Origin of the sequence: Bradyrhizobium sp. (assembly GCF_035309285.1) — a bacterium.
In the GTDB taxonomy this organism is placed as follows: Bacteria; Pseudomonadota; Alphaproteobacteria; order Rhizobiales; family Xanthobacteraceae; genus Bradyrhizobium.
Genome location: NZ_DATGFH010000015.1, coordinates 1 through 100,029 on the forward strand (window position 1 = coordinate 1; position 100,029 = coordinate 100,029).

At 63.7% G+C, this 100,029-nt stretch carries 101 protein-coding genes and 1 tRNA gene; 54 read left to right on the top strand and 48 right to left on the bottom strand.

Features of this window, described 5'->3' with window-relative positions; all coding sequences use genetic code 11:
- Positions 1-241: 241 nt before the first annotated feature.
- Positions 242-1,288, bottom strand: a complete 1,047-nt coding sequence (locus VKR55_RS04770; protein ID WP_324400233.1) for a polysaccharide deacetylase family protein — start codon at positions 1,286-1,288, stop codon at positions 242-244.
- Positions 1,289-1,695: 407 nt separating this feature from the next.
- Between VKR55_RS04770 and VKR55_RS04775 the strand changes: the two genes are divergently transcribed.
- Together VKR55_RS04775 and VKR55_RS04780 are read left to right on the top strand one after the other, a co-directional pair.
- Positions 1,696-1,971 (top strand): hypothetical protein, encoded by a 276-nt coding sequence (locus VKR55_RS04775; protein WP_324400235.1) that lies wholly within the window; start codon positions 1,696-1,698, stop codon positions 1,969-1,971.
- Between the two features lie 153 nt (positions 1,972-2,124).
- Positions 2,125-2,337 carry a hypothetical protein gene (locus VKR55_RS04780; protein ID WP_324400237.1) on the top strand — a complete coding sequence of 71 codons (213 nt, stop codon included), beginning with the start codon at positions 2,125-2,127 and terminating at the stop codon, positions 2,335-2,337.
- Positions 2,338-2,432: 95 nt separating this feature from the next.
- On the opposite strand, the gene VKR55_RS04785 is transcribed toward VKR55_RS04780, so the two are convergent.
- Positions 2,433-4,121, bottom strand: a complete 1,689-nt coding sequence (locus tag VKR55_RS04785) for an MFS transporter (RefSeq protein ID WP_324400239.1) — start codon at positions 4,119-4,121, stop codon at positions 2,433-2,435.
- A gap of 136 nt (positions 4,122-4,257) precedes the next feature.
- On the opposite strand from VKR55_RS04785, the gene VKR55_RS04790 reads away from it, so the two are divergent.
- The 7 genes from VKR55_RS04790 (at position 4,258) to VKR55_RS04820 (ending at position 12,101) form a co-directional block, all read left to right on the top strand.
- Entirely contained in the window at positions 4,258-5,631 is a 1,374-nt protein-coding gene (locus tag VKR55_RS04790; protein WP_324400241.1) for a hydrolase, read from the top strand.
- 41 nt (positions 5,632-5,672) lie between these two features.
- Positions 5,673-7,061 (top strand): cytochrome P450, encoded by a 1,389-nt coding sequence (locus VKR55_RS04795; protein ID WP_324400243.1) that lies wholly within the window; start codon positions 5,673-5,675, stop codon positions 7,059-7,061.
- 99 nt (positions 7,062-7,160) lie between these two features.
- Positions 7,161-8,570, top strand: a complete 1,410-nt coding sequence (locus VKR55_RS04800; protein WP_324400245.1) for an adenylate/guanylate cyclase domain-containing protein — start codon at positions 7,161-7,163, stop codon at positions 8,568-8,570.
- A gap of 264 nt (positions 8,571-8,834) precedes the next feature.
- Positions 8,835-9,311, top strand: coding sequence for a tellurite resistance TerB family protein (locus tag VKR55_RS04805; RefSeq protein ID WP_324400247.1), 477 nt, complete (start codon positions 8,835-8,837; stop codon positions 9,309-9,311).
- Between the two features lie 230 nt (positions 9,312-9,541).
- A complete protein-coding gene (locus tag VKR55_RS04810; protein ID WP_324400249.1) occupies positions 9,542-10,321 on the top strand; it encodes an SDR family NAD(P)-dependent oxidoreductase in 780 nt (259 codons plus the stop codon).
- Positions 10,322-10,409: 88 nt separating this feature from the next.
- Positions 10,410-11,192 carry a glutamine amidotransferase gene (locus VKR55_RS04815; protein ID WP_324400251.1) on the top strand — a complete coding sequence of 261 codons (783 nt, stop codon included), beginning with the start codon at positions 10,410-10,412 and terminating at the stop codon, positions 11,190-11,192.
- Between the two features lie 96 nt (positions 11,193-11,288).
- Positions 11,289-12,101: an enoyl-CoA hydratase gene (locus VKR55_RS04820; RefSeq protein ID WP_324400253.1), complete on the top strand. Its 813-nt coding sequence runs from the start codon at positions 11,289-11,291 to the stop codon at positions 12,099-12,101.
- Positions 12,102-12,319: 218 nt separating this feature from the next.
- On the opposite strand, the gene VKR55_RS04825 is transcribed toward VKR55_RS04820, so the two are convergent.
- Positions 12,320-12,395, bottom strand: a tRNA-Ala gene (locus VKR55_RS04825).
- 209 nt (positions 12,396-12,604) lie between these two features.
- On the opposite strand from VKR55_RS04825, the gene VKR55_RS04830 reads away from it, so the two are divergent.
- The 3 genes from VKR55_RS04830 to folD are packed head-to-tail and all read left to right on the top strand — an operon-like array spanning position 12,605 to position 14,150.
- Positions 12,605-12,895 carry a YggT family protein gene (locus VKR55_RS04830; protein ID WP_324400255.1) on the top strand — a complete coding sequence of 97 codons (291 nt, stop codon included), beginning with the start codon at positions 12,605-12,607 and terminating at the stop codon, positions 12,893-12,895.
- 15 nt (positions 12,896-12,910) lie between these two features.
- On the top strand, positions 12,911-13,261 hold the full coding sequence (locus VKR55_RS04835) for a DUF167 domain-containing protein (protein ID WP_324400429.1): 351 nt from the start codon (positions 12,911-12,913) through the stop codon (positions 13,259-13,261).
- Between the two features lies 1 nt (position 13,262).
- Positions 13,263-14,150, top strand: a complete 888-nt coding sequence (gene folD, locus VKR55_RS04840) for a bifunctional methylenetetrahydrofolate dehydrogenase/methenyltetrahydrofolate cyclohydrolase FolD (protein WP_324400257.1) — start codon at positions 13,263-13,265, stop codon at positions 14,148-14,150.
- Between the two features lie 164 nt (positions 14,151-14,314).
- Here the strand turns inward: folD and ppa are convergent, their stop codons facing one another.
- Both ppa and VKR55_RS04850 read right to left on the bottom strand, forming a co-directional pair.
- Positions 14,315-14,845 (bottom strand): inorganic diphosphatase, encoded by a 531-nt coding sequence (gene ppa, locus VKR55_RS04845; RefSeq protein WP_324400259.1) that lies wholly within the window; start codon positions 14,843-14,845, stop codon positions 14,315-14,317.
- Between the two features lie 196 nt (positions 14,846-15,041).
- The gene (locus tag VKR55_RS04850) at positions 15,042-15,551 is read right to left on the bottom strand and encodes a GNAT family N-acetyltransferase (protein WP_324400261.1); all 510 of its coding nucleotides are present in this window, start codon (positions 15,549-15,551) and stop codon (positions 15,042-15,044) included.
- Positions 15,552-15,824: 273 nt separating this feature from the next.
- On the opposite strand from VKR55_RS04850, the gene VKR55_RS04855 reads away from it, so the two are divergent.
- Positions 15,825-16,709 carry a dienelactone hydrolase family protein gene (locus VKR55_RS04855; protein ID WP_324400263.1) on the top strand — a complete coding sequence of 295 codons (885 nt, stop codon included), beginning with the start codon at positions 15,825-15,827 and terminating at the stop codon, positions 16,707-16,709.
- Positions 16,710-16,748: 39 nt separating this feature from the next.
- A complete protein-coding gene (locus VKR55_RS04860; RefSeq protein ID WP_324400265.1) occupies positions 16,749-17,168 on the top strand; it encodes a thiol-disulfide oxidoreductase DCC family protein in 420 nt (139 codons plus the stop codon).
- 170 nt (positions 17,169-17,338) lie between these two features.
- On the opposite strand, the gene VKR55_RS04865 is transcribed toward VKR55_RS04860, so the two are convergent.
- Positions 17,339-18,586, bottom strand: coding sequence for a flavin monoamine oxidase family protein (locus VKR55_RS04865; RefSeq protein ID WP_324400267.1), 1,248 nt, complete (start codon positions 18,584-18,586; stop codon positions 17,339-17,341).
- A 153-nt stretch (positions 18,587-18,739) separates the two neighbouring features.
- Entirely contained in the window at positions 18,740-20,566 is a 1,827-nt protein-coding gene (gene typA / locus VKR55_RS04870) for a translational GTPase TypA (protein WP_324400269.1), read from the bottom strand.
- Positions 20,567-20,590: 24 nt separating this feature from the next.
- Between typA and VKR55_RS04875 the strand changes: the two genes are divergently transcribed.
- Positions 20,591-20,899 (top strand): hypothetical protein, encoded by a 309-nt coding sequence (locus VKR55_RS04875; protein WP_324400271.1) that lies wholly within the window; start codon positions 20,591-20,593, stop codon positions 20,897-20,899.
- Between the two features lie 59 nt (positions 20,900-20,958).
- Here the strand turns inward: VKR55_RS04875 and VKR55_RS04880 are convergent, their stop codons facing one another.
- Positions 20,959-21,729, bottom strand: a complete 771-nt coding sequence (locus VKR55_RS04880; protein WP_324400273.1) for a Crp/Fnr family transcriptional regulator — start codon at positions 21,727-21,729, stop codon at positions 20,959-20,961.
- Positions 21,730-21,924: 195 nt separating this feature from the next.
- Between VKR55_RS04880 and VKR55_RS04885 the strand changes: the two genes are divergently transcribed.
- A complete protein-coding gene (locus VKR55_RS04885) occupies positions 21,925-22,305 on the top strand; it encodes a response regulator (protein WP_324400275.1) in 381 nt (126 codons plus the stop codon).
- A 108-nt stretch (positions 22,306-22,413) separates the two neighbouring features.
- On the opposite strand, the gene VKR55_RS04890 is transcribed toward VKR55_RS04885, so the two are convergent.
- Positions 22,414-23,850, bottom strand: coding sequence for a TAXI family TRAP transporter solute-binding subunit (locus tag VKR55_RS04890; protein WP_414642303.1), 1,437 nt, complete (start codon positions 23,848-23,850; stop codon positions 22,414-22,416).
- A 125-nt stretch (positions 23,851-23,975) separates the two neighbouring features.
- Between VKR55_RS04890 and VKR55_RS04895 the strand changes: the two genes are divergently transcribed.
- The 3 genes from VKR55_RS04895 to VKR55_RS04905 all read left to right on the top strand — a co-directional run bounded on the left by VKR55_RS04895 (position 23,976) and on the right by VKR55_RS04905 (position 25,961).
- Complete coding sequence (locus VKR55_RS04895) at positions 23,976-24,281, top strand: 4a-hydroxytetrahydrobiopterin dehydratase (RefSeq protein WP_324400278.1); 306 nt, start codon at positions 23,976-23,978, stop codon at positions 24,279-24,281.
- 101 nt (positions 24,282-24,382) lie between these two features.
- Positions 24,383-24,754: a YkvA family protein gene (locus tag VKR55_RS04900; RefSeq protein WP_324400280.1), complete on the top strand. Its 372-nt coding sequence runs from the start codon at positions 24,383-24,385 to the stop codon at positions 24,752-24,754.
- A gap of 34 nt (positions 24,755-24,788) precedes the next feature.
- A complete protein-coding gene (locus VKR55_RS04905; protein ID WP_324400282.1) occupies positions 24,789-25,961 on the top strand; it encodes an adenylate/guanylate cyclase domain-containing protein in 1,173 nt (390 codons plus the stop codon).
- Positions 25,962-25,991: 30 nt separating this feature from the next.
- On the opposite strand, the gene VKR55_RS04910 is transcribed toward VKR55_RS04905, so the two are convergent.
- From VKR55_RS04910 to VKR55_RS04920, 3 genes are all read right to left on the bottom strand, one after another.
- Positions 25,992-27,185, bottom strand: coding sequence for a TAXI family TRAP transporter solute-binding subunit (locus tag VKR55_RS04910; RefSeq protein ID WP_324400284.1), 1,194 nt, complete (start codon positions 27,183-27,185; stop codon positions 25,992-25,994).
- A gap of 28 nt (positions 27,186-27,213) precedes the next feature.
- The gene (locus VKR55_RS04915) at positions 27,214-28,167 is read right to left on the bottom strand and encodes an SEL1-like repeat protein (RefSeq protein WP_324400286.1); all 954 of its coding nucleotides are present in this window, start codon (positions 28,165-28,167) and stop codon (positions 27,214-27,216) included.
- Positions 28,168-28,517: 350 nt separating this feature from the next.
- Complete coding sequence (locus VKR55_RS04920) at positions 28,518-29,492, bottom strand: NADPH:quinone oxidoreductase family protein (protein ID WP_324400288.1); 975 nt, start codon at positions 29,490-29,492, stop codon at positions 28,518-28,520.
- Positions 29,493-29,593: 101 nt separating this feature from the next.
- On the opposite strand from VKR55_RS04920, the gene VKR55_RS04925 reads away from it, so the two are divergent.
- From VKR55_RS04925 to argG, 6 genes are all read left to right on the top strand, one after another.
- Complete coding sequence (locus tag VKR55_RS04925; protein ID WP_324400290.1) at positions 29,594-30,433, top strand: SDR family oxidoreductase; 840 nt, start codon at positions 29,594-29,596, stop codon at positions 30,431-30,433.
- 116 nt (positions 30,434-30,549) lie between these two features.
- Positions 30,550-31,179, top strand: a complete 630-nt coding sequence (locus VKR55_RS04930; RefSeq protein ID WP_324400292.1) for an invasion associated locus B family protein — start codon at positions 30,550-30,552, stop codon at positions 31,177-31,179.
- 73 nt (positions 31,180-31,252) lie between these two features.
- On the top strand, positions 31,253-32,473 hold the full coding sequence (rlmN, locus tag VKR55_RS04935; RefSeq protein ID WP_324400432.1) for a dual-specificity RNA methyltransferase RlmN: 1,221 nt from the start codon (positions 31,253-31,255) through the stop codon (positions 32,471-32,473).
- Positions 32,474-32,950 (top strand): hypothetical protein, encoded by a 477-nt coding sequence (locus tag VKR55_RS04940; RefSeq protein WP_324400294.1) that lies wholly within the window; start codon positions 32,474-32,476, stop codon positions 32,948-32,950. It begins immediately after the preceding gene.
- A gap of 61 nt (positions 32,951-33,011) precedes the next feature.
- Positions 33,012-33,800: a phosphatase PAP2 family protein gene (locus VKR55_RS04945; protein ID WP_324400296.1), complete on the top strand. Its 789-nt coding sequence runs from the start codon at positions 33,012-33,014 to the stop codon at positions 33,798-33,800.
- 100 nt (positions 33,801-33,900) lie between these two features.
- Positions 33,901-35,238: an argininosuccinate synthase gene (gene argG, locus VKR55_RS04950; RefSeq protein ID WP_324400298.1), complete on the top strand. Its 1,338-nt coding sequence runs from the start codon at positions 33,901-33,903 to the stop codon at positions 35,236-35,238.
- Between the two features lie 297 nt (positions 35,239-35,535).
- Here argG and VKR55_RS04955 read toward each other — a convergent pair whose 3' ends face one another.
- From VKR55_RS04955 to sdhC, 6 genes are all read right to left on the bottom strand, one after another.
- Positions 35,536-36,636 carry an OmpA family protein gene (locus tag VKR55_RS04955; RefSeq protein WP_324400300.1) on the bottom strand — a complete coding sequence of 367 codons (1,101 nt, stop codon included), beginning with the start codon at positions 36,634-36,636 and terminating at the stop codon, positions 35,536-35,538.
- Positions 36,637-37,864: 1,228 nt separating this feature from the next.
- Positions 37,865-38,692 (bottom strand): FkbM family methyltransferase, encoded by an 828-nt coding sequence (locus VKR55_RS04960; RefSeq protein ID WP_324400302.1) that lies wholly within the window; start codon positions 38,690-38,692, stop codon positions 37,865-37,867.
- Positions 38,693-38,891: 199 nt separating this feature from the next.
- On the bottom strand, positions 38,892-39,674 hold the full coding sequence (locus VKR55_RS04965; RefSeq protein ID WP_324400304.1) for a succinate dehydrogenase iron-sulfur subunit: 783 nt from the start codon (positions 39,672-39,674) through the stop codon (positions 38,892-38,894).
- A gap of 14 nt (positions 39,675-39,688) precedes the next feature.
- Positions 39,689-41,530, bottom strand: coding sequence for a succinate dehydrogenase flavoprotein subunit (sdhA, locus tag VKR55_RS04970; protein WP_324400306.1), 1,842 nt, complete (start codon positions 41,528-41,530; stop codon positions 39,689-39,691).
- Positions 41,531-41,533: 3 nt separating this feature from the next.
- On the bottom strand, positions 41,534-41,941 hold the full coding sequence (gene sdhD / locus VKR55_RS04975; protein ID WP_324400308.1) for a succinate dehydrogenase, hydrophobic membrane anchor protein: 408 nt from the start codon (positions 41,939-41,941) through the stop codon (positions 41,534-41,536).
- Complete coding sequence (gene sdhC, locus VKR55_RS04980; protein WP_324400310.1) at positions 41,938-42,336, bottom strand: succinate dehydrogenase, cytochrome b556 subunit; 399 nt, start codon at positions 42,334-42,336, stop codon at positions 41,938-41,940. Before sdhC ends, sdhD begins: the two co-directional genes overlap by 4 nt.
- 236 nt (positions 42,337-42,572) lie before the next feature.
- Here sdhC and VKR55_RS04985 point away from each other — a divergent pair, with 236 nt between their 5' ends.
- Positions 42,573-43,436 (top strand): sulfite exporter TauE/SafE family protein, encoded by an 864-nt coding sequence (locus tag VKR55_RS04985; protein WP_324400312.1) that lies wholly within the window; start codon positions 42,573-42,575, stop codon positions 43,434-43,436.
- Between the two features lie 7 nt (positions 43,437-43,443).
- On the opposite strand, the gene VKR55_RS04990 is transcribed toward VKR55_RS04985, so the two are convergent.
- On the bottom strand, positions 43,444-43,935 hold the full coding sequence (locus VKR55_RS04990; RefSeq protein ID WP_324400314.1) for a DUF3658 domain-containing protein: 492 nt from the start codon (positions 43,933-43,935) through the stop codon (positions 43,444-43,446).
- Positions 43,936-43,964: 29 nt separating this feature from the next.
- Positions 43,965-45,494 carry a malonate--CoA ligase gene (locus VKR55_RS04995; RefSeq protein ID WP_324400316.1) on the bottom strand — a complete coding sequence of 510 codons (1,530 nt, stop codon included), beginning with the start codon at positions 45,492-45,494 and terminating at the stop codon, positions 43,965-43,967.
- 83 nt (positions 45,495-45,577) lie between these two features.
- On the opposite strand from VKR55_RS04995, the gene VKR55_RS05000 reads away from it, so the two are divergent.
- From VKR55_RS05000 to VKR55_RS05015, 4 genes are all read left to right on the top strand, one after another.
- On the top strand, positions 45,578-46,339 hold the full coding sequence (locus VKR55_RS05000; RefSeq protein ID WP_324400318.1) for an SDR family oxidoreductase: 762 nt from the start codon (positions 45,578-45,580) through the stop codon (positions 46,337-46,339).
- 298 nt (positions 46,340-46,637) lie between these two features.
- Positions 46,638-47,192, top strand: coding sequence for a fasciclin domain-containing protein (locus tag VKR55_RS05005; RefSeq protein WP_324400320.1), 555 nt, complete (start codon positions 46,638-46,640; stop codon positions 47,190-47,192).
- 187 nt (positions 47,193-47,379) lie between these two features.
- A complete protein-coding gene (locus VKR55_RS05010; RefSeq protein WP_324400322.1) occupies positions 47,380-48,009 on the top strand; it encodes a cytochrome b/b6 domain-containing protein in 630 nt (209 codons plus the stop codon).
- A gap of 11 nt (positions 48,010-48,020) precedes the next feature.
- Entirely contained in the window at positions 48,021-48,806 is a 786-nt protein-coding gene (locus VKR55_RS05015; RefSeq protein WP_324400324.1) for a molybdopterin-dependent oxidoreductase, read from the top strand.
- 120 nt (positions 48,807-48,926) lie between these two features.
- Here the strand turns inward: VKR55_RS05015 and VKR55_RS05020 are convergent, their stop codons facing one another.
- Positions 48,927-50,117 (bottom strand): YbfB/YjiJ family MFS transporter, encoded by a 1,191-nt coding sequence (locus tag VKR55_RS05020; protein ID WP_324400326.1) that lies wholly within the window; start codon positions 50,115-50,117, stop codon positions 48,927-48,929.
- A 236-nt stretch (positions 50,118-50,353) separates the two neighbouring features.
- Here VKR55_RS05020 and leuB point away from each other — a divergent pair, with 236 nt between their 5' ends.
- On the top strand, positions 50,354-51,466 hold the full coding sequence (leuB, locus tag VKR55_RS05025) for a 3-isopropylmalate dehydrogenase (RefSeq protein WP_324400328.1): 1,113 nt from the start codon (positions 50,354-50,356) through the stop codon (positions 51,464-51,466).
- A gap of 128 nt (positions 51,467-51,594) precedes the next feature.
- Here the strand turns inward: leuB and VKR55_RS05030 are convergent, their stop codons facing one another.
- Positions 51,595-51,939, bottom strand: a complete 345-nt coding sequence (locus VKR55_RS05030; protein ID WP_324400330.1) for a hypothetical protein — start codon at positions 51,937-51,939, stop codon at positions 51,595-51,597.
- Positions 51,940-52,101: 162 nt separating this feature from the next.
- Positions 52,102-52,911, bottom strand: a complete 810-nt coding sequence (locus VKR55_RS05035) for a hypothetical protein (protein WP_324400333.1) — start codon at positions 52,909-52,911, stop codon at positions 52,102-52,104.
- Between the two features lie 114 nt (positions 52,912-53,025).
- Between VKR55_RS05035 and VKR55_RS05040 the strand changes: the two genes are divergently transcribed.
- Complete coding sequence (locus tag VKR55_RS05040) at positions 53,026-54,060, top strand: aspartate-semialdehyde dehydrogenase (RefSeq protein WP_324400335.1); 1,035 nt, start codon at positions 53,026-53,028, stop codon at positions 54,058-54,060.
- Between the two features lie 83 nt (positions 54,061-54,143).
- Here the strand turns inward: VKR55_RS05040 and VKR55_RS05045 are convergent, their stop codons facing one another.
- Positions 54,144-54,797 carry a carbonic anhydrase gene (locus tag VKR55_RS05045; RefSeq protein WP_324400337.1) on the bottom strand — a complete coding sequence of 218 codons (654 nt, stop codon included), beginning with the start codon at positions 54,795-54,797 and terminating at the stop codon, positions 54,144-54,146.
- A gap of 99 nt (positions 54,798-54,896) precedes the next feature.
- Between VKR55_RS05045 and VKR55_RS05050 the strand changes: the two genes are divergently transcribed.
- Positions 54,897-55,775, top strand: a complete 879-nt coding sequence (locus VKR55_RS05050) for an HpcH/HpaI aldolase/citrate lyase family protein (protein ID WP_324400339.1) — start codon at positions 54,897-54,899, stop codon at positions 55,773-55,775.
- Here the strand turns inward: VKR55_RS05050 and VKR55_RS05055 are convergent.
- Positions 55,772-56,599 carry a glycosyltransferase family 32 protein gene (locus VKR55_RS05055; protein WP_324400341.1) on the bottom strand — a complete coding sequence of 276 codons (828 nt, stop codon included), beginning with the start codon at positions 56,597-56,599 and terminating at the stop codon, positions 55,772-55,774. The two genes, VKR55_RS05050 and VKR55_RS05055, sit on opposite strands and share 4 nt — an antisense overlap.
- Before the next feature lie 290 nt (positions 56,600-56,889).
- Here VKR55_RS05055 and VKR55_RS05060 point away from each other — a divergent pair, with 290 nt between their 5' ends.
- On the top strand, positions 56,890-57,663 hold the full coding sequence (locus VKR55_RS05060) for an FkbM family methyltransferase (RefSeq protein WP_324400343.1): 774 nt from the start codon (positions 56,890-56,892) through the stop codon (positions 57,661-57,663).
- Between the two features lie 112 nt (positions 57,664-57,775).
- Here the strand turns inward: VKR55_RS05060 and leuD are convergent, their stop codons facing one another.
- The gene (gene leuD / locus VKR55_RS05065; RefSeq protein WP_324400345.1) at positions 57,776-58,378 is read right to left on the bottom strand and encodes a 3-isopropylmalate dehydratase small subunit; all 603 of its coding nucleotides are present in this window, start codon (positions 58,376-58,378) and stop codon (positions 57,776-57,778) included.
- A 113-nt stretch (positions 58,379-58,491) separates the two neighbouring features.
- The gene (locus tag VKR55_RS05070) at positions 58,492-58,890 is read right to left on the bottom strand and encodes a metallopeptidase family protein (protein WP_324400347.1); all 399 of its coding nucleotides are present in this window, start codon (positions 58,888-58,890) and stop codon (positions 58,492-58,494) included.
- A 114-nt stretch (positions 58,891-59,004) separates the two neighbouring features.
- Between VKR55_RS05070 and VKR55_RS05075 the strand changes: the two genes are divergently transcribed.
- Positions 59,005-59,343 (top strand): hypothetical protein, encoded by a 339-nt coding sequence (locus VKR55_RS05075; protein WP_324400349.1) that lies wholly within the window; start codon positions 59,005-59,007, stop codon positions 59,341-59,343.
- A gap of 77 nt (positions 59,344-59,420) precedes the next feature.
- Positions 59,421-59,702 carry a hypothetical protein gene (locus tag VKR55_RS05080; protein ID WP_324400351.1) on the top strand — a complete coding sequence of 94 codons (282 nt, stop codon included), beginning with the start codon at positions 59,421-59,423 and terminating at the stop codon, positions 59,700-59,702.
- Between the two features lie 31 nt (positions 59,703-59,733).
- Here the strand turns inward: VKR55_RS05080 and VKR55_RS05085 are convergent, their stop codons facing one another.
- Positions 59,734-60,027 (bottom strand): DUF1330 domain-containing protein, encoded by a 294-nt coding sequence (locus VKR55_RS05085; protein WP_324400354.1) that lies wholly within the window; start codon positions 60,025-60,027, stop codon positions 59,734-59,736.
- Positions 60,028-60,284: 257 nt separating this feature from the next.
- Between VKR55_RS05085 and VKR55_RS05090 the strand changes: the two genes are divergently transcribed.
- Positions 60,285-60,818, top strand: a complete 534-nt coding sequence (locus VKR55_RS05090; RefSeq protein WP_324400356.1) for a hypothetical protein — start codon at positions 60,285-60,287, stop codon at positions 60,816-60,818.
- A 77-nt stretch (positions 60,819-60,895) separates the two neighbouring features.
- On the opposite strand, the gene VKR55_RS05095 is transcribed toward VKR55_RS05090, so the two are convergent.
- The 8 genes from VKR55_RS05095 to ffh all read right to left on the bottom strand — a co-directional run bounded on the left by VKR55_RS05095 (position 60,896) and on the right by ffh (position 68,173).
- Entirely contained in the window at positions 60,896-61,114 is a 219-nt protein-coding gene (locus VKR55_RS05095) for a hypothetical protein (protein ID WP_324400359.1), read from the bottom strand.
- A gap of 100 nt (positions 61,115-61,214) precedes the next feature.
- Positions 61,215-62,621 (bottom strand): 3-isopropylmalate dehydratase large subunit, encoded by a 1,407-nt coding sequence (gene leuC / locus VKR55_RS05100; RefSeq protein WP_324400361.1) that lies wholly within the window; start codon positions 62,619-62,621, stop codon positions 61,215-61,217.
- Positions 62,622-63,048: 427 nt separating this feature from the next.
- Positions 63,049-63,429 (bottom strand): 50S ribosomal protein L19, encoded by a 381-nt coding sequence (gene rplS / locus VKR55_RS05105; RefSeq protein ID WP_324400363.1) that lies wholly within the window; start codon positions 63,427-63,429, stop codon positions 63,049-63,051.
- Positions 63,430-63,540: 111 nt separating this feature from the next.
- Complete coding sequence (trmD, locus tag VKR55_RS05110) at positions 63,541-64,257, bottom strand: tRNA (guanosine(37)-N1)-methyltransferase TrmD (protein ID WP_324400365.1); 717 nt, start codon at positions 64,255-64,257, stop codon at positions 63,541-63,543.
- A gap of 10 nt (positions 64,258-64,267) precedes the next feature.
- A complete protein-coding gene (locus VKR55_RS05115) occupies positions 64,268-65,350 on the bottom strand; it encodes a zinc-binding dehydrogenase (RefSeq protein ID WP_324400367.1) in 1,083 nt (360 codons plus the stop codon).
- Positions 65,351-65,505: 155 nt separating this feature from the next.
- Entirely contained in the window at positions 65,506-66,072 is a 567-nt protein-coding gene (gene rimM, locus VKR55_RS05120; RefSeq protein WP_324400369.1) for a ribosome maturation factor RimM, read from the bottom strand.
- Between the two features lie 76 nt (positions 66,073-66,148).
- Positions 66,149-66,484, bottom strand: coding sequence for a 30S ribosomal protein S16 (gene rpsP, locus VKR55_RS05125; protein ID WP_324400371.1), 336 nt, complete (start codon positions 66,482-66,484; stop codon positions 66,149-66,151).
- Between the two features lie 138 nt (positions 66,485-66,622).
- Complete coding sequence (ffh, locus tag VKR55_RS05130; RefSeq protein ID WP_324400373.1) at positions 66,623-68,173, bottom strand: signal recognition particle protein; 1,551 nt, start codon at positions 68,171-68,173, stop codon at positions 66,623-66,625.
- A gap of 444 nt (positions 68,174-68,617) precedes the next feature.
- Here ffh and VKR55_RS05135 point away from each other — a divergent pair, with 444 nt between their 5' ends.
- Positions 68,618-69,682 (top strand): MBL fold metallo-hydrolase, encoded by a 1,065-nt coding sequence (locus tag VKR55_RS05135; protein WP_324400375.1) that lies wholly within the window; start codon positions 68,618-68,620, stop codon positions 69,680-69,682.
- Between the two features lie 95 nt (positions 69,683-69,777).
- Here VKR55_RS05135 and VKR55_RS05140 read toward each other — a convergent pair whose 3' ends face one another.
- Positions 69,778-70,479 (bottom strand): SIMPL domain-containing protein, encoded by a 702-nt coding sequence (locus VKR55_RS05140; protein ID WP_324400377.1) that lies wholly within the window; start codon positions 70,477-70,479, stop codon positions 69,778-69,780.
- Positions 70,476-71,141, bottom strand: a complete 666-nt coding sequence (locus VKR55_RS05145) for a GyrI-like domain-containing protein (protein ID WP_324400379.1) — start codon at positions 71,139-71,141, stop codon at positions 70,476-70,478. Before VKR55_RS05145 ends, VKR55_RS05140 begins: the two co-directional genes overlap by 4 nt.
- A gap of 157 nt (positions 71,142-71,298) precedes the next feature.
- Here VKR55_RS05145 and dapF point away from each other — a divergent pair, with 157 nt between their 5' ends.
- Both dapF and mtaB read left to right on the top strand, forming a co-directional pair.
- On the top strand, positions 71,299-72,165 hold the full coding sequence (gene dapF / locus VKR55_RS05150; protein ID WP_324400381.1) for a diaminopimelate epimerase: 867 nt from the start codon (positions 71,299-71,301) through the stop codon (positions 72,163-72,165).
- Between the two features lie 3 nt (positions 72,166-72,168).
- Positions 72,169-73,422 carry a tRNA (N(6)-L-threonylcarbamoyladenosine(37)-C(2))-methylthiotransferase MtaB gene (gene mtaB / locus VKR55_RS05155; RefSeq protein WP_324400383.1) on the top strand — a complete coding sequence of 418 codons (1,254 nt, stop codon included), beginning with the start codon at positions 72,169-72,171 and terminating at the stop codon, positions 73,420-73,422.
- A gap of 136 nt (positions 73,423-73,558) precedes the next feature.
- Here the strand turns inward: mtaB and VKR55_RS05160 are convergent, their stop codons facing one another.
- Complete coding sequence (locus VKR55_RS05160; RefSeq protein ID WP_324400385.1) at positions 73,559-74,260, bottom strand: RluA family pseudouridine synthase; 702 nt, start codon at positions 74,258-74,260, stop codon at positions 73,559-73,561.
- 47 nt (positions 74,261-74,307) lie between these two features.
- Between VKR55_RS05160 and ftsY the strand changes: the two genes are divergently transcribed.
- Both ftsY and VKR55_RS05170 read left to right on the top strand, forming a co-directional pair.
- A complete protein-coding gene (gene ftsY, locus VKR55_RS05165; RefSeq protein ID WP_324400387.1) occupies positions 74,308-75,252 on the top strand; it encodes a signal recognition particle-docking protein FtsY in 945 nt (314 codons plus the stop codon).
- Entirely contained in the window at positions 75,252-75,854 is a 603-nt protein-coding gene (locus VKR55_RS05170; RefSeq protein ID WP_324400389.1) for a septation protein A, read from the top strand. The genes ftsY and VKR55_RS05170 overlap by 1 nt, the downstream gene beginning before the upstream one ends.
- A gap of 99 nt (positions 75,855-75,953) precedes the next feature.
- On the opposite strand, the gene VKR55_RS05175 is transcribed toward VKR55_RS05170, so the two are convergent.
- From VKR55_RS05175 to ccmA, 5 genes are all read right to left on the bottom strand, one after another.
- Positions 75,954-76,547 (bottom strand): DsbE family thiol:disulfide interchange protein, encoded by a 594-nt coding sequence (locus VKR55_RS05175; RefSeq protein ID WP_324400391.1) that lies wholly within the window; start codon positions 76,545-76,547, stop codon positions 75,954-75,956.
- Positions 76,544-76,723, bottom strand: coding sequence for a heme exporter protein CcmD (gene ccmD / locus VKR55_RS05180; protein ID WP_324400393.1), 180 nt, complete (start codon positions 76,721-76,723; stop codon positions 76,544-76,546). The genes VKR55_RS05175 and ccmD overlap by 4 nt, the downstream gene beginning before the upstream one ends.
- Before the next feature lies 1 nt (position 76,724).
- Positions 76,725-77,456 (bottom strand): heme ABC transporter permease, encoded by a 732-nt coding sequence (locus VKR55_RS05185; RefSeq protein ID WP_324400434.1) that lies wholly within the window; start codon positions 77,454-77,456, stop codon positions 76,725-76,727.
- A 75-nt stretch (positions 77,457-77,531) separates the two neighbouring features.
- A complete protein-coding gene (ccmB, locus tag VKR55_RS05190) occupies positions 77,532-78,200 on the bottom strand; it encodes a heme exporter protein CcmB (protein WP_324400395.1) in 669 nt (222 codons plus the stop codon).
- Positions 78,197-78,799 (bottom strand): heme ABC exporter ATP-binding protein CcmA, encoded by a 603-nt coding sequence (gene ccmA / locus VKR55_RS05195; protein ID WP_324400397.1) that lies wholly within the window; start codon positions 78,797-78,799, stop codon positions 78,197-78,199. Before ccmA ends, ccmB begins: the two co-directional genes overlap by 4 nt.
- A 228-nt stretch (positions 78,800-79,027) precedes the next feature.
- Here ccmA and acnA point away from each other — a divergent pair, with 228 nt between their 5' ends.
- The 3 genes from acnA (at position 79,028) to VKR55_RS05210 (ending at position 83,564) form a co-directional block, all read left to right on the top strand.
- A complete protein-coding gene (acnA, locus tag VKR55_RS05200) occupies positions 79,028-81,748 on the top strand; it encodes an aconitate hydratase AcnA (protein WP_324400399.1) in 2,721 nt (906 codons plus the stop codon).
- 173 nt (positions 81,749-81,921) lie between these two features.
- Positions 81,922-82,683 (top strand): DUF1223 domain-containing protein, encoded by a 762-nt coding sequence (locus VKR55_RS05205; protein WP_324400400.1) that lies wholly within the window; start codon positions 81,922-81,924, stop codon positions 82,681-82,683.
- A 509-nt stretch (positions 82,684-83,192) separates the two neighbouring features.
- The gene (locus VKR55_RS05210) at positions 83,193-83,564 is read left to right on the top strand and encodes a DUF2794 domain-containing protein (RefSeq protein WP_324400402.1); all 372 of its coding nucleotides are present in this window, start codon (positions 83,193-83,195) and stop codon (positions 83,562-83,564) included.
- 115 nt (positions 83,565-83,679) lie between these two features.
- Here the strand turns inward: VKR55_RS05210 and VKR55_RS05215 are convergent, their stop codons facing one another.
- The 4 genes from VKR55_RS05215 to VKR55_RS05230 all read right to left on the bottom strand — a co-directional run bounded on the left by VKR55_RS05215 (position 83,680) and on the right by VKR55_RS05230 (position 88,756).
- Positions 83,680-84,210 (bottom strand): GNAT family N-acetyltransferase, encoded by a 531-nt coding sequence (locus VKR55_RS05215; protein WP_324400404.1) that lies wholly within the window; start codon positions 84,208-84,210, stop codon positions 83,680-83,682.
- A gap of 127 nt (positions 84,211-84,337) precedes the next feature.
- Positions 84,338-85,132 (bottom strand): Bax inhibitor-1/YccA family protein, encoded by a 795-nt coding sequence (locus VKR55_RS05220; RefSeq protein WP_324400406.1) that lies wholly within the window; start codon positions 85,130-85,132, stop codon positions 84,338-84,340.
- Positions 85,133-85,433: 301 nt separating this feature from the next.
- Entirely contained in the window at positions 85,434-88,004 is a 2,571-nt protein-coding gene (locus VKR55_RS05225) for an ABC transporter permease (protein ID WP_324400436.1), read from the bottom strand.
- Positions 88,005-88,021: 17 nt separating this feature from the next.
- On the bottom strand, positions 88,022-88,756 hold the full coding sequence (locus tag VKR55_RS05230; RefSeq protein WP_324400408.1) for an ABC transporter ATP-binding protein: 735 nt from the start codon (positions 88,754-88,756) through the stop codon (positions 88,022-88,024).
- On the opposite strand from VKR55_RS05230, the gene VKR55_RS05235 reads away from it, so the two are divergent.
- From VKR55_RS05235 to odhB, 9 genes are all read left to right on the top strand, one after another.
- Positions 88,755-89,459 (top strand): arylesterase, encoded by a 705-nt coding sequence (locus VKR55_RS05235; RefSeq protein ID WP_324400410.1) that lies wholly within the window; start codon positions 88,755-88,757, stop codon positions 89,457-89,459. The two genes, VKR55_RS05230 and VKR55_RS05235, sit on opposite strands and share 2 nt — an antisense overlap.
- 209 nt (positions 89,460-89,668) lie before the next feature.
- Positions 89,669-90,205: an RNA 2',3'-cyclic phosphodiesterase gene (gene thpR / locus VKR55_RS05240; RefSeq protein WP_324400412.1), complete on the top strand. Its 537-nt coding sequence runs from the start codon at positions 89,669-89,671 to the stop codon at positions 90,203-90,205.
- Between the two features lie 174 nt (positions 90,206-90,379).
- Positions 90,380-91,567, top strand: coding sequence for a cell division protein ZapE (zapE, locus tag VKR55_RS05245; RefSeq protein ID WP_324400414.1), 1,188 nt, complete (start codon positions 90,380-90,382; stop codon positions 91,565-91,567).
- 259 nt (positions 91,568-91,826) lie between these two features.
- Complete coding sequence (gene mdh / locus VKR55_RS05250; RefSeq protein WP_324400416.1) at positions 91,827-92,795, top strand: malate dehydrogenase; 969 nt, start codon at positions 91,827-91,829, stop codon at positions 92,793-92,795.
- Between the two features lie 130 nt (positions 92,796-92,925).
- Positions 92,926-94,122: an ADP-forming succinate--CoA ligase subunit beta gene (gene sucC / locus VKR55_RS05255; protein WP_324400418.1), complete on the top strand. Its 1,197-nt coding sequence runs from the start codon at positions 92,926-92,928 to the stop codon at positions 94,120-94,122.
- Positions 94,123-94,126: 4 nt separating this feature from the next.
- On the top strand, positions 94,127-94,606 hold the full coding sequence (locus VKR55_RS05260; RefSeq protein WP_324400421.1) for a DUF1579 family protein: 480 nt from the start codon (positions 94,127-94,129) through the stop codon (positions 94,604-94,606).
- A gap of 39 nt (positions 94,607-94,645) precedes the next feature.
- Positions 94,646-95,530 (top strand): succinate--CoA ligase subunit alpha, encoded by an 885-nt coding sequence (gene sucD, locus VKR55_RS05265; RefSeq protein ID WP_324400423.1) that lies wholly within the window; start codon positions 94,646-94,648, stop codon positions 95,528-95,530.
- A gap of 134 nt (positions 95,531-95,664) precedes the next feature.
- The gene (locus VKR55_RS05270; protein WP_324400425.1) at positions 95,665-98,634 is read left to right on the top strand and encodes a 2-oxoglutarate dehydrogenase E1 component; all 2,970 of its coding nucleotides are present in this window, start codon (positions 95,665-95,667) and stop codon (positions 98,632-98,634) included.
- A 158-nt stretch (positions 98,635-98,792) separates the two neighbouring features.
- A partial coding sequence (odhB, locus tag VKR55_RS05275; protein WP_324400427.1) for a 2-oxoglutarate dehydrogenase complex dihydrolipoyllysine-residue succinyltransferase occupies positions 98,793-100,029 on the top strand: 1,237 nt, incomplete at its 3' end.

Below are 100,029 nucleotides of genomic sequence, written 5' to 3' on the forward strand. Positions count from 1 at the left end.
TTATCTTCACCCGGCTGGTCGCTCAAAACCTCATGCAGCGACGGCGGATCGATCGCCTCCTCGATCCGCCTCCGCCAATCATCAAAGATCAGCGACAGATGAGCCTCAGCCTATGCCAAAGCTAAACCGGACAGCCGTGGGCTTGTCCCGGCCATCCACGTCTTCCTTTTCAACGGCTCCCAAAGACGTGGATGGCCGGGACAAGCCCGGCCATGACGGAGAAAGTTGGTGTGTAAGGCGCTTATTGCCTCGAAACCGTCTGCACCACGCTCGATACCGGGCGCGCGGCGACTGTCGGAATCTTCAATTTCTTGGCGATCGCTTCGTCATATTCGGGCAGTGACGCGAGGGTCGTCTTGGCCTTGATCTGCACCACCTTGTAGCCGCCCTCCTTGAGCCGGCGCAGCAGCGTCGGTAGTGCGTCCGCCGTGTGCTTCTGGAAATCGTGCATCAGGATGATGCCCTTGCCGAGCTTGTCGAGCTTGGCCATCACCGTGGTCACGACCTTCTCGGGGCTCGAGGTCTTGCGGAAGTCGAAGGAATCGAGGTCGCAGGAGAACATCGCGATATTGCGCGAGCCGAGATAGGCGATCGCGGCCGGGCTCTGCTGCAGCTCGGGAAAGCGGAAGAACGGCGCGGGATCGTGGCCATCGAGCGCCCATTTCACGGCGCTGACGCCCTTCTCGATCTCGTCCTTCATCGTCTGCTCGGTCATCTTCTTGCCGTTGAGATTGGCGTGCGACCAGGTGTGCGTGCCCACGGTATGGCCCGCGGCATAGACCTGGCGCAGGATTTCCGGGTGCCAGCTCGCGTGCTCGCCGATCGAGAAGAACAATCCCTTGGTGCATTCGTCCGCGAGCGCTTTCAGCACCGCCGGCGTGTTGCGCGGCCACGGACCGTCGTCGAAGCTCAGCACCACCTCCTTCGGCTGGAGGAAGTCGTACTGCTTGAAATTCTCGAAGCCGAAGCCGGGGCCGCCGGTGGTGTCGATCTCGACCACGCGGCTGACGCCGAGCGCATCGGGATTGGCGCAGGCCGGCTGCTCGGCGACGGGTGCCGGGGGTGGCGGCGGTGCGGCTGGAGCCGGCGCGCTCAGCGCGGCCGTGACCTCGACATCATCCTTGGCGGCGAGCTTCGCTGCCTCCGGCGGCAGCGGATCGGCCTGTTTCGCCGCAATGGTTTGCGGAGGCGCCGCATCGGCGCGCGGCGCAGAGGTCCAGTACCAAACTCCGGCGATCACGACCGCCGCAACAACACTGGCCAGCATCAGGCCCAACGCATCACGCATCGCTACTCTTTCTTCGGAACGCCAAGTCATTCTTCGAAACGCCAAGTTATTCGGAGCACCAAGTCATTCGGAGCGCGCCACCTTCGCGCCCTGTCATTAATGCGAAGGAAGAGTTAACGCCTCACCAACACGGCGCGGTTTGGCGAAGGATTTCCCCGGTCCAGAGCGCGATGGGATCGCCATCGCGCCCCAGATTCTCGTTTGCGCATGATCTCCGCGCAAACGCTTCGCGTTTGTCGCGAGGGAAAACCGCTGCACACTTTTCCGGATCATGCGCTGCCCAAAGTGACCGGCGTCACAGAGGGAACCGGAGACGTGACAGTCATCACAGTGAAATGAACGGGGCCGGCGCATGGTGGGGCATCGAAACAACGGGCCCCGCGCCGCGGTGCCAACAGGAGCCGGACATGACTTTCACCAGCAAGTTTCGCCAGGCCGGTTTGGTGCTGGCTTTCGCTGTCGCCGTCTCGGCGATGTCGTCCACCGAGAGCTTCGCCTACTCTGCCGAAGCGCAGGCGATGTGCACGGGCGACGCCTTCAAGTTCTGCAGTTCGGAAATACCGAACATCCCCGCGATCACCGCCTGCATGTTCAAGCACAAGGCGCAGCTCAGCACCGGCTGCCGCGCGGTGATGAACAAGGATCTCGCAGCCAAGTCCAAGAAGGTCGCCACCGACGACTGACCTCTCCCTGTCCCTGGACTGGAGCGACGCAGGCCCTCAAAACGCCTGCGTCGTTGTCATTTGCGGCAGCCATACTTCGACAAAATCGATTGCGGTGGCCGGAACCGCGCTCTAGAAGGCCGTGGTCACGTTGACGGCCGAGGCCCAGTAAAGATGACCAGATTTCTTTTTGCGATTTCGCTTGTTCTTGTTGCTTCCCCCGCTTTCGCGCAGCAGCGGGAGCATGACGCTTGCGCGCGCGACGTCACGCGCTTCTGCCGCGCCCATATGAATGACGGCGATGACGTCGTGCTCGCCTGTCTGAAGGCGCACCGCGCGCGGCTCTCGAAGGCCTGCAACAAGGTGCTCACCGAACACGGGCAGTGATGCGCTAGCGTCATTCCGGGGCTCGCGCAGCGAGAACCCGGAATCTCGAGGTTCCGGGTTCGATGCTGCGCATCGCCCCGGAATGACAGAGTGGACTATGTGCTGCTCCCCGCCGCACTTGCGACCACCGGCAGCACCTCGTTTGCGGCACGGTCGGGCGTATCTTCCTTCCAGCGCACCGAGCCGAAGGGGCGCTCCAGCATGCGGCGGATGCGCACCGGGTCGGAGCCGATGTGAAAGGCCATCGCCTGCTGGTGCAGCGCGCGCTCCGCCTGGGTCGCCCGGTTGCGCTGGCGCAGGTAATCGAACCAGGTCGGGCAGTGATAGCGCTCGGTCCACAATTCGGGATCGGCGATGTCGCGCGCGATCGACCAGCCGTAGGCGCCGTTGCGCTGGCGCGACAACTGCACGTCCTGCATCACATTGTGGAAGGCGCGCGCATTGTCCTGCGCCACGCGGTATTCGATCTCGACGACCAGCGGCCCGCTGCGCCCGGTGAGCTGCAATTGCACCTCGGGATCATCCAGCACCTCCGCCTCTTCGCCGCGCGCCCCGATACGGGGCATGCGCAACCAGAGCCCCATGAGCGGTGAGACGAGCATCAAGGCAGCCGCGACCAGCAGCGCCGTTTCCACACCGGCGGCATCGGTCAGACGGCCCCAGCCCCAGCTGCCCAAGGCGATTCCACCTGAACTCGCCGCCTGGTAGGCGGCGAGCGAGCGGCCGGCGACCCAGCGTGGCGCCGACAGCTGCACGGCAATGTTGAAGAGCGTCCACGCCATCGTCCACATGGCCCCCGCCACGACCAGCGCGGCCGCGGTCAAGACCAGCTCGCGGCTCAACCCCACCGCGGCCATTGCGCCGCCCATCGAAACCGCGCACGCGCGGATCGCCGCCTCGCCGCTCATGCGCTTGCGGATCTGTGTGATGTTGAGGGCGCCGATTATCGCGCCCAGGCCAAAGACGCCGAGCAGCATGCCGTAGGTCTGCGCACCCCCGTGCAGGAGGTCGCGTACGACCAGGGGCATCAGCGCGATGATCGCGCCGCTGATAATGCCGGTCAGCATGGCGCGCGCCAGCACGATCTTGATCGGCGGCGAATTGGTGATGTAGCGCACGCCCGAGACGATGGCCCGGTTGAGCTTTTCGCGCGGGAGGCGCGAAGGTTCGGCGATGCGTTTCCACAGGAACAGCGCGACCATCAGCGGCAGGTAGAGCAGCGCATTGAGCGCGAATGCGGCCACCGTGCCGGCGGTCGCCACCACGACGCCGCCGATCGCCGGACCCACGCTCCGGGCGATGTTGTAGCTGATGCCGTTCAGCGCGACCGCTGCCGGCAGCGTCTCGCTCGGCACCTGCTCGCTGACGGAGGATTGCCAGGCCGGGCCGAACAGCGCCATGCCGGTGCCGACGACGAAGCAAAGCGCCAGAAGCAGGTTCGGTTGCAACAGGCCGAGCCAGGTCAAGACGGTGAGCGCGGTGGCGCCCGTGAGCGCGATCGACAGCGACACCATTGCCACGATGCGGCGGTCATGCATGTCGGCGATGGCGCCGGCTGGCATCGCGATCAGCATCACCGGCAGCATCAGGGCGGTCTGCACCAGCGCGACCTTGTCGGCCGAGGACGCCATCTGGGTCATCGCCCAGGCGGCGCCGACGCCCTGGATCAGGATGCCGAGATTGGAGAGCAGGCTCGCAAGCCAGATGCGCCGGAAGGTGGTATGACGCAGCGGCGCGGTGATACCGTCAGCGGCAAGGGGCGGGCGGTTGGGCGTTTCGGTCATATCCGGGTCCGTTGGGCCTCGTGATTCCCTATGACTCCAGTGATGCCCGCGGATTGCGTCCTCTGTCCAGAGGTTGACAGGTGTTTGGCGGTCGGACAGGCCCGCCAAATTGTTGAAAAATATGGGAGATCGCGAGATGGGTGTATCACGGCGGACTGTCCTGAAGGGCGCGGGAGCGCTGTCGTTGCTGGCCGGCCATTTTCCAGCGCCCGCGTTGGCGCAAGGAGCAACGGCCGCCTCCGGCTCGGGCGAGATTCCGCCGATCCTGTTCGTGCACGGCAACGGCGATCAAGCCGCGCTGTGGATCACCACGCTATGGCGGATGGAATCGAACGGAGTAGCGCGGGAGAGAATGTTCGCGATCAATTTCACCGATCCGCTCGCGCGCGGTGACGATAGTGTCGCGCAAGCCGGGCACTCCTCGACGGAAGACCAGCGCCGCGAGCTCGGCGAAGCCATCGCCATGTTGAAGCAGCGGACCGGTGCGGCGCGCGTGGCGCTGGTCGGCAATTCGCGCGGCGGCTATTCGATCCGGAGCTATATCAAGAACGGTGGCAGCGGCGATGTCAGCCACGCCGTGCTCTGCGGCGTTCCCAATCACGGCGTCTTCGCCTGGGACCAAAGCCTCGGCAACGAGTTCAACGGCCGCGGCCCGTTCCTGCGTGGCCTGAACGAAGGCGAGAGCGAGGTGACGCCGGGCACGGCGTTCCTCACGCTGCGCAGCGACGGGCTCGACAAATATGCGCAAGCAGACGGCCGCTTCATCGGCAAGCCGGGCGTGCCGACCAACGTCACCACGGAAGGCCCCGCGCTGAAAGGCGCGACCAATCTCGTGCTCGGCCCGGTCGATCATCGCGAAACCGCCTATTCTCCGCGCGCCTTCCGCGAGATCTTCAAGTTCATCGCGGGCCGCGAGCCGGACCGGCTCGCCATTCTTGCAGAAGCGCAGGTGAAATTGAGCGGGCTTGTCACCGGGACGCCCGGCGGCGTGCCGACCAATCGTCCGGTCGCCGGCGCCACCGTCGAAGTCTTTCGCGTTGCGCCCGATACGGGCGAGCGCCTGGGTGCCGCCGTTCACACCTCGAAGACCGCAGCCGACGGGCGCTGGGGTCCCGCGCAAGTGGATCCGACCTGGCCTCTCGAAATCGTGTTGACCTCACCCGGTTCGGTCACCACGCATTATTATCGATCACCGTTCGCGCGCTCGTCCGACATCGTGCATCTGCGCGCCGCGCATCCGCTCGCTCCCACTGATGCGAGCGCGGGCGCCGTCGTGCAAATGTCACGCCCGCGCGGTTATTTCGGGCTGCCCCGCGACGTGGTGCTGCTCGACGGCAAGCAACCGACCGACGTGAAACCGGGCGTTCCGACCGATTCCGTGACGACGCTGCGGCTGCCAGCTACTGACATCGGTCGTAACATCGTGTGTCTTTTCAACGAAGAACGGATCGTGGCGCGCGCCTGGCCCACGTCCGAGAACAGGATTGCGGTCGCCGAATTGACTTACTAGCTAGGTTGAATGCGCCTGGATCACGAGAGCGAGACCGCACCGTGAGCATCGCCGAAGTCTATGATCTGCCGCCGGCGCGCAAGCCGCTGGTGCCGCCTCAGCCGCCGCGCGCGCCCGAGAACATGGGCACGCTGGCGCGGATGCGGGCGATGCGCGAAAGCGCGATCGGCACCTGGGGCCAGAAGGCTTATGAAGAGGACGTGATCAAGGGCCGCTTCTTCGGCCGCTCCAGCTTCATCCTGAATACGCCGGATGCGATCCGGCATGTGCTGGTCGACAATTACGAGAACTATACGCGCACGCCGACGGGCTTCCGCGTGCTGCGGCCGATGCTCGGCCAGGGCCTTCTGATCGCCGAAGGCCGCGCCTGGAAACACCAGCGCCGCACGCTGGCGCCGGCCTTCACCCCGCGCGCGGTGTCGATGCTGATCCCGCATATGCTCGCGGTGACGGATGAGACCATCGCCGCGCTGAAGGGCAAAGTCGGCCAGACGATCGATCTGCGCGAGACCATGCAGCGCATGACGCTCGAGATCGCCGGGCGCACGATGTTTTCCCTGGGCATGGGACACCACGGCGCGACCCTGCGCGATTTCGTGATGGAATATGCCGGCAAGCTGGCGCGTCCACATCTGCTCGACCTTGCGCTGCCGCTGTGGTGGCCGACGCTGCGGGATCTCCGCCGCGCGCATTTCCGCAAGCGTTGGACCGCCTTTGTCGCAATGCTGATGGCCGAACGCCGCGCCGCCGGCAAGAATGCGGGCGCGCCGCCGCACGACCTGTTCGAGCTGATGGAGGCCGCGCGCGATCCGGAAACCGGCAAGGCTTTTTCCGACGCGCAGCTCGGCGACGAGGTCGCGACCATGATCCTCGCCGGTCATGAGACGACGGCGACCGCGCTGTTCTGGGCGCTCTATCTGCTGGCGCTCGAACCCGAGACGCAGGATGCAGTCGCCGCTGAAGCGCGGGCGCAGCCGGCGGGCGCGCCGCTCGACGTCGAGCGGCTGAAATTCACCCGCGCAGTGGTCGACGAGACCGTGCGGCTTTATCCGCCGGCCTTCCTGGTCGCCCGCGCCGCCTACGGCGCGGACATTGTGGCGGGACTATCGGTCAAGCCGCGCGACGTGATCCTGATCGCGCCCTGGCTCTTGCATCGGCATGAAAAACTCTGGCGCGATCCCAACGCCTTCATCCCGCAGCGTTTCATGGCGCCCAGCCCGCCGCCAGACCGGTTCGCCTATCTGCCGTTCGGCGCGGGGCCGCGCGTCTGCATCGGCGCGCATTTCGCGCTGGTCGAGGCGACGCTGGCGCTGGCCAGGCTCACGAGCGAATTCCGTATCGAATTGAAGGAGACGACGCCGGTGATCCCGGTCGGGGTGGTGACCACGCAGCCCGATCACGCGCCGGCGTTTGTCATCAAACCGCGCTAAGACGACCCGACCAGAGCTGGCTCCGGCGGGTTATGTGCCAAAAGAACGAGGCTGTCGGCGTTGCCAGTGGTCTCCGTCGATCCCATTTGGTGATTTACCATGAGCGACATCGAAGCCCAGTTTGCCCTGCTGCACCAATCCGCCGACCCGGCAGTGACGGACGCCATCGCGGGCCTGATCAAGGACGGCAAGGACCATGAGCTCAACCGCATCAATGCGCTTGAGTTTTCCAAGCGGAACGGACTCGACGAGGAGAAGACGATCTCGGGCTTCCTGCAGGCGTCGAAGCTCGGCCTGTTCGACCTCACCTGGAACGTGCTGTGTCCCGGCTGCGGGGGTGTGCTCGATGTCCACGATACGCTGAAAGCGCTGCGGCCTGACGACTATCATTGCGGCCTGTGCGCCTGCGGCTACGAATGCTCGGTCGACGAGCAGGTTGAGGTCGCCTTCACCGTCGCCGCGCGTGTCCGGCGCATCGGCGCGCACGATCCGCATACGCTACCGCATTGGGAATATTTCAAGCAGGTGTTCTGGAGCTCGGGCATCGAGCTCGATGAGAAATCATTTGCGTCCCTGACCGACGAGATCACGCTCGAAGCCCTTGAGCTGCCCGCCGGCGAGAAGGCGGTGTTGTCGCTGCAGTTGCCGGCGCAATTCGTCATCGTGTTCGAGCCGGTGACGCATTCGGCTCACTTCATCGACGTCCAGGGCGAGCCGACCAGGGAGCGCCAGCAGCTTTCGCTGATCTACAACAAGCCGCATCCGCCGACCGGCACGACGACGATGCGCCCCGGATCGCTGCGGCTGTCGATTGACAACCAGGCCGGCGTGCGGGTGTTGCCAACGGTCTTCATCGCCGGCGACGCCTTGCACCACATGCTTGGCAAGCGGCGACCGTTCCTGACTGCCAAGCGGATGCTGTCCAACCAGACCTTCCGCGACGTGTTCAAGGCCGACAATCTCCACGTCGATCAGCGGCTGAAGATCACCTCGCTGACCTTCCTGTTTACCGATCTCAAGGGCTCGACCGCGCTCTATGAACGGGTTGGCGATCTCGCCGCCTTCGACCTGGTGCGCGCGCATTTCGCCGCCCTGCTGCAGATCATCGCCGCCGAAAAGGGCGCCGTGGTGAAGACTATCGGCGATGCCGTGATGGCGACCTTCATCCGGCCCGAACACGCGCTCGCCGCCGGCTTGAAGATGCGCGCCGCGATGGACCAGCTCAACGCCGAGCGCGGCAGCAACGACCTCGTGGTCAAGATCGGCATTCATGAAGGACCGTGCCTCGCGGTCATGCTGAACGAGCGACAGGACTATTTCGGTCAGACCGTCAACATCGCCGCGCGCGTGCAGAGCCTGTCGACGCAGCAGGAGATCCACATCACCGCGCCGGTGATCGACGCGCCCGAAGTCGCCACCATTCTGGAGAAGGAGGCGATCAAGCCGATCCAGAAGCACGCGGCGCTGCGCGGCATCGCCGACAAGATGGTGGTGTACGAGATACCTTGATCGTCTCACCATTCGCACGACCATCAACACTCGTCATGCGCGGGCTTGACCCGCCTGCGGGGCCGAAGCCTCTTCGGCGCGGCGAAGGCCCGGGCATCCATCAAATAAAGAGCACTCTTTGACGATGGATGGCCGGGTCAAGCCCGGCCATGGCGAAGGGAACAGATTGCCCAAACGTAATGCATACGGCGCAGCGCGCGGATTGCGTGCACAAAGGTTCCGCGCCATATAGGTCGCAGCAAGGTTCATTCGACAGGGAACGCGATGCTCGACGGATTGCGACAATTCATTGCCGACGTGGTTTCCCCGCACGCGGACACGCCGCGCTTCGACGATACCGGTTATCAGCTCGCGGCCACGGCGTTGTTGATCCATGTCATCTCGCTCGACGGCGAACCTTCCGAGGTCGAGCGGCGCAAGCTGCACAGTCTGATCGAGAGCCGCTTCGGGCTCGATCGCGGCGTCGCCGATCATCTGATCGCCTCCGCCACGCTGGTCGAAGGCGAGGCGGTCGATCTCTATCATTTCACCAGCGTCATCATGCGCACGGTCGATGAGGCCGGCCGGCTCCGCATCGTCGAGATGATGTGGGAGATGGTCTACGCCGACGGCAATGTCAGCGAATTCGAGGACAATGTGGTCTGGCGTGCCGCCGATCTGCTCGGCGTGTCGTCGCGCGACCGGCTCGAGCTCAAGCACCAGGTGGCGAGCCGGCGTTCCGCTGCCGCAACCGGCGCATGAAACCGCGTGCTTCGCTGCAGCGCCGTCTTGCGCCTGCCCACATGACAAAACTTTAATCTGCACGAACCGCCGCAGCTCAACGGATGCCGCGCAAACCGGTCACTGCTCGGCGTATTGTGCGTTTGCGCACATCGCCATGTCCGTGGGACGGCTTGCATCCCACACCACGCCTATGCTCTCGTCGCGCAAGTTATGGCAGTCTTCCGTGGTTCATTTAAGAGATTCGAACCGTGACCGAGCGTGTGACGCTGATTACCGGTGCTTCTGCAGGCATCGGCTCCGAATTGGCGCGGGTCTTCGCAGCCAAGGGTCATCGCGTGGCTTTGACGGCGCGCCGCGCCGATCGCTTGCAGACGCTCGGAACCGAAATCACTGCTGCCGGCGGCAAGGCGCCGATCCTCATTCCCTGCGATCTCGGAGCAGCCGACTGCGGCGACAAGATCGAAGCCGCGCTGCAGGCGGCCGGCGTCGAGGTCGATTATGTCGTCAACAATGCCGGCTTCGGCCTGTTCGGCCACGCCGTCGAGCTCGATCGCGCCACGCAGCTCGGCATCATCGATGTCAATATTCGCGCGCTGTCCGATCTCACGCTGCGCTTTGCCCCCAGCGTGATCAAATATCGCGGCGGTATCCTCAATGTCGGGTCGATCGCCGGCTTCCTGCCGGGGCCCGGCATGGCGATGTATTACGCCTCGAAGGCCTTCGTGCTGTCCTTCACCGAGGCGCTGCGGCAGGAATTGAAGCCGCGCGGCGTGCGCGTGACCGTGCTCTGCCCGGGGCCGGTGCCGACCGAATTCCAGGGCCGGGCCGGCTTCCGGCCGGGCTTTGATTCAGCGATCCTGAACGTCTCGCCCGCCGATGTGGCCCGCCAAGCCTATCGCGGCTTGATGGCCAATAAACGAGCCGTGCTGCCCGGCTTCGGGATCAAGGCCGTGCCGCTCTTGCTGCGCCTGTTTCCACGCGGGTTCATCCTGACCGCCGTGGGCGGCTTCCAGCTCGGCAAGCGCTGAAACCCCGTCTGGCCCGCCCCTTGCTCGGAGGACAAGTGTGCGCGTCCTCACACGATATTAACCTTTGCTTAGTTATGATTGCGGCTCGATGAACAGGCATCACCCATCGATCCCGCTGCGATCGGCCGCCAAGCCCCATGTAAAGGCCGAAGCAGCACCTCTGCGGCCGGTCCTGATCGTCCTGCACCAGGAGAGCTCGACGCCCGGCCGCATCGGCAACGTGCTCCGGGCGCTCGGACACGCCATCGACATCCGCCGCCCGCGCTTCGGCGACGCCCTGCCCGAGACATTGGACGAGCATGCCGGTGCCGTGATTTTGGGCGGACCGATGAGTGCCAATGACAGCGACGATTATATCCGCCGCGAGATCGACTGGATCGCAGTGCCGCTTGCCGAACGGCGGCCGTTCCTCGGCATCTGTCTTGGGGCGCAGATGCTGGCAAGGCAGCTCGGCGCCAGCGTCGCGCCGCATCCGCAAGGCCTGACCCAGATCGGTTACTACCCGATCCGTCCGACTCGCGCAGGGCTGGCCCTCTGTCCGGACTGGCCCGAGCAGGTCTATCACTGGCATCGCGAAGGTTTTGAGCTGCCGCGCGGCGCCGAGCTGCTCGCCGAGGGCGACGACTTTCCGATGCAGGCCTACCGCTGGGACAATGCGTTCGGTTTTCAATTCCATCCCGACGCGACGTTTCGCACCATGTGCTGCTGGACCACGCGCGGCAACACCGATCTGCCCGGCGCGCAGCCGCGCGCAAAGCACTTTGAAGGCCGCGCGATTTACGACGTGGTCGAGCGCGCCTGGCTGCAAGCCTTCGTCGACGGCTGGCTCTCGCTCAGGCCCGCGATGATGCTGGCGCAGGCCGCCGAGTAGGCGCCGGCGTTTTCCGCTACGCGGAAGAATCCCGTTTTCTGCAATGTGCTAGGCTCGTCCCCAAAGCTTGCGTGAACAAGCAGCAGGAGGACGCCAGTGGCCTATCAGCAGATTCTCTACGAGGTCAGCGAGAAAATCGCGATCATCACGCTCAACCGTCCCGACCGCATGAATGCGTGGACGGCGGTGATGGAGCACGAGGTCCGCGAGGCCATGATGGCCGCGAGCCGCGACGATGATGTCCGCGTGATCGTGCTCACCGGCGCGGGCCGCGCCTTCTGCGCCGGCGCCGACATGGAGGCGTTGAAAACGATCGACCCCGACGCGATGCGGCGCGCCGAAAACGTCCCGCCCTTCGACATGAATCGCCGGAGCGACTGGCAGACACGCTACGCCTATTATCCCTCGATCGGAAAACCCGTGATGGCCATTCTGAACGGCGCCACCGCCGGCATCGGGCTCGTGCACGCGCTCTATTGCGATCTGCGCTTTGCCGCCGAAGGCGCGGTGTTCACCACGGCGTTTGCGCGGCGCGGGCTGATCGCCGAGCACGGCATCGCCTGGATGCTGTCGCGCATTGTCGGGCACGCCAACGCGCTCGATCTCCTGATGTCGGCGCGCCGTGTCTTAAGCGACGAGGCGCTCCGCATCGGGCTCGTCAACCGCGTCTGTCCCGCGGAGACGTTGCGCGAGGAGACGCTTGCCTATGCGCGCGATCTCGCCGATTTCGTCTCTCCAAGCGCCATCGCCGTGATCAAGCGGCAGCTCTATGACGTGCCGTTCCAGACGCTGGCCGAGGCCACCGTCGATGCCAACCGCGAGATGATCGTGTCGCTGCGCAGCGCCGATTTCCGCGAAGGCGTGGCAAGCTTTGTGGAGAAGCGGGCGCCGCGGTTTACGGGGAGGTGACTTCGCCCAGCGAAGTCGTCATTCCGGGACATCGCGAAGCGATGGGCCCGGAATCCATTACGCCGCAGGAGAAAGAGGAGAAATGGATTCCGGGCTCGCGCTAACGCGCGCCCCGGAATGACGACGGATAGGGTGTGCTGTAATGGAAGCTTCAAAGCCCGTCTTCGCCCTTCGGGCTACGCCGGGCACCAGCCGTAGCTCGCGAAGCGAGCGAAGGCTGGTGGAGCCAGGCGGGATCGAACCGCCGACCTCATCATTGCGAACGATGCGCTCTCCCAGCTGAGCTATGGCCCCTCCGCGGCTGCTTCTCAAAAGAAGCGGCGGACAGTGGGCTGCATTTAAATCTGCCCCAAGGTCAAGTCAAGGAAACCTCCGCCTGGAAACGGCAAAATCGCCGCTTTTCCGGACGGTTTTGCCGGGCCGCTTCCCTTGTTTGAGCTTCCTGGAACCGGTATCTAGCACGTGAACCCTTCAAGCGATCGAAGCCTCAAAGAGTCTCCCGCATGCGCGCCGTTCTCGACATCGTCCTGATCGTTCTCCAGCTCTACATCTGGCTCCTGATCGCGTCCGCCATCCTGTCCTGGCTGGTCGCCTTCAATGTCGTCAACACCCGCAACCCGTTCGTGTCGGGGGTGGCGGAGTTCCTGTACCGGATCACCGAGCCCCTGCTGGCGCCGATCCGCAATTTCCTCCCCAACCTTGGCGGGCTCGATATCTCGCCGATCATCCTGATCCTGATCATCATGTTCATCGAGCGGGTGATCACCTATTACATCTATCCCGTGGTGTTCTGACCCCTCGATGGAGCCATTGTGGATCCCTGGCGCTACTCCTCCGCCGGCGTCAGCGTCAGCGTGCGGGTGACGCCGCGCGGCGGCCGCGACGACATCGACGGGATCGAGACACTGGCCGACGGTCGCAGCGTGGTGAAAGTGCGGGTGCGCGCCATCGCCGATGGCGGCGAGGCCAATCGCGCGGTGACGGAGCTGCTCGCGAAATCGCTTCGCGTCCCCAAGGGGAGCGTGCGGATCGTGTCGGGCGCGACCTCGCGGCTGAAGCAGGTCGCCGTCGACGGCGATCCCGCAAAGCTGGGCGAAGCCTTGCGCCTGCTGATCGCCGCGAAAACGAAGGCAGAAACCAGGGCAAGAATCAAGGAATGAGATGACGGCGAGCATCATCGACGGAAAAGCCATTGCCGCGGAGCTCCGCGCCCGTGTCGCGAGCGAAGTCGCGCGGGTCAAGCGCGATCACAAACTCTTGCCGGGGCTCGCGGTGGTGTTGGTCGGCAACGACCCCGCAAGCGAGGTCTATGTCCGCTCCAAGCACAAGCAGACGCAGGACGCCGGCATGGCGTCCTTCGAGCACAAGCTGCCAACGGATGTTTCGCAAGACGACTTGCTGGCGCTGATCGGAACGCTCAATCGCGATCCCGCCGTGCACGGCATCCTGGTGCAGCTTCCGCTGCCGAAATCGATTCACACCGAGACCATCATCAACGCCATCGATCCCGCCAAGGACGTCGACGGACTGCATCCCAACAATGCCGGCCGGCTTGCCGGCGGCTTTGCCGCGCTCGCTCCTTGCACGCCGCTCGGCTGCATCATCCTGAGCAAGAGTGTGCATACCTCGCTCGAAGGCATGAACGCGATCGTGATCGGGCGCTCCAATCTGGTCGGCCGGCCGCTCCTGCAATTGCTCTTGAACGAGAACGCCACGGTGACGATCGCGCATTCGCGCTCGCGCGACCTGCCGAAGCTCACCGCGCGCGCCGATCTGGTCTTTGCGGCGGTCGGCAAGCCCGAGATGGTGCGCGGCGACTGGATCAAGCCCGGCGCGACCGTGATCGATGTCGGTATCAATCGCCTGCCTGGCGCCGACGGCGGCAAGCCGCGACTTGTCGGCGACGTTGCTTTCCATGAAGCAGTGAAGGTCGCGGGCGCGATCACGCCGGTGCCCGGCGGTGTCGGGCAGATGACGGTGGCGTGCTTGCTCGTGAATACGCTGCGCGCAGCGTGCGCGATCGCCGGGCTGCCGAAGCCGGGGGTGTAGTCCCCGCCGTCATTGCGAGCGAAGCGAAGCAATCCAGCGCGTAGGGTGGGCAAAGGCGCGAAGCGACGTGCCCACCGCCCAGTGCCGTGCTCGGGAATGGTGGGCACGCTTCGCTTTGCCCACCCTACAAAGCTTCGCATCGCGCCGGAATGACGACTACGCCGTCATTTCTTCCTCGCCCGCGCGATGCCGTCTTCGATCAGTCTGTGCGCGTCCTCGGCAGAACCCCAGCGCAGCACCTTGACCCATTTGCCGCGCTCGAGATCCTTGTAGTGCTCGAAGAAGTGCTGGATCTGGGCCAGCGTGATGTCGGGCAGGTCGCTGTAGCTTCTGATCTTGTCGTAGCGCTGGGTCAGTTTTGACGACGGCACGGCGATGATCTTCTCGTCGCCGCCGGCTTCGTCTTCCATCAACAGCACGCCGACGGGGCGCACGCTCATGACCGCGCCGGGCACGATGGCGCGGGTGTTGGCGATCAGCACATCGCAGGGATCGCCGTCATTGGAAAGCGTGTGCGGGATGAAGCCGTAATTGCCGGGGTAGCGCATGGCGGTATAGAGGAAGCGATCGACCACCAGCGTGCCGGCTTCCTTGTCCATCTCGTATTTGATCGGCTCGCCGCCGACCGGCACTTCGATGATGACGTTGACCTCGCGCGGCGGATCGATCCCGATTCCGATGGCGTCAATGCGCATGGCTCTCTCTCTTCTTGACGGGCAGTCGCGCTGTCATTGTTACGCTCGTCATACGCGGGCTTGACCCGCGTATCCATCTTCTTCTGAAGAGTCTTCCTTTGAACGATGGATTGCCGGGTCAAGCCCGGCAATGACGAGCTAAGGGCGGGTCAAGCCCGGCAATGACGAAGGTCAAAGGCAAACGATTATGAGGCGCCTAGTTGGTCCAGGCGAAGGCGACCTTGTCGAGCGACTTCGGCCCGAAGCGTTCCGAGGAACGCGCCACCATGCGGCCGCCGAGTGCGCGATAGAATTCGGTGGCGGGGTCGTTGTCGGAGAGCGCCCACACCACCATGCTCTTCAGTCCACTCTGGGCGAGGTCGCGCTTGGCGGCGCCGAACAGGCGGCGGCCGAAGCCCAGCCCCTGGAATTCCGGACGCAGATAAAGTTCGTAGATCTCGCCTTCGAAATGCAGGCTGCGGGCGCGGTTGCGGCCATAGTTGGCGTAGCCTGCGATCTTGTCGCCGAACACCAGCACGCTGACGCGGCTGCCCTTGCGGATCGCCGAATCCCACCATTGCGGGCCACGGCGGTTGATCAGCTTTTCGAGCTCGGCACCGGGAATGATGCCCTGATAGGCCGCGCGCCAGGCTTCGTCATGGGTCAACGCTACCGCGGTCGCATCCGCGGGCTTGGCCGGCCGAACCTCGATTAGGGTAGTGCTCATCGAGGCTTATCAAAGCAAGTCGGCGGGCGCCCTTCAAGGTCTATCGTTAATTATCGGTTAACCTGTGGACTTTCTGCATCAGTTTTTTGAAAAACTGTTTCGAAAAAGGACAGAGCGCCGCCTCGGCCGGCATTGCGCCGACGCGAGCGGGGGAAAACCGGCCCGCGGCCGTGCCCCAGGGGCAAGCGCGCGACCGGTGAACGCAAAATTCGCTGGCGTTGATTCGGCATCGATAGTCTTTGTCGAAACGACCGGACTGATGTCTCATACCTCATGCGTTGGCTCACAACCGTCCTCGCGCCGCTCGCGCTCATTCTTCTTGCAGGCCAAACGCCGCTCCTTGGGCCGGCGGGTCCCGAGCACGAGCCCAACCGCGAGCAGCAGTGGCTGGTGCCGACGCCCCTGGCCGACCGGGCCGCGCATGCCGTGCTGTACCGGCCGGCCGGCGACGGCCCGTTTCGGCTGGCCGTCATCGCGCATGCGACGACCCAGAACGTGTTGCGTCGCGCGCAAATGCTGCAGCCGGAATACCGGGCGCTGGCGGCCTTCCTGGTCGCGCGCGGCTTTGCGGTGCTGGTGCCGGAGCGGCTCGGCCATGGCGCGACCGGCGGGCCCTATCTGGAGGATCAGGACGGCTGCGACGAGGCCGACTATGCGGCGTCCGGCCGCGCCACCGCCGACCAGATCCGGGTCGCGCTGGATTTCCTGCACAGGCAGTCCTTCATCCGGCCCGACGCCGCGATTGTGATCGGGCACTCGGCCGGCGCGTGGGGCGCGCTGGCCTTGGCCGGCGAAGATCCGAAGGCGATCGCGGCCATCGTCGCCTTTGCGCCCGGCCGCGGCGGCCACGCCAACGATGCCGAGAACCTGATCTGCGCGCTGCATACGCTTGTTTCGGCGGCGCAAAGCTTTGGCCAGGGCGCGCGGGTGCCCGTCACCTGGCTGGTGGCGGCGAACGACACCTATTTCTCGCCCGCATTTTCGAAGAAGCTGGTGGATGCCTTCCGCGCCGGCGGCGGCAAGGCCGAATTTCGCGTGCTGCCGGCCTATGGCAGCGAAGGGCATTGGCTGCCGGAAACCGACGGCGGGGTCAGACTTGCGGCAACCGATCTCGATCGCGTGCTAAAAAGGCAGGTGCCCCTGGCGAAACGGCGATGACGCTCTGTCGTTTATGGTTTTGTTGATGTTGGATCATCGATGACTGGCGCGCCAAGAATCTGGCCCGACGACGACGTGATCCTGTTCGACGGCGTCTGCATCTTCTGCTCGCGCTGGGTCCGCTTCGTCGCCAGGCGCGACATCGCGCAGCGCTTCCGCTTCACCACCATCCAGTCCGCTTATGGCGGCCGGCTCGCGCAGACGCTCGGCATCGATGCCAATGATCCCGACACGAACGCCGCCATCCATGGAGGTGTCGCGCATTTCAAGTCGGACGCCGCGCTGACAGTGCTATCGCTGCTGCCGGGCTGGAGCTGGGTGCGGCTGCTGTTCGCTGTGCCCCGTTTCATCCGCGATGGTGCGTATAACCTGGTTGCCAGGAACCGCTACCGGATCTTCGGGAAGTCCGACACATGCATGGTGCCGGATGCGGAGCTCAGGGCGAGGGTGATCGAATAGTTCTCCGTCATTGCGAGGAGCCAACGGGTCCGGCCTATTGGCCGGCCCGATGAAAGGCTCCGCGACGAAGCAATCCGCACTATTTCCGCGAAGGCAGCCTGGATTGCTTCGCGGAGCCTGTCATCGGGCCGCGCGCTCGCGCGGACCCGTTGGCTCGCAATGACGCTGCCTTACTCGGCCCGCGTCGTCCCCAACACCTCGTTCGCCGCCCGCTCTCCCGAATCCCTCGCCCCATGCGCGGTCGTGAAAAAGTTCGGCGAGGTCGCCTCGCCCGCGAAAAACAGGCGGCCATCGATGGGGGCGGCGAGCACGGCCCGCTTGCCGGAATGGCCGGGTAGCGCATGGGAGTAGGAGCCGCGGGCGAAGGGGTCGCTAGCCCAGCGCGACTCTTTCAGCGGCTTCAGCTTGCGGCGGAAGTCGTTGCCGAGGAAGGAGACGATCTCGTCGATGCTGGCGGCTGCGATGGCGCCGTCGCCTTCGTCCTCCAACTGTTTCGCAAAGCGCCCGCCGAAAAAGCCTTCCACGCAGGGCTGGCCGAACGGGCGCAGATGATAGGTCCCCATCTCCGTGCGCATGGTGGCGCCGCGGAGATTGCCTTCTTTCGGCAGTGCCTCGGGCTTGTCGAGCGCGAGCACGACCTTGTCGGCGAGGCCGAGCGGCAGGTTCGCCGCGGCATCGACCTTGTCCGGCAGCGCAGGTTGAAAGCGGATCGCTTCGTCGGCGATCAGATTGGTCGGAACGGTGATGATCACCTTGTCGGCCACGAGCGTGCCCTCCGACGTCTCGATGCGCAGGCGCTTCCCCGAATGATCGATCAGCCTCACCACACAATTGAGCGCGAGCGGCAGCGTGGCGCCATAAGCCGCCATCAGCGCGCCATAGCCGCGCCGCACCCGCCAATTGAGGTTGGTGTCTTCATAAGCATCGAAGTCAAGGATGGAGACGCGGTCGAGCTCGGCGCCATTGATGTAGGTCGAGACCGCATCGATCATCGGATTCCAGCGATTGCCGGGCTCGAGGCATGTGGAGGCCTGAGCCTCGCGGCCCGTTTTCGCCGCTTCGTCGAGGCGTTGGAAGAATTCGTCGAGCGAACGGAGGAAATCGGCGCGCTCTCCTTGCGGAAAAGCATTGCCCACCGCGCGGTCGCGCCAGGGCGGCAGCTCCTTGTTGATCTCGAAATTCAATTCGGCGGCGATTTTGACAAAACTGTTCCTGTCCGCCGAGTGCAGCCAGCCGCAACCGACGTCGAAGATGACGTCAGGCGCAGCCTGGATGGTATGGGCGCGGCCGCCGACGCGGTCGCGCGCTTCCAGCACGATGAAGGAGAGGCCCGACGTTTTCAGCGCATGCGCAGCGCCGAGGCCGGCCGCGCCCGCGCCGATGACGGCCACGTCGACGGAGGAGGGGAGGAGGGACATCAATATATCACCGTCGCCATTCCGGGATGCGCCGTCAGGCGCAGGCCCGGAATCCATAACCACGATCGGGAGTATGGATTCCGGCCTCGCGCTTCGCGCGCCCCGGAATGATGACCAATAGGGGAATGCCGCGGCGACGCCAATAGGCCCGGTTTACGCCACAGCCTCTCTCGCCTTCTCGGCCCGCTTGCGTTCGTTCGGGTCGAGGTGCTTCTTGCGGAGCCGGATCGATTTCGGCGTCACTTCGACCAACTCGTCGTCCTCGATATAGGCGAGCGCCTTTTCCAGCGTCATCCTGATCGGCGGCGTCAGCCGCACCGCTTCGTCCTTTGACGTGGTACGGATATTGGTGAGCTGCTTGCCCTTGAGCACGTTGATCTCGAGGTCGTTGTCGCGGGTGTGCTCGCCGACGATCATGCCGCGATAGACCTTCCAGCCCGGCTCGATCATCATCGTGCCGCGGTCTTCCAGCTTGAACATCGCGTAGGCCACCGCCTCGCCCTGATCGTTGGAAATCAGGACGCCGTTGCGGCGGCCCTGGATCTCGCCCTTGTAGGGCGCATAGCCGTGGAACAGGCGGTTCATGATCGCGGTGCCGCGCGTGTCGGTGAGCAACTCGCCCTGATAGCCGATCAAGCCGCGGGTCGGCGCGTAGAACACGAGCCGCAGCCGGTTGCCGCCGGAGGGGCGCATTTCGATCAATTCCGCTTTCCGCTCGCTCATCTTCTGCACGACGACGCCGGAATGCTCCTCGTCAACGTCGATCACGACTTCCTCGATCGGCTCCTGCCAGCCGCCGGTCGCCTCGTCCTTTTTGAGAACGACGCGCGGACGCGACACCGAGAGCTCAAAGCCCTCGCGTCGCATGGTCTCGATCAGGATCGCGAGCTGCAATTCGCCGCGGCCCGAGACTTCCATCGAATCCTTGTCGGCAGCTTCGGTGACGCGCAGCGCGACATTGCCCTCGGCCTCACGCAACAGACGGTCGCGAATCATGCGGCTCGTCACCTTGTCGCCCTCGGTGCCGGCGAGTGGCGAGTTGTTGACGATGAAGGACATCGACACCGTCGGCGGATCGATCGGCTGCGCCGGCAGCGGCGTCTCAACGCTCGGGTCGCAGAAAGTGTCGGCGACGGTGCCCTTGGTGAGGCCTGCGATCGCGACGATATCGCCGGCCTCGGCCTCTTCCAGCGGCGTGCGCTCGATGCCGCGGAAGGCGAGAATCTTGGTCAGCCTGCCCTGCTCGATCAGCTTGCCGTCGGCGGACAGCACCTTCACCTGCTGATTCGGCTTGATCGAGCCGGAGGTGATGCGGCCGGTGATGATGCGGCCGAGATAGGGATTGGCCTCGAGAATGGTGCCGATCATGCGGAACGGGCCGTCCTGAACCTGCGGTGGCGCGACGTGGCGCTGGATCAGATTGAACAACGGCTGCATGCCCTGATCCTTCGGACCTTCCGGGCTTTCGGCCATCCAGCCCTGCTTGGCCGAACCATAGAGGATCGGAAAGTCGAGCTGCTCTTCCGTGGCATCGAGCGCGGCGAAGAGATCGAACACCTCGTTGATCACTTCGGTCGGGCGCGCGTCGGGACGGTCGACCTTGTTAATGACCACGATCGGCTTCAAGCCGACCTTCAGCGCCTTCGACACCACGAACTTGGTCTGCGGCAGCGGACCCTCGGCGGCGTCGACCAGCACCAGGGCGCCGTCCACCATGTTGAGGATGCGTTCGACCTCGCCGCCGAAATCGGCGTGGCCGGGGGTATCGACGATGTTGATGCGGGTGTCCTTCCACTGCACGGACGCCGCTTTCGCGAGAATGGTGATGCCGCGCTCGCGCTCGAGATCATTGGAGTCCATCGCGCGCTCGGCGACCTTCTGGTTCTCGCGGAAGGTGCCGGACTGCTGCAGCAGGCGGTCGACCAGGGTGGTCTTGCCGTGGTCGACGTGGGCGATGATGGCGACGTTACGAAGGTTCATTTGTAGCTTCTTCTGGTCGTGCAAATGATGAGCGTGATCTCGCCGGACAGCCGGAACCTCAGGTCCCTGCGGACTCCAAGCCCCTGCGCCTTAAGCAATCCTGCCCAAAACCTGAAATTCGAAGGGGGCGCGCCGCCCCAAAAAGGAAGCCCGGCCAAAAGACCGGGCGAACCTTTACGCGTTGCGGCGCAATATATTCAGAAAATCCCAGAAAACAATGGGTTGTTTGGCATTTGGTTAGCTGAATTTGGCGGCAAACCGGGCTTTTACGGGCGTCGTAAAATCGTCATCGGCGGGGCCGCCGGCCGCGCCGTGGCGTCGATGGTGGTTTGACGAATCGCTCCACCCATGCGGGTGCGTCATGCCGTGATCGACGCTCGCGCCGCGATCGCTTATGAGACGCTGCGTCCGGGCTCTTCGGTCGGATAAACCCCGCGCAGGACTTCCTCAAAATGGTGCTTCACGGCTTCGTTGCAGAGGCACGCGCGCTTTTGCAGAGCGTCGCGATCGCGAACCAGGATCGCGCCGCGGCGAGTCTCGACGATTCCTTCTGTCTTGAAGGTCTGGATCACCCGGCTGGTATAGGAGCGGCCGACACCGAGCAGGGTCGCGAGTTGCTCATGCGTCAGCGGCACGGCATCGCTGCCGTCGGCGCGCTCCATCGCCGAGATGATCCATTTCGCGGTGCGTTGCTCGATCGAATGAATCGCATTGCAGGCGGTCGACTGAAACATCTGCGCCAGCATGCAATCGGCGTAGCGCGCGAAGATGTTGCTCAGTCTTGGAGACCTGGTCTTGGCCGCATCGAGCCTGCCGATCGGGAGCCGCACCAGCGGACCGCCGAACTTGACAATGATGCGCGTATAGGCCGGCAAACGGCCCTGGCTGACAATGCCGCCGACAGCGCCTTCGCGGCCGACCAGAATGGTCTCGACATCGCGACCGTCCTCGTTCGCCACCAGATAGGAGGCAAGGCTCGCGCCGCACGGGAAATACACGGTCTCGACATGGGCGCCCGGGTCATAAAGCAGATCGTCCGGGTCCGTCTGAATGGTTGTCAGATGCGGCTCGATCAGCCCGAAATCCGCCCGGTCGAGGCGGCGCAACAGGTTATTGTACGGCCGATCGTTGACTTCGGCGGCCGCCTCGCGTCGCGTCAGCATGGAACACCTCGTTTCCAAACCAAGCGACGACGGGTGATCTTGTTCCTGATCTGCGTCCACAAGTGCACAGACAGGAAGCATCGATCGTGCCAACTTTCACACGGGAGCCCGTTGATATGCCTGTGGGGTGTCGGCTGGGGGCGGTCCTGTTCCTGGAAATATTGGAAAATTCATGCGACCGAACCTGGTGCGATCATGCAATGCGCCTGTCGCGACGGCCTGCCCAATGATGTCCTGATCGTCGAGGACGATCCGCTCATCGCGCTCGATTTCGAGGATACGATCCGTGGCTTTGGCGTAAAGACGGTGCGCTGCGCCGTCAGTGTGGCGCATGCCCTGATCATGATCGAGGAGCGCGCACCCGACTTCGCGCTGCTCGATGTCGGCCTCATCGGGGAAAAAAGTTTTGGCGTCGCCGACAGGCTCGCGGCGTTGGGTATTCCTTTCGCATTTGTCACAGGCTATGGCGCCAATCGAACCGATGCCGGTTACGCCAACCGGCCGCGATTGCCCAAACCATGCTCGAGCGACGCGCTGCTTGCGGTACTGCTACGCTTCCGATGCGCGCGGGGCTGAAACAAAGCCCAGCCGGATCTCGGCGATCTCGAGCTCCCGGCCGCGTTTGGACCATCAGGGCCGCGGCGCAAATACGGCAGTCAAGGAGTTCACAAGCACGAAACGCGTTTACAGCGTGCCGGTGGCGCGGAATGGCGCACCGGCGCGTGCGAGGTTTTGCGGCAGGCTCGCAAGCAGCATCCGGCGGTCGGCGACCGCGTGATGGAATTGCTCCAGCGCGATGTTGAAGGCGGTGAGCGCGCCTTCCTCGATCGCGCCATGCTCGAAGCAGTGCAGCGTATCGCGCAGGATGTCGTCGGCTTCCGACTGCATGCGGTCGAGCTCGTCGGGGGAATCGCACTTGCGCGCCAGTGCGATCATGTCAAGCAGCCTTTCGCGCAACGCCGAGTTATTGTGGCGCTCATCCTGCTTCAGATAGCCGGCAAACCAGGCGCCGATCGAGCCCATGGCAGATAGCCCCATCAATCCCCACCAGATGAAATCGCTGTAGCGGTCGAGGAAGGTCCTTTCCTCGCCGTCGACAAAGGCGGCCGCGCCGGGATGCGCGGGGATCACGGCGTCCTTGTCGGTGTCGGGTGTTTCGATCTTGGCGGCGAGCGGAAAGTCCGTCATCAATTGCTGGCGGATCGCGAAGAGTTGCCGCGTGAACGCGGCGACCGTCACGTCGGAGAGGCCTTTGCGCGCGACGACATGGTGGGAGAAGCTGATCGTCTTCACCTCGTCGTCAGGCCGCTCGGGCGAACCGAAGGTGCCGGCAGGTATTTCGTCGGCCTCGTAGGCGGGATGGTTCTGCGCGATCGCCTCCGAAGCATCGATGGCGAGGAAAGTCGGATTTCCGCCGTCCCTGGCTGACGCCGCGATCGCCTCAGTCGTGATTCTGCTGTTGAGCGGACCCGCGGCGAGATAGGCGTCCGCCTTCTGGTTGCGGATCGCTTCCGCTGCTTCGTTCACCGGAAACTGCATGATCTCGACCTTGGCCGGGTCGACGCCGTATTGCCGCAGGATGATCTTGAGGAGGTTCACATTGGCCGGCGTCTTGCCGATCACGCCGACGCGGCGCCCGGCGAGCTGGCCGACCTTGGTGATCTTCGCCCCCGCCTTCCTGCCTTTGCTCTTCCGCAGCGGCGGCGCCCACAGCACCACGAAATTCTTGCGCAGAATTGCAACCGCTTGCGCATTGTTCGGCACGTCGAGATCGCCGCGGATGATGGCAAGGTCGACCTTGCCATGCGCAAGTTCCTCCGCGCTCGCGACCGCGCCGTCGGTCTGCACAGGTTTGAGCCGGACATAGGAGCGATGTTGGGCAAAGGCCTGTGTCAGCGCCTGCACGACCTTGACGTCGTCGCTGCCCGTTGGCCCGACTGCGATCCTGAGTGTCACCGGCCGCACGGCATAATAGTAGACGCCGGCAAGCACGCCCACGATCGCAAGCACGGCGGCCAGCACAACCAGCAACGTCCGGCGTGGCGAGGGTGGTGCCGGCCGACGGCGAACAAAGCCTTCAGTCATCGATCTCGCAAATAACGGTTTGACGCTCAAATTCATCTTGCGGGCCGGATTGGAACAATATTGTAGCAAATGTCTTGCCGGCCACAGGTTACATCTGCGTCATGGTTACCTGGTGCCGCGGGTTCGGGGTAATGTTCGGCAGCAGATCAAGGAGGTGAAGTATGGCACAGCGTCTGTCGGCGGAGGAGCGGAAATCGGCGCTTTCGGCCCTGCCCGGCTGGGCCGAAGTCAAGGGGCGCGAGGCGATCTCCAAAACCTTTGTTTTCAAGGACTTCAATGAGGCTTTCGGCTTCATGTCGCGCGCAGCGTTGGTCGCGGAAAAGCACGACCATCACCCGGAATGGCGCAACGTCTACAAGACCGTGGACGTGGTGCTGGCGACCCACGATGCCGGCGGCGTCACGCTCAAGGATATCGCGCTTGCCAAGTCGATGAACGCCATTGCCGCGGCGCTCGGCGTCGGCTGAGATGGCCTTGCGGGTCGCAGCCGCCATCACCAATTCGTGCTTGGGACCGGCGCGGTGGCTTGCCGCGCGCGATGGCCAACGTCCCTCCGAGGGAAACCGCCATGGTATCCGATTTCAGCGCGGGCTTTGAGCCGGCCGACCGGCTGGCCGAGGATCGCGAAAGCGTGCGCAAGCGCTTCTGGATCAAGCTGAAGCAGGTGGCGGCGAAACTGCCGTTCACCGAGGATCTGCTGGCGGCCTATTACTGCGCGTTCGACAAACAGACGCCGCGTCATGTCCAGGCCGCGCTGCTCGGGGCGATCGCCTATTTCATCCTGCCGTTCGACTTCATCCCCGACATGCTGCCGGTGCTAGGCTACACCGACGATGCGGCGGTGCTTGCCACCGCGATCCGCCTGGTCGCAATCCATATCACCGAAGACCATCGCGAGGCGGCGCGCGCCGCATTGAAGCGGGGCATCAGGGAAGGTTGAGCGCGCCGTGCCGGAGCCCGCGGTTCGAGATCGGATGTATCCCTTGATCCGCTGGCTGATGACGGATGCGCGCCGGCATGCCGATCCCAACCAGTTTCTGGAGGCGTTTGCGAACGAGCTGCGCGCCGCCGGCGTCGATGTCGCGCGCGTCACCACCGGCGTGCCGATCCTGCATCCGCAGATCTTTTCCTTCAGCGGCTTGTGGGAGCTCGGCAAGGGAACGACCGAGCGGTTCTATCGCGCCAGCGCGGCCGCCATGGCAACAATGTCGAACAGTCCGATCCGCATCGCTTATGAGGGTGGCGGACCCAGCCGCTTCGATCTTGTCGCGCCGAAGTCTGAAGGAGAATTCCCGATCCTCGAAGAACTGCGCCGCGACGGCTACACCGACTATGTCGTTTACGCGGTGCCGTTCGCCGACGGAAGTTTCAAGGCGCTCTCGCTTGCAACGAAGAATGCGAGAGGATTCCGCGACGACGAGTTTTCGCTGTTCGAGGCGATGATCCCGGCGGTCGCGTTCAATCTCGAGGTCCAGGCGCTGCGTCGCACCGCGCGCACACTGCTTGACACCTATGTCGGGCAGCAGTCGGGCGGCCGCGTGCTGGAGGGGCAGATCCAGCGCGGCAGCGGCGAGACCATCCGCGCGGTGATCTGGCTCTGCGATTTGCGCGGCTTTACCTCGCTGTCGGAAGCGCTGACGCGCGACGCGCTGATCGAGCTGCTCAACGCCTATTTCGGGCCGATGTGCGATGCGGTGACCGCGGAAGGCGGCGAGGTGCTGAAATTCATCGGTGACGCGATGCTCGCGATCTTTCCGCTTCGCGAGGATGCTGCTGGAACCTGCGCCAGGGCGCTTGCGGCCGCCAGGCGCGCGCAAGCCGCGCTCGCTGCGGAGAATGAACGGCGCGAGGCAGCGCGCCTGCCGCGCATCGAATACGGGCTCGCGCTCCATATCGGCGACGTCATGTACGGCAATATCGGCAGCGACATCCGGCTCGACTTCACGGTCATTGGACCTGCAGTCAACCTCACCGCGCGCATCGAATCGATGTGCCGGCAACTCGGCCAGCAGCTCTTGCTGTCATCGGATTTCGTGAAGGCCGGCGGCATGTCCGCCAGATCATTCGGCCGTCACGCGCTCAAGGGCGTCGGCGCCGATCAGGAGATCTTTGGACCGATCAGCCCGGCAAAGGTGCTGCCGGGCTGATCGGGAGTGCGCGCGCCGCTTGTTGCTTGTTTATTGTCTGGTCCGGGGAGGCGCGGCCTGGGCTCTGGCGTTTTCCTTGGCGGTCTGATCCGCCTGCCAGGTCTGGAATTGCCTGAACAGCGCATCGCGGTCGGCTTCCGATTGCGTTCCCTTGGTGGCCTGCGGGTTGGCTTGCAGGAACGCATCGAACTTGGCGCGCGCGACCGGCTGGACGTTGTTCTTGTCCAGCCATTGCTGGGCGTAGGGCAGACGGTTCCAGCCCGCAAGCGGCGCCGCCAGCGAGGTCTCCCTCCACTTCGGATGGAAGGGCGGTTTCTGGAAGGTCGGGAATTTCGTGAAGAACGCGTCCACGAATTGCGTGAGCTTGCGATAGCGCTCGGTGTTGGGCGCCCAGTTATAGGCCGCGAGCACCGCAGGCACCGCGATGGTGTCGACCTTCTCGCCTTCGGGAATCAGGTTCGGATAATCCTTCGAGGTCAGCGTCGCCGGCAGATAGTCGCCCTGCAGCGGCTTTTCATAGTCGACCCGCACGAGGTGGAAGCGGCCGTCATTGTTGAAGGTCGAAACCGATTTGTACGGCTTGCCGCCGACTACGATCACGGCGTCGATCTGGCCTGCCTTCAGCTTCTCCATAGCAATGCGCTGCTCGATGTAGACGAAGTTCGCCTTCAACCCGATCCGTTCGGCGACCGTGAGCGCTGTGACGAAGGTGCCGCCATTGGGCAGGTCGACGCTGACCTTCTTGCCTTGGAGGTCCCTCAGGCCCTTCACCGATTTCGGCGCGATGATCGTCATCTCTTCGTTGTAGAGTTTGGTCACATAGGTGAACTGCTTCTTGATGTCCTTGGCAAAGCCCTTGCGCTCGAGATAGTCCAGCGTGTCGGCGCGGACGATGCCGAGATCAACGCCCTGCAGGAACAGGATGTCGGCGACGCTCTGCACCGAGCCGCGGCCGACGATGGGGAGCACGCGCAGCTTGTTGCCGTCATCGAGCACGGAGGCGAGGTCGGCGCCGATCTGCACATAGGTCCCGCCGATGGTGCCGGTGATGATCGTGACCGTATTGGCGTTCAGCGCCTGCTTGGTCTGGGCCGAGCCGAACTGGAAGATCGCCCTGAGACTGTCGCTGACCTTTGTCGGATCATACTCGGTCTGTTCGGCGCGGGCCGCAAAGCCGCACGCCAACACGATGGCAGCGAGTGCCACTCCAAATAAACGTCGCATGCTGTCCCCTAAACCAGTGAAAGAAAAATCAATTTGCCAGTTGAGCGAGCCGGCGCTGGGCGTCGGCCGAACCGAGCTGCGCGGCCTTCTGGTACCAGGCGCGGGCCTTCGCGGGTTCAGGAACAATGTTGCGCACGTCGGAGGTGCCGAGCACGTCGGGATCGTAGGTCTGCGCCAGGAGCAGCGTGGCGTTCACGTCCTTCGCCTCGGCGGCGCGCTCAAGCAGCAACCGCGCGGAAGGAAGGTCGCCGGTATCCAGAAAGCCCTTGGCGCGCTGCATCAGCGTCGCAAGCTCGTCCGGATCCATGCGCGGAACGGCGGGCGCGGGGGCAGGCGCCGGCGGGACGACCGCAACGGGCGATACGGCGGCGAGCGGCGGCGTGGCCGCTTGCGGCGCTGCCACAGGTGCGGGTGCGCGGCTCTGCAGCGCGGCCTGATAGGCCGATGAGATTTCCTCGCGCGAGGGCAGCATCGCGACCTGTTGCTGCGGGATTGGATTGGCGCCTGCGCTCTGATTGTAGGAACCCGACGGGCGCGAGGGATCCTTCAACTGTACGTCGCGCTGCGTCAGTTGCTGCGTGGGTGCGGGTGCGTCGGCCTGCGCAGCGGCGGACGGAACGGGAAGCACGGTTGCGATCGAAGCCTTGGCGCTGATCAGAACATCGCGCATCGCATCAGAGGAGAACCACGCGAACATCACCGCGACCGAAGAGGCGGCGACCGTGGCCATCAGAATCTTTGCCGAGATCGAGAACCGTCGCGGCACGCGCAAGTGCATGTCGTAATCGAATTCCGCGGGATCCGGTTCGCTATCGGGATCGCTGAGGAAGAGCGGAACGGAATCCTGCGATTGATAATCGTCTTGCTGAGCGGTTCGTCCGAATGCGTAAGGTCGGGGGCGAAAGCTGGCTGCGGCGATGTCCTGCTCAGCATCGTCGATGTCGGGCTCGTAGGACCGATAACGGTTCGGTTGTTCCACCATGGTGAAGTTCCCCACTACTGTGACGCAACATCGGGGAACCAAGGCTTCAACTTCTTATTGATTTTGTTGGCCAAGATCGCCCCGCTACTGAAGGGCTGAATCTCCGTCGGATTCTGCCCAAAAAGCGGCCTCCACTGGAGCGATTTGGGGGATATTTTGATTTCATTGTGGCGTAGCAGGATAACGCACCCCGATTTTTTATGGTTAATTTTCGCTTGCTTGCGGCGCCGCGGTGGCGTCCCGGAATTGAAGTTGTGCCTGCAAACACGCGCCTTCTGCATCATCGCAGCGCATGAAAAAAGCCGCCGCATCCAGAGGTAGCGGCGGCTTCAAATACGTTAACCAATTCTTTACGGATGCAAAATCACCTTGCCCATCGCCTTGCGCCCGGCGAGCACTTTGAGGGCATCGGCGGTCTGCGCGAGTGGGAAGGTGCGGTCGACATGGGACGAGATTTTTCCCTCCGCCGTCCACTTCACGAGCTTCTCCAGATTGGCGCGATTCTTCTCGGGATTGAGCCGCGCCCAGTTGCCCCAGAACACGCCGCGGATGTCGCAGCCTTTCAGGAGCGCGAGGTTGAGCGGCATCTTCGGAATTTCGCCGGCGGCAAAACCGATCACCAGGAAGCGACCTTCCCAAGCGGTCGAGCGAAGGGCCGCCTCTGCATAGGCGCCACCAACCGGATCGAACACGATGTCGGCGCCCTTGCCGCCGGTGAGCTTGCGCAGGCCTTCCTTCAAATCTTCCGTGGCATAGTTCAGCGTCAGCTCGGCGCCATGTTGCCTCGCGAATTCCAGCTTTTCGTCGGACGAAGCGCAGGCGATCACCTTCAGGCCCATCAGCTTGCCGAGCTCGCAAGCCGCTAGTCCAGTGCCGCCGGCAGCGCCCAGCACCGCAAGCGTCTCGCCCGCTTTCGGACTCGCGCGATCCTCCAGCGCATGCAGCGCAGTGCCGTAGATGATGATGATGCCGGCGGCGCGGTCGAAGTCGAGATTGTCGGGAATCTTCACGATCGAGGCTACCGGCAACGCTATTTTCTCGCGCGCGCCATTATGGCCGCACGAGGCCACCACACGATCGCCGGCCTTGAGATCGCTGACGCCGGCGCCGACGCTCTCGATCACGCCCGCGATCTCCGCGGCCGGCGAGAACGGGAAGGGCGGCTTGATCTGGTACTTGCCCTGGATCATCAGAAGGTCGAAGAAATTCAGCGCCGCAGCCTTGATCGCGATCACGGCTTCGCCGGGCCCCGCTACGGGGTCGGGGACGTCGGCCAGCACGAGATCGTCGGGTTGGCAATATTGCGAGCAGAGAATGGCTTTCATGGACTTGACCTGGTTTCGGACGGACAGGGGAAACTGAATACTCCATGCCGGATTTGAAGGGCGTCGACAATACGGCGCGCTGCATTGGGAGGAATCAAACGATGTTTGAAAAAGGCCTGTTGAAGGGGAAGCGGATTCTGGTGACCGGCGGCGGCTCGGGGCTTGGAGCCGCGATGGGACGCCGCTTTCTGGAGCTTGGCGCCGAGCTCATCATCTGCGGACGCAGGCTTGAGCTGTTGGAGGTGACCGCCGCCGACATGCGCGAGAAGCAGGGCGGCAAGGTCACGGCAGCGAGATGCGACATCCGCGATGGCGCTGCGGTCGACGCAATGATGGATGCGATCTGGCGCGAGGCGCCGATCGACGTGCTCGTCAACAACGCGGCGGCAACCTTCATCGCGCAGACCGAGCATCTGTCGTTTCGTGCCGCGGATGCGATCCTGGCGCCGACGCTGCATGGCACGATGTATTGCACGCTCGCCGCCGGCAAGCGCTGGATCGAAGGCAGGCACAAGGGCGTGGTGCTCTCCATCCTCTCGACCTCGACGATCACCGGCCGCGCCTTCACCGTGCCGTCGGCGATGGCCAAGAGCGCAGTTCTCGCGATGACAAAAAGTCTTGCGGTCGAATGGGGAGCGAAGGGCGTCCGCACGGTAGCGATCGCACCCGGCGCGTTTCCGACGCCGGGCGCCACCGGCCAGCTCCGGCCTGAGGGCCGCGACCAAGGCTGGGCTTCGCGCAATCCGCTCGGCCGCGCCGGCGAGCATTCTGAGCTCGCCAATCTCGCAAGCTTTCTGATTTCGGACGCGGCCGGCTACATCAATGGCGAGATGGTCATCCAGGATGGCGGCGCGCATTTGCGTACATCCGGCGCGGAGGATCTCTTGCAATGGAGCGAGGCGCAGTGGGAGCAGCAGCGTGCGGCGCGCGCGAAGGTGTGAGTCTGGACCGACCTGCGCCTTCCCAAATCAGCGTTTCCCGGCTATGGCTCTCGTCGTGTGACCGCCCGATGTGAGGCCATCTTCCAGTCACAATGATAGGGGAACCAGACCTCATCATGTTCTTTCGGCGGCTGCTGACACCTCTGATCGTGGCGGGTGCGCTCTCGTGCGGGGCGGCTAGCCTTGCGCAGACGCCGGCTGCGCCGCCGAAGCCGGCGGCCAAGAGCACCGCAGCGAAGCCGGCCGCCACCACCAAGAGCAAGAAGGAGTCGGCCAAGCCAGCGGCCGCGGGCGGCGCCGAACCCATGCTGATCGGCCAGTTCGGGACGTGGGGCGCCTACACGGCGACGCCGAACGGCAAGCGTGTCTGCTTTGCGCTGGCCAAGCCCACCTCTTCGAAAACCAATCCGCCCAACCGGCCGCGCGACCCGGCCTATGCCTTCGTCTCCACGCGCCCGGCCGAGAAGGTCATCAACGAAGTCTCGGTCATGATCGGCTATGCGCTGAAGCCGGGCTCGGAATCGACGCTCGAAGTGGGCGGTGCGTCCTACGCGATGTACACCCAGGGCGATGGCCTCTGGATCAAGAACGCGGCCGAGGAGGGGCAGATGGTCCAGGCCATGCGCCGCGCGCCGGACGCCATCGTCAAGGGCGTCTCGGCCAAGGGCACGGAGACGACCGACACCTTCTCGATGAAGGGTCTGTCCCAGGCGCTCGATCGGATCGCGCAGGATTGCAGGCGCTAGGCGGGCCCTTTTTACTCAAAACGGACAGATTTCACGGCTTTCCAGCCCGCGCCGGAAGGCCTATTTGATGGCCATGACCGACACCCTGACCGACCCGGCCGAGGCCTCCACCCGCGGCGCCGCGCTCGTGGAGAAGACTGCCGTCGAGGCCTATGTGCCGCCGGCAAAGCCCTCGCTGATTGGACTGTCGCGCGCCGAGCTCTCCGAGCGGCTGGGCAGCCTTGGCGTTGCGCCCGCCCAGCGCAAGATGCGCGTGCAGCAACTCTGGCACTGGATCTATTTCCGCGGCGCCTCAAGCTTCGACGCGATGACGAGCGTATCGAAGGATACGCGCGCAAAACTCGCGGAGCATTTTACCGTCGACCGGCCCGAAGTCGTAGCCGAGCAGATTTCCAATGACGGCACCCGCAAATGGCTGCTGCGCCTGCCGAGCGGCGACAACGTCGAGAAGCCGCATGAGGTGGAGTGCGTCTACATCCCCGAGACCGATCGCGGCACGCTCTGCGTCTCCTCCCAGGTCGGCTGCACGCTGAATTGCACGTTCTGCCACACCGGCACCCAGCGGCTGGTGCGCAACCTTACCGCCGGCGAGATTGTCGGCCAGGTGATGGTGGCGCGCGACCGGCTGAATGATTGGGCCGACCGCGAGAACGGCACGCGCCTTGTCACCAACGTCGTGATGATGGGCATGGGCGAGCCGCTCTACAATTTCGACGCCGTGCGTGATGCGCTCCTCATCGTTTCGGACAATGAGGGCATCGGCATCTCGCGCCGCCGCATCACGCTGTCGACCTCGGGCGTGGTGCCGAACATCATCCGCACCGGGGAAGAGATCGGCGTGATGCTCGCGATCTCGCTGCATGCGGTTCGCGACGAACTGCGCAACGAGCTGGTGCCGCTCAACCGCAAATATCCGATTGCCGAATTGCTGCAGTCCTGCCGCGACTACCCCGGCGCATCGAACGCGCGCCGCATCACCTTCGAATATGTGATGTTGAAGGGCGTCAACGATTCACTCGATGACGCCAAGCTCCTGGTGAAGCTGCTCAAGGGCATTCCGGCCAAGATCAACCTCATTCCGTTCAACCCCTGGCCGGGCACGCGCTACGAATGCTCGGACTGGGATCAAATCGAAAAGTTCTCCGAATATATCTTCAACGCCGGCTATTCCTCGCCGGTACGCACGCCGCGCGGCCGCGACATCCTCGCCGCCTGCGGACAATTGAAATCGGAGACCGAGAAGTTGTCGGCCCGCGAGCGGCAGGCGCTGCGCGCCATGGCAATGACCGATTAAATGGCGCTGATCGTCCGCCTGTTTGTGATTGCGTTCGGCTTTCTCGCCGCCAGCCTGGTGGCGGGGATGATCGTGGTCATCGCGATCATGTTTCCGGAGTTCAGCAATCTCGGTGCCGGCCCCGCCGATGAAGGCGTCTTCCAGATCCTGGTCGGCTTTGGCTTCATCTTCATCTCCGGCTTTGCGCTATTGCCGGCGGTCATCATCGCGCTGATCACCGAAGCCTTCTCGATCCGCGGCGCGCTGGCTTACGCGATCGGCGGCGCCGTGGTGGGAGCCGCCTGCTACCTCAGCCTCGTGCCGTTTGATACCGACACCTGGCAGTTCAACGGCATCGTCCACCGCCACCTCGAAATCATGACGGGTGCGGGCATTGTCGCCGGCCTCGTCTACTGGATGATCGCGGGCCGCACCGCGGGGGCCTGGCGCGAGCCCCGCCGCCCGCCGCGACCCCCGCCGCCGATGCCCTCGCAGTAGCGCCCGCTGTCGCAGTGAAGTGGCCTTTCCAGACCTCGTCCGCTCCGCTAAACCCCGCGCCATGAACCGGACCGGCCTCTTCATCGCGCTGTCGCTTGCGCTCGTCATCGGCGTTGTGTTCGGGGTCTATCCCGAACTCGACTTGAAACTCGCAGCGCTGCTCTACGACCCGCAGACGCGAAGCTTTCCGCTGAAATTCGACCATTGGGCAGTGCTGGCGCGCTACGGCTCGATGTCGATCGCCTGGGCGCTGGCGGTGCCGGCGATCGCGGCACTCCTGATCAAGCTCATCCGGCCGGACAAGCCGCTGCTGGTGTCGGGGCGCGCGATCATCTTCCTGTTGTTGACGCTGGCGCTCTCGGCCGGCGTGCTCTCCAATTTCATATTCAAGAGCCATTGGGGCCGGCCGCGTCCGGTCGTGGTCAGCCAGTTCAACAACGGCCAGTTTCAGGCGCTGGATTTCGTGCCGTGGTGGGATCCCCGCGGCGGCTGCCCCTGGAACTGCTCGTTCTTCTCCGGTGAAGGCGCGACCGCATTCTGGACCTATGCCCCGGCTGCACTGGCGCCGCCGGCCTGGCGCCCGCTGGCCTATGCCGCCGCGACGCTGTTCGGCGTCGTGACGGGCGTGCTCCGCATGGCGTTCGGCGGGCACTTCTTCACCGATGTCGCGGCTGCCGGCATCGTCACCTTCGTGGTGATCTGGCTCGCTTATGGCTTGATCTATCGCTGGCGACGCACCCGCTTGTCGGATGAGCGGATCGATGCCGCGCTGACGCGCCTGGCCTGGCCCGGCTACCGCCTCCGCCAGCGCTGGCTGGGGCGGGACGTCGGCCCGGCGCCATCGGCTTGAGCGGCGTCATCAGGCAAGCTGCTATTAAACGCGTGCCCACGGCTGCGAAATTTGATATTCGCGCCATCAAAATCAGCCATTTCGACCGATTGGACGTTTGATGACTACGATCTTGAAAAGCCTGCCCAAGGGCGAAAAAGTCGGTATCGCTTTCTCGGGCGGCCTCGACACCAGCGCGGCGCTGTTGTGGATGAAGAAGAAGGGCGCCCGCGTCTTTGCCTACACCGCGAACCTCGGGCAACCTGACGAGGCCGACTACAACGAGATCCCGCGCAAGGCGCGCGACTTCGGCGCCGAGCAGGCCCGGCTTGTGGATTGCCGCACGCAATTGGTCCACGAGGGCATTGCGGCCATCCAATCCGGCGCCTTCCACATCTCTACTGGCGGTATCGCGTACTTCAACACCACGCCGCTGGGCCGCGCGGTGACCGGCACCATGCTGGTGTCGGCCATGAAGGAGGACGGCGTCAACATCTGGGGCGATGGGTCAACTTACAAGGGCAACGACATTGAGCGGTTCTATCGCTACGGCCTTTTGACCAATCCGAACTTAAGGATCTACAAGCCCTGGCTCGACCAGCAGTTCATCGACGAGCTGGGCGGCCGCGCGGAAATGTCGGCGTTCATGACCGCCAATGGCTTCGCCTACAAGATGAGCGCCGAGAAGGCGTATTCCACCGACAGCAACATTCTCGGTGCGACCCACGAGGCCAAGGATCTCGAGCGGCTCGACAGCGGCATCACAATCGTCAATCCGATCATGGGCGTGCCGTTCTGGCGCGACGAGTGTACCGTGAAGGCCGAGAAGGTCGTCGTGCGATTTGAGGAGGGCCAGCCTGTCGCGCTGAACGGTGAGAGGTTCGCCGATCCGGTGGCGCTGTTCCTCGCCGCCAACGCCATCGGCGGTCGTCATGGTCTTGGCATGAGCGACCAGATCGAGAACCGGATCATCGAGGCAAAGAGCCGCGGCATCTACGAAGCTCCCGGCATGGCGCTGCTGCACATCGCCTACGAGCGCCTGGTCACCGGCATCCACAACGAGGACACCATCGAGCAATACCGGATCAGCGGCATGCGTCTTGGCCGCTTGCTCTACCAGGGTCGATGGTTCGATTCTCAAGCCCTGATGCTGCGCGAAACCGCCCAGCGCTGGGTGGCTCGCGCCGTCACCGGCGAGGTGACGCTCGAACTGCGCCGCGGCAACGACTACTCGATCCTGGATACCGAGAGTCCCAACCTGACCTACCAGCCGGAGCGGCTCTCCATGGAGAAGGTGGAAGATGCGGCGTTCACGCCGGCTGACCGTATCGGCCAGCTCACCATGCGCAATCTCGACATCGCCGACACAAGAGCCAAGCTCAATCTCTACGCAGACACGGGCCTGCTGTCGAAAGGGGAAGGTGCGGACATCTTCCAGCTCGATAGCGACAAGGACTGAGTGCGCGGGTGAATTCGTAGGGTGGGCAAAGGCGCGCAGCGCCGTGCCCGCCATTTCTTGCGGCGAACCGAAGTGGTGGGCACGCTTCGCTTTGCCCACCCTACGATCTGTCATTCGTCATTGCGAGCCAACGGGTCGCGCGAATGCGCGCCCGATGACAGGCTCCGCGAAGCAATCCACACTTCTATCGCGGAGATAGTCTGGATTGCTTCGTCGCTAACGCTCCTCGCAATGACGAAGAAAACAAAAATAGCCGGGATCGCTCCCGGCCATTTGCTTTTCGTGATCCGCTTCGCCTCATCGCCGCGGCGCGTAGCCGGGCGGGGGCGGCGGCAGCGACGCGTTGCTGCCGTTGAGCAGCGGCGTGATGCGGCGGACGGTGACGCGCCGATTGATGCGGCTCGGCCCGCTCGTCTGCTCCTTCAGATATTGTGAGCCATAACCCTGCGAGGTCAGGTTCTCGGCGGGTACCCCGAACTGCTGGGTCAGCAATTCGGCCGCCGCTTCCGCGCGCCGGTCCGACAGCGACAGATTATCGGTATCGTTGCCGGTCGCATCGGTGTGGCCTTCGATCAGGAACACCTCGCGCGGGTTGCGCTGGATGGCGCGGTTGAGGCCATCGGCGATCACCTGCAGCTTCGCGGCCTGGTCGGGCGAAATCTCCCACGAGCCGATATCGAAGTTGATGGTGTTGACGTCGATGCTCGGCATCAACATCCGCACATTCGGGCTGTAGCGGATTTCATCGAGCGAGTAACGCCGCTCGATGCGATCCACCGGTGGCGCCATCATGGTGTCGTAGATCAGCTCCGGCGGCGCGTCGGAGGCATCGACGATGTAGTGGTCGTAGGGGATGCGCACGACCGGCGGCGGCAGGTCGATATAGAAGCCGCCGACGGCGCGCGGATCCCGATAGGTGTTGTCGATGATGATGATCTCGCGGCCTTCGCGGTCGCGCCGGATACGCCGGAGCAACTCACCGTCGCGTCCGGTGACCGTGATGATCTCCGAGCCATCGGGGCGGATCACGATGGTGCGGTTTTCGCCGCCGACCTCCTCGGTGCGGATGTCTCGTGCACCATAGCGGAAGCGATCCATCTCCTCGTGACGGACGAATTCCTGCCCGCTCGGATCGCGGATGATGAGGCGGCCTGGCTCCATGATGACGGTGCGGCCTCCTTCCTGGACCTCGCGACGCTGGGCGCGGAAGTCCTCGATGCGCTGCGGCCCCTGGGGCGCAGCGTTCGGGGCGATCGGCTTCAGCGTCGCCGCGGCCGGCGGCGGGATCGCCGGAAGCGGCGCAGCGACTGCAGGCGCGCGCTGGAACGCGGGCGCAACCGTCGGGGGAGCGTTTTGCGCCCGGCCGGGCGGTGGCGCGGAGCTGGGAGAGCCGGGCACGACGCTGGGCGCCGCGGCATGCGGCGGTGGCGTGCTTGCTCCCGGGGCCGGCGTCGCCGGCCTGACGGCTGGCGCAGCACTTGAGGGCGGCGCTGGCGGAGTTGCGCCGGGCCGCACGGGCGAGGGCGTGGTTGCTCCCGGGGTAGGCGTGGCAGGCCGAACCAGTGGCGCGGCGCTTGATGGCGACGGTAGCGGGGTTGCGCCGGGCCGCGCGAGCGGTGGCGTGGTCGCCCCTGGGGTCGGCGTCGCCGGCCTGACGGCTGGCGCGGCACTTGGCGGCGGCGGTGGCGGGGTTGCGCCGGGCCGAGCCGATGGTGGCGGCGGCGCAGCGGGTGCAGGCGCGGGCCGGGTGGTCGGCGCAGCCGTCGGGGGCGCGCCCGGAAGCGCGTGCTGCGGTGGTGTGCCGGGCGGAAGCGTGCCTGGACGACGCTCCTCGCGCTGCAGGCCACCAGCCGGTGGCAGTGTATGCGGCGCTGCTGCCGGTGGCGGGGGAGCCGCAGGCCTGGAGGTTGGCGGCGGAGGCGGAGTGACTGGCTTGGCCGCTGGTGGCGGGGGCGTCGGCGCAGCCGGACGCGGAGGCGCGGCCGGCGGCGTGACATGTGGCGGCGGAGGCACGGCTGGACGCGGAGCTGCGGGCGGCGGAGGCGGAGCGGCCGGACGCGGAGGTGCAGGCGGCGCAGCCGGCTTGGGTGGAGGCGGAGGCTGCTTGGCCGCCGGAGGAGGCGTCGGCGCCTGTTTGGCGGGCGGGGCGCCCTTCGCGGGCGGCTGCTGCTGCGGATGCTTGGGCTTGCCGTCGGGACCAAGTTCTTCCTTGGCCTGGGCTACGACCATCGGGGCGCTTTGCGCATGCGACACGGAGCTTGCAAATTGCATCGCTGTAAGAGCGGTCGTGGCAAGCAGCACGAGGCGGAGTTTTGTCATGATGATCTCAATCCCGGAAGGAAGGTTCTGAAGGCTGGCGATCAACAACCAAGCGTTAGGCCGGATTGTGGCGGGGTTAAAAGGCTGATTCGTATATATTTCTCATGACGCAGCATCCGAATACGCCATTGTTCATGGTGTATTCAGCCCGTTGTCTCGATCCGCGCTTATCGTGGTGTGTCGGGTTGCGAATAGTCCGGTGGATCCTCATCAAGGGGATGCGGGTGATCGGATCGGCATCGCTTTCGCAACTCCGTTCGGTGAAGCCCGATAACGGTGCCGATGATGCTTTGTTCCATTCGGGACGTCAGTCGCGCAGCAGAAAACTGTTGCTGCGGGTTTTTTTGGCCTCGCGATAGCCGCGCGCCATCATGTCGGCGATGCAGTCCTGTTGCCATTCGTCGCGCGAGAGATGCTCGATCACCACCGCGCGCGGCCACAGCGATGGCGGCGCTTCCTGGAAGAATCCGGTCAGCACGCGATCCTCAAAGCCTTCAACGTCGATCTTCAGCGCATCGACATTCCTGACGCCGGCCTCATCGAGGATGCGCTGCAGCCGCAGCGAAGGCACCTTGATCGCCTGCGCCGTAGCGGCGCCGGTGATGATATGACTGGCGCCGAGATTGTCGCCATCCGTCTCGATCATCAGCTCGCCGTCGACGGGGCCTGCGGCTGCGGCGACGAGCCTGGTCTGCGTGCAGCCTGAGGCGTTGTTGTTGAACTTGAGCCGCGCGAACGTGACCGGATGCGGCTCGACCGCGATCACCTTGCCGCTTGCGCCGACATGGCGCGCCAGCACAAGCGCGTAGGTGCCGACATTGGCGCCGATGTCGACGAACACGCCGCCTGTGGGCACGTTGGCGCGCAAAAAGTCGAGCTCTTCGAGATTGTAATCGGGATTGAACAGCGCGCCGCGCTCGGTGGCGCTGGCCTGATGGTAGAAGCGGAACGATGCGCCTTGATAGGCGACGTCGACCGGACCGGCGCGCAAGAGATTCAAGAGCCGCGACAGCATCGGGCGAAACGCGCCACGCTTCAGCCGCGAGCGATGCGCGAGCCGAATGATCGCAGCCTGCGCCGCGTTCGGCGCAAACGCGCCGAACGGCGCGGATGAGGGATCGTTGTCGCGGATCAAACGTCTATCCTCAGACGACGCGGGCGAAGCGGCCGCATGCATAGCCGGTTTTCTCGGGCGAGCAAACGGAGGCCCGATCGGGTCAGGCCGGGAAAACAAGGAAGAGGTGCGCGGACAATGTGCGGCCCCATCACCGCCGGCGCGATCTGACACCAGGCGCGAGGAGGAACCAACACGAACGCGGCGGTGCCGACAGGCCTTATATCTGCCGTTCGACCAGCTTCAGCTTCAGCTCGGCGATGGCCTCGGCCGGATTGAGGCCCTTCGGGCAGGCCTTGGCGCAGTTCATGATGGTGTGGCAGCGATAGAGCCGGAACGGGTCCTCGAGATTGTCGAGTCGCTCGCCAGTGGCCTCGTCGCGTGAATCCTTGACCCAGCGGTTGGCCTGCAGCAGGGCCGCCGGGCCCAGATAGCGGTCGCTGTTCCACCAGTAGCTCGGGCAGGAGGTCGAGCAGCAGGCGCAAAGGATGCACTCATAGAGGCCGTCGAGCTTCGCGCGGTCCTCGTGGCTTTGCTTCCATTCCTTCTGCGGCGTCGGCGAAGTGGTCTTCAGCCACGGCTCGATCGAGGCATATTGCGCGTAGAAATTGGTGAGGTCGGGCACCAGATCCTTCACGACGGGCTGGTGCGGCAGCGGGTTGATCTTCACCGGGCCGTCTTTGACGTCATGCATCGACTTGGTGCAGGCGAGCGTGTTCTGGCCATCGATGTTCATGGCGCAGGAGCCGCAGACGCCCTCGCGGCAGGAGCGGCGGAAGGTCAGCGTCGGATCGATGTGGTTCTTGATCCAGATCAGCCCGTCCAGCACCATCGGGCCGCAATCATTGGTGTCGACATAATAGGTATCGGTGCTGGGATTTTTGCCGTCGTCCGGATTCCAGCGATAGATCTTGAATTCGCGCGTCTCGGTCGCGCCCTGCGGCTTTGGCCAGACCTTGCCGCCGGTGATCTTCGAATTTTTCGGAAGTGCGAATTCAGCCATCGTGGGATTGCCTCTTAGTACACGCGCGCCTTCGGCGGGATGTACTGAACGTCGTTGGTCATGGTGTAATCGTGCACCGGACGATAATCGATCGTGGTCTTGCCGCTCGCGTCGATCCACGCCAGCGTGTGCTTCATCCAGTTCTTGTCATCGCGTTCCGGAAAATCCTCGCGCGCATGCGCGCCGCGGCTTTCAGTGCGATTCGCGGCGGAGTCCATGGTGACGACCGCTTGTACGATCAGATTGTCGAACTCCAGCGTCTCGACCAGGTCCGAGTTCCAGATCAGCGAACGGTCGGATACCGAAATATCGGAAATCCCGCCGTGGACCTTGTGGATCAAGTTGTGGCCCTCCTGCAGGACCTCGCCGGTGCGGAACACGGCGCAATTGTTCTGCATCACATGCTGCATGCTGTCGCGCAGCTTCGCGGTCGGGGTGCTGCCGGAGGCGTGGCGGAATCGGTCGAGCCGGCCGAGCGCCTTCTCCGCCGAATCCTTTGGCAGATCCGGCTGCTTGCCGTTCGGCGTCAGCTTTTCCGCGCAACGCACCGCTGCGGCGCGGCCAAACACCACGAGGTCGATCAGCGAATTGGAGCCGAGCCGGTTGGCGCCATGCACCGAAACGCAGGCCGCTTCGCCTACCGCCATCAGGCCGGGCACGACGAAGTCGTCGTCACCGTTTTTCTTGGTCAGGGCTTCGCCATGATGGTTGGTGGGAATGCCACCCATGTTGTAGTGCGCGGTCGGCACGATCGGGATCGGTTCGCGGGTCACGTCGACATTGGCGAAGATGCGCGCTGATTCGGAAATGCCGGGCAGGCGCTCGTGCAGGATTTTCGGATCGAGATGGTCGAGGTGCAGGAAGATGTGGTCTTTCTTCTTGCCAACGCCGCGGCCTTCGCGGATTTCGACCGTCATCGCGCGCGAGACCACGTCGCGGGAGGCGAGGTCCTTGGCCGACGGCGCGTAGCGCTCCATAAAACGCTCGCCCTCGGAATTGACGAGATAGCCGCCTTCGCCGCGTGCGCCCTCGGTGACAAGGCAGCCGGCGCCGTAGATGCCGGTCGGGTGGAACTGGACGAACTCCATGTCCTGCAGCGGCAGGCCAGCGCGCAGCGCCATCGCGCTGCCATCTCCAGTCTGGGTGTGGGCGCCCGTGCAGGAATAGTAGATGCGGCCATAGCCGCCGGTCGCGAGAATCGTGGTCTGCGCGCGGAAGCGGTGCAGCGTGCCGTCATCGAGGTTGAGTGCGATCACGCCGCGGCAGGAGCCCTGATCGTCCATGATCAGGTCGATGGCGAAGAACTCGATGTAGAACTCGGCGGAGTGGCGCAGCGCCTGGCCGTACATCGTGTGCAGCATGGCGTGGCCGGTGCGGTCGGCGGCGGCACAGGTGCGCTGCGCCTGGCCCTTGCCGAAGTCCAGGGTCATGCCGCCGAACGGCCGCTGATAGATCTTGCCGTCCTCGGTGCGCGAGAACGGCACGCCCCAATGCTCCAATTCGTAGACGGCCTCGGGCGCGTTGCGCACCATATATTCGATCGCGTCCTGGTCGCCGAGCCAGTCCGACCCCTTGACGGTGTCGTACATGTGCCAGCGCCAGTCGTCGGGATGCATGTTGCCGAGCGAGGCGGAAATGCCGCCCTGGGCTGCAACCGTGTGCGAACGCGTCGGAAACACCTTGGTGATGCAGGCGGTGCGCAGGCCCGCTTCGCTGCAGCCGACCACGGCGCGCAGGCCGGCGCCGCCGGCGCCGACCACGACGACGTCGTAGGTATGGTCCTCGATCGGATAGGCCTTGCCGTTGGTCGCCGGGCTCGCGCCGTTGGTGGCCTTGCCGTTGCCGTCGCTGGCCATGGGTCAAACTCCCGATGACAATTTCAGGATGGCGTAGATCGAGGCCAGCGCCACCGCAAACGAGAAGAAGTTGTTGGCCATGATCGAAGCGAGCTTCAGCTTTTCGTTGTGCACATAGTCCTCGATCACGACCTGCATGCCGATCTTCATGTGCCAGGTCGAGGCGATGATGAAGAGAATCAGGATCACCGCGATCGGCATCGAGCCGAGAATTTGGGCCGCGCCAGCCTGGTTGCGGCCGATCAGCATCATGATGATGACCAGCACCGGGACGATCAGCAGCGTCATCGCCACCGCCGTGAGCCGCTGGCGCCAGAAATCGCCAGTGCCGGAATGCGAGGCTCCGAGGTTGCGGACCCGGCCGAGCGGCGTGCGCATCGAGGGCGTGCCGTGGGTTTCTTCCGCGCTCATCGGCCGCCTCCGATCGCATAGGCCGCGATCCAGACCAGCACAGTCAGCGAGATGCCGCCGATCAGCGCGCCCCAGGTCAGCGCCTCCCGCTCATTGGCCTTGAAGCCGTAACCGAGGTCCCAGACGAAATGGCGGATGCCGCTCAAGAGATGATGCAGCAGCGCCCAGGTGTAGCCGAACACGATGAGCCGGCCGATGAAGCTCGAGGTAAACGCCTGCACATTCGCGTAGGCCGTCGGGCCGGACGCCGCCGAGATCAGCCACCAGGCGAGCAGCAGGGTGCCGAAATACAGCGCCATTCCGGTGGCGCGATGGACGATGGAAAGCATCATCGTCAGCGTCCAGCGATAGGTCGAAAGGTGTGGTGAGAGAGGTCGTTCGATCCTGGCGGTCATTTGCGGCTTCGAGTTGCGGACCTGGGCGGGTCGGTCGGGGATCGCGGTCAAGTCGAGACCTATTTACGGAGTCGAATCACCCAGCGCAACGCCGAATCTCTGCAATTCCGAATGGCAGTTCACAACTACACGGGAGCCTTGCAAAGGCGGGCGTTGACAACGGCCGCTCGCATGCGGCTCGCTGGTATACCTGAAGCACGATTCAAGAACGCTTTATTCCGGATTGGAAAACAGCGATGACGGTCGCCGGGCTCGACGTGAGGGAGCTGGTGGAGCTTGCCCTGCTCTCGATCGCGGTCGGCGCCCTGTCAGGCTTCCTGGCCGGCCTGTTCGGGATCGGCGGCGGCGCCGTCCTGGTGCCGGTGTTCTACGAATGCTTTGGGCTTGCCGGCGTGCCGGTCGAGGTGCGAATGCCGCTCTGCATCGGTACGTCGCTTGCGGTGATCATCCCGACCTCGATCCGGTCGGCTCGTGCCCATTACCTGCGCGGCGCGGTCGATATGGCGACCCTCAAAACCTGGTGGCTGACGATCCTGATCGGCGTGATCACCGGCAGCGTCATCGCGCGCTATGCGCCGGAGCGCCTGTTCAAATACGTCTTCGTCGCCGTCGCTTGGTCGGCAACGTTCAGGCTCTGGTTCGCGCGTGAGGGCTGGAATCTGGGCGAGGACATGCCGAAGGGATTTCTGATGCGTGTCTACGGCTTTGTCGTGGGCCTGCTCTCGACCCTGATGGGTATCGGCGGCGGCTTGTTCTCGAACCTGCTGATGACTTTCTACAACCGGTCGATCCACCAGGCGGTCGCTACCTCCTCCGCGCTCGCCGTGCTGATCTCGATTCCCGGCGCGCTCGGCTATGTCTATGCCGGCTGGCCGGTGGCCGCACGTTTCCCCACGGTGACCGCACTGCAGGCGCCGCTTGCGCTGGGCTATGTCTCGCTGATTGGCGCGCTTCTTGTGATGCCGATGAGCCTTTGGACCGCGCCGCTCGGGGTGAGGGCTGCGCATGCCCTCTCGAAGCGCATGCTGGAAATCGCCTTCGGCCTTTATCTCTTCATCGTGGGCGGCAGGTTTGTGACCAGCCTGATCAGCGGGCAGTGATGCGGTCTCAATCCTTCAGTCGCACTTCGCTGAAGCGCCACATGCGGAGATCGCCGGCGGCTTCGAGGAGACCGGAATCGACCATCGTCATCAGGCGCGCGGCAACGATCGCGGGGTCAAGGTCTATGCCAAGCTTTCCGTATTGTTCAGACACCGTGCCGACGATCCTGGCGGTCTTGCGCCATTGCGGACTGATAGTCGAGAGAATGGCTCTGTCGAAATCCAGCACCGTGACAGGCGGTGGCAGGCGAACCTTGTCCCACGTCAGCTTGCTGTTGATGCGTGCTTTTTCCCTGGATGGCGGCCTCAGGTCGGGAAATCGACGATAGATTGCCTGCAGCAATTCGAAATGCAGTGCCGTAACTATGTTTCCGAGAGGTTCGGCAAAGGCCCGCCGATCGTCCTGGCTGAGGTCCAACGCCAGTCTTTCCGCGCGCCGGATCGCGTTCGCGGCGCGCTGCAAATGCCGATGAATTTCGGCGGCTTGCTCCCGGTCCATGATCTCCGATCCGCCGCCTTCGCGACGCCCTATGACTTGGTGTAAATATCCTTGTACGTATCCCGCAAAATATTCTTCTGCACCTTGCCCATGGTATTGCGCGGCAATTCGTCGACGATGAAGACGCGCTTGGGCATCTTGAATTTTGCCAGACGCCCGTCGAGTGCTTTCAAGACAGAGGCTTCGTTGATGTCGGCGCCCCTGCTGCGGACGACGACCGCGGTGACGCCCTCGCCGAAATCCGAGTGCGGCACGCCGATGACCGCGGATTCGACGACGCCCGGCATGGCGTCGATCTCGCTCTCGATCTCCTTCGGGTAGACGTTGAAGCCGCCGGAGATCACGAGATCCTTGCCGCGGCCGACAATATGGACATAGCCCTTGTTGTCGATCTTGCCGAGATCGCCCGTGATGAAGAAGCCGTCGTCGCGGAACTCCGACCTGGTCTTTTCCGGCATCCGCCAATAGCCCTTGAACACGTTCGGACCCTTGACCTCGATCATGCCGATGGTCTCCGGCGCCAGCACCTTGCCGGTCTCGGGATCGCTGACACGCACGGAGACGCCGGGCAGCGCATGGCCGACCGCGCCGGGAACGCGGTCGCCGTCATAGGGGTTGGAGGTGTTCATGTTGGTCTCGGTCATGCCGTAGCGTTCGAGCACGGCGTGTCCCGTGCGCGCCGCCCATTCGCGGTGGGTGTCGGCGAGAAGCGGCGCTGAGCCCGAAACGAACAGGCGCATGTGCTTCGTCGTCTCGCGCGACAATGCCGGATTTTGCAGGAGGCGCGTGTAGAAGGTCGGCACGCCCATCAAGACAGTAGCGCGGGCCATCAGCTTGATGATCAGGTCCGGGTCGAATTTCGGCAGGAAGATCATCGAGGCGCGCGCAAACAGCGTGACGTTGCTCCCCACGAACAGGCCGTGCGTGTGGTAGATCGGCAGCGCGTGGATCAACACGTCCTTGTCGGTGAAGCGCCAGTAGCCGACGAGGCTCAAGGAGTTCGACGCGAGATTGTCGTGGGAGAGCATCGCGCCCTTGGAGCGGCCGGTCGTGCCTGAGGTGTAGAGGATCGCGGCGAGATCGTCGTTGCTGCGCGCGACGGTCGCGAAGTCCGATTTCGCCTTCGCAGCCGCGTCCGTCAGCGATCCCTTGCCATGGGAATCCAGCGTCTCGACCTTGGCGTTCACCTTCGCCGCGATCGCCTTGATGCCTTCCGCCTTCGAAGGGTCGCATACCACCACCGTCGGCTCGGCGTCGGTGATGAAGTAATCCAGCTCGTTCAGCGTATAGGCGGTGTTGAGCGGAAGGAAGATCGCGCCGACGCGGACGGTTGCGAGATAAAGCACCAGCCCTGCGACAGATTTCTCGGTCTGCGCCGCGACGCGGTCGCCGACCTTGACGCCGCGCTCCACCAGGACATTCGCGGTCCTACCGGCGCGCGCGATCAGATCGCCGTAGGTGATGCGTTCGCCGTCATGGGTCTCGATCGCAAGGCGCTTGGGATCGTCGAGCCCGTCAAACAGACGTGAAAACAGGTTGGCGTTGGCAGTCGTGTTCATGCAACAATTCCATCAAGGGGCGCTGGCCGGAATTGAGGCTGCATTAGCAAGAACATCCCCAAAAAAGCAACGGAGACAGTTGGATGACAAGGGAGAGAAAACGCGTGGCCTGGGTCACCGGCGGGGGCACTGGCATTGGAGAGGCCGGCGCCATTGCGCTCGCCGGGGATGGCTGGACGGTCGTGGTCTCGGGCCGCCGCAAGGATGCGCTCGATCAGGTGGTCGCCAGGATCAAGAAGGACGGCGGCGATGCGGAAGCCGTTCCTCTCGATGTCAGCAAGGCTGCCGATGTCCAGAAGGCCGCCGATCAGATCGTCGCCAAATACGGCCGCATCGATCTCCTCGTCAACAGCGCCGGGGTGAACGTGCCGAAGCGGCACTGGGCCGACATGGAACTGGAGGGCTGGAACCAGCTCGTCGATATCAATCTCAACGGTGTGCTCTATTGCATGCGCGCGGTGCTGCCGGCGATGCGCAAGCAGAAGGACGGCTGCATCATCAATGTCGCCTCCTGGGCCGGACGTCATGTCTCGAAAATGCCGGGCCCGGCCTACACCACGACCAAGCATGCGGTGCTGGCGTTGACCCACTCCTTCAACATGGATGAATGCGTCAACGGGTTGCGCGCCTGCTGTCTCTCGCCGGGCGAAGTGGCAACACCGATCCTGAAGCTGCGCCCAGTGGTGCCGAGCGAGGAGGAGCAGGCGAAGATGCTGCAGCCCGAGGATCTCGGCCGCACCATCGCGTTCGTCGCCAGCATGCCGCCGCGGGTGTGCATGAACGAAATCCTGATCAGCCCGACCCATAATCGCGGGTTTATTCAAACGCCGACGAGCAGGGATTAACCCGTCATTGCGAGGAGCGCTAGCGACGAAGCAATCCGTGCCTCAGCAAGCAGCGGGAATGGATTGCTTCGCTGCGCTCGCAATGACGATGTTGCTACACGGCCCAGAGAAAACGTGCAGCTACGCACGGCATCGCCGGCAGTTTCATCCATCACAAAGAATTATTTTCGGAAACCGACTGCGAAAGCCTCCCGTAGATCGGGCAACGGCGGCGCTGACATTAACCAACGAAAGCGCCGTTGTTGACCCCAGTCACCACCGGCGCATCACGCCGGTCACGCCAATCGGGAGACCTTCCATGTCCAAGCGTCTTGCACTTTTCTCGGCGGTTGCCTTCGGCGCACTCGCCCTCACCTCGACCTTCGTTGCGCCGGCGCGCGCCGCGGAGAAGACCGTGATGGTCGGCGGTGCGGCGATGTATCCCTCCAAGAACATCATCCAGAACGCCGTCAACTCCAAGGACCACACCACGCTCGTTGCCGCGGTGAAAGCCGCCGGCCTCGTCGAAACCCTCGAAGGCAAGGGCCCGTTCACGGTGTTCGCGCCGACCAATGCCGCCTTCGGCAAGCTGCCGGCCGGCACCGTCGATAATCTGGTCAAGCCCGAGAACAAGGCGGCCCTGACCAAGATCCTCACCTACCATGTGGTCGCGGGCCGCTACGATGCCTCCGACCTGACCGACGGCAAGAAGCTCAAGACCGTCGAGGGCGAGGAACTGACCGTGAAGAAGGCCGGCGGCAAGATCTGGATCATCGACGCCAAGGGCGACCAGTCGATGGTGTCGATCTCCAACGTCCATCAGTCCAACGGCGTGATCCATGTGGTCGACACCGTGCTGATGCCGGCTTCCTGAGCCCCGCGTCAGGAGGGCCTCCTTGGGCGTTTCCTCCGGGACGCGCGACGGCGAGCCGGGGTAACCCGGCTCGCTCTTTTGTGAATACCGGCCATTGCAGGCTATCGGCCTGATGGTGTTGGTGAAGTAACGGAACCGCTGCTTTCGGCGTATATTACGTCGTAAGCGATTTGAACGGGAACAAGCGATGTCGAGCCTGGCAGCCGCCGAGGACTACGCGAAGCAGGAACCGGCCAGGGTGATCCAGCCGGCCTGGGTCCGGGCGATGCATTGGACCAATGCCGTGGCGATGATCCTGATGATCATGTCGGGCTGGCAGATCTATAACGCCTCGCCGCTGTTCGGCTTCACCTTCCCACGCAGCATCACGCTGGGCGGCTGGCTCGCCGGCGCGCTGCTCTGGCACTTCGCCGCGATGTGGCTGTTGATGGTCAACGGCCTCATCTATCTCATCACGGGTTTTGCGACCGGCCGTTTCCGCAAGAAGCTATTGCCAATCACGACGACGGGTGTGATCTCCGACGTCAAGGCGGCGCTGACCTTCAAGCTCGCCCATGACGATCTCTCCAGATACAACTATGTGCAGAAGCTGCTCTATGCCGGCATCATCGTGGTCGGCGTGGTGATCGTGCTGTCAGGGCTGTCGATCTGGAAGCCGGTGCAATTGCAATGGCTGACGGCGCTGTTCGGCGGCTACGACATTGCGCGCTACGTGCATTTCATCTGCATGTCGCTGATCGTCGCCTTCCTGATCGTGCATGTGGCGCTGGCGATCCTGGTGCCGAAGAGCCTGCGCGCGATGCTCATCGGACGCTGAGGAGGACTCTCATGGGCCGCATGCGAAAACTTCTGATCCCCGGTGTCGACAAGAGGCTGCTGGTCAAGGACGCGATGAAGGTCATGCCGGATTTGACACGCCGCCGCTTCATCTCCGCGGGCGCCGGCCTCGGCGCACTGACGCTGCTCTCCGGCTGCGACGTGCTCGACAGCGATTCCGCCGAGGAAGTCCTGAAGAAGGTATCGAAATTCAACGACGCGGTGCAGGCGTGGATGTTCAATCCCGACGCACTGGCGCCGGAGTACCCGGAGAGCATGATCACCAAGCCGTTTCCGTTCAACGCCTATTACGACCTCGACGATGCGCCCGACATCGACGGCAAGGACTGGAAGCTCGAGGTGCGCGGCCTCGTCGACAACAAGAAGTCGTGGACGCTGGACGAGCTCTACAAGCTGCCGGAGGTCAAGCAGGTCACCCGCCACGTCTGCGTCGAGGGCTGGAGCGCGATCGGAAGCTGGACCGGGACACCCTTGCGCGATTTCCTCAAATTGATCGGAGCCGAAACCCGAGCGAAATATGTCTGGTTCCAGTGCGCGGACAAGGACGGTTACAACTCGCCGCTCGACATGGAGAGCGCGCTGCATCCGCAGACGCAGATGACGTTCAAATTCGCCGACAAGATCCTGCCGCGCGCCTACGGCTATCCCATGAAGATACGCGTGCCGACAAAACTCGGATTCAAGAATCCGAAATATGTGATCTCGATGGAGGTCACCAACGACTACAAGGGCGGCTACTGGGAAGACCAGGGCTATAATTCGTTCAGCGGAAACTGACGCGAAGCTCTCTAACTCGTCATTGCCGGGCTTGACCCGGCAATCCATCAAAGCGATCAGCTTTCTTTTTTCGAGATGGATGCGCGGGTCAAGCCCGCGCATGACGAGGGTAGTCTATCTCTACGATTCCATTTTCAATTTCCCCTGGAACGCCGCAAGAATTGCGCCCAGCACCAAAAGCGCGGCAGAGACGTTAAGCGCATAGGACAGGCTGCCGAGCGCGTCGGTGACGGCGCCGACGGCGATCGGGCCCACAGTCTGGCCGATGCCGAATGCGATCGTCATCGCGGCAATGCCGGCGGGCCAGCTTTGCACCGGATAATTGAAGCGCACGAAGGCGGTGGTCGAACTGACCACGGCAAAGAAGGCGACGCCGAACACCAGCGCCGAGACCGCGAGCAGGAGCGGCGAGTGTCCGAAGATCGGCAGCGCTGCGCCGATTGCGTTCACGCCGAGAATGATGGTCATGGCGAGCCCGCCGCGGTCGAACGCGAGCACCCGCCGCCACACCCAGGGCGTGGCGAAAGCGCTGATGCCGATCAGGCTCCAGAACAGGCTCTGCGCAGCAGCACCGCCGCCGCCGTCGCGGACATAGGCGATCATGAAGGTCATGTAGGCGATGTAGCCCGCGCCGAACAGGAAGTAGGCCGCGAGATAGATCAGCACGGGACGCACGGAAAATCCGACGCGCGCGGTGTGGTCCATCGCCGCGTTGCCGCTCAAGGACGCGAACGTCAGCGGGATCATCATCGCGACCGACAACAACGTCAGCGCCCACCACACGATCCACCACGAGCCCGCGCCGAAGGCCTGCAGCACGAAAGGTGCGATCAAGCCCGATGCGAGGATGCCCATGCCTGGCCCGGCATAGAACAGGCTCAAAAGGAAATTGGCACGCTCCGGCCGCGACTGGGCGATCGTCGCCGCGAGCGCGCCGCCGCCAACAAACACGGCGGCAGCCGCAAATCCGACGACGAGGCGCGCAAAACTCAACGCGATGAAATTGCCCGTCATCGCACAGAGCGCGAGGGAGAGGATGGAGGCAATCGTTCCCCAGCGGACGCTCTCGACAAGGCCAAAGCGCTTGATCAGGCGCGAGGCGACCAACGCGCCGGCGAGATAGCCGACCGCATTGATGGTGTTCATGAAGCCCGCGGCCGAATAGGACCAGTGCAGCGAATCGCGCATGTCCGGCAGCACCAGCGCATAGGCGAAGCGGCCGATGCCGAGCCCGATGGTTGGAGCCAGCGATAGAATGAGGATCAGCCGCGCCGGATGCGCGTAGGGTGCGGGAAGGTCGGGGGATCTCACAAAAAAACTCCGTCGGGAGTTAATTGTGGCAGGCCGTGGCCTGCTTGCACAGGGCCCGCTCGGCAAGACTGTCTTGCCAATCGTGCAATGGCGCATTAGCACTCCGCGCGGATTTCAAGGCCCCTCGTCATGCCCGGCCTTGTGCCGGGCATCCACGTCTTTTTCACTACCTCAACTCAAAGACGTGGATGGCCGGGACAAGCCCGGCCATGACGATCCAGCGAGGAAAAACGATCATGGCGACCCACAAGCTGCTTCTTCTCCCCGGCGACGGCATCGGCCCCGAAGTGATGGCCGAGGTGAAGCGCCTGATCGACTGGCTCAATGCCAGGGGCCTGGCGAAATTCGAGACCGAGCAGGGGCTGGTCGGCGGCTCGGCCTATGACGCACACAAGGTTTCCATCACCGAGGAGACCATGGCGAAGGCGAAGGACGCGGACGCCATCATCTTCGGCGCGGTCGGCGGTCCCAAATGGGACGGCGTTCCCTACGAGGCGCGGCCCGAGGCCGGTCTCCTCAGGCTGCGCAAGGACCTTGGCCTGTTCGCCAATCTGCGCCCGGCGGTCTGCTACCCGGCGCTGGCGGATGCCTCGAGCCTGAAGCGCGAGGCGGTCGAGGGCCTCGACATCATGATCGTGCGCGAGCTCACCGGCGGCGTCTATTTCGGCGAGCCCAAGACCATTACCGATCTCGGTAACGGCCAGAAGCGCGCGATCGATACGCAGGTCTACGACACCTACGAGATCGAGCGGATCGGCCGCGTTGCCTTCGATCTCGCGCGCAAGCGCCGCAACAAGGTGACCTCGATGGAAAAGCGCAACGTCATGAAATCGGGCGTGCTGTGGAACGAGGTGATGACACAGGTGCATGCGCGCGAATACAAGGATGTCACGCTCGAGCATCAGCTCGCCGATTCCGGCGGCATGAATCTCGTGAAATCACCCAAGCAGTTCGACGTCATCGTCACCGACAATCTGTTCGGCGACATGCTCTCCGACATCGCGGCGATGCTGACGGGCTCGCTCGGCATGCTGCCGTCGGCTTCGCTCGGCGAAGTTGACGCCAAGAGCAGGAAGCGCAAGGCGCTGTACGAACCGGTGCATGGCTCGGCGCCCGACATTGCCGGGAAAGGCCTCGCCAACCCGATCGCCATGCTGGCATCGTTCGGCATGGCGCTGCGTTATTCCTTCGACATGGGCGCGCTCGCCGACAGGCTCGACGCCGCGATCGCGGCCGTGCTCGCCAGCGGCCTGCGCACCGCCGACATCAAGTCGGAAGGATCGAAGGGCGCGTCAACGTCGCAGATGGGCGAGGCGATTCTGGGCGAATTGCAGAAGCTGCACGCGTAACCTCGTCATGCCCGGCCTTGTGCCGGGCATCCACGTCTTGCTTTAATGTCGCGCAAAAACTGGCGCGCAAAAACGTGGATGGCCGGAACAAGCCCGGCCATGACGACGTCGGGAAGCTGTTGCTCCGCTCAATACAGCGGGAAGCGGGTCGGCGAGCCGCCGAGATCGGAGGGCGTGCTGAGTGGCTCGCGTTCCAGCGGGCGGTTGTTGTTCCGGGTCGCGAACGACGGGCCCAGCGGATCCGGGAATGCATAGTCGGTGAACTTGCGGTCACCCGGCAGAACCTCTGTGCCGCCATCGAGCCAGGAGCGCTTGCTGACATAGATGCGGGTGCGACCCTGCTGATAGACCACGTTCGGGCCATTGCTGTAAATGCGCTGGCCGCGCTGCCGCGGAGCCTGGGCATTCGCCGAGCCGGCAAAGCTTGCGGCGATCATGGCGCCTGCCGCTAGCAGCAATAGTCTTTTTGTCATCACGTCCTCTTTGGGCGCGGCGGCGCGCCATTTCCGATTTGGTCCGCATTGTATCGGCCACGGTTGCGGCGCCACAAGGTCAAACCGGCCACACCGGGCAGATAAACGCCGCCTGCGACAAAAAAGTTGCATGAAAACCAGAGCCTTGACAGGCGGGCCTGCTTAGAATGCGCCGCGCAGGGCGGGATTTTCGGTTGCCGTCACCCAGTCCGCCGATGCGGTGGTGGAGGCGCACGGGCCGCGCTTGAGCTCGGCGCGAGCGAATAGCTCGGCGAGCCTGGGCTCATTTTCGGACGTCAGCAGTGTCAGCCGGTCCAGCATGCAGGCGATGGTCGTCCGGCGGGTCGGCCGGCTGTCGCCTTGGCAGGACCAGCCGGAGATCTGCAAGGCCGGATCGTCGATCCGCGTGAAAAAGCCGAGGCAGGAACTCGGGCCATCCTTGGCTCCCGCTTGGCGAAGCAGAGCCACGCTGCCAAATTTGCTCTCGATGACGCCGGCGGCCTCAAGGACAGCGCCACCAGGAACCATGCGCGCAGCGAGCTCGGCGCGCGCGGCCGCGACCGAAGGATATTCGCTGCCCGGGCGGTAGATTTCGAGCTCGGCGAGCGCCTTTTCGCCCGGTCCCAACCAGCTCAGAATATCCTTGCGGCCGCCCGCAGAATGCCGGAGGATTACATAAGCATCTGATCTTTCAAGCGTATTCGACGAATCCGACGGACTTAGCGCGAATGCCGGACCAGTGTGGTCGGCGACCCTCCAGGTCGCTTCCGGTGTGGGCCCTGCCGCCAGATTTACCCCCAACTCATTCCAGGCCTGGATACCCAGGATGCCAAACAGCGCCAAAACCCCCACATAGGCGAAAAGGCGCGCCACCGTGGCGCAGACCTCGTCGGCGAAGCTCGTCAGCGCGGGATGAATTCGGTTCTGATGATAGGGGGAATAGGCCGGATCATCGGCCGAAAACGGTTGCATTGAACGCCCCCACACCATGGTAACGTTGTGTTGACGGCGTTTCTCGCATAGAAGCGCTGCCGCTTCCCTTTCCGCATATGACGGCGGGCGGCATTTTTCTTCGGAGAGTGAACGATGGGTTACAAAGTCGCAGTGGTCGGCGCGACCGGCAATGTCGGGCGGGAAATGCTCAACATTCTGGACGAGCGCAAATTCCCTGCCGATGAGGTCGTGGCACTGGCGTCACGCCGAAGCGTGGGCGTCGAAGTCTCCTATGGCGACCGGACTCTGAAGGTCAAAGCGCTCGAACATTACGACTTCTCCGATGTCGACATCTGCCTGATGTCCGCGGGCGGCGCGGTGTCGAAGGAATGGTCGCCGAAGATCGGCGCCGTGGGCGCCGTCGTGATCGACAATTCGTCAGCCTGGCGGATGGATCCGGACGTGCCGCTGATCGTTCCCGAGGTCAATGCGGATGCCACCGCCGGCTTCACCAAGAAGAACATCATCGCCAACCCGAACTGCTCGACGGCGCAGCTCGTGGTCGCACTGAAGCCGCTGCATGATGCGGCGACGATCAAGCGCGTCGTGGTCGCGACCTATCAATCGGTGTCGGGCGCCGGCAAGGACGCGATGGACGAACTGTTCTCGCAGACCAAGGCCGTCTACACCAACGACGAGCTGGTCAACAAGAAATTCCCCAAGCGCATCGCCTTCAACGTCATCCCTCATATCGACGTGTTCATGGAGGATGGCTACACCAAGGAAGAGTGGAAGATGATGGCGGAGACCAAGAAGATTCTTGATCCCAAGATCAGGCTGTCCGCGACCTGCGTGCGCGTGCCGGTGTTCGTCGGCCATTCGGAGGCCGTCAATATCGAGTTCGAGAAGGCGATCACGGCGGACGAGGCGCGTAACATCCTGCGCAAGGCGCCCGGTTGTCTCGTCATCGACAAGCAGGAGCCCGGCGGCTACGCCACGCCATACGAAGCCGCCGGCGAGGATGCCACCTATATCAGCCGCATCCGCGAAGACGCGACTGTGGAGAACGGCCTCGCGTTCTGGTGCGTCTCTGACAATCTGCGCAAGGGTGCGGCGCTGAATGCGGTCCAGATCGCGGAAGTCTTGATCAACCGCAAGCTCATCAGCGCCAAGAAGAAGGCGGCTTGATCGCAATCGGGTGAGGAACTGGAACCGCTGGACCGCGGAAAAAGAGGCGAATGGCGAGTAGCGAATGGGGAAGGCACCATTCGCTACTCGCTTGCCTCTATTGCCCGCGCGCTCTTGAACTCTTTCGCTTTCTTGTCGAGCACGAACAGCGTGCCCTCGGCGACGCCGAAATAGGCGCCGTGGAGCTGCAATTCGCCGCTTTCGACGCGGGCGCGCACAAACGGGAAAGTCATCAGGTTCTCGAGGGAGCGGAACACCGCGGCCTTCTCGATCCGGGTGACGAAATCCTGCATGGTCTCGTGCGAGCGCTGCTCGACGACCTCGCCCGGCTTGATGAACATCGCCATCCATTTGCCGATGAAATCGCCTTCCGACAGCGGCTCGATCTTGTCGACGAAAGCGCGGATGCCGCCGCATTGGGCATGGCCGAGGATCACGATGTGCTTTACCTTGAGCACCGAGACACCGTATTCGAGGGCTGCCGAGACGCCGTGTGCCGCGCTGTCGGGCTGATACACCGGCACCAGATTGGCGATGTTGCGCACCACGAACAATTCGCCGGGGCCGGCATCGAAGATTGCTTCCGGCGATACGCGGGAGTCGCAGCAGCCGATCACCATGACCTCGGGCGATTGGCCGCGTACGGATAATTCGCGATAGCGGCTCTGCTCGGTCGGAAGCCGCTCGGAGGAAAAGGTCCGGTAGCCCTCAATCAGCGACTTGGGAAAGGCGATCATGCCCTCTGCCTAACCATAGGCGGCTGACGGGGACAAGGCTTCCGGCGGTCGGGCTGAAATGTTATCGCCTCTGGCTCAACAACCGGGAGGAACCCATCCATGACCCGTCCGCGCCGCAGCCTGCTGTTCATGCCGGGATCGAATGCGCGGGCACTGGAGAAGGCCCGCAATCTGGCGGCGGACTGCCTGATCCTTGACCTGGAGGATTCGGTTGCCCCCGACGCCAAGGCAAAAGCGCGCGAGCAGATCGCCAAGGCCGTCGAAGCAAAGGGATTCGGCAAGCGCGAAGTCCTGATCCGCACCAACAGCCTCGACACGTCCTGGTGGCGCGATGATGTCGCGATGGCCGGCGCAGTGGTGCCCGACGGCATCCTGGTGCCGAAGATTTCGACGGTGGAGGACCTGGCCAAGATTGGCGCGCGCCTGAGCGAGGTCGGTGCGCCTGCCTCGATCAAGGTCTGGGCCATGATCGAGACCGCGCGTGCGGTGCTCGATGCCGACGCGCTTGGTGCAGCCTCGCGCGATCCCAAGATGCGCCTTGCCGGCTTCGTGTTCGGCCCGAATGACATCGCGCGCGAGACGCGGATCAGGATGCTGCCAGGCCGCGCCACGATGATCCCGATGATCACCCATTGCGTGCTGGCCGCGCATGCGCATGGCCTCGAGATGCTGGATGGGCCCTACAGCGACATCACCAATCTCGAGGGTTTCGCCGCCGAGTGCGCGCAAGCGCGCGATCTCGGCTTTGACGGCAAGACGCTGATCCATCCGAGCCACATCGATGCCTGCAACGCGATCTTCACGCCGCCGGCGGAAGAGGTCGCGGAGGCGCGCAAGATCATCGCGGCCTTCGACCTGCCGGAAAATGCCGCACGCGGCGCGATCCAGCTCGAAGGGCGGATGGTCGAACGGCTGCATATGGAGATGGCCAAACGCACGATCGCGATTGCCGATGCGATCGCGGCGATGGGGGGCTAGGGGCTCGTCGTCCCGGCTTGCGCGGGGGCGGCAGTGGGGCCAAACCGCTCCACCGCCCAGGCATAGAGACTCCCCGGCACCGGCACCGAGCTGCCGCGGCCCTTGGGCGAGATGTGCAGGCCCCAGATCTCGGGATCGCTGATCAGCGCGGAGAAATCCGACGGCTCGAAGAAGCGCTTGGGTTGTGAGTGCACCGCATAGAACGATTTCCTCGGCAGCGCCTCGCGCGTCGAGCCGAAGCGGTCGGCAAGCGCGGTCAGCGCAGCGGGCCCGAAGATCGCGATGCGGATGTCGGACAGGCGCTTCGAGCCGCGCAGGCGGTGCAGCGCGAAGGTCAGTCGATGGCGCAGCGCCAGCCAGTCCGGCGTCAGCTCGTCCTGCTTCATCAGATTTTCGAAGGCCGTGACGATCGGATCGTGCGGCGGCAGATACAGCACGGAGTTGCCGATCTGCCGCGGCCGCTCCCAGGCAAAGAACGGCTTTGCCGGATCGATCTCGACCGCCTTGAGCAGGAGCACGTCGGCATCGAGCCAGAGCCCGGCGCGGCGAGCCATCAGCCGCATCCGGAAGAAGTCGCTGAATTGCAGCGTGGTCCAATCGCGCCACGAGCCGTCGGGCTGCGCCGGCCGGAGCTTCTCGGAAAAAGCATGCGGCAGGATCGCCTCGGCTTCGGCATTGGCGATGCCGTCGGGCAATCCGGGAATGGGATCGAAACTATAGACCGTCACCTTGTGGCCGGCTGCGACCTGCGACTGCAGGCAGGTCTGCCGGAGCCTGTTCAGCGGACCGTGCCAGAAGGTGACGACGTCAGGGAGGAGTGTCATAGCGTTGTCAAGCGAAACCCAATTTTTCGATTCTTCTTGTCGCACCTGCAAATACCCGCGCACTGATTCTGTTTGGCAAGATGGAATGCCAGGCAAAGCGGACTATGGGTCAATTGCGCTACTAACTTCTGGAGGGGCGTCGGATTACTTTCTCAATACTTTCTCTCGCGCGCATTTGCGACGGCGAAATTGGAGGGTGACGCTTTGATACCAGATCGGGCCTGTCAAAGGAATGCTTGTCCTGGGATTGATCTCCCCATAGGGTTGCAACCTTTAGGATAAGGTCCAACATGAATGGATTGACGGCGCCAGAAAAGGCGGTCGACGGTCAGGCTGCGTCCCTCGGTGAAATATTTCGTTTTTCGATCCGCGCTCTCAAGGCTCGGTTTCGCGATCATAGAGCAGAGTTTGCCGTTATCAAACGGCATATTGTTTCTGGCGACACCGTCTGCGATGTTGGCGCCAACAAAGGCAGCTTTCTCTATTGGCTATCTCGGTGGACGGGCAAGCGCGGACGCGTCGTGGCCTTCGAACCCCAGATAGACTTGGCCAGCCGCGTCGCCAAAATCTGCGATGCTTGCGGCTTGCGTAACGTTACTGTGGAAACAAAAGCTGTCTTCTCGGGATCAGGATTTCGCGAACTCCATATCCCAACCAGGCACAAGCCGGGTGCATCGCTCCGCCTTCCGGCGCTCTCCGCTGACGAGTTCACGACAACGGCGGTGCCGGTCGTGGCGCTCGACGATTATTTCGCGCCCGGTGATCGGGTGCGAGTCCTGAAGGTCGACGTCGAAGGCGCGGAGCTGGAGGTGTTCGTCGGCGCAGCTCGCATTCTCAGGGAGCACAAGCCACTGCTCGTCTTCGAATGCGAGAACAGGCACTTGAAAGGTGGCAGCGTGCGGGACGTTTTCGCTTATCTCAAATCGCTGGGATACGAGGGGCATTTCGTAGATGGACGTGACCTGCGCCCTCTATCCCTGTTCGACGAAGCTATTCATCAACGCCAGGACGGAGAATGGTTCTGGAAGCGGCAAGGCTACTGCAACAACTTCGTGTTTTGCTGAACAGAAAAAAGACCGCAATTCCGTCGCGCCGAACGAGCGACCCAAGACGTTCTCTTTCGAAGAAGACCGGTTGACGCGAAGAAGCCGCGCCTAACCTTCTCTTTAGGTCCTATTACGCCCACGCGCGCTCTTTGAGCTTGGCCTCATAGGCGTCGATCGACGCCTTCTTCTCCATGGTCAGACCGATGTCGTCGAGCCCGTTCATCAGGCAGTGCTTGCGGAACGGATCGATCTCGAACTTCACCGTGCCGCCGTCGGGGCCGCGGATCTCCTGGTTCGGCAGATCGATGGTGAGGGTTGCGTTCGCGCCGCGCTCGGCGTCGTCGAACAGCTTGTCGAGGTCTTCCTGGCTGACGCGGATCGGCAGAATGCCGTTCTTGAAGCAGTTGTTGTAGAAGATGTCGCCGAACGAGGTCGAGATCACGCAGCGGATGCCGAAATCAAGCAGCGCCCAGGGCGCGTGCTCGCGGCTCGAGCCGCAGCCGAAATTGTCGCCGGCGACCAGCACCTTGGCTTTGCGATAGGCCGGCCTGTTCAGGATGAAGTCAGAATTCTCGCTGCCATCATCCTTGTAGCGCTGCTCGGAGAAAAGCCCCTTGCCAAGGCCGGTGCGCTTGATGGTCTTGAGGTACTGCTTGGGGATGATCATGTCGGTGTCGACATTGATGATCTTCAAGGGCGCCGCGACGCCTTCCAGCGTATCGAACTTTTCCATCGGTCAAGCTTCCGGTTGAGGGTTCTCGAGCACGGCTGGTTTATCGCGAGTGCGGCCTCGCTCCAAGGCCAAAAACGGCTGGCGGTCTTGCAAAAAGTGGGCGGGGGGCGTGCCTAGTCGGTCTCGGCCTCGATCTCGGCCATCTCGTCGTCGGACAGCCCGAAATGGTGGCCGATCTCGTGGATCAGCACATGACGGACGACGTCGCCGAGCTTCTCCTCGTGCTCGGCCCAGAAGTCCAGGATCGGCCGTCGGTAGAGCCAGACCATGTTGGGCAGGCGGGCAACGTCGGTATGGCTCTGGAATGGCAGACCGGTCCCCTGGAACAGGCCGAGCAGGTCGAATTCGGTCTCCGCCTCCATGTCATCGAGGACCTCGTCGGTCGGGAAATCCTCGATGCGGATCACGACATCATCGCACAACTCGCGAAAACGCTTGGGCAGGCGCTCGAAAATCTCGTGCGCCAGGGCTTCCATTTCGGCCAGCGAGGGGGCCTTCAGATCGGTCCACATAGGATCAGGCTTTTAACGCGAGTTCCGCCAAGCTGCATCGCTGTTTTGTGACGGGCTGGCTGATCGGCAGCGCGGATGTTATGACTAAAGCGGAACGGAGTCTGGGTGGGCGTGATGAAGAGAATAGGTCTGGCGGCAATCCTTGCTTTTCTTGGCTGCGCCATCGCGTGGCCGGCCGAGCGCGCGGCTGCGCAGTCGCCGTCCGCCGGCATCAAGGTCGCGCAGGCGGTGCCGCAACAGTGGCCGCCGAGCCCGCGTCGTCCGACGCCCCGGCTTCGCGTCACGCCCTACCCGGAGCAGGGCGTCATACCCCACTACAATCCGGGACCCGATGCGGTGCGGGTGTGCAACGCGCATTATGAGCAGGAGTATCGGCCGAGTGGCACGGTGATCGTGCCGAAGATGCATTGCTACTGGACGAACGACCCGCGCGCACGCGCTGCCGCAGAGTGACGTTCTGAGAAATTTTCCGATGGCGACGAGCAATGCTAGGCTTCCTCTCCGGGTGATTTTCAGACGGAGGGGGTTCGATGACGAAATGGACCGGCACGGCGTTTCTGATTGCTACCATCGTGGTTGGCATCTCTGCCGGTGGTGGACTTACGAGCGCTCCAGCGGCCGAGATGAAAGCGTCCTCCTCATTGAGGACGGAGGTCAGCGTGCGACGGCATGACAGGCATCATCGCCATTATCACCACTACGCCTATCGGCCCTATTATCCCTATCGCTACGGCCATCCCTATTATTACTCGCCAGGACCGTTTTTCCCGTTCCCGTGGTTCCCCGACGCTCCCTTGGTGTGGTGGTGGTGAAGCGCGAAGGAGCGTTGGCGTAAAGCGCGCCTCAAGGCGAGAATCCCTTCGCCAGTAGCAAGATGCCTTCCGCGCCCGCTTTGCGATCCTTTGAGATTTCCAGATATTCCGGCGAGTCCGCCCATGCGCGGAAGGCCGCCTCGTTGGGAAACGACATCAACACAAGCTTATCGCGATCCCATTTGCCTTCGAGAACGGCCGGATGTTCGTCCGCCGACAGCAAGCGTCCCTCGAATTTCCTGAACACGTCGAAGAATTGCGACTGATAGCGGTCATAGGCGGCGCGATCCGTCATCTTGAGCTGCACGATGACGTAGACAGTCATGACAATGTCTCCTTCGCGAATGAGAGAAAGCAGATCGCGTCAACACCGAATGCGCGATGTTATTCCACGAAGATGGATTCTGCATTTGACGTTGCTTACGGCAAGCTGACATCGGCGCGCGCGTCATTCATGCCGCGTTCAGTTCGCTATCACTAATTTAATCTTGGGGACGAATTCCGCGAAGACGCGTCGGACACGCGCTGGGCGCCAATGGCTCTGCGCGCGCTGTCGCCTGCACCCTCGGGAGGACTTCACTGATGAAAGGAATCGGGACGTTTGGATTTCTCCGCAGCCTCATGCTTGCCGTGGCTGCGGTGTTTGCGCTTTCGTTCGCGTCCAGCCAGCGCGCGGAAGCGCTGTCGTTGGCTACGCCTGGCGCTTCTCCAGCGAGCGCTGCGAACGATGGGCTGATACAGGTCCGCGGCGGTGGCGGCTTCCACGGTGGCGGTGGCTTCCATGGCGGTGGTGGCTGGCATGGCGGCGGCTTCCATGGTGGAGGATTCCACGCCTTCCATGGTGGCGGGTGGCACGGTGGCGGATGGCATGGTGGCGGATGGCACGGCGGTGGATTCCGCTATGGCGGCTTCCATCATTTCGGCGGCTACCGCTACGCGTATTTTCCGCATCGCCGCTTCTTCTTCCATCGCCGCTTCTTCTATGGCGGCTACTATCCCTCCTATTACCCCTATTATTCCTATCCGCGCTACTGCCGCATCATCTGGACCTATTACGGCCCGCGCCGCATCTGCGGCTATCGCCACTGGTGGTACCGTCGGCACTATTACTGGTGAAACGCACAGTCGCGGCTGAAATGAATGGGGCGCCGCGCGGCGCCCTTTTCATTCGTCACTGCAATGACGGACGAGCGTCACAGCCAGTCCTTAAACTTCCAGGACTTCAATGTCATCTTCCACGGCGTCAGATTGACGAGGCGCCATTGCTCCATCCGTTCCGGCGGCCAGTGGCTGAGGCGCTTGTCTTCGACGGGCTCGCTGTCGGCTACGACAGTCTTCTTGATCGGGGAGTGGCGCCAGTGTTGCCGCGTCCTGTCCGAGATCAGATCGACGAATTCCGGCTTGTTGGCCATCGCACGCTCCTCGCTACACGCGTAGCGGAGCGAGAAGTGTGCGCCCGGGTCATTAACGACCCATTGCCAAAGCCTGTCCAGATTGAAGCAAGCGGCGCTTTTAGCGCCACTCCCTCACATCGACGAAATGTCCTGCGATCGCCGCGGCTGCCGCCATCGCCGGCGATACGAGGTGCGTGCGGCCCTTGAAGCCCTGCCGGCCCTCGAAGTTGCGGTTGGAGGTCGAGGCGCAGCGCTCCTCGGGCTTCAGCTTGTCGGGGTTCATGGCAAGGCACATCGAGCAACCCGGCTCGCGCCACTCGAAGCCGGCCTTGATGAAGATCTTGTCGAGCCCTTCGGCCTCCGCCTGTTCCTTCACGATGCCGGAGCCCGGCACGATCATCGCATTGACGTTGGCGTTGACCGTCTTGCCCTCGGCGATCTTCGCCGCGACGCGCAAGTCCTCGATGCGGCCGTTGGTGCAGGAGCCGATGAAGACGCGGTCAAGCTTGATGTCGGTGATCTTCGTTCCCGCCACCAGCCCCATATATTTCAGCGCGCGATGCTTCGAGAGGCGCTTCGCCTCATCCTCGATCTTGTCGGGATCGGGCACATAGCCCGTGATCGACACGACGTCCTCGGGCGAGGTGCCCCAGGTCACGATCGGCGGCAGCTTGGTCGCGTCGAGCCGGATCTCGTGGTCGAAATGCGCGCCCTCATCGGAGCGCAGTGTTTCCCAGTAGCGCATCGCGGCATCCCAGGCCGCGCCTTTCGGCGATTTCGGCCGGCCGCGCAGGAAGTCGAACGCCTTCTCGTCGGGCGCAACGAGACCGGCGCGTGCGCCGCCCTCGATCGACATGTTGCAGACCGTCATGCGGCCTTCCATCGACAGCGCGCGGATCGCGTCGCCGGCATATTCCAGCACATAGCCGGTGCCGCCGGCGGTGCCGATCTCGCCGATGATGGCGAGGATGATGTCCTTGCCGGTCACGCCTTCCGGCAATTTGCCGTCGACGATCGCGCGCATGTTCTTGGCCTTCTTCTGGATCAGCGTCTGCGTCGCCAGCACGTGCTCGACCTCGCTGGTGCCGATGCCGTGCGCGAGCGCGCCTAACGCGCCGTGCGTCGATGTGTGGCTGTCACCGCAGACAATAGTGGTGCCGGGCAAGGTAAAACCCTGCTCCGGGCCGATGACGTGGACGATGCCCTGGCGCTTGTCGAACTCGTTGTAATATTCGATGCCGAACTCCTTGGCGTTCTCCGCCATGACCCGCATCTGCTCGATGCTCTCAGGATCAGGATTGGGCTTCGAGCGATCGGTGGTCGGGATGTTGTGGTCGACGACGGCGAGCGTCTTCTCGGGCGCGCGCACCTTGCGGCCGGTGGCGCGCAGCCCCTCGAACGCCTGCGGCGAGGTCACCTCATGGACGAGATGGCGGTCGATATAGATCAGGCAGGTGCCGTCTTCGGCTTCGTGCACCAGATGGTCGTTCCAGATCTTGTCGTACAGCGTGGTCGGTTTGGACATGAGCTTGAGCTCCGGGAAGAATTGATGGGGCGGTTCGGCGCTGGAAGCGCCAGGCGGCAAGGTCAGCGCGCGCTGCTAAGCGCCGACGTCGCCGAAGTCGCGAACCGTCCGAAGAAGCGGCCGGGCAGGCGCGAGCGATCGTCAATCACGACGCGCCGGCAAATCATGCTGGGCTGATTGAGAACCATTTTAAATCTCTAACACAAGGCTTGTTGCCGGGACAATGAATGTGTCGCCGCGCCACCTCCTCTCGTCATGCGCGGGCTTGACCCGCGCATCCATCGAAAGGAGCCTCTCCAAGAAGGATGGATTGCCGGGTCAAGCCCGGCAATGACGAGGCTGAGAGCTACGGCAACTCATATAGTGCCGTGCAACAAAAAAGCGCGGGGTGTTCCCGCGCTTTTCGTCAAACCGACGGTGGCGATGCCTACTCGCCGACGGCAGTCGCGCGGTCCTGCTTCTCGACGATGCGGGCCGACTTGCCGCGCAGATTGCGCAGATAATAGAGCTTGGCGCGGCGGACCTTGCCGCGGCGCACGACCTTGATCGAGTCGATCATCGGCGACATCACCGGGAAGACGCGCTCGACGCCTTCGCCGTAGGAGATCTTGCGCACGGTGAAGCTCTCGTTGAGGCCAGAGCCGGAGCGGCCGATGCAAACGCCTTCATAGGCCTGCACGCGGGTGCGGTCGCCTTCGACCACCTTGACGTTGACGATCACGGTGTCGCCGGGCGCGAAGTCCGGAATGTCCTTGCCGGCCGCCAATTTGTCGAATTGCTCTTTTTCGAGCTGCTGAATGAGGTTCATTGGAAATCTCCATCGGCGGCGCGCCCAGCCAACCGGGGGGCGGGGGCTCGCGCTTGATCCTGCCGTCACTTGCGGAATTGGGCGCTGCTATAAGCCATAGGCGGCGCTTTGTCACCCGTCTGTCGTGTTTTTTCGCTGATCCAGGCGCTTGGCCCATAAATCGGGGCGTCGGTCGCGGGTGAGGCGTTCGGCCTCGGCCCGCCGCCAGGCTGCGACCTTGGCGTGGTCGCCGGATAAGAGGATTTCCGGGATCGGTCGGCCCTCGAAGGTCTGGGGCCGGGTGTATTGAGGGTATTCTAGTAGGGATTCGGAAAAGCTCTCCTCCGCGCCGGATTCGGCCTTGCCCATCACCCCCGGCAACAGCCGCACGCAGGCGTCGATCAGCGCCAGCGCTGCGATTTCACCCCCCGACAGCACATAATCGCCGATCGAGACCTCTTCGAGCTGGCGCGCCTCGATGACCCGCTGGTCCACCCCCTCGAAACGACCACAGATGAGGAGCGCGCCGGGGCCGCCAGCGAGTTCCCGGACCCGCGACTGGGTCAATGGCCGACCCCGCGGGCTCATCAGGAGCCGAGGGAGCGAGGAATCATCGGCTGCGTCGATCGCCGCTGCCAGGACATCGGCCCGCAGCACCATGCCGGGCCCGCCGCCGGCCGGGGTATCGTCGACGCTGCGATGCTTGTCGGTGGCAGACGCCCGGATGTCGCGCGCCTCCAGCGCCCAGAGGCCGCAGGCGAGTGCTTTTCCCGCAAGGCTGACGCCAAGCGGCCCCGGAAACATCTCCGGAAACAGCGTGAGGACGGTGGCGCGCCAGGGTGCGGTCATGGCCCTTCTGTTACGGCACCACGGCCGTGAGATCGAGGCCCTGCATCAGCGCGGCGGCTTCGACCGCGCGCTTGAAGTCGGCGAGTTTGAACGTCGTCACCTCGATCTTTTTCAGATCAAGCAAGCCTTCGGACGCTAGCTGCGCCAACTGACCCGGCGCCTGCCGCGTGTACATGAACTGGCCGACGACTTCCCAGTCATTGGCCAGCATCTCGCGGAACGACAATTCGAGCGGCACATCGGCGCTGCCCATCAGGACCAGCCGGCCGCCGCGCTTCAACACGCGCAGGCAGGACAGCGTGGTCGAGGTGCTCTTGGCAGTGCCGAGCAGGTCGAGCGCGACGTCGGCGCGGCCGCCGGCGGCCTTGCGGATGATGTCGAGATCTTTCTCGGTATCGCCCGTGACGACCGCGGGAATGACACGCGAACCGAAAACGTCGCGCAGATTGTCCAGCGCCTCGCGCTTGCGCCCCACCGCGACCACGCGGCCCGCGCCCATGCTGGCGGCGAGCATCACCGCGCCCGAGCCGAAATAGCCGGTCGCGCCGTTGATCAAAATGGTTTCGCCGCCGCTGAGGCCGGTGCGCTGCAGGCCGCCGAAAGGCACGATCAGCTTGGCGAGGCCGATCAATTCAGCGGCCGGCTTGTCGTCCATGTTGAACAGCGGCGTCACGCAGGCCGCGGGCCAATGCGCGATCTCGGCGAATACGCCGTCGCGCCAGCGCGCCTGCATCGCGAGCGCGGCCGGCGTCGTGACGGTCGCGGTCAGGCCGATCAGGATTTGCGGCGGATCGCTGTCCGGCACGTCGCCGCGCAGATGCGGGCTGAGGAAAACGCGATCGCCGGCGCGCACATGGCTGACATTCTCGCCGGCCGCGATCATCCGGCCGATCGCGTTGGTGCCGGGCACGAACGGCATCGGCGGCAGGCTATAGGGCACCTGGCCCGACAGCACGCGTCCCATGTAGGACAGCACCATGCCGGCTTCGATGCGCACCAGCACGCCGTCGGGCGCGGGCGCCGGCGTCTCGACATCGTCAAAACGCAGATCGTTGTGAGCATGCAGCCGCCAGGCTTTGTGAGTTTTTGTCATTGCTAGGATTCCAACTTGCCGTCGTCCCGGCGAAGCGACTTGTGTCCGCCGTAGCTCGAAGAGCGAAGGCGGAAGCGCGACCCGAGACCCATAACCACAGGTCTTAATTGGTGAAGAGCTGGAGCAACATCCAGCCCGACAACAACGTCCTGTGGTTATGGGTCCCCGCTTTCGCGGGGACGACGGGGAGAGAGGTCGTCATCTGCCGCGGTTGAATCGTCGCCCTCGATTTCCGCGGGCAGTTCAATCAGCACGCGCCCGCCGGCGAGATCGACGGTCGGCACGACCGCGTTGGAAAACGGCAGCAGCATGGTCGCGCCGGTCGGAGGCGCGATCTCGATGATGTCGCCGGCGCCGAAATTGTGGATCGCGATCACGCGGCCGAGCGGCTCGCCGCCCGTGGTGACGGCGGCAAGCCCGATCAGGTCGGCGTGGTAATATTCGTCCTCGTCGGTCGCAGGCAGTTTTTCACGCGCGACATAGAGCTCGAGGCCGTTGAGGCGTTCGGCCTCGTTGCGGCTCGTGACGCCCTTCAGCGTTGCGACCAGATGGCCCTTGCCTTCGCGGGCGTGCGCCACCTCAAAGCTGCGCGCGCCGTCCTTGGTCGACAGCGGCCCGTAGCGCGTCACCGCAAAGGGATCTTCAGTGAAGGTCCACAGCTTGACGGCACCGCGCACGCCATGCGCGGTGCCGATGCGGGCGACGCAGACCTGCGCGGGCATTAGCAATCCTCATGCCGAGGAGCCCGGCGCAAGCCGTGCGTCTCGAAGCACGAGGCCCCGATCATCACGAAGGGCCTTAAGCCGACTTCGCGGCGGCTTCGGCCTGCGCCTTGCGCTCCTTGCGCGGCACGGCCTTCTCAGGGTTGTTGCGCTTCTCGCGCTGCTTGACGCCGGCCGCGTCAAGGAAACGCATCACGCGATCCGACGGCTGCGCGCCCTTGGCGAGCCAGGCCTTGACCTTGTCCATGTCGAGCTTCAGCCGCGCCTCGCTGTCTTTCGGCAAGAGCGGGTTGAAGTGACCGAGGCGCTCGATGAAGCGGCCGTCGCGCGGAAAGCGCGAGTCGGCGGCGACCACGTGATAGACCGGACGCTTCTTGGTGCCCGCGCGAGCGAGGCGGATGACGACTGGCATTGAGTTCTCCTTAAGTGTGGTTTGATCAAAAAGTCTAGTCTGTCGTCATTGCGAGCGAAGCGAAGCAATCCAGCATGCCTCCATGGCGACGGTCTGGATTGCTTCGTCGCTCCGCTCCTCGCAATGACGGGAAACCGTTCATTTCTTCTTCCCGGGGAAACCGAGGCCCGGAAGCGTCGGCTTGCCAGAAAGCCCGGTGAGACCCGGCAGATTCGGCAAGCCCTGGCGCAGGCTGGGCGGAAGATCTTTCGGCAGATTCGGCATGCCGCCGGGGAGGCCGCCGCCGCTCTGCAATTTCTCCTGCATCGCCTTGAGCTGTTCTGGCGAGGGCGCCGGCGCGCCGCCGCCAAAGCCCATCGCCTGCGCGATGCCGGCGAGCGGGCCGCGCTTGCCCGAGCCCATGGCCTTCATCACGTCGGCCATGTTCCGGTGCATCTTGAGCAGCTTGTTGACCTGCTCGACGGTCTGGCCTGCGCCGGCGGCGATGCGCTTCTTGCGGCTGGCTTTCAGGATATCGGGATGCTTGCGCTCCTGCCGTGTCATCGAATCGATGATGGCGACCTGGCGCTTGATGATCTTGTCGTCGAGGCCGGCGGCGGCGATCTGGTTCTTCATCTTGGCGATGCCGGGCATCATGCCCATCAGACCGCTGATGCCGCCCATATTCGCCATCTGCAGAAGCTGCTCGCGCATGTCGGCCAGGTCGAACTGGCCCTTGCGCATCTTCTCGGCGGCGCGCGCAGCCTTCTCCGCATCGATGTTGGCGGCGGCCTTTTCCACAAGCGAGACGATGTCGCCCATGCCGAGGATGCGGCCGGCGATGCGGTTCGGATAAAAATCCTCCAGCGCGTCGGTCTTTTCGCCGGTGCCGATCAGCTTGATCGGCTTGCCGGTGACCGCGCGCATCGAGAGCGCGGCACCGCCGCGGCCGTCGCCGTCGACACGCGTCAGCACGATGCCGGTCAGGCCAACACGCTGGTCGAAGGAGCGCGCGAGATTGACGGCGTCTTGGCCGGTCAGAGCGTCGGCAACCAGCAGCACCTCGTGCGGATTGGCTGTCGTTTTGATGGATGCCGCTTCCGCCATCATCTCTTCGTCGAGCGTGGTGCGGCCGGCGGTATCGAGCAGGACGACGTCGTAGCCGCCGAGCTTGCCCGCCTCCAGTGCGCGGCGCGCGATCTGCGGCGGCTGCTGGCCGGCCACGATCGGCAGCGTCGGGACGTCGAGGTCGCGCCCGAGCACGGCAAGCTGCTCCATCGCCGCCGGGCGATAGACGTCGAGCGATGCCATCAGCACTTTCTTCCTGTCGCGCTGCACCAGGCGGCGCGCGAGCTTGGCGGTGGTGGTGGTTTTGCCGGAGCCCTGGAGACCGACCATCATGATCGCAACCGGCGGCACGGCGTTGAGATCGATGGTCTGGCCATCGGAGCCAAGGGTCGCGACCAGCTCGTCATGGACGATCTTGACCACCATCTGGCCGGGCTTGACCGACTTGACGACGGTGGCGCCGACCGCCTGCTCGCGCACGCGCTCGGTGAAACTGCGTACGACGTCAAGAGAAACGTCGGCTTCCAGCAGCGCGCGGCGTACTTCGCGCATCGCGGCATCGACGTCGGCTTCGGAGAGCGAGCCGCGGCCCGTCAGCCGATCAAGGATGCCACCAAGCTTTTCCGACAGATTGTCGAACAATGCCGTTGTCCTTTGTCCTGCTTGCGCAGGGTTGCCTTACTTACCGCTGGTCATGCTCCGCGAAAGCGGGGCATCCAGTACGCCGCGGCGTCTCGGCTCAAGCCTCGCCGCCTCTGGAACACTGGATCACCCGCCGGAGCCTGTCGTCGGGCTCGCCGAAGGCGAGACCCGATGGCGGGTGATGACGGAGCCTGTTTCAGTAGATAGTGCTGAAACAGGTGTTCCAAACACGTTCGCGCCCGAGGGCGCATCGCGCTGTCGGGCGTTGACCTCCGGCCTCCTGGACCGGTCGGCGGGTCGAAAAGAAACTCTTTCCGATGAACGGGGTGCCTTAAATACCCGAGGGGCCTCAAAGTCAAGGAAACTTGCTGAAACGGGCGGTCTTTCAGGCCTCGGAGTGCCACCCCACTTTACCGAAACCGCCTGTTTTGAGATCAATCCGCCATGAAACTCACTCGCCGCCGCGTTCTTGGGGTGCTCGCCGGGAGCGCTGCCGCGATCGGGGTGCCGCCTGTCTGGTTGTCCCGCATGAAAACCTACTCCGGACCCATCTCGGATCATTTCGATGGCCTGCATTTCATCGATCCCGACGGCTCGCCGCCGAAATCCCTGGGCGAGGTGCTGCGTTGGCAGTTCGGCCGCCGCGCACAGCGTGCAGTCTGGCCGGAATGGGCGGCGAGCCCTTTTTCGGACCGGCCGCCGCCCCGCGTCGAGGGCAGCAGGGTGCGCTTCTCCTTCGTGGGGCATGCAAGCTGGCTGATTCAGACGGCGGGGGTAAACATATTGGTCGACCCGGTCTGGTCGGAGCGGGCCTCGCCGTTTTCCTTCGCAGGTCCCAAGCGGCACAACGACCCCGGCATCGCGTTCGACGCCCTTCCGAAGATCGACGTCGTGCTGGTGTCGCACGGCCATTACGACCATCTCGACGTCACGACGCTGTCAAAGCTTGCCGCGAAATTTGCGCCGCGGGTGATCACGCCGCTGGGCAACGATGTGACGATGCGAGAGGCGGATGCCGCAATCAAGGCGGAAGCCTATGACTGGCGGGATCGCGTCGAGCTCGTCAGCGGTCTGGTGGTGACGCTGGTGCCTACGCGACACTGGTCGGCCCGCAGCCTGTTCGATCGCAACAAGGCCCTGTGGGCGAGCTTCGTGCTGGAGACGCCCGCCGGCAAGCTCTACCTCGTCTGCGATTCCGGCTACGGGGACGGCAAGCATTTCCGCCGCGTAGCGGAGGCTCATGGACCGCTCAGGCTCGCGATCCTGCCGATCGGCGCCTATGAGCCGCGCTGGTTCATGCAAGACCAACACATGAACCCGGTGGATGCGGTGATGGCGCTGGCCGATTGCGGCGCCGAGCAGGCGCTGGCGCATCACCACGGCACGTTCCAACTGACCGATGAGGCGATCGACGCGCCCGCGCTCGCGCTCGCCGAGGCGCTCGATGCGGCGAAAGTGCCGCGCGAGAAATTCGCGGTGCTGAAGCCGGGTCAGGTATTCGAGATCTAGCTCGTCATTGCGCGGAGCGTAAGCGACGAAGCAATCCATAGTGCCGCAAGCGGTGACATGGATTGCTTCGCTTCCGCTCGCAATGACGTGGAGGCCTACTGCCCCTGCTTGATCGCCCATGTCACGGCGACGGAGACCGACAGCGTCTCTTCGCCTTGCGCGATCGGCGTTGGCGCGACCGCAGCCATAGCGGCTACCATTTTGCCGCGGAAGATCGGCTGCGGCGCGCCTTCCTCGGCGATGCTCAAGGGCGCGCCGAGGGTGACGCCGGCGGCCCTGGCATAGACTTCCGCCTTGCGACGCGCGTCCGCGACCGCTTTCTCGCGCGCGTCGTCGAGCAACTTTGAAGCCTGCGACACGGAGAATGAAACGTTGCCGACATCGTTGGCGCCGGCGCCAACCAGCGTGTCGATCACGCCGGCGACCTTGCTCACGTCGTGAATGCGCACGGTGACGCGGTTGGAGGCGCGGTAGCCGACGATTGGCGACGGGCCCCCGCGGTTCGGCGCATATTGCGGCTGCAGCGACAGCCGCGAGGTCTGGATATCCTTGGCGTCGATATTCGCGGCCTTCAGCGCCGCGAGCACCTTGGCCATCGCGGTGTTGTTGGTGTCCGACGCTTCGCGCGCGGTCTTGGCGTCGGTGGCAACACCCGCATCGACCGAAGCAAGATCGGGCGGCACGGAGATGTGGGCTTCGCCCGTGACCGAGATCGCCGGGGGAAAATCGGACGGCGTCTGCGCGAACGCGGGCGGGCCGAGGAGAGTGAAAGCGATGATGAACGGGGTGAGTTTCATTTCAGCGGCACATATACGTTGATGACGAGCTTGTCTTCTGCGGTCTTCACCGGGTCGGTGATGTATTCTTCGATGAAAGTGTCTTTCGCCTCCAGCTTCTTGTCGTCGAGGTGATTGGTGATTGCCTCATAGGTGTTGTCCATATTGTCGTAGGAGCCGCGGTGGACGAATTTCAGCGCCTTGCCCTCCGGCGACTGACCGACGCTCATGTTCTTGGCCAGGTTCTTCGGCTCCTGGTCGACCGGGATTTCGGCCATATAGGTGAAACCGGTGTCATCGGTCGAGGTGTAGACGATCAGCAGATTGCCCGCCGGCTTGATGCCCTGCTTGTCGAGCAGCGCATTCAGCGCCTTGTACGAGTCCATCAACGTATCGAAGGCCGAATCCCAGTTGGCGTTGCCTTTGGCGATGACGACCTTCTTCGCCTGGAGCGTGATCGGCTCGCCGAAGGGATCTGCGGTCTGGACCGACGGGATGGGCGCGGGCGTCTGCGCGACCGAAGGCGAGGCCGAGGGGCTCGCGGCCGGCGCCGGGCTCGCCGATGGTGCCGGGCTCGGACTCGTGGCTGGCGCCTGTGCCAGCGCGCCGCCCATCCCCAGCCAGAGTGCGGCCAACGCCATCAGCGCAGCCGGGGCAAGGCGGGGAAGGAAGGGGAGATTCATCCAAATTTCTCCGTTGGCGGTCGTGATTTGTCCCAGATACGGCTGAGTCTAACACGCTCCACACGCCGCCGTCGCCTAACAGATCAGTCATCTGCCCTGCGGACTGGTCATTGGACCGTCATTCGCCATATAAGGCAGGCGGAATTTAGGGCATTTCATGAGCGCGCTCGCCAACCACGCATTCGCCAAGATGAACGGCATCGGCAACGAGATCGTCGTTGTCGATCTGCGCGATGCTGCAGCCAAGGTGACACCGGCTGACGCGCGCGCTGTCGCGGCCGCTGTGCCCTACGACCAACTTATGGTGCTGCAGCCGGCGCGGCTTGCCGGCACCGAGGCTTTCATCAAGATCTACAACAACGACGGCTCGGAGGCCGGCGCTTGCGGCAACGGGATGCGTTGCGTGGTGCGTCGCCTGTTCGAGAGGACCGGCCAGACCGCGGTGACCTTCGAGACCGCGGCAGGCCTTTTGAACTGCTGGCAGGGGCCGGCGCCCGATCTCTACACCGTCGACATGGGCGCGCCGAAGTTCGCCTGGCAGGACATTCCGCTCGCCGAAGAGTTCCGAGACACCCGCTACATCGAGCTGCAGATCGGGCCGATCGACAAGCCGATCCTGCATTCGCCGTCTGCGGTCAGCATGGGCAACCCCCACGCGATCTTCTGGGTCGACGACGTCGACGCCCATGACCTCGAGCGCTTCGGGCCGCTGTTGGAAAACCACCCGATCTTTCCGGAGCGCGCCAATATCACGCTCGCGCATATCGTCGATCGCGACCACATCACGATCCGCACCTGGGAACGCGGCGCGGGGCTGACCAAGGCTTGCGGGTCGGCGGCTTGCGCCACGGCGGTCGCAGCCGCGCGGCTGAAGCGCGTCAACCGCAACGTCGAGATCACGCTGCCCGGCGGCAAGCTTGCGATCGAATGGCGCGAGCGCGACGACCATGTGCTGATGACCGGCACGGCATCGTTCGAGTATGAGGGCCATTTCGACCCCGCGCTGTTTGCGTCCGTGGCCTGAGCCATGAGCGTCGAGGTCATCACCTTTGGCTGCCGCCTCAACGCGTACGAATCCGAGGTGATCGCGCGCGAGGCAGAGCGTGCCGGCCTCGAAGATACCATCGTCATCAATAGCTGCGCGGTCACCAATGAGGCAGTGGCGCAGGCGCGCCAGCAGATCCGCAAGATGAGGCGCGAGCGGCCCGACGTCCGTATTGTGGTGACAGGGTGTGCGGCGCAAACGCAGAGCACTGATTTTGCCGATATGGTCGAGGTCGATCGCGTCATCGGCAATAATGACAAAATGCGTGCCAACGCCTGGCGCGCCGCGCTGGCCGCCTTCAATGTTCATTCAAGCGAGAAGATCGCGGTCAGCGACATCATGGCCGTGCGCGAGATGGCGCCGCATCTGATCGATGGCTTCCAGAGCGGGCTGCCGCGCGTCTTCGTGCAGGTGCAGAACGGTTGCGACCACCGCTGCACCTTCTGCATCATCCCTTATGGCCGCGGCAATTCGCGCTCGGTGCCGATGGGCGCCGTTGTCGAGCAGATTAGAACGCTCGTCGAGCGCGACCACGTGGAGATCGTGCTGACCGGCGTCGATCTGACGAGCTACGGCGGCGATCTGCCGGGAGCGCCAAAGCTCGGGCAACTGGTCAAGCAGATCCTCCGGCATGTGCCTGATTTGAAGCGCCTGCGCATTTCATCGATCGATTCGATCGAGGCGGATCGTGACTTGCTTGATGCGATCGCCAATGACGCGCGGCTGATGCCGCATCTGCATCTGTCGCTGCAGTCGGGCGATGATCTGATTCTGAAGCGCATGAAGCGACGGCATCTGCGCAAGGATGCGATCGATTTTTGCGAGCAGGTGCGGCGATTGCGGCCTGACATCGCGCTCGGCGCCGATATCATCGCGGGCTTCCCGACCGAAACGGAAGACATGTTTGCGCGTTCGCTCGATCTCGTCGAGGAATGCGGCCTCACTTTCCTGCACGTGTTCCCCTATTCGCCACGGCCCGGCACGCCGGCCGCGCGCATGCCGCAGGTCGCGCGGGGTGAGATCAAGGAACGCGCGAAGCGGCTGCGCGCGGCGGGTGAGGTTGCGCTCGATAGGCGATTGGCCTCAGAGATCGGCGCAGTCCGTGACGTGCTGATCGAAAGCGCGACGCAAGGGCGGACCGAGCATTTTGTGCCGGTGGCCATTGCGGGCGAGACGCCGGGTAAGGTGCGAAAGCTGGTGATTAAAGGCCATGATTGCGTAAGGCTGACGGTGTGACGGCCATCCCAATCGTCATTGCGGGGAGCCAACGGGTCCGCGCGAACGCGCGGCCCGATGACAGGCTCCGCGACGAAGCAATCCATAATGCCGCAAGTGGCGAGACGGATTGCTTCGCTTCGCTCGCAATGACGACCTACTCCCCATTCCACCCGCATGTTTTCAGCCGGTCACGCATATGCTCCGGTGCCGGCGCTACGACGCGCACCGGGTCTTTGTGCTTCGAAATCGGAATCCCGATCTCGCGCGAATGCAGATGCAGCCGCGGCTCGCCGAAGCGCGGGCCGTTGCCGTAAATGTTATCACCGACGATCGGCCAGCCCTGGCTCGCTGCGTGCACGCGCAATTGATGGGTGCGGCCGGTGACGGGTTCCATGGCGAGCCAGGTGAGGCCGTCGCCGCGGCCGAGCACCTTCCAGTTGGTGACGGCTTCCTGTCCGTCCGGATCGGGCTTCTGCCACCAGCCGCGCTCGGCATTCAGCCGCCCGAGCGGCAGGTCGATGGTGCCCTCGTCGGAGGCAGGGCCGCCCTCGACCACAGTCCAATAGGTCTTGGAGATCTTGCCGTGCTTGAACAACAATCCGATCGATGCGGTCGCCTTGCGATGCCGCCCCAACACCAGGCAGCCCGATGTGTCCTTGTCCAGCCGGTGGGCGAGCACCGGTGGTCGCGGCAGGCCGAAACGCAGCGCATCGAAGGAGGCCTCGAGATTGGGTCCGCCCTTGGGTCCGCGATGCACCGGCAGCCCGGCGGGCTTGTCGATGACCAGCATCAACCCGTCGCGGTGGAGCACGCGCGAGAGGATTTCTTCCGCGGTCAATTCGGGAACATCAAGCAATGGCAAGACTTTCGTTTGTAACCCGAAACGGCTAACACACCCGCGCCATGAATGACACGACGGATGCACCGAAACTGAGCTGGTGGCGGCGACTGTCCAGCGGGCTGAAGCGAACGTCAACGTCGCTCGGCGCCGCGGTCGCCGATCTCGTCACCAAGCGCAAGCTGGACCGGGCGATGCTCGAGGATATCGAGGACGTGCTGCTGCGCGCCGATCTCGGCACCGATGTCGCCGCGCGGATCGCCGACGCCGTCGGCGCCGGTCGTTACGACAAGGCGATCTCGGCGGATGAAGTGAAGAACGTCGTCGCGACCGAAGTCGAAAAGGTACTGTCTCCGGTCGCGAGGCCCCTGGTGATCGACGCGGCGCATTCTCCCTTCGTTATCCTCGTCGTCGGCGTCAACGGCTCCGGCAAGACCACCACCATCGGCAAGCTGTCGGCGAAATTGTCGGCCGAAGGGCGCAAGGTGATGCTGGCCGCGTGCGACACCTTCCGCGCGGCCGCGATCGAGCAGCTCAAGATCTGGGGCGAGCGCACCCGATCGCCTGTCATCGCCGGCGCGCAAGGCTCGGATTCCGCAGGGCTGGCCTTCAACGCGCTGACCGCCGCGAAAGAGCAGAAGATCGACGTGCTCCTGATCGATACCGCCGGCCGCCTGCAGAACAAGGCCGAATTGATGAACGAGCTCGAAAAGGTCGTGCGGGTCATCCGCAAGGTGGACGCGTCTGCGCCGCATGCGGTGCTGCTGGTCCTCGACGCGACGGTCGGGCAAAATGCGCTCTCGCAGGTCGAGGCGTTTCACCGTACCGCCGGCGTCACGGGCCTCGTGATGACCAAGCTCGACGGTACCGCGCGCGGCGGCATCCTGGTGGCGCTCGCCGAAAAGCACAAGCTGCCGGTGCATTTCATCGGCGTCGGCGAAGGCGTCGAGGATCTCGCGCCGTTCACCGCCAGGGATTTTGCTCAAGCGATTGCCGGGATCGATCATTGATGGACAAGACACATCCGCATCCGCTGTTCAAGCTGGCCACCGAGCTCGGTCCCCTGATCGTGTTCTTTCTCGTCAACGCCAAATTCCATCTGTTCGTCGCCACTGGCGCTTTCATGGTCGCGATCGTGGCGGCGATGATCGCCTCCTACGTGGTGACGAAGCATGTGCCGCTGATGGCGCTCGTCACCGGCATCATCGTCATCATCTTCGGCACGCTGACATTGGTGCTGCACGATGAGACTTTCATCAAGGTCAAGCCGACCATCATCTATGGCCTGTTCGCCGCCGTCCTTGGCGGCGGACTGCTGTTCGGCCGCTCTTTCATCGCCATCATGTTCGACCAGATGTTCAATCTGACGGCACGCGGCTGGCGCATCCTCACCCTGCGCTGGGCGCTGTTCTTTGCCGGAATGGCAATTCTGAATGAAGTGATCTGGCGCACCCAGAGCACGGATTTCTGGGTCGCCTTCAAGGCGTTCGGCGTCATCCCGCTGACCATGGGCTTTGCCATCACCCAGATGCCGCTGATCAAGCGCTATCACATCGAGCCGGTGTCGTTGGAGGCGAGCGACGCGGCAGAAGGTGACGTGAGGAAGGGGTAGGTTCACCCACCGTCATTCCGGAGCGCGAGCGTGAGCGAGCGAACCCGGAATCTCGAGCTTCCGGGTTCGGTCCTTCGGACCGCCCCGGAATGACGGCGACTATTTCAGCGCCTTCTCGATCTCCGTCTTCACGACGCCGTTGAGATTATCCGGCGTGATCGGGCCCACGAGCTTGTAGACGATCTTGCCTTCGCGGCCGACAATAAAGGTCTCCGGCACGCCATAGACGCCCCATTCGATCGCGGCGCGGCCGTTGGCATCGGCGCCGACCATGCCGAACGGATTGCCGTAGCGGCCGAGGAAGCGCCGCGCGTTTTCCGGCGCGTCCTTGTAGTTGATGCCGATCAACTGCAGGCGGGTATCCTTGCCGAGCTCGGTCAAAAGCGGCGCCTCGTCATGGCAGGGCACGCACCAGGAGGCCCAGACGTTGACGATGCTGACCTTCCCCTTGAAGGCCGCAGGATCGAGCCCGGGCACCGGCTTGCCGTTGCTGACGAGACCCTCGAGCGGCGGCAGCGGTGTTTGTGGTGCGGGATGCCCGATCAGCGCCGACGGAATTGTGGAGGGATCGCCGTCGCCGAGCCGGAACCAGAACAGCACCGCAAGGCCCGCAAACACGATCAGCGGCAGCGCCATCAGGAATTTGCTACGCCGTGGGGCTTGCTCCAATGGCAATGAGGGCGGTTCACTCATGGCAGCTCCGTCGCGCTGCGGCCGGAGCGCCTGACAATGCCGCTCTCGTCAAGCTCGCGCAGGCGCTGCGTTTGGCTCCGATAATCCACGACGACCCAACCGATCAGGAGCGCCAGCACGATCGCAACCAGCGCATAGGCGGTCACGATGAAGGACGCGTAGGGACCGAGCGACATATCAGGCCGCTTTGGCGTTAGCCTGCGTCATCTGCAGGCTGCGCACCCGGCGGCGCAGGATTTCGTTGCGCATCGCCGCCAGGTGCAGCGTGAGAAACAGCAGCGTGAAGGCGATCGCCATCACCAAGAGCGGAATCAGGAAGGCGCGATCGAGCGTCGGGCCGCCCATCCGGAACACCGATGCCGGCTGATGCAGCGTGTTCCACCAGTCGACCGAGAATTTGATGATCGGCAGGTTGATCGCGCCGACCAAGGTCAGCACCGCGGCGGCGCGCGCCGCGCGGGAAGGATCCTCCACCGCACGCCATAACGCCATCAGCCCGAGATACATCAAGAACAGGACCAGCACCGACGTGAGCCGCGCGTCCCATTCCCAGTAGGTGCCCCACATCGGCCGGCCCCAGAGCGAGCCGGTGACGAGCGCGAGGAAGGTGAAGGCTGCGCCAATTGGCGCGGCGGCCTTGGCCGCGACGTCGGCGAGCGGATGCCGCCACACCAGCGTGCCCAGCGCCGCGACGCTCATCACACCCCAGACGAACATCGATAGCCACGCATTCGGAACATGAATGAACATGATCTTGACGGTCGCGCCCTGCTGGTAGTCGTTCGGCGCGGTCGCCGATTGATAGAGGCCGATCGCGAACAGGAGCGCGGTCGCCGCTGCCAGCCACGGCAGGATCCGTGCGGTCAGCGCCAGGAATTTTGAGGGGTTGGCGAGATCGATCAACGACATGGCATCCTGATAGTCGCGCGTGAGCCGACGCGCAATTGACATAAGGGCGCTCGGCAAGAGTTGATCGGGATCAAGTCAGTCGAGTCCCTGCCGAAGGCTGGCGGCGGCCGCGAATGGCCCGATCACGAAACTTGCGAGCGACAGCGCGCAGAGGATCAAGAACGGCGCGCCGAAGGCCTGCGACCCGCTCACGGTCGCCTCGGAGGCGGCGACGCCGAAAATCAGCACCGGGATCGACAGCGGCAGCACCAGCACGGCGAGCAACAGCCCGCCGCGATGCAGTGTTACCGCAAGCGCGGCGCCGATCATCCCCGTGAAGGTCAGCGCCGGCGTTCCCACAAGCAGCGTCAGCGCGATCGCCGACGTCGAAAGCGCATCGAGATTGAGCAAAAGGCCGAGCACGGGAGTGGCCACGATCAGCGGCACACCGGCGGCGATCCAGTGCGCCAGCGCCTTCGCCGCGCAGGCGAGTTCCAGCGGGGTGCGGCTCATCGCGATGAGGTCGAGGGAGCCGTCTTCATGGTCAGCCATGAACAGGCGGTCGAGGGTGAGCAGGCTCGCGAGCAGCGCGCCGAGCCACAGGATCGCGGGGCCGAGCCGGGCCAGCAGCTTCAGGTCGGGCCCGACCGCGAACGGCATCAGCACGACCACACTCAGGAAGAACAGCACGCCGATCAGGGCACCGCCGCCGACGCGCAGTGCAATCCGGATGTCGCGGCGAATCAGGGCAGCCAGCGTGGTCAAGACTCACCCCCGATCCGAAGCTCCCGCGCCTTGATCCCGAGCGGAGTGTGGGTCGCCGCCACGATCAGCCCGCCGCGGGCGAGATGGTCGCGCATCAGGCCTGCGACCAGCACCTCGCCGGCAGCATCGAGCGCCGCGGTCGGTTCGTCCAAGAGCCAGACCGGGCGGCGCACCGTAAGCAGCCGGGCGAGCGAGAGCCGCCGTCTTTGGCCGGCCGAGAGATAGGCCGCGGGCAGATGGGCGGCATGGTCGAGCCCGACCGCCTCCAGGCTTTGGCCTGCCTCAAACGCCTCGCCACCGAGAAAATCGCGCCAGAAGTTGAGGTTTTCCATCACGCTGAGCGCGGGCTTCAGGGCATCGCGGTGGCCGAGATAATGCGCCTGCTCGGCAAGAGTGAACTCGCCAGCACCGCCCTCAAGTGCAATCGTTCCTTCCGCAGGGCCCAACAGGCCCGCAATCAGCCGGAGCAGCGAGGTCTTGCCCGATCCGTTGGGGCCGGTCACCGCCAGTGTCTCGCCTGCCTCAGCCGCAAATTCGAGGCCGGAAAACACCTCGCGGCCGCCACGTACGCATCTCAAATTTTGCCCGGAGAGCCGCATCTTTGCTCTGTCACAGCCCTCTGAAATCTTAGGCTACCTCATGAGAATTTGTGGCTCGCGCAACGCTGCAGCGCGCTTCTCAGTGTGGCGGTGCTGCTTGAAAGATTCTATAAGCCCGGACCTTGATGTAGCACGCAATCGGCGGCCGCAAGGCACCAACCCCCGGGTGCTGGCCGACGGTGTTTAAATACCCTTCTTGGGTATAACTGACAATTGGGATTTCCTCACATGACCTCGCTCGACAGCTTCAAATGCCGGAAGACTCTCAAGGTTGGCGGCAAGACCTACGTCTATTACAGCCTGCCCGCCGCCGAGAAGAATGGTCTGAAGGGGATTTCGAAGCTGCCCTACGCGATGAAGGTGCTGCTCGAAAACCTGCTGCGCAATGAAGACGGCCGCTCGGTCAAGAAGGAAGATATCGAAGCGGTTGCCAAATGGTTGAAGAAACGCAAGCTCGAGCACGAGATCGCGTTCCGCCCGGCGCGCGTCCTGATGCAGGATTTCACCGGCGTGCCGGCTGTGGTCGATCTCGCCGCCATGCGCAATGCCATGCAGAAGCTCGGCGGCGATGCCGAGAAGATCAACCCGCTGGTGCCGGTCGATCTCGTCATCGATCACTCGGTGATCGTGAACTTCTTCGGCGACAACAAGGCCTTCGCCAAGAACGTGGTCGAGGAATACAAGCAGAACCAGGAACGCTACGAGTTCCTGAAATGGGGCCAGAAGGCGTTCTCGAATTTCTCGGTGGTGCCGCCCGGCACCGGCATCTGCCACCAGGTCAACCTCGAATATCTCGCCCAGACGGTCTGGACCCGCAAGGAGAAGCTCACGGTCGGCAAGAAGACCGGCACCTTCGAGGTCGCCTATCCGGACTCGCTCGTCGGCACTGATTCGCACACCACCATGGTCAACGGCCTTGCCGTGCTCGGCTGGGGCGTCGGCGGCATCGAGGCGGAGGCCTGCATGCTCGGCCAGCCGCTGTCGATGCTGTTGCCCGACGTGGTCGGCTTCAAGCTCAAAGGCCAACTCAAGGAAGGCGTCACCGCGACCGACCTCGTGCTGACGGTCACGCAGATGCTGCGCAAGCTCGGCGTGGTCGGCAAGTTCGTCGAGTTCTACGGCCCCGGCCTTGACAATCTTTCGGTCGCGGACAAGGCCACCATCGGCAACATGGCCCCCGAATATGGCGCGACCTGCGGCTTCTTCCCGGTCGATGCCGCGACCATCGATTATCTCAAGACCTCGGGCCGCAAAGCCGATCGAGTCAAGCTGGTTCAGGCCTATGCCAAGGCGCAAGGATTGTTCCGCACCAACAAGTCCGCCGATCCCGTGTTCACGGAGACGCTCACGCTCGATCTCGGCGACATCGTACCGTCGATGGCCGGACCCAAGCGCCCCGAAGGCCGCGTCGCGCTGCCATCGGTATCCGAGGGCTTCGCCACCGCGATGGCGAACGAATACAAGAAGGCCACCGAAGCGTCGCAGCGATATCAGGTCGAGGGCCGCGATTTCGATCTTGGCCATGGCGACGTCGTGATCGCCGCGATCACCTCCTGCACCAACACGTCCAACCCGAATGTTCTGATCGGCGCCGGGCTTCTGGCGCGCAATGCCGCGGCGAAGGGCCTGAAGGCAAAACCCTGGGTAAAGACCTCGCTCGCCCCGGGCAGCCAGGTGGTTGCCGAATATCTCTCCAATAGCGGTCTGCAGACCGATCTCGACAAGGTCGGCTTCAACCTGGTCGGTTTCGGCTGCACCACCTGCATCGGCAATTCCGGTCCGCTGCCGGAAGAGATTTCGAAATCGATAAACGAGAACGGCATCGTCGCAGCCGCCGTGCTGTCCGGCAACCGCAACTTCGAAGGCCGCGTCAGCCCCGATGTGCAGGCGAACTATCTCGCTTCGCCTCCGCTGGTCGTAGCCCACGCGCTCGCTGGCAGCGTTACCAAGAATCTCGCCACCGAACCGCTCGGCGAAGGCAAGGACGGCAAGCCGGTGTACCTGAAGGACATCTGGCCGACCGCGAAGGAGATCAACGCCTTCGTGAAGAAGTACGTGACCGCGCCGATCTTCAAGAAGAAATATGCCGACGTGTTCAAGGGCGACACCAACTGGCGCAAGATCAAGACCACCGACAGCGAGACCTATCGCTGGAACATGTCCTCGACCTATGTGCAGAACCCGCCCTATTTCGAGGGCATGAAGAAGCAGCCTGATCCGATCATCGACGTGGTCGATGCCCGGATCCTTGCGATGTTCGGCGACAAGATCACGACCGACCACATCTCGCCGGCCGGCTCGATCAAGCTGACCTCGCCTGCCGGCAAATTCCTGAGCGAGCATCAGGTGCGGCCCGCCGACTTCAACCAGTACGGCACCCGTCGCGGCAACCACGAGGTCATGATGCGCGGCACATTTGCCAACATCCGCATCAAGAATTTCATGCTCAAGGGTGCTGATGGAAATATCCCGGAAGGCGGCCTGACAAAGCACTGGCCCGACGGCGAGCAGATGTCGATCTACGATGCCGCGATGAAGTACCAGCAGGAGAACGTTCCGCTTGTGGTGTTCGCCGGCGCGGAATACGGCAACGGCTCCTCGCGCGATTGGGCCGCGAAAGGCACCCGCCTGCTCGGCGTTCGCGCGGTGATCTGCCAGAGCTTTGAGCGCATCCACCGTTCCAACCTGGTCGGCATGGGCGTACTGCCGTTAACCTTCGAGGATGGAATGTCCTGGCAGTCGATCGGGCTGAAGGGCGACGAGAAGGTCACGATCCGCGGGCTTCAGGGTGACCTGAAGCCGCGCCAGAAGCTGACCGCCGAGATTGTCTCATCCGATGGCAGTCTGCAGCGTGTGCCGCTGTTGTGCCGGATCGATACGCTGGACGAGCTCGACTACTACAAGAACGGTGGCATCCTGCACTATGTGCTGCGCAAGCTGGCCGCATGATGAGAGGGCCAATCGCTGCTTCACTCACCGCGAAGTCCTCACCGCGAAGTGAGTGTTGGCCGATTTGCTCACCGCGAAGTGACTAGCGGCTGATTTGGAGGCGGCCTAAGACATGGGCCGCCTCCTTGCATTTCGGGGCATTTTTGGGCCCGTAATAGTACGGACGGTAAGCTATGACAGCGACGATGGCCTATAACCTGATTTCGCGGTGGTCCGGGGCCCTCGGAATCTGCGCGATCATAGCCGTCATTCGTCCCGCCCATGCCGACCCTCGCGCGGTCGTGGAGCTCTTCACTTCGCAAGGCTGCTCGTCCTGCCCGCCTGCCGACAAGATCATCGGCGAGCTCGCAAAGGATCCCTCCATCATCGCGATGAGCATGCCGATCGACTATTGGGATTATCTCGGCTGGAAGGACACGCTGGCCGATGCGCGCTTCTCGGCGCGTCAGAAGGCCTATTCACGGATGCGCGGCGACCGCGAGGTCTATACGCCGCAAGCCATCATCAACGGATCGGTGCACGTGATCGGCAGCGATCGCACCGGTATCGAGAATGCGATCGGCGCGACCAGCGGAGCCAATGGCGTGATGTCGATCCCGGTGACGATGACGCAGTCCGGCAAGCAGCTCACGGTCTCGGTGGCTGCGAGCAAGGCGCCGTCCGACAAGCACGGCGAAGTGTGGATCTGTTCGATCTCGAAGGCCGTGCCGATCTCGATCGGGCGCGGCGAGAACCGCGGCAAGGAGATCACCTACCACAACGTGGTGCGCAATCTCGTGAAGCTTGGCGACTGGAACGGCAATCCCGGAAGCTGGAGTGTGTCGCTTGATACCGTCGAACATAGCGGCGTCGATGCCGCAGTGGCCATTGTCCAGGACGGCAGCCGTGACAGGCCCGGACCGATGCTGGGCGCGGCGTATACCTCGCTGCACTGATTTTTCCCCTCAGCGATACACCTAAGTCGATCCTCATGGTGAGGAGGCGCGCAAGCGCCGTTTCGAACCATGCAGGCCCGGATGGGGCCTCATCCTTCGAGACGCGCGTTCCGCGCTCCTCAGGATGAGGATCAACATTGCTCGGCTAAGCGGAGAGGGCGCGCCGGCGGAGCGATGCCGCCACAAACAAAAAAGGACCAACTCGCGTTGGCCCCAGTGTGAGATTTTCTGCGTTAGGCCCGGCCCCGACGATCCCGGGGGGCTGGGGGCTGAGGAATCCGAGACCGAAAGAGCCGAGCCAACGCAGTATCTTCTTTTCTCAAGCCAGCGGGGCGGCCGATTGACCGAAGTAGGGCGGTATTATGATTCCGCTAACGATCCTGTTACGGCCCGTGCCACGCCAGAATCGGTGGTTTCGCCGCGTCCGTTTGGCACCTTCGCGCAAAAGCAGCCCTTGCGGCGGGCTCCGCTTGGCGCAATCATGTCAGAGACATGACAGGAGGCGCTCCATGAGTCTGATTTCGGAGGATGCCGATCCAAGCGGAAGTCACGCAGCGGCGCGTGCCGCCGTTGCGAGTCCTGCGCCGAACCGGGTGACATTCAATCGTGTTGAGCTCAATCGAATCTTGAATCTCTATGGCCGCATGGTCGCCGATGGCGAGTGGCGCGACTATGCCATCGACTTCTTGAGGGATCGTGCGGTGTTTTCGGTCTTCCGCCGCTCGTCCGAGATTCCCCTTTACCGCATCGAGAAGGATCCGCGGCTTGCACGCAAGCAGGGCATGTACAGCGTGATCTCCGCCACCGGCCTGATCCTGCGCCGAGGCCAGGAGCTCGACCGCGTGCTGTTGGTGATCGATCGCAAGCTCGCGCTGGTGTAGCTCCGCCGTCATTCCGGGGCGATGCGCAAGCATCGAACCCGGAATCTCGAGCTGCAAATCGCCCGTCACTTCTGGATTCCGGGTTCGCGCTGTCGCGCGCCCCGGAATGACATCACTAATCCTTCGGCAGGGTGGTCGCGCCCTCGCCGAGCGCGAGCTGCATCATCACGGTGTCGAGCCAGCGACCAAATTTGAGCCCGACATTCGGGTGGGTGCCGATCATCTGAAATCCGCATTTGGCGTGCACGCCAATCGATCCGGCATTGGCGGAATCACCGATGACGGCGATCATCTGGCGATAACCGAGCGCCTGGCATTCGGAAAGCAGCCGCTGCATCAACGTCAGGCCGATGCCGCGTCGATGAATGGCGGGCTTGAGATAGATCGAGTTCTCGACCGTGAAGCGATAGGCCGGCCGCGGCCGGTACGGGCCGGCATAGGCATAGCCCGCGACATCGCCGTCGAGGTCGGCGACGATGTAGGGAAAGCCGCCCTCCCTCAGCGCGCGATAGCGCCGCGTCATCTCGGGCAAATCCGGCGGGATCAGCTCGAAGGTCGCAGTGCCGTGGAGCACGGCCTGCGCATAGATATCGGTAATGGCGGGGAGGTCGGCCTCGGTGGCGGACCTGATTTCGGGCGAGGACATGCATTCCACGATATCAGGCCGATCGCCTCGATCAATATTGTTCGTCGCGCCCGGCCATGACGACGTTGCAATACAAAAGCCCCGGCCGGATGGCCGGGGCTTGATGCCTTCTTAAGACGTTCGCCGGTCAGTCGCGCTGTCCGAGAAGCTGCAGGAGCAGCGTGAACAGGTTGATGAAGTTCAGGTAGAGAGAGAGGGCGCCGAGGATCGACGCGCGCTCCGCAACATCACCACCGGCCGAGGCGTAGCCGTAGATGTACTCGTTCTTCAGTCGCTGGGTATCCCAGGCGGTGAGGCCCGCAAACACCAGCACGCCGACGATCGAGATGATAAACTGGAGCGCGGACAGGTGCAGGAACAGATTCACCAGGCTTGCGATGATGACGCCGATCAAGCCCATGAACAGGAACGAGCCGAAACCGGTCAGGTCACGCCGCGTGGTGTAGCCGTAAAGGCTCAGGGCGCCGAAGGTTGCCGCGGTGATGAAGAACACCTGCACGATCGAGGTCTGGGTGTACAGCAGGAAGATCGAGGACAGCGACACGCCCATCAGGGCCGAGAACACCCAGAACAGGAGCTGGGCGGTCGAAGGCGCGAGGCGGTTGATGCCGGCCGAAAGCGCGAACACCATGGCGAGCGGCGCCAGGATGAACAGCCACTTCAGCGGGCTCACGAACATGGCATAGCCGAACGGCGTCAGGAACGCGTTGCCGATCTTGGCCGCGGCGCCGGACGGATCGCTCGTTACCGCCGCCATGTAGATGCCAAGCGCCGCTAGGCCTGTAATGGCGAGGCCAATGCTCATGTAGTTGTAGATGCGCAGCATGTAGGCGCGCAAACCGGCGTCGACGGTCGCGGCGTCAACACGTCCGGCAACCCGGCCGAAGGGGGAGGAATAATTATTGCGGTCTAGGTCCGACATGGTCGAATTCCCGTTGGTTGTCCGGCGGATGCGCCCCATTAGGCTTCGCCTAAGCCCTGCGACGCCGGTTCGTCGAAATCTATCTCAGATGGAACGGCTTGCGGACATTAATTTTGTGTCATCAAACCGCGCCATCCAGCACACGCTGTTATGTGGCCCTTGGCGGCCAAACTACCATAGCCTTGGGCCGGCACGACGCGCGGCTGAATGTCGCGAGGCGCTCATCCTCTCCGGGAGCCAAAAAGCCGCAAAGTTCCAGGCCGGAAGCCGGTTAACCCTGTCTTGCCGGTGCTTCAACTTGTCATAGATTGCGCAGCACCGAGGCAGGCTTCTGGTTCAGGGCAAGCAGCGTTCCGGCAAGCCCCAATCCCACCGTCACGATGAGGGCGGCAAGCACCACGGAGGCCGCGCTGCTCGCCTGCCAGACGAAGCTCAGCGTCATCAGCCGTGTGACGATCAAATAGGCGGCGACGGAACCCGCGATCACGCCGAAGACGGCGGTAGCCAGTCCGATCAGGAGATATTCGAGCGCGTAGGCCGCAAGCAGTCGCGCGCGCGTCGCGCCCAGCGTCTTCAGGATCACGGCGTCATAGACGCGGTGGCGATGGCCGGCCGCGAGCGCGCCGCCGAGCACCAGGATGGCGGAGATCAGGGTCACGGCGCTGGCGCCGCGGATCGCGAGCGCAAGATTGGTCACGACTGAGCCAATGGTTTCCATCACCTCACGTACCCGCACGCTCGTCACCATCGGAAAGGCGTCGGCCACCTGCTTGATGATGCGGGCATCGTCCTTGGCACTCGGCTGCGCTTCGGTCAGCGTCGCGATATGGCTGTGCGGCGCGCCCTTGAAGGCGTTGGGCGAGTACACCAGGACGAAATTGATACCCAGGCCTTGCCAGTCGATATTACGCATGTTGCCGATCTTCGCCGGGATGTCGCGGCCGAGCACGTTGACGACGATCTCGTCGCCGAGCTTCAGCTTCAATCCGTCGGCGATCTTCTTCTCGATCGAGACCAGCGGCGGGCCGTTGTAGTCGGCGCCCCACCATTCGCCTTCGACGATCTTCGAACCCTTTGGGATCTCGCTCGTGTAGGTCAGGCCGCGGTCCGAGTGCAGCACCCATTCCGCGTCCGGCGACGGGTTGAGCTCCTCGGCGTGCACGCCGCGCGCGGCGACGATACGCCCGCGCAGCATGGGCACATCCTCGACCGTCGATTGCGGCTCGATCTTGGTGAGGAAATTGTTGAAGTGGTCGGACTCGGAGGAGGGGATGTCGATAAAGAAGAACGACGGCGCACGTTCGGGCAGCGCCGCCAGGAACTGATGGCGCAGATTGCCGTCGATCTGGGTGATGGTGACGAGCACAGCGAGTCCGAGGCCAAGCGAAAGCACGACGGACGGCGTCAGCGCGCCGGGCCGGTGGATGTTGGCAATCGCAAGCCGCAGCATGGTGAAGCGCGATCGCGGCAGTGCCCGCGCGATCGCCATCACCACTTCGGCAATGCCGCGCAGCAGCGCGAACACCACCATCGCGGAGACGACGAAGATCGCCGCAACGCGCCGGTCATAGGCGAGCCCGATCACGACCGCGATGAGAAGCGCGATCACGATCGCCATCAGCGCGAGATAGCGCCAGCGCGGGCGATGCCATTCGGTACTGACGGTGTCGCGGAACAGCGCCGCCACCGGCACGTCATGGACACGGCCGAGCGGCCACAGGCCGAAAGCGAGCGTGGTCAGGAGGCCGTAGACCAGCGCCAGCGCCAGCTCATTCGGATGAATGGCCGGCACTACCGGCAGCGGCAACAGCTTGCCGAACAGGCCGACGATGACATAGGGCAGCGCGGCGCCGGCGATGAGTCCAATCACCGAGCCGAGCGCGGCCAGCACGACGACCTGTGTCGTGTAAATCGCGAACACGTCGCGGCCTGTGGCGCCAAGTGCCTTGAAGGCCGCGATCACGTCGAGGCGCCGGTCGATATGGGCTTTCACCGCATTCGCCACGCCGACGCCGCCGACAAGCAGCGCGGCGAGGCCGACCAGCGTCAGGAATTGCGTGAAACGGGTGATGTTGCGTTCAAGCTGCGGCGAGGCGTTGGCGCGGCTGCGGACCTCCCAGCCGGCCTCAGGCAGCGCGGTTCGTGCGTCCTCCATCAGCGCGTTGACGGCGCTGTCCGACACGTTGTCTGGCAGCTTGATGCGATAGTTCCAACGCACCAGGCTGCCCGGCTGGATCAGTGTGGTCGCATACAGTGCCGCATTGCTGATCAGGAAACGCGGGCCAAAGCCGATGCCGACGCCGAGCTTGTCGGGCTCCGCGTCGAGCGCGCTGCGGATCTGGAAGCGTGCGCCTCCAATTGTAACGATGTCGCCGATTTTCAGATCGAGCCGGGCGAGCAGCGTCGGGTCGGCAGCCGCGCCAAACACGCCGTCGCGTTCGTTCAGAATATCGCCGAGCGGCAAGGCCGGATCGAGCGCGAGCTCGCCGACCAGCGGATAGGCGTTGTCGACCGCCTTCATCTCCACCAGGGCGAGCCGCCCGTCCTTCGCGCGCGCCATCGCGCGCAGGGTCGCGATCGCGGAGACCTGTCCGCGCGAGTGCAGGAAGGCGAGCTCGTCCGGCTTCGCCTCGCGCTGGAACAGGATGAAGCAGACGTCGCCGCCGAGCAGGTTGCGGCCTTCGCGCGCCATGCCGTCGCCAAGGCTCGCCGCCACCGAACCGACGCCGGAAATCGCCATCACGCCGAGCGCGATGCAGGAGATGAAGACGTAGAAACCGCCCAAGCCGCCGCGCAGCTCGCGCAGCGCATAGCGCAGGCTGAGCGACATCCCGCGGCCGTTGCGTGTCGGTACGGGCGCCAACCGCTCCATGCTTTCCGAAGCGATGGTCATGAGGCCGCGATGCGCGCTGCGCTGGTGCCATCGACGCGGCCGGAGCGCAGCCGGACAACGCGATCGCAGCGCTGCGCCAGCGTGGTGTCGTGGGTGACCAGCACCAGCGTCGTGCTGCGCTCGGCATGTTTGGAGAAGATAAGATCGATGATCTGCTTGCCGGTCGCTTCATCGAGATTGCCGGTCGGCTCGTCGGCGACAAGGATCGCGGGATCCGGCGCCAATGCCCGCGCCAGCGCAACGCGCTGCTGTTCGCCGCCGGAAAGCTGCGTCGGATAGTGATGCAGCCGATCGCCGAGGCCGACGGAAGTCAATTCCTGCGCGGCGCGCGCGGACGCATCGCCATTGCCGGCGAGCTCGAGCGGCACGGCGACGTTCTCCAGCGCCGTCATGGTCGGGATCAGATGAAACGACTGAAACACGATGCCGACCTGGCGGCCCCGGAAGCGCGCCAGCGCGTCTTCGTCGAGGGCATTGAAACGCGTTCCGTTGACCACCACCTCTCCGCTATCAGGACGTTCAAGGCCCGCCATCACCATCAGCAGCGTGGATTTTCCAGAACCCGAAGGCCCGATCAGGCCGATCGCTTCGCCGGATCCGACGCGCATGCTGATGTCCTTCAGGATGTGAACGCGTGCGGCTCCGCTGCCGAGCGAGAGATTGACATTGGAGATGGAAATGGTGTCCGGCACAGTGCCGGCAAGCGAAGGGGATTCGATGAGGCTGTCCATGGCTCGGTCATATGGCACTTTCGGTGGCTCGGTCGAGAGGCGGCTTTGCCTGTTCGCGCACATCCTTGTGTTGTCGCTCAGCTTGACGGGTGCTGGATCGGCTATAGCGGCCGGCCCGGCCGGCACTGAGGCGAAGCCGATCAAGATGGTGGTGCTCGGCGATTCCCTGTCCGCGGGGCTTGGCCTCAAGGCCTCCGACGCGTTCCCGGCGAAGCTGCAAAAGGCCTTGCATGACAAGGGGATAAACGTCGACATGACCAATGCCGGGGTGTCCGGCGACACCGCCTCGGGCGGCCGCGAGCGGCTCGACTGGTCGGTGCCGGAAGGAACTCAGGCCGTCATCGTCGAGCTCGGCGGCAACGACGCGTTGCGCGGCATCGACCCTGCCGTCACACGCGCTGCCCTCTCAGGCATTTTAACGCGGCTGAAGGCGCGTAACATTGCCGTCATGTTGTGCGGAATGCTGTCGCCGCCAAATTACGGACAAGACTATGCGGAGCGCTTCAACAAGATCTATCCTGAGCTTGCGAAAGCTTTCGGCGTGCCGCTCTATCCGTTCTTCCTCGACGGCGTCGCAGCGAACGCCAAGCTCAACCAGGCCGACGGCATTCATCCGACGCCGCAGGGCGTCGACATCATCGTCAGCAAGATCATGCCCACGGTCGAGGCATTTCTCGGCCCGCTCGCAGGTCAGCATCCCTGAAAAACAGGCATCGAAAATTCCGTCTGTCGGGGATAACGTTGCCTGTCAGCCTTTTTCGCGAGGAGGTTTCCGATCCCTTAACGCCACATGCTTCGCAGAGTCACACAAGTCGGGTAGAAATTAGCCATCGGTGATTCGTCACCGGGATTTGTTTAGGGGTTTGCGCTATGATTCGCTGCGTCAAACCCAAGCATCGGGAGTGTTGAACGATGCCGCGTTTGTTTACTGGACTGGAAATCCCGGCCGATATCGGCCAGACGCTTTCCAACTTGCGGGGTGGCCTCCCCGGCGCCCGCTGGATCGATCCCGAAAATTATCACGTCACCTTGCGCTTCATCGGCGATATCGACGGGGTGTCCGCCAACGAGATCGCGTCGATGCTGTTTCGGGTCAATCGAAAGCCGTTCGAGGTGAAGCTGCAGGGGCTCACCAGCTTCGGCGGCAAGAAGCCGCGCGCGGTGGTCGCCGCGATCGCGCCGAGCAAGCCCTTGATCGAGCTGCAGGCGGAGCTCGAGCGTTTGATGCAGCGGATCGGGCTCGATCCTGAAGGGCGCAAATTCACGCCGCACGTGACGCTCGCCCGCCTCTACGATGCGTCGAGCCGGGATGTCGCCGATTACCTCTCGGTGCGCGGCTACTTCCCGAGCCGGGTGTTCACCGCCGAGCGCTTCGTGCTGTTTTCCTCACGCGCCTCCACCGGCGGCGGCCCTTACGTGGTCGAGGATTCCTACGCACTGAGTGCATGACGCCACTCGCTGCTTCTCGCCATGACCAGATGTGGATGGCCGGGCATAGGCGAGCGGAAGCGACGCCGTCCTTCGGACGGCTATGCCTGGCCATGACGACGGATTAATTTGGCATATCCCTCGCCCCAATTCGCGGCTTGCAATTCTCGCGTATCTCAGGCCGATAGAGCGGGCATGCTCACCACGCCCAACAACTCCTTCCGCAGCCAGTATCAGGCCCTGATTTCCTCCGGCGCGAACGAGCCCGATCCCGCCCAGGCGGAAGTCGCCGACGCCTTTGCCGCGCTGGAGGGCCGGCTTGCGACCTATAAGCCCACTCGCAAGCAGGGTTTGTTTGGCCGCCTGTTCGCTGACAAGGATGAAGCGCCGCCGCGCGGCCTCTACATCCATGGCGAGGTCGGCCGTGGCAAGACCATGCTGATGGACCTGTTCTTTGGGGCAAGCCCGGTCGCGCACAAGCGCCGCGCGCATTTCCACGAGTTCATGGCCGAGGTGCACGAGCGGATCTACAGCTACCGGCAGGAGATGGCGCGCGGCGAGCTCGGCAATGCCGATGTGATCGCGCTGACGGCAGCCGCGATCTTCGACGAGGCCTGGCTGCTCTGCTTCGACGAGTTTCACGTCACCGATATCGCGGATGCGATGATCCTCGGCCGGCTGTTCGCCAAGCTGTTCGAGCTCGGTACCGTGGTGGTCGCAACCTCCAACGTCGCACCCGATGATCTCTACAAGGGCGGGCTGAACCGCGCGCTGTTTCTGCCCTTCATCGCGCAGATCGCCGAGCATATGGACGTGATGCGGCTCGATGCTCGCACCGATTTCCGGCTGGAGAAGCTCACCGGCGTCAGGATGTGGCTGGTACCCGACGATGATGAGGCCACTGCCGCGCTCGGCAAGGCCTGGGCGAGGATGACGGGCAACGCGCCCTGCAAGCCGCGCGACATTTCGATCAAGGGCCGCATTTTGCGCGTGCCGTGCTCCTCGCGCGGCGTCGCGCGCTTCTCCTTTGCCGATCTCTGCGAGAAGCCGCTTGCGGCGTCCGACTACCTGCGGCTTGCGCACGACTATCACACGATCCTGCTCGATCATGTGCCCGTCATGGATTACCCGGAACGCAACGCCGCCAAGCGTTTCATCACGCTGATCGACACGCTCTATGACAATGCTGTGAAGCTGATGGCTTCCGCCGCGGCCGATCCGCTGTCGCTGTATCTGGCGACCGAGGGCAACGAAGCCAACGAGTTCAAGCGGACGTCGTCGCGCCTGATCGAGATGAGCTCGGAATCCTATCTGGCGCTGCCTCATGGGCACAACAAGGATTCCGCCGCCAGCGGCGCCTCCACGGGGCTGGTGGAAACGTGACGTCATTGCGAGCCAACGGGTCGCGCGAATGCGCGCCCGATGACAGGCTCCGCGAAGCAATCCAGACTAGCAAAAAAGGGCTGGATTGCTTCGTCGCTCCGCTCCTCGCAATGACGCTGGGGTCTGGGGCCCTGACCGAAATCAAGGCAGGTCATTGAAATGGGCATGGCCCGACTTGAACGGTCCGGCCTAAAGCGATAACCAGCCTGTCGGCTTTTCCCACCCTCTTCCCCGTTCGGGTTCAAAGGACAGATTTCCCATGGCGCGTGACAAGATTGCTTTGATTGGCTCCGGTCAGATCGGCGGAACGCTGGCTCATCTTATCGGGCTCAAGGAGCTCGGTGACGTCGTGATGTTCGACATCGCCGAGGGCGTGCCGCAGGGCAAATCGCTGGATATCGCCCAGTCCTCGCCGGTCGACGGCTTTGACGCGCAGCTCACCGGCGCCAACTCCTACGAAGCGCTCGACAATGCCGATGTCTGCATCGTCACGGCCGGCGTGCCGCGCAAGCCGGGCATGAGCCGCGACGATCTGCTCTCGATCAATCTGAAGGTGATGGAGCAGGTCGGTGCGGGCATCAAGAAATACGCGCCCAATTCCTTCGTCATCTGCATCACCAATCCGCTGGATGCCATGGTCTGGGCGCTGCAGAAGGCCTCAGGTATGCCTCACAAGAAGGTGGTCGGCATGGCGGGTGTGCTGGATTCCGCCCGCTTCCGCTATTTCCTCGCCGATGAGTTCAACGTCTCGGTCGAGGACGTCACCGCCTTCGTGCTCGGCGGCCATGGCGACACCATGGTGCCGCTGGTGCGCTACTCCACCGTCGCCGGCATCCCGCTGCCCGACCTCGTCAAGATGGGCTGGACCTCGCAGGCCCGCATCGACGAGATCGTCGACCGCACCCGCAATGGTGGCGCCGAGATCGTCAATCTCTTGAAAACCGGTTCGGCCTTCTATGCGCCGGCTGCGTCAGCGATCGCGATGGCCGAGAGCTATCTGAGGGACAAGAAGCGCGTGCTGCCCTGCGCCGCCTATCTCAACGGCGAATACAGCGTGAAGGACATGTATGTCGGCGTGCCGGTGGTGATCGGCGGCAAGGGCGTCGAGCGCATCGTCGAGATCGAGCTCGCCGGCAAGGACCGCGAAGCTTTCGATAAATCCGTTGGCGCCGTTCAGGGCCTGGTCGACGCCTGCAAGAAGATCGCGCCGGACCTGCTCGGTCGCTGATTTGGGGAACGGCCGGGGATCGGTGGGAGCCGGTTCCTGGCTTGAATGTTGGTTGGTATGTGGTATGCCAGAGCAAAATCGGCGTGAATTCATGGAATTCGGCGCCATCAGGGTTCGGGGAGCGTCCTAGATGAATATCCATGAATATCAGGCCAAAGCCGTGCTTTCCGAGTTCGGCGTGCCGATCTCCAAGGGCGTACCAGTCCTGAAAGTCGAAGAGGCCGAGGCGGCGGCCAAGAAGCTGCCGGGCCCGGTCTGGGTGGTGAAGAGCCAGATCCATGCCGGCGGCCGCGGCAAGGGCAAATTCAAGGAGGCGAGCGCAGGCGAGAAAGGTGGCGTCCGCATCGCCAAATCGCCGGCTGAGGCCGCCGAATACGCCAGGCAGATGCTGGGCGCGACGCTGGTCACGGTCCAGACCGGTCCGCACGGCAAGCAGGTCAACCGCCTCTACATCGAGGAAGGCTCCGACATCGACAAGGAGTTCTATCTCTCGCTGCTTGTCAACCGCGAAACCTCGGAAGTCTCCTTTGTGGTGTCGACCGAAGGCGGTGTCGACATTGAGGACGTTGCACACAAGACGCCCGAGAAGATCGTGAGCTTCTCGGTCGATCCCGCCACCGGCATCATGAGCCATCACGGCCGTGCCGTGGCAAAGGCGCTCAATCTTAACGGCGATCTCGCCAAGCAGGCCGAGAAGCTGACGATCCAGCTCTACAACGCATTCGTCGCCAAAGACATGGCGATGCTCGAGATCAATCCGCTGGTCGTGACCAGGCAGGGTCTGCTCCGCGTGCTCGATGCCAAGGTGGCGTTCGACGACAACGCGATGTTCCGCCATGCCGACGTTGTTGCGCTCCGCGACGAGACCGAGGAAGACGCCAAGGAGATCGAGGCCTCGAAATACGACCTCAACTATGTCGCGCTCGACGGCACTATCGGCTGCATGGTCAATGGCGCGGGCCTTGCCATGGCGACCATGGACATCATCAAGCTCTACGGCATGCAGCCGGCGAACTTCCTCGACGTCGGCGGCGGCGCCAGCGTGGAGAAGGTGGCCGCGGCCTTCAAGATCATCACCGCCGACCCCAACGTGAAGGGGATTCTCGTCAACATCTTCGGCGGCATCATGAAGTGCGACGTGATAGCCGAGGGCGTGGTCGCCGCGGTGAAGCAGGTCGGCTTGAAAGTGCCGCTGGTGGTGCGGCTCGAAGGCACCAACGTCGAGCAGGGCAAGAAGATCATCCGCGAGTCCGGGCTGAATGTGCTGCCCGCGGATAATCTCGACGACGCCGCGCAGAAGATCGTGAAGGCCGTCAAAGGGAGCTGACACCATGGCCGAGGACCATCTCGCCGCCCCGTCGCCGCTGCCGGAGCACAACAAGCTTGCGGTGTTCGCCGGTGAATGGAAGGGCGAGGAGACGGTCTATCCCTCGCGCTGGGTCGCTGGCGGTCAGGCAACCTCCCATGTCACAGCCCGCATGGGTCTCAACGGCTTCTATTTAATCCAGGACTCGCGCCAGATCCGTGACGGCAAGGAGAGCTTTGCCACCCATGCGCTCTTCACCTATGACCGCGAGGATCGGACCTACAAATTGTTCTGGCACGACTCGCTTGGCTATTACCCGCCGTCGCCCGCTTCCGGCGGCTGGGCCGGCAAGTCGCTGGTGCTGGTGCGCGGCTCGCTCCGTGGCAATGCGCGCCACGTCTACGAGATCGTCGACGACAACACCTACACCATGAAGATCCAGTTCTCGCCCGATGCGGAGGGCTGGTCCGATGTTCTCACCGGCACCTACCAGCGCGTCAGCTAGTCAAAGTCTCACCCAAGCGTCCCGAAAGCATTCGAAGACATGTCCATCCTGATCGACAAGAACACCAAGGTCATCTGCCAGGGTTTTACCGGCAAGAACGGTACCTTTCATTCCGAAGCTGCCCTCGCCTACGGCACGAGGATGGTCGGCGGCACGTCGCCCGGCAAAGGCGGATCGACGCATCTGGGGCTGCCGGTGTTCGACACCGTGAAGGAAGCCAGGGACAAGACCGGCGCTGATGCCTCGGTAATCTACGTCCCGCCGCCGGGCGCGGCGGACGCGATCTGCGAGGCGATCGATGCCGAAATCCCACTGATCGTCTGCATCACCGAGGGCATCCCGGTGCTCGACATGGTGCGCGTGAAGCGCTCGCTGTCGGGCTCGAAGTCGCGGCTGATCGGCCCGAACTGCCCAGGCGTCATGACTGCCGGCGAGTGCAAGATCGGCATCATGCCCGCCAACATCTTCAAGCCGGGCTCGGTCGGGATCGTATCGCGGTCCGGGACGTTGACCTACGAAGCGGTGTTCCAGACCACTCAGGAAGGCCTCGGCCAGACCACTGCGGTCGGCATCGGCGGCGACCCGGTCAAGGGCACTGAATTCATCGATGTGCTGGAAATGTTCCTGGCCGATGAGCACACCAAGTCGATCGTCACGATCGGTGAGATCGGCGGCACGGCGGAAGAAGACGCCGCGCAGTTTTTGAAGGACGAGGCCAAGCGCGGCCGAAAGAAGCCGATGGTCGGCTTCATCGCCGGCGTCACCGCGCCTCCCGGCCGCCGCATGGGCCATGCCGGCGCGATCATTTCTGGCGGCAAAGGCGACGCCGGATCCAAGGCGGAGGCGATGAAATCGGCGGGAATCACCGTCTCGCCGTCGCCGGCACGGCTCGGGTACACGCTTGCAGAAAAATTGAAGGCTTAGTTCAGTCCTTAGTTCTTTTAGGCGCGAACATTCGTCCTAAATAGGGTATGGGTTCTCCCACATGGCCAGTCCTGCCGGGAACTGGCCTTTGCGCCGTCTGTTACGCGCGAACCTAAAATCACCAGGACGCCATCATGTCTCGTCAGGACGCGAACGCCGCCTTTGCCCTCTCATCGTTTTTGCAGGGCACCAATGCCAGCTATATCGACGATATCTACGCCCGGTACGAGCAGGATCCGGCGTCAGTCGACGCCGAATGGCAGGAGTTCTTCAAGAGCCTGAAGGACACGCCGGCCGATGTCCGCAGGAATGCCGAAGGCCCCTCCTGGGCCCGTGACAACTGGCCGCTGGCGCCGCAGGACGATCTCACAAGCGCCCTCGACGGCAATTGGATCGAGGTCGAGAAGGCGATCGGTACCAAGATCGCGGCGAAAGCCAGGGACAAGGCCGCGGCCAAGGGCGCCGAAATCACCGCGGCCGAAGTGCACCAGGCCACCCGCGATTCCGTCCGCGCGCTGATGCTGATCCGCGCCTACCGCATGCGCGGCCATTTCCACGCCAATCTCGATCCACTCGGCATCGAGGCGCCGCGCAATCGCGAGGAGCTCGACCCGCGCTCCTACGGGTTTAGCGAAGCCGATTTCGACCGAAAAATCTTCCTCGATCACGTGCTTGGGCTCGAATACGGCACGCTGCGCGAGATCGTCACGATCTGCGAGCGCACCTACTGCCAGACGCTCGGCGTCGAGTTCATGCACATCAGTAATGCCGCACAGAAGGCGTGGATTCAGGAGCGCATCGAGGGTCCGGACAAGGAGATCAGTTTTACCCGCGAGGGGCGCCGCGCCATCCTCAACAAGCTGATCGAAGCTGAGGGTTTCGAGAAGTTCTGCGACCTGAAGTTCACCGGCACCAAGCGCTTCGGCCTCGACGGGGCAGAGTCGCTGATCCCCGCGCTCGAGCAGATCATCAAGCGCGGCGGCAATCTCGGTGTGAAAGAGATCGTGGTTGGCATGCCGCATCGCGGCCGTCTCAACGTGCTGACCCAGGTGATGGGCAAGCCGCACCGCGCGCTGTTTCACGAATTCAAGGGCGGCTCGGCCAATCCCGACGCGGTCGAGGGCTCGGGCGACGTCAAATATCACCTCGGCGCGTCGTCGGATCGCGAGTTCGATGGTAACCGCATCCATCTGTCGCTGACCGCGAACCCGTCGCATCTTGAAATCGTCGATCCCGTGGTGATGGGCAAGGTGCGCGCCAAGCAGGACCAGCATGGCGATCCGCCGGACCAGCGCATCTCGGTGATGCCGCTTCTGATGCACGGCGACGCTGCGTTCGCCGGTCAGGGCGTGGTCGCGGAATGCTTCAGCCTCTCGGATCTGAAGGGCTACCGCACCGGCGGCTCCGTGCATTTCATCGTCAACAACCAGATCGGCTTCACCACCTATCCGCGTTATTCGCGTTCTTCGCCCTATCCGTCCGACGTGGCGAAGATGATCGACGCGCCGATCTTCCATGTGAACGGCGACGATCCGGAAGCCGTGGTGTTTGCTGCCAAGGTCGCAACCGAGTTCCGGCAGAAATTCCACAAGCCGGTCGTGATCGACATGTTCTGCTATCGCCGGCACGGCCACAACGAGGGCGACGAGCCGGCCTTCACCCAGCCGGTGATGTACAAGAAGATCGCTGCGCATCCGACCACGCTGGAAGTCTATGCCAAGCGCCTGGTTTCCGACGGCGTCATCACCGAAGGCGAGGTCGAGAAGGCCAAGGCCGATTGGCGCGTGCGTCTCGACGCCGAGTTCGAGGCCGGCGCCGGCTACAAGCCGAACAAGGCCGACTGGCTCGACGGCAAATGGGCCGGTTTCAAGATTGCAGGCGAGGAAGAAGATGCCCGTCGCGGCGTCACCGGCGTCGATGCTTCAGTGTTGAAGGATATCGGCCGAAAGATAACCAAGATGCCGGACGGTTTCCGCGTCCATCGCACCATCGCCCGCTTCCTCGACAACCGCGCCAAGGCGATCGACAACGGCGTCGGCATCGACTGGGCGACCGGCGAGGCGCTAGCCTTCTGCACGCTGCTGGAGGAAGGCCATCATGTGCGGCTGTCCGGCCAGGATTCCGAGCGCGGCACCTTCTCGCAGCGCCATTCAGTCCTGATCGACCAGGAGGACGAGAGCCGCTACACGCCATTCAATCATCTCGGAGTCGATCAGGGCCATTACGAGGTCATCAACTCGCTGCTCTCGGAAGAGGCTGTGCTCGGCTTCGAATATGGCTATTCGCTCGCCGAGCCGAATGCGCTCGCGATGTGGGAAGCGCAGTTCGGTGACTTCGCCAACGGCGCGCAGGTGCTGTTCGACCAGTTCATCTCCTCGGGCGAGCGCAAATGGCTGCGCATGTCTGGCCTCGTCTGCCTGCTGCCGCATGGCTATGAGGGGCAGGGACCGGAGCATTCCTCCGCGCGTCTGGAGCGGTACCTGCAGATGTGCGCCGAAGACAACATGCAGGTCTGCTATCCCACGACGCCGGCGAATTACTTCCACGTGCTGCGGCGCCAGCTTCATCGCGAGATCAGGAAGCCGCTGATCCTGATGACGCCGAAGTCGCTTCTGCGCCACAAGCGCGCGGTGTCGCGGCTCGACGAATTGGGCAAGGGCACGACTTTCCACCGCATCCTTTATGATGACGCGCAAATGCTGCCGGATGAGAAGATCAAGCTCGTGCCGGACGACAAGATCCGCCGCGTCGTGTTGTGCTCGGGCAAGGTCTATTATGATCTCTACGACGAGCGTGAGAAGCGCGGCCTCGACGACATCTATCTGATGCGTGTCGAGCAGCTTTATCCGGTGCCGCTGAAGGCGCTGGTGATGGAGCTCGGCCGCTTCAAAGGCGCCGAGATCGTCTGGTGCCAGGAGGAGCCGCGCAACATGGGCGCCTGGCACTTCATCGAGCCCTATCTCGAATGGGTGCTGAACCAGATCAACGCGCCGAACAAGCGTCCGCGTTACGCCGGTCGCGCTGCGGCGGCGGCGACCGCGACCGGTTTGATGTCGAAGCACGTGGCACAGCTCAAGGCCCTGCTCGACGAGGCGTTAAACTGAAAGACTTCAACTCGTCACGCCCCGCGAAAGCGGGGCATCCAGTACCCGGCACTGTTCGATAGCATCACAACCGTTCCGGCGTACTGGATCGCCCGCTTTTGGGGGCGATGACGGAACGAAATTTATGAGCGCATAGGCGTCTCTAGAGGAAACAGATCATGACTGAAATTCGCGTTCCGACGCTGGGCGAATCGGTGACCGAGGCCACCATCGGCCGCTGGTTCAAGAAGGCCGGCGAGGCCGTTGCGGTCGACGAGCCGCTGGTCGAGCTCGAGACCGACAAGGTCACGATCGAGGTGCCGGCGCCGTCCGCCGGTGTGCTCGGCGAGATCGCGGCCAAGGATGGCGACACGGTTGCCGTTGGCGCGCTGCTCGGCATGATCAATGACGGCGCGGCCGCTGCCGCCGCAAAGCCCGCTGCCGCGGCCCCTGCTGCCAGGCCGGCTGCGCCGCCTCCGCCGCCCCAACCGGCTGCCGCCGCATCAGCGCCTGCTGCACCGAAGGCGCCGCCGTCGGATGCTCCGCTGGCGCCGTCGGTCCGCAGGCTGTCGGCCGAGAGCGGCGTCGATGCCTCGACCGTGCCGGGCTCCGGCAAGGATGGCCGCGTCACCAAGGGCGACATGCTGGCCGCGATCGAGAAGGCGGCCGCTGCGCCAACCCCGGTCAGCCAGCCTGCCGCGTCGGTGCAGGTCCGCGCACCCTCGCCGGCGGATGACGCCGCGCGCGAGGAGCGCGTGAAGATGACGCGGCTGCGCCAGACCATCGCGCGCCGCCTGAAGGACGTGCAGAACACCGCTGCGATGCTGACGACCTTCAACGAGGTCGACATGACCAACGTCATGGCCATGCGTGGGCACTACAAGGACGTGTTCGAGAAGAAGCACGGGTCGAAGCTCGGCTTCATGGGCTTCTTCACCAAGGCCTGCGTGCAGGCGCTGAAGGACATTCCGGCCGTCAACGCCGAGATCGACGGCACCGACCTGATCTACAAGAACTATTACCACGTCGGCATTGCGGTCGGCACCGACAAGGGCCTCGTCGTGCCGGTCGTGCGCGATTGCGACCACAAGTCGATCGCCGACATCGAGAAATCGATCGCCGATTTCGGCCGCCGCGCCCGCGACGGCCAGCTCAAGATCGACGAGATGCAGGGCGGCACCTTCACCATCACCAATGGCGGCATCTATGGCTCCTTGATGTCGACGCCGATCCTCAATGCGCCACAGGCGGGCATCCTCGGCATGCACAAGATCCAGGAGCGGCCGATGGCGATCGGCGGCAAGGTCGAGATCCGGCCGATGATGTACATCGCGCTGACCTATGACCATCGCATCATCGACGGCAAGGAAGCGGTTTCCTTCCTGGTGCGCGTCAAGGAATCGATCGAAGACCCGC

Bases quoted from the DNA above. Each gene is read 5' to 3' on its own strand.
- mdh (WP_324400416.1), top strand. From the start codon at position 91,827: ATGGCGCGTGACAAGATTGCTTTGATTGGCTCCGGTCAGATCGGCGGA.
- sucD (WP_324400423.1), top strand. From the start codon at position 94,646: ATGTCCATCCTGATCGACAAGAACACCAAGGTCATCTGCCAGGGTTTT.
- VKR55_RS04770 (WP_324400233.1), bottom strand. From the start codon at position 1,288: ATGCGTGATGCGTTGGGCCTGATGCTGGCCAGTGTTGTTGCGGCGGTC.
- ccmD (WP_324400393.1), bottom strand. From the start codon at position 76,723: ATGTCGCTCGGTCCCTACGCGTCCTTCATCGTGACCGCCTATGCGCTG.
- VKR55_RS05230 (WP_324400408.1), bottom strand. From the start codon at position 88,756: ATGGACAGCCTCATCGAATCCCCTTCGCTTGCCGGCACTGTGCCGGAC.
- VKR55_RS05090 (WP_324400356.1), top strand. From the start codon at position 60,285: ATGAAAGGAATCGGGACGTTTGGATTTCTCCGCAGCCTCATGCTTGCC.
- VKR55_RS05000 (WP_324400318.1), top strand. From the start codon at position 45,578: ATGACAAGGGAGAGAAAACGCGTGGCCTGGGTCACCGGCGGGGGCACT.
- mtaB (WP_324400383.1), top strand. From the start codon at position 72,169: ATGAGCGTCGAGGTCATCACCTTTGGCTGCCGCCTCAACGCGTACGAA.
- VKR55_RS04860 (WP_324400265.1), top strand. From the start codon at position 16,749: ATGACTGGCGCGCCAAGAATCTGGCCCGACGACGACGTGATCCTGTTC.
- VKR55_RS04905 (WP_324400282.1), top strand. From the start codon at position 24,789: ATGTATCCCTTGATCCGCTGGCTGATGACGGATGCGCGCCGGCATGCC.
- VKR55_RS05075 (WP_324400349.1), top strand. From the start codon at position 59,005: ATGAAGAGAATAGGTCTGGCGGCAATCCTTGCTTTTCTTGGCTGCGCC.
- leuB (WP_324400328.1), top strand. From the start codon at position 50,354: ATGGCGACCCACAAGCTGCTTCTTCTCCCCGGCGACGGCATCGGCCCC.
- rlmN (WP_324400432.1), top strand. From the start codon at position 31,253: ATGACCGACACCCTGACCGACCCGGCCGAGGCCTCCACCCGCGGCGCC.
- VKR55_RS04925 (WP_324400290.1), top strand. From the start codon at position 29,594: ATGTTTGAAAAAGGCCTGTTGAAGGGGAAGCGGATTCTGGTGACCGGC.
- VKR55_RS05175 (WP_324400391.1), bottom strand. From the start codon at position 76,547: ATGAGTGAACCGCCCTCATTGCCATTGGAGCAAGCCCCACGGCGTAGC.
- VKR55_RS05185 (WP_324400434.1), bottom strand. From the start codon at position 77,456: ATGTCGTTGATCGATCTCGCCAACCCCTCAAAATTCCTGGCGCTGACC.
- VKR55_RS04885 (WP_324400275.1), top strand. From the start codon at position 21,925: ATGCAATGCGCCTGTCGCGACGGCCTGCCCAATGATGTCCTGATCGTC.
- VKR55_RS04890 (WP_414642303.1), bottom strand. From the start codon at position 23,850: ATGAATTTGAGCGTCAAACCGTTATTTGCGAGATCGATGACTGAAGGC.
- rpsP (WP_324400371.1), bottom strand. From the start codon at position 66,484: ATGCCAGTCGTCATCCGCCTCGCTCGCGCGGGCACCAAGAAGCGTCCG.
- typA (WP_324400269.1), bottom strand. From the start codon at position 20,566: ATGAACCTTCGTAACGTCGCCATCATCGCCCACGTCGACCACGGCAAG.
- VKR55_RS04910 (WP_324400284.1), bottom strand. From the start codon at position 27,185: ATGCGACGTTTATTTGGAGTGGCACTCGCTGCCATCGTGTTGGCGTGC.
- dapF (WP_324400381.1), top strand. From the start codon at position 71,299: ATGAGCGCGCTCGCCAACCACGCATTCGCCAAGATGAACGGCATCGGC.
- VKR55_RS05040 (WP_324400335.1), top strand. From the start codon at position 53,026: ATGGGTTACAAAGTCGCAGTGGTCGGCGCGACCGGCAATGTCGGGCGG.
- VKR55_RS05205 (WP_324400400.1), top strand. From the start codon at position 81,922: ATGACAGCGACGATGGCCTATAACCTGATTTCGCGGTGGTCCGGGGCC.
- VKR55_RS05115 (WP_324400367.1), bottom strand. From the start codon at position 65,350: ATGACAAAAACTCACAAAGCCTGGCGGCTGCATGCTCACAACGATCTG.
- argG (WP_324400298.1), top strand. From the start codon at position 33,901: ATGACTACGATCTTGAAAAGCCTGCCCAAGGGCGAAAAAGTCGGTATC.
- VKR55_RS04965 (WP_324400304.1), bottom strand. From the start codon at position 39,674: ATGGCTGAATTCGCACTTCCGAAAAATTCGAAGATCACCGGCGGCAAG.
- VKR55_RS04780 (WP_324400237.1), top strand. From the start codon at position 2,125: ATGACCAGATTTCTTTTTGCGATTTCGCTTGTTCTTGTTGCTTCCCCC.
- VKR55_RS05045 (WP_324400337.1), bottom strand. From the start codon at position 54,797: ATGATCGCCTTTCCCAAGTCGCTGATTGAGGGCTACCGGACCTTTTCC.
- ftsY (WP_324400387.1), top strand. From the start codon at position 74,308: ATGAATGACACGACGGATGCACCGAAACTGAGCTGGTGGCGGCGACTG.
- VKR55_RS04790 (WP_324400241.1), top strand. From the start codon at position 4,258: ATGGGTGTATCACGGCGGACTGTCCTGAAGGGCGCGGGAGCGCTGTCG.
- sucC (WP_324400418.1), top strand. From the start codon at position 92,926: ATGAATATCCATGAATATCAGGCCAAAGCCGTGCTTTCCGAGTTCGGC.
- VKR55_RS04880 (WP_324400273.1), bottom strand. From the start codon at position 21,729: ATGCTGACGCGACGCGAGGCGGCCGCCGAAGTCAACGATCGGCCGTAC.
- VKR55_RS05235 (WP_324400410.1), top strand. From the start codon at position 88,755: ATGGCTCGGTCATATGGCACTTTCGGTGGCTCGGTCGAGAGGCGGCTT.
- VKR55_RS04875 (WP_324400271.1), top strand. From the start codon at position 20,591: ATGATGAGCGTGATCTCGCCGGACAGCCGGAACCTCAGGTCCCTGCGG.
- VKR55_RS05035 (WP_324400333.1), bottom strand. From the start codon at position 52,911: ATGCAACCGTTTTCGGCCGATGATCCGGCCTATTCCCCCTATCATCAG.
- VKR55_RS05225 (WP_324400436.1), bottom strand. From the start codon at position 88,004: ATGGAGCGGTTGGCGCCCGTACCGACACGCAACGGCCGCGGGATGTCG.
- sdhA (WP_324400306.1), bottom strand. From the start codon at position 41,530: ATGGCCAGCGACGGCAACGGCAAGGCCACCAACGGCGCGAGCCCGGCG.
- VKR55_RS04775 (WP_324400235.1), top strand. From the start codon at position 1,696: ATGACTTTCACCAGCAAGTTTCGCCAGGCCGGTTTGGTGCTGGCTTTC.
- VKR55_RS05030 (WP_324400330.1), bottom strand. From the start codon at position 51,939: ATGACAAAAAGACTATTGCTGCTAGCGGCAGGCGCCATGATCGCCGCA.
- VKR55_RS05010 (WP_324400322.1), top strand. From the start codon at position 47,380: ATGTCGAGCCTGGCAGCCGCCGAGGACTACGCGAAGCAGGAACCGGCC.
- VKR55_RS04985 (WP_324400312.1), top strand. From the start codon at position 42,573: ATGACGGTCGCCGGGCTCGACGTGAGGGAGCTGGTGGAGCTTGCCCTG.
- VKR55_RS04930 (WP_324400292.1), top strand. From the start codon at position 30,550: ATGTTCTTTCGGCGGCTGCTGACACCTCTGATCGTGGCGGGTGCGCTC.
- VKR55_RS05215 (WP_324400404.1), bottom strand. From the start codon at position 84,210: ATGTCCTCGCCCGAAATCAGGTCCGCCACCGAGGCCGACCTCCCCGCC.
- VKR55_RS05260 (WP_324400421.1), top strand. From the start codon at position 94,127: ATGGCCGAGGACCATCTCGCCGCCCCGTCGCCGCTGCCGGAGCACAAC.
- folD (WP_324400257.1), top strand. From the start codon at position 13,263: ATGACGGCGAGCATCATCGACGGAAAAGCCATTGCCGCGGAGCTCCGC.
- VKR55_RS04900 (WP_324400280.1), top strand. From the start codon at position 24,383: ATGGTATCCGATTTCAGCGCGGGCTTTGAGCCGGCCGACCGGCTGGCC.
- VKR55_RS05085 (WP_324400354.1), bottom strand. From the start codon at position 60,027: ATGACTGTCTACGTCATCGTGCAGCTCAAGATGACGGATCGCGCCGCC.
- VKR55_RS04865 (WP_324400267.1), bottom strand. From the start codon at position 18,586: ATGTCCCTCCTCCCCTCCTCCGTCGACGTGGCCGTCATCGGCGCGGGC.
- VKR55_RS04785 (WP_324400239.1), bottom strand. From the start codon at position 4,121: ATGACCGAAACGCCCAACCGCCCGCCCCTTGCCGCTGACGGTATCACC.
- VKR55_RS04830 (WP_324400255.1), top strand. From the start codon at position 12,605: ATGCGCGCCGTTCTCGACATCGTCCTGATCGTTCTCCAGCTCTACATC.
- VKR55_RS04855 (WP_324400263.1), top strand. From the start codon at position 15,825: ATGCGTTGGCTCACAACCGTCCTCGCGCCGCTCGCGCTCATTCTTCTT.
- VKR55_RS05050 (WP_324400339.1), top strand. From the start codon at position 54,897: ATGACCCGTCCGCGCCGCAGCCTGCTGTTCATGCCGGGATCGAATGCG.
- rimM (WP_324400369.1), bottom strand. From the start codon at position 66,072: ATGCCCGCGCAGGTCTGCGTCGCCCGCATCGGCACCGCGCATGGCGTG.
- VKR55_RS05220 (WP_324400406.1), bottom strand. From the start codon at position 85,132: ATGTCGGACCTAGACCGCAATAATTATTCCTCCCCCTTCGGCCGGGTT.
- VKR55_RS05070 (WP_324400347.1), bottom strand. From the start codon at position 58,890: ATGTGGACCGATCTGAAGGCCCCCTCGCTGGCCGAAATGGAAGCCCTG.
- VKR55_RS04850 (WP_324400261.1), bottom strand. From the start codon at position 15,551: ATGAGCACTACCCTAATCGAGGTTCGGCCGGCCAAGCCCGCGGATGCG.
- VKR55_RS04990 (WP_324400314.1), bottom strand. From the start codon at position 43,935: ATGGACCGGGAGCAAGCCGCCGAAATTCATCGGCATTTGCAGCGCGCC.
- thpR (WP_324400412.1), top strand. From the start codon at position 89,669: ATGCCGCGTTTGTTTACTGGACTGGAAATCCCGGCCGATATCGGCCAG.
- ccmA (WP_324400397.1), bottom strand. From the start codon at position 78,799: ATGCGGCTCTCCGGGCAAAATTTGAGATGCGTACGTGGCGGCCGCGAG.
- acnA (WP_324400399.1), top strand. From the start codon at position 79,028: ATGACCTCGCTCGACAGCTTCAAATGCCGGAAGACTCTCAAGGTTGGC.
- VKR55_RS05005 (WP_324400320.1), top strand. From the start codon at position 46,638: ATGTCCAAGCGTCTTGCACTTTTCTCGGCGGTTGCCTTCGGCGCACTC.
- VKR55_RS05170 (WP_324400389.1), top strand. From the start codon at position 75,252: ATGGACAAGACACATCCGCATCCGCTGTTCAAGCTGGCCACCGAGCTC.
- VKR55_RS04915 (WP_324400286.1), bottom strand. From the start codon at position 28,167: ATGGTGGAACAACCGAACCGTTATCGGTCCTACGAGCCCGACATCGAC.
- VKR55_RS05015 (WP_324400324.1), top strand. From the start codon at position 48,021: ATGGGCCGCATGCGAAAACTTCTGATCCCCGGTGTCGACAAGAGGCTG.
- leuC (WP_324400361.1), bottom strand. From the start codon at position 62,621: ATGTCCAAACCGACCACGCTGTACGACAAGATCTGGAACGACCATCTG.
- VKR55_RS04805 (WP_324400247.1), top strand. From the start codon at position 8,835: ATGCTCGACGGATTGCGACAATTCATTGCCGACGTGGTTTCCCCGCAC.
- VKR55_RS05210 (WP_324400402.1), top strand. From the start codon at position 83,193: ATGAGTCTGATTTCGGAGGATGCCGATCCAAGCGGAAGTCACGCAGCG.
- VKR55_RS05145 (WP_324400379.1), bottom strand. From the start codon at position 71,141: ATGAATCTCCCCTTCCTTCCCCGCCTTGCCCCGGCTGCGCTGATGGCG.
- VKR55_RS05060 (WP_324400343.1), top strand. From the start codon at position 56,890: ATGAATGGATTGACGGCGCCAGAAAAGGCGGTCGACGGTCAGGCTGCG.
- VKR55_RS05095 (WP_324400359.1), bottom strand. From the start codon at position 61,114: ATGGCCAACAAGCCGGAATTCGTCGATCTGATCTCGGACAGGACGCGG.
- VKR55_RS04800 (WP_324400245.1), top strand. From the start codon at position 7,161: ATGAGCGACATCGAAGCCCAGTTTGCCCTGCTGCACCAATCCGCCGAC.
- VKR55_RS05135 (WP_324400375.1), top strand. From the start codon at position 68,618: ATGAAACTCACTCGCCGCCGCGTTCTTGGGGTGCTCGCCGGGAGCGCT.
- VKR55_RS05055 (WP_324400341.1), bottom strand. From the start codon at position 56,599: ATGACACTCCTCCCTGACGTCGTCACCTTCTGGCACGGTCCGCTGAAC.
- leuD (WP_324400345.1), bottom strand. From the start codon at position 58,378: ATGGAAAAGTTCGATACGCTGGAAGGCGTCGCGGCGCCCTTGAAGATC.
- VKR55_RS05270 (WP_324400425.1), top strand. From the start codon at position 95,665: ATGTCTCGTCAGGACGCGAACGCCGCCTTTGCCCTCTCATCGTTTTTG.
- trmD (WP_324400365.1), bottom strand. From the start codon at position 64,257: ATGACCGCACCCTGGCGCGCCACCGTCCTCACGCTGTTTCCGGAGATG.
- VKR55_RS04920 (WP_324400288.1), bottom strand. From the start codon at position 29,492: ATGAAAGCCATTCTCTGCTCGCAATATTGCCAACCCGACGATCTCGTG.
- VKR55_RS05080 (WP_324400351.1), top strand. From the start codon at position 59,421: ATGACGAAATGGACCGGCACGGCGTTTCTGATTGCTACCATCGTGGTT.
- VKR55_RS04815 (WP_324400251.1), top strand. From the start codon at position 10,410: ATGAACAGGCATCACCCATCGATCCCGCTGCGATCGGCCGCCAAGCCC.
- VKR55_RS04940 (WP_324400294.1), top strand. From the start codon at position 32,474: ATGGCGCTGATCGTCCGCCTGTTTGTGATTGCGTTCGGCTTTCTCGCC.
- VKR55_RS04945 (WP_324400296.1), top strand. From the start codon at position 33,012: ATGAACCGGACCGGCCTCTTCATCGCGCTGTCGCTTGCGCTCGTCATC.
- rplS (WP_324400363.1), bottom strand. From the start codon at position 63,429: ATGAACCTCATTCAGCAGCTCGAAAAAGAGCAATTCGACAAATTGGCG.
- VKR55_RS04995 (WP_324400316.1), bottom strand. From the start codon at position 45,494: ATGAACACGACTGCCAACGCCAACCTGTTTTCACGTCTGTTTGACGGG.
- sdhC (WP_324400310.1), bottom strand. From the start codon at position 42,336: ATGACCGCCAGGATCGAACGACCTCTCTCACCACACCTTTCGACCTAT.
- zapE (WP_324400414.1), top strand. From the start codon at position 90,380: ATGCTCACCACGCCCAACAACTCCTTCCGCAGCCAGTATCAGGCCCTG.
- VKR55_RS05140 (WP_324400377.1), bottom strand. From the start codon at position 70,479: ATGAAACTCACCCCGTTCATCATCGCTTTCACTCTCCTCGGCCCGCCC.
- ppa (WP_324400259.1), bottom strand. From the start codon at position 14,845: ATGCGCATTGACGCCATCGGAATCGGGATCGATCCGCCGCGCGAGGTC.
- sdhD (WP_324400308.1), bottom strand. From the start codon at position 41,941: ATGAGCGCGGAAGAAACCCACGGCACGCCCTCGATGCGCACGCCGCTC.
- VKR55_RS04895 (WP_324400278.1), top strand. From the start codon at position 23,976: ATGGCACAGCGTCTGTCGGCGGAGGAGCGGAAATCGGCGCTTTCGGCC.